This window comes from Mediterraneibacter sp. 210702-DFI.5.30 (assembly GCF_020560115.1).
In the GTDB taxonomy this organism is placed as follows: Bacteria; Bacillota; Clostridia; order Lachnospirales; family Lachnospiraceae; genus Mediterraneibacter; species Mediterraneibacter faecis.
In genome coordinates this window covers 1-115343 of record NZ_JAJCME010000007.1, presented here as the reverse complement: position 1 = coordinate 115343, position 115343 = coordinate 1, and the positions used below count along the sequence as shown (strand labels likewise).

Genomic DNA, 115343 nt, shown 5'->3' with positions numbered 1-115343 from the left:
TCCTTTTAATGAAAACAAAATATTCATTCCTAAGAGAAGAATCATAGAAGCAGCAAGGTAAATAACTCCCGAAGCAATTGCATCAAGATTTCCAAATATAAAGGTAGACCAGAGATTTTCCATGCTGTAACCGCTTCCGGCCGTAGATGCAATACCAGATAATCGAAAAATATTATTGATAAAATATTCAACCTGACCTGTAATTGCCAGAAATGCTGCCAGAACTCCGAACGTTGCTGCTACTCCTCCCGCAAAGACTCCCAGATGCTTCATAAAATATTTCACATCTTCATTGTTATATAAATAAGAGAAAACATAGATAAAACATGTAACCAATGCTGTTATACTACCCATTCTGGAAAATACAACCAATGTCAGGAAAATTCCTGCGACAAAACTATATTTAAACTTCTTCTCAACTACAGCCTTAAATTCAAATCCAAGAATAAGAATCAGGAAAAATACATTGAACTGGTGATAATTGAAAATATTCAAATATGTATCTGATGCCATAATTGCAATAAGAATTCCGAATAATGTCTGTAAATCACCCAAATATTTATGAAATACCTTATAGACAGCGAATGCCATAACCATTTCCACAATTACTTCCAGAAGATTTAATCCCCAGATTCCTAATCCACCAAATATCTGAAGCCATCCCCATGCAAGTACATTTGTCAGATAGCAGGTAAAACCAACTTTATCCGGATTGCTATATATATTTTCATAGTTAAACATATGAATCCCAGTATCACCCAGGTCAATGCCAAAGAAGCTGCAAAGAAATGGATAGAGAAAAATTCCTGCGATCAACACAATCTTCGCAATTTTTTCAATTTGTTCCTTCTTACTTAACAACTGCTCCTTTTTACTTAACAACTGTTCTTTATTCATCCTCTTTCATCCTTATACTCTATTAATCATTTAAGTATTTTTTTAAACACACAATATCATATGTATCCCATTTATATTTATCAAGATACTCAAACCAGATATCTTCCTGATTTTCAATATTTTCCAGTTTCTTTAAGAACTCTTCCGTATGTTGTTCTTTCGGAATAATTACGACTCCGGTATCATCGCATACAGCAATACTTCCTTCATATTTATCTCTGTGTTCTTTTTCAACTACACTGTCTAACGGTTTTTCAATGTATTTATTAAAACAGCCCACCGGACTAAATCCTTTACACCACATCGGATAATTCTGCTTAATGATATCATTTGCATCTCTCATATTGGCATTGGATATAATCGCAACTGCCTCTCGATACAGTACTGCAAACTTTGTTACAAGCTCTCCGATAATTGCACGGTCACCACAGTTAAAAGCTTCGATCATTACAACATCTCCGGCCTGCACTTCACGGATCTGTTCATGTATGCTCCAGTTTGATTCATCCAATGCGTAGATCCATTTTACATTTCCCACAGCAAAATGCCCTCTGTTCACCGCATGAGAATCTTTAAATACGCCTGTTTTCCCCAGACAGTCTGCTACTTCTGTTGTAGAAATTCGATTCATTCTGATTTTTCTTATGATTTCGTTCTTAATATCCATGTTTTCTCCTATGATTCGAAAGATACCTTCAATGTATTCTTTACTTCTTTTTCAATTTCTTCAATTCTCTCTTTTGATTCTGCACGTGCAATAAAAAATCCTACTCTGGAACGATCATCCTGTGCCTTCTCTATAATATCGCCTTCTTTAAATTCAAGCTGAAGCTGTAAAATTTCCGGAATCGCATTGATCTGATCGACACCTTCAATTTTGGTAATCTTCTTTCCTTCTGATTCGATATCCAGAAATTCCAGAACTGCTGCTCTTTCTTTCATTTTCTCCGCATCTGATATATGCAGTTCTTCCACAGATGGAGTCTTGCCAAGTGCTGCATTGATCAGCAGCTGATAGTTGTCTACCCCTGACATAAATGGAACAATATCAGAAGCAATTCTACTTCCACCTCCACGTGCCGCCATCTCAATCAGATAATAATCTCCATCTTCGAACTTGTATTCGGAATGTGTGATCGCATATTTAATTCCTGTTCCGCTGATCAGCTCGTCATTTGTTTTTCTGAGCAGGTCATAATCAAATGTCTCATTGTAGTTCGTAAAAAACAACTTTGAGGCTATATTTCTGTTATAAGAATAATGTTCTTTCTGAGAGATCGCCAGTGTATGGTGTGTTCCATCAATCACAATACCATCCACTGTAAATTCTGTGCCTTCAATATATCTCTCCACAAGCACATAATCACCACTATTTGTAAATGCTTCCGTCTCTGCGAATCGATCCCTCAATTCCTGTTCGGATTCTATCGTAAATATTCCACGGCTGGACTGGGAATCCAATGGCTTAATAATCACCTTTTTTCCCAATTCTCTGTAGAACTCGATTGCTTCTTCTACATTTGTACATAATCTGTACTCCGGATACTTAAATTTTTTTTCCCGGCAATACTCTCTCATTTTAAATTTGTTTGTAAAAAGTTCTGCCATTTCATGACCAATTCCAGGACACCCCATCTGTTCTGCAACATAAGCTACTGTTGGAACAGCAATATCACTCTGATCTGTCAACACTGCATCAATCTTATATTCCTTTGCAAGTGCCAGATTCTTCTCTTTGTCTCTTACATCCATTACACCTGTAAAATCCGCGTACTTAAATCCAATAGAATCTTCATAAAGATTTGAATTCACTACTTCATATCCCAAACTTTTTACTTTCTTAATCAGTGGAACCTGCCATGTTCCCCCTGCAATTACCATTACTCTTTTCATCATTCGCTCCGACCTTCCTTTAAATCTACAACCTTTTTTACAACAGGTCTTCTCCGTCTTTTACAATACTCTCTATTACATACTGTGGCTGATTATTGATACACATATAAATTCTTCCTGTATACTCTCCGATAATTCCAAGCACTCCCAGGATCAGACCTCCTAAAAACAGTGTAACAGCCATCTGCGATGTATATCCCACTTGAATTGTAGGTATAATCAGTTTTCTTATTAATGAGATAATTCCTAGCAACACTCCGCATACAGAACTGATAAATCCAAGTGCACTTCCGACTCGTAAAGGTTTAATTGAAAATGCTGTAAATCCATTGATCCACAGTTTTAATAATTTCTTAAAATTATAGCCGCTCTTTCCTGTTGCTCTTTCTCTCTGTTTCAGATGAACATTTCCTATCTTTCCTGATGTTCTGAGTAGAAGTCCTGCAATGTAAGGGTATGGATTCTGATATTTGACCATCTCTTTCACTACAAATCTTTTTGCCATAAAAAAAGATGATAATCCTATCTCTTTAGGCTTATCAATCATATGATACAGCATAAATTCATTCACTTTTGTACCAAATCTTCGAACAGCCGATTTCTGTGTAGTCTCTGTATATTTTGCGCAGACTACATCATATCCTTCCTGCATCTTGTCATAGAAATCCCAGACCATTCCTACCGGTGTCTGTCCATCATCATCTGAAGTCATAATATACTTTCCGGATGCCTGGTTAAACCCTGCCAGCAATGCGTTTGGCTGTCCGAAATTCTTAGCAAAATTGATTCCGATGATTCTTCCATTTTCTTTTGAAAGCCGATTGATCAATCCCTTTGTATTATCTTTTGAATTGTCATTGACCAGAATAATCTCATATTCAAATCCTTCTCTTTTTTTCATTGCAGCTTCAATCTCGCTGATCACGCCTTCCAGATTCTTTTCTGAACAATAGCATGGAATTACAAATGAAATATCCATTCAATCATTTCACAGATCAGATTTTCTAAAGTATTAAAATCCGACCTGTGTACTCCTTTCTCTTTATCTCGTATAAGCCATCTCTGTACTTTTTTTATTTTCCAGACAGATACTGCGTGCCGGAACATAGACACTATATGGCTCTGTATTCTCTTTGACAAATGCACCTGCCCCAACCAGTGTTGCATATTCCAGCGTCCTGTTTCCAAGTACCGTACTGTTAATTCCGAGAAAACAATTATTCTTTACAACTGTTTTTCCTGCGATAACAGAATCCACTGAAAAGAAATTATAATCTCCAACCTGCGATTCATGTGAAATCTGGCTTCCGTTCCATATAATGTTGGAATTTCCAATCTTTGTTCCATACGCCAATGTAACATGTTCAAGAATAATATTCCCCTCGCCCATTGCAACACTCTCGTCTACTACACTCGGATGAACAAAATTTTCGATCCTATATCCTTTTCTTTTCGCATCTTCAAACTTCTGCTGTCGAATCTGATTCATTTTCTTATAACCAAGCGCAATAACCATCGTATATTCTGTTGGTGGATATGCTTTTTCAACTTCTTCATAAGCCACTGCCGGCAGACCATCATAGGTATCACTTTTAAGATATGCTTTATCTACCGTATATGCCACAATCTGTACGTCTGCATATTTTTCAAAATAATATCGAAGCATTTTCCCAAAATCTGTCGTACCAAAGATCACACATTTTCTCTTCATTCTTTTATCCTCTGTTTTTACTATACCGGTTCTTTTACTTTCCACTATAAAATGCTTTTACTTTCTCCGCAATGTAATCTACATTTTCTGCTTCGAGTCCATAATACATCGGCAAACGCAGAAGTCTTTCGCTTTCAGTCGTCGTATACTTATCTTCCCCACGGAATTCTCCGTATTTCATACCTGCCGGAGCTGTATGCAGTGGAATATAATGGAATACGGAAATAATACCATTCTCTTTCAAGTATCCAATCAGTTTCTGACGTTCCTCCAGATCTCTCGCTTTGATATAGAACATATGAGCATTATGTACGCAATCCTCAGGAATAACCGGCATTTCAATCTTTCCTGCTTCTTCCAGTTCCTTTAAAGCTTCATAATATCTGTTCCATGTTTTCATTCGATCATCATAAATCTCCTGTGCTTTTTCAAGCTGTGCCCAGAGATATGCTGCATTCAATTCACTTGGAAGATAAGATGAACCCGCATCCATCCATGTATATTTATCAATCTGACCACGGAAAAATTTACTTCTGTTTGTTCCTTTTTCTCTTACGATTTCTGCGCGTTCAATATCTTCCGGATCACGAATCAGAAGTGCTCCACCTTCTCCCATGCTGTAATTCTTTGTTTCATGAAAGCTAAAGCAGCCGTAATCACCGATTGTACCAAGTGCTTTTCCCTTATAGGAAGCCATAACTCCCTGTGCAGCATCCTCTACAACTTTCAGATCATATTTCTGTGCAATTGCACAAATCTCATCCATCTTACAGGCTACACCGGCATAATGAACCGGAACGATTGCTTTTGTCTTCTCCGTAATCGCATTCTCAATCAGCCTCTCATCAATATTCATTGTTTCCGGATGAATATCAACAAATACTGCCTTGGCACCTCTTAATACAAACGCATCCGCTGTTGATACAAATGTATAGGACGGCATGATCACCTCATCCCCTGGTTTAATATCCAGAAGGATTGCTGCCATCTCTGTAGCATGTGTACAGGATGTCGTCAACAGTGTCTTGGCTGTTCCTGTATTTTCTTCAATCCATTTAGAACATTGTTTTGTAAATGCTCCATCACCACAGATTTTATGATTTTCAATTGCTTGTCTGATATAATCGATCTCTGTTCCGACGATTGGTGGTACATTAAAATTAATCATTCTCTTTTTTCCTCATTCCTTTGAAAACTTCCATATTTGATAGCCATCTAACTCTTTGTATAATTCTGCCTTTGCTTCAGGATAATACCGTTCCTGCAAATACTGCACTTTTTGATCTAAAGTTTTCCACTCTGAATCCACAAGATATACCTTCTCATTTATTAATGCTTTTAATGGCTGTTCGGCATCATATGTTTGTAATATCTGATTGCAATCCGGGAAATTTGTTGTTACACCTGCAAGATATAAAACATTGTCAAATTCTCCTGTCGGAATTGCTTTCCACGGATTCCAGTCATAATAGAACACTTGCATCATTGTCTGAAAATCCAGTAAATACAAATTTTTCTTATGTGTTTCTATCTCATTGATCAGTTCTTCCGACTTCGCCCCTTTATTGACTATTTTGCGATATTTACTCGCTTTATAGTTCCATGACTCATAAAATGTATTCTCTATATATTCCTTGCGCCCCCAACTATCTACATCCTGATAGGATCGATCCGGTAAATAAAGCGGCAATTGCAAAAATAGACATACTGTATTTATTATAACACAGACTCTCCTATATTCAATAAATTCTCTTTTATTTTCACATTCTAATTTTTCCCAAAAGTAAAAGAGTGTTAAAAATCCACCTAAAAATACTGCATATTCCGTTCGATACACGGTTCTTTCAATCAAAAAGCAATATAAAATATAGGCAAATCCGATTCCCCATATCACAATTGCTGTCCAACAATTTTTTCTCTGAAAAACAATACTTAATATTGTAAGCACCACACAGGCAAGGAAAACAGGATATCCCTGTAAACCACGGTTCTGTATCTCTTCTATTATTACCTCCTTAGATATCTCTACATTTTTTTTATAATCCTGTATAATATCTGCGGCCTTCTGCATAATGTCTAAAGAGAAGACTTCATTATCTGCAAAATTCCAGTTACGCATCATCTTATAATCATTTTCTGAAATTCCGATTTTCTGTAATTCTTCCGCGTACGCTTCATATCCGTAATCACTTGCATCTACGATTGCAGCCCTTGCTTCGCTATATTCTTTGAAGTATTTGTATTCCGGATCCTTATTATAAGAATAATCATCAAATAACTTGCAGCCTGTTACTACTAAGATCAACAGCAGTCCCGCACTGATAATTTTTCTCATCTTTAGCCAAAAACGTCTGTGATCCGTCTCATTTTTCCACACCCTGACAATCTCTACAATAAGAATAAATAAAAGGAAACCGCCCGCGAGATAAATAATATTAAACCTGAACCACGTTCCAATTACGCACAAAATCGCCGCCGATATCTCTATCCGCAACGATCTTTGTTCAAACAGCGCCCATAGAAACACAAGGCTGCCTGCCATGACAGCTATCATTGCTGTTTTGGTGAACTGCATAAGAATATACGCATCACTGCCAAACACAGTCAATAATAAAGTTATTACCATAAGCGCCATTGATCTGTTCAATTTTTTCAATAACATATATGAAAGTATTGTAAAACTAAGAAAACAGAGTAATAACTGAAAAATAAGATACCAACTGATTTCTGGTAAAATAAGATAGAATGGGGTCAACAGATATCCCCACAGGACATTGATAAAAATCAAATGTGGATTTAAACTCCCCCCATAAGCTCCTGACAAAATCGCAGACATCACAAAATCATCTGACACTTCATATTTAACATCACAAAATACTAAAATTGAAGCTAAAAAAAGAAGATTCAATGTGATAGCAGACAATATTTCCGATTTCCAGATCTTACTGATACAGTTTTTCAAAATTGTTTTTTTCGTCTTATCCATACTTCTCACCTTCTTTTTTCTATTTAATCAGTTTCCTGATCTCTATTGTTCCTATTTCTTTTCGATATAGTTCCCTATAATCTCCCAGACCAGTTTTTCTTTTGTCATAAGGAGTACAACTCCATAAATCCCAAAGAACACGCATGCGCTGATTGCAAGCATTACAAATGACTGTATCTCCATGCTCCAGCCAAATGATTCTAAATCAAGCAAGCCCTTCACTAAACTCCCACCGATGGTTGCCACTACAATCGCTACTCCAATTTTCATACCACTGACATCCCGCATGATATCCTTTAATATCTCTTTCAAATACACACATTGAACCAGAAGTACCACCAATTCAGCTATCACAGTAGCAAGTGCTGCACCGGATGATGCCATCTTCGGAATCAGAACCAGATTCAGAAGGAAATCAGCAACTGCACCACACACGATAGAATTTAACACCTTCTGTTCCTGATTCTGTGGCGTAAGAATCTGAATCCCGGTAATATTAGACATACCGATCAAAAGTACTGTCGGCATCAGAATAATCATCGGAAGTACCGCGCCCTGATACCCGTCTCCTGCAAGAAACTGAATCGATTCTGATGCATACAGCATAAAATAAATGGTCAATGGAAGTCCTGCTACAACTACAAAATTGACTGCTTTCCCGATCATTCTGTAAAAATCTTCTGTTTTTTCTTTCTTAATATAATAAGAAAGCCTTGGCAAAAGTACTGTTCCAAGAGAAGTGATCAGCGTAACAAGTATTGTTTTTACTTTAATTGCTGCATTATAGTATCCAACTTCTGTATTCCCCTGCATGAACCGAAGCATTACAACATCTAGATTCGTATAAACACTGGTTGCGGCTGCCATTGCAAAAAAACGCAAAATCGGCTTTATATGTATCCGAAAATCATATGTCCCACTTTTCTTAAAAGAAACAAATTTTGTTGCATACACAAAGTTAAACACATAAGATGCAGAGCTCGCAAATACAGTAATTCCTCCATAGACAATATAATCTTCCGGATTATGTACCAGAAGGAACATCAACACCAGTGATAATAGTTTTACAACCATGTTGCATACCGTAATATACGCGTACTGCTCCAATGCGTTATATAGCCATGTGATAGCAAACATATTTAGAACCATTCCGATTCCGTTAATAATATATAATTCTTTTTCTGCTGCAAACTCCGGCACTAACGCTACTGTAACTACGAAAACGATACAGGTTAAAAACATCGTAATTGAATTGATGATCAATAATTCCTGCACTGTTTTTGACAATTTTTCTTTATCATCTCTTACTTTTGCGCATGCCCGGATTCCATAGGTTGGAATTCCCAAAGATGCAAACATATTGAAGTATGTTATAACAGCACTCGCTGTTGCCACCTTACCATTTCCGGTTGCCATCAAGACTCTTGAAATGTACGGAAATGTAATCAGTGGAAATACAATTGAAGATGCTGACATAATAAAATTCATGATAAAGTTAAATTTAACAGAGTGAATCTTCATATTACGACCTTTCTTTAACCATTTCGCACCTTACTCAACCGGACGATCAACGAGTAAAATCTAAATCCGGATTTTCTCAAGAGACGCAGCATTCCGCTAAATTCTCCGGATTTTTCGTAAACATATGCATTTTTTTCTTTTACTTCTGCATCAAATTCTTTAAATTTTTTCTGTATTACTTTATCTCCAGAACCAAAGCTTATAAACACATCTACCTGTCCATGCACCATTTCCGCTATTCTGCGTGCCATATACAATTCTTTTAATTTATCATAATCTGCTTTTTCTTTGTAGGCATTAATATAATCAAGTACATGAAAAATAACGTCAATATGATTCTGCATATGTTTCTGATATCCCAGCATGCTCACACTCTGATTCACCTGTGCAAGACGATACATATAAACAAAAATATCAAAATAAATCACATTTTTCACATACGGGATTGGATACAAAATGTACTCTACATCCACATAGAAGCTATGTTCGTCTAAACGAATCTGATTTTCTTTTAGAATTGATGTTTTTAAAACAAGCGCATGCATAGAGATTCTCGTCTCATTTGCAATCATCTCAAACGGCATCTGTTCTTCTTTTCTGATTTCTGGAAAGGTAACCGGATTTAATTCGCCTGTTACGTCATTCACTTCATAATAATTAGTAAATACATAGTCTGCATCGCATGTTTTCAATCTTTGAATCAGTTCTGCAAATCCATCCTGATCTACCCAGTCATCTCCGTCTACAACCTTAAAGTATTTTCCTTTTGCTTCACCAATCCCTCTATTGATCGTAGAACCGTGCCCTCCATTCTCCTTAGAGATCACGCGAAACGTATCTGGATATTTTTCTTCATACTTTCTTCCGATTTCTGCTGTCTTATCTTTCGAACCATCATCGACAATAAGCACTTCAATATCATCCAACACTCTCTCATCCACAAAGGAGTCCAGAGTGTTCTCTAAAAATTTTTCCACATTATAGGAAGGTACTGTGACCGTCAGTATTTTTTTCACCTTTTCTACCTGCTTTCCGATTTTTACATTTTTGTTGATACCATTCTTCTGGCTTTAGATAAAAGACGCATCAGCCAATACTGTTTGTAATTCAATATCCATAAATGAAGCTTATCTTTTCTACTCCATTGATTTATGTATTTATTATTCTTAACATTCCCAATTCTTGACTTTGCATAGTCTCTGTACTTCTGAAGATATGTCCCATCCTCTCCCTCAAGCACCAGTTCTTTCGATGGTTCAAAATAAGCATTTGCCAAGACAAGATATTCTAATTCTTCACGATAAGTTTCGTATTTTCCATTTTCACGATATACCGACAATATATGATCTAGTACTTCCATTTTATCATGACTGCTTTTCTCATGATTTTTCCCTGTCATAATTGAATTCTCGCGAATAATATAATAATATAATGGTTCTTTTAAATAACTGATTCTTTCCGCTTTCAGGAAAAATATCGGTGTTGTTGCCAGATCTTCAAAATATAACCCTTTTGGGAATGGACAATCTGCTTTCACGTAAAATTCTCTGTTGAACAATTTTGCCCAGGCTGCCGGTGGTGCAAGCAATAATTGGTGTTCCTTCTCTAAAGAAATCACTTTTCCGCCAGGAATCTGTGTTGTCCGAACTTCCTCTATCCCGTTTTCCACGCAATAATAATCAAAAAGAACCATATCGCATGCCATTTTTTCAGCTTCTGTCACTGTTTTTTCAACCAGATCTTTCGCTATGTAATCATCACTGTCTACAAATAGCAAATATTTCCCTGTAGCCAGTTTTACGCCGGCATTTCGTGCATCACTTAATCCACCATTCTGTTTATGCAACACTTGAATTCTATTATCCTTTTGAGCCAGCTCTTCACACATTTCACCGCAACGATCCGGCGATCCATCATTTACAAGTATAATTTCCAGTTCCTGATACGTCTGTTCACAGATGCTTTTCACGCAACGTTCCAGATATTGTTCTACTTTATATACCGGTACAACTACACTTACCAGTTCCACTCACATTACCTCCTGCTGACTGCTGCCAGTCTGTCCTTCATTCTTCTCAACTGAGACATCAATACCATCATTCCATACATTCGATACTGTAATAGTTTCAAGAGGATCTTATCTTTTCCTGCTATCTGCTGCACATAATAATTCTTATTCATCTGTGGAAATTTATTGTATGCATAATCTCTGAACTTCTTAAGATATTCGCTTTTTCTGTCATTTAATACGATTTCTTTTGATGGCACGAAATAGGTATTTTCAAATACGAGATATTCCAGTTCATTTCTATATGTCTCTATAAGATTTTCTCTTTCAAAATATTCAAGAAGTTGATCTACCGCCCATGTACGATCTTCATAATTCTTTTCAAAATTTCTGCTGTGCATAATTGATCCGTCGCGCATAAGATAATAATAATAAACTTCCGGCAAGTACACGATCTTTTTCGTCTTTGTCATAACTTTTGGAATCGTTGCCAGGTCTTCATAATATCTCCCCTTTGGAAATTGAAAGCCACTTTCTTTCCAAAGCTCTCTGCGAATCAGCTTATTTACAGCCGAACAGGATCTCATGATCAATTCTTTTTCTTCTGCAACCTCTATCACCCGGTTTGCTGAAAAAGGAAATGTAAACCGATCTGTCAGATTTCCATTTTCCTCTTCTCCGATATAATCAAAGATAACCATATCCGCCTGATTTTTTTCTGCTGTCTCTACTGTATCACGCACAAGATTTTCATGGATTCTATCATCACTGTCAATAAATAAGAGATACTTTCCTTCTGCCTTTTCCACACCTGCGTTTCTCGCATCTCCAAGTCCGCCATTCTCCTTGTGGATTACTTTTATACGTCCATCCCGCTCTGCATATTCATCACAGATCACACCACTTTTATCTTTCGAACCATCATCTACAAGAATAATTTCTAATCCCTGATAGCTTTGCCCACATACACTCTGAATACATCTGGCAAGATATTTTTCCACATTATAGACAGGTACAATTACACTTACAAGCTCCATATTTTGCTCCTATTATGATATAGTAAAATGATCAGTTCACTTTTTCTAATTATAGTTTAGCGAATCAAACTCTTCAATTCCTGATCCTGATTTGCCAGGTCATACTGTTCGGCATTATCAAGGAATTCTGCCGATTGTCTTTCTATTCTGTTGTCTAAAATTTCCTCAGCCCAGTATTTTGCGCCTGATTTTAGAGGAATAAAATAACATGCTTCCGTTATTTTAGATTCTTTTGTTATCTCATCACTCATAAAACACGGTAAACCTGCTGACTGTGCCTCGATTCCTGCAATTGGAAGTCCTTCAAAATTAGAAGGTAGTAAAAATGCGTCCATTCCCTGATACAGATAGTCCGTATCACTTCGTCTTCCAAGAAGTTTTACAACATCTTCCAGATTCTTTTCAGCAACTATTTGTCTGACTTTTTCAAATCTGACTCCGTCTCCTGCAAGAAGCAGAACTGTGTTGGGATCTTTTTTATGAACTTCTTCAAATACATCTAGAAGAAAATAATGATTCTTCTGATAGCAGAAGTTTCCCACATGACCGATTACAAATTGGTCAGTTATCCCCATACTCCCTCGGATTTCTTCTCTTTTCTGCACACTGTACTTATATTTTTCTCTATCCACAGCATTATGAATTACACAGAATTTTGATGAATTCACTATTTTTTTTGGAAATAACCATTCGCCGGCTTTCACAGAACATCCATAAAATTCTGTTCCGTATCGATATAAAAACAAGCGGCAGAACTTATGAATCCCGTTAAATAGATTTCTCTTTAAAGCACTTTCACAATCATTTCCACTGGAATGACTGTGAATCATTCTTCTCTCCACCCCCGAATGCTTTGCGGCAATTGCCGCAATACAGTCAATAGCTGTTGAGATATTCAGATAAACGGCATCATACTGCCCCTCTTTCATAATTCTACATACTTGCCGATATTGAGACACCGGATGTTTCAAATTGGCAATGGCATATAAATTTGAATGGAATTTTTTTAATTCTGTCTGTAACTCTACGTCAATTTCGTTCGTGAGAAAATCGATCCTCACCTCTTCATTTGACACTTTTGTCAGGAAATTCAAAAGATATTTATCAATTCCTCCTGATTTTCCATCCATGATAAATCCTACCAGAAGCTTTTTCATCCCTTTTCCTCTCTACGAACCTGATATGAATATTGTACCAGATAACCACTGAACACCCATAAAGCAAAAGCACTTGGGGAATTCGTATAGATTCCGTCTAATAAAAGCAACATACTTATAAGTACTGTTCCTGCCACGGCAAGAATTGCGATAAGATACAAACTATCACTGTCCGATTTCTTAAAGACCGGAAGTAAAACATATTGTATAATTCTAAATGTGATCAAAAGGAAAAGAACAAATCCAAGGATTCCCTGAAATGCCAAAGTATTAAAAAATGCATTGTGCATACTCGTATAATCACCCACTTCATTATTTACAGCATATGTCTCCGGCACATGTTCTTTTGCATATGAAATAAATGTGGAATACCCAGCTCCGTATATAGGACTTGTCTGCCAGACTTCTACTGCACTTTTCCATAACGAGATTCTTCCATTGGTAGCATCTTTTTCAATATTCTCATGTCTTGCTGTCTGAATCTTGTTTCCTTTCTTCGTTTTCGTAGAAATTGTAGTCTGAGGTTTTGTAGTCTTCTGTGCAGTTTTATTTGCCATTTCAGTCTGATACCTGGTATTTTCTGTCTTTAATACCTGCATTCCTCCAACTGACACAATCATAATACACAATACGATCAAAAGATTTTTAACATATCTATACTTCTTGTTTTCACTCTTCCTATGAATCAGGCAAAAATATAAAAGAAATCCTCCACACAAAACAAAAGCGATCTCACCGGTTCTTGAATCTGAATAGGTTACATATCCCAAATTAAGTAATGCCGCAATTACATAAAAAAGTTTCTTTATTCCTTTCTGCTGAAATATGAATAAAACAGCCAGAATAAAACCTATCACACTAAAAACCGCTCCATAATTAGGGTCTGTATATACGCCCCATAATCTATCCCAGGTATACCCGGTAACAATGAATTCCCCCTCCGGTGTTGTAAGATATTCCGAATAAGATTGAACCATCATAACAAGACTTGTTACAGCAGATACAGACGTTACAATAATCATCAAGTGTGAAAGAATATTAAATTCTTTTCTGTACTTCTCCGTGTCACGATCCAGATCACATACGTATAATGCAAAAAACTGAATTCCTGTCCAGAGAATCCATTTCAGATTATCTGTCATGCCATACTGTCTATTCATAAATGTACTAAGCAGAAAACTCAGACAAAAGAATATCATCAATATCAGACATGGCATTTTTCTATATTTCTTCCAGTTTATAATGCGGACCAAAATCACAAATAATCCTAACACTAATGTCAATTTCACAAGGATTGGCTGTATTGGTGATATATAAATTATAGAAATAAATGTCGCAAATGCCAGACATAGATAACTGATCTTAAATACAAGTTCTAATATTTCTTCATAGTTCTGTTTTAATTTGTCCATTAGATCCCCTTTGCACTTCGTGTCTATCTCATTAGTATCTGTCTTGCTAGTTCCTGTTCTGATTTTTCTCAATCAATCCTCGAATTAATTCTTCTATTTTTCGGTAAGACTTTGGTCTGTCAAACTGTTCTTCCGCAATTTTGCGTGCCTTTTCACCCATTTTTACTCTTGCTTCTTCATTTTTATAAAGCTTCTCAATCATATCCGCAAGAATATTTACATCTTCCGGAATAATATTCACACCAAAGCCATCGTTTTTCACCTTTGCACGGAATTCCGGACTCATACAAGTATTGATCATTGGTTTTCCTGCTGCCAGATAATCTCCGATCTTCGTGACAATGCTCTGCGGAGCCTTCTTAACAAAAGAGTTCACCAGAATATCTGATTTCTTAAGATATGCTGCCATCAGATCATATGGTGCATATCCAACAAATTCTACATTTGATATCTTTCTTGAATTTGCAAGTTCTTCCAATTCTTCTTTCATTGGTCCACCACCAAGAATTTTTATCTTAATCTGTGGCATACCGCGTTTTGCAAGTTCTTCACCTGCCAAAACCATCGTACGGATATCATAACTCGTTCCGATCGTTCCTGCGTACGATACCCAGAATTCTTCTTTATCTTTTACAATCTCAGCTGTCCGCTGTGCTGCTCCCGCATCGAACACCGTCAGTTCATTTCCCACATAAACTGTTTCTCTCGGAATATCTCTGTTCCGTCTTTTAAACGGGCGGTCACGGTATTCATCCGATGTACCGATCACTCCACTTGCAAGTCTGTAAACTTTCTCTGCATCTCGAAGCAGGGAATAAAAGATAATATCACTTATCACCGGAATATCTATTATCATCCTCATTGCTTCCGGCCAAAGATCATTCACATCTGCAACAAACGGAATTCCTTTCTTCTTTGCATATTCTGCCGCCGCCAGTGCTACGTCATTCGGTGGAATCTCAGCATATAAAAGATCATAGTCTCCCTCTTTCTCAAGAAGATTCATCAGGTTCTTTGCTGCAATTCTATGACTATAGATTCTACGTAGATCAATATTTTTCTTATATCCCGGCTCATAAATGAACTTGACCCCAAATTTGTATTTTTCATTTTTAATTTTTTCCAGATCACGCTGTGCTTTTTCCCAATGCTGAAAGGTTGTTGTAATCAGATCAACCTGATAACCAGCATCTGCGAGGAATTCACAGACAGAGCGAAATCTTGTATATCCTTTTTCATCATCCAGACGAATTCCCATTGTAATAACTGCTACTTTATACATTATTTTTCTCCCGCTTGATATTTCTTTCTATGATCTATCTCTCCGACTTCGTCTTTGAATAAATCACAGGCATTCCTGTTCGCACAATATGCACTATTCTTCCAAGTGCTGTACACAAAAATGTGGAATGTGTGTTCAAACATTTTAAAGTAATCTTAAGTGCCTTACTGTCCTTCGCTTCTGCTTTTGGAAGCAGCTGCTGAAACAGCGGATCCCGGAATACTTCCCTGCAAAATTGCTTTCGGTCTTTTGAGTTCATTCCTGACTGATGATCGCAATTTCTTTCTAAGGCTGAAAGAATATATCTTCCATACAGTCCTCCAAGAATAGCACAGTGTTGAGGCGTATCTACTCTCCAATACCTCTGCTGATTCAGTAACATTTCAATACGTCTTCTGTGAAGCGGATAATAATCCGGTACAAACTTAGTTGTCAGACTTCCTGTCATTCTTTTCGCATAATGATACGGTGCAATATTCAATAAATTCATTGAATCAATATCATTACAATAATTAATATTAAATACGATATCCTCAATCAATCTGACCGTTTCATAGCGAAATTTATTTTCTTTGATATAGTCCAGATCATACACTTTATTCCACGCATAACCATAAATCGTCTCCTGTTCCAATCGGATCATATAATTATGGATTTCTTCAATATCCGTAAAATATTTTTCTTCTGGCCGGATCTCATGGGCATAAGCAAAGCTTCCATCTTCATTGTAATATTCTTCAAGATGTCCAAAAACAACAAGTTTTGCTCTGTTTTTTTCTAAAGAATCTGCCACTTGTTGTAAAAGGTCCATGTCTACTGTATCATCCGGATCCATAAACCAGATATATCTTCCGGTTGCATGTTGAATCCCTGTATTTCTTGCTTCACTGAGCCCTTTATTCTGTTCATGATGTATCACCCGGATTCTTGCATCCTTCTCTTTTAATTTCTCAGCCAGACTTCCTGTTTTATCCGGAGATCCATCCTCTACGATAATTAATTCCCATTCCTGAAATGTCTGGGATTCTATACTCTCTACCGCTTTGGCAAGATATTTTTCTACTCCATATGCCGGCATTACAACTGTAAATAATGGGCGTGTCTTACTCATATCATTATCCTTAATCATCTTTTCTCTATAACATCACGATTCCCGCAGACAAATTTCTGCCTGCGGGTTTCTCTCGTTGTCTATTACTCTGTTGTTGTTCCGCCTTCCAGAGTTTCTCCGTTCTCCACTTTATCCATAGCTTCTTTGATTGCGTCTACAGACTCCTGATTTGGCTGCATTACATATAAAGGCTTACCGGAATAAGAATAACAATACTGAGTGTCTCCTGTTCCCTCTGCTGCCATTGATGTAATTGTCCATTGCGGGTTCTCAGAAAGCTGGGTTTTGATCAATTCCTGAATCTGAGCTTCAGACATATTTGTTTCAACATTTCCACTTACACTATTAAGAATTCCATTTGCTCCTGTCAAAATTGCCGGAGATACCATCTTCTTGATCATTGCTGTAATTACCGCCTGCTGATCCTTACCGCGCTGATTATCTCCTCCTGGTACATTCTGACGCTCTCTCGAAAATGCTAACGCCTGTTTTCCGTTAAAGTGGTTGGTTCCCTGTACAACCTCCATCACAAGTCCTGAATCTTCACTTGTTGTAAAGGCATACTCGGATTCTACATCTACTCCACCAAGTGCATCTACCATTGTGATCAGGGAAGTAAAGTTTACTCGCGCGTAGAAATCAAGATTCGTATCATATAACTTCTCTAATGTCTTCATAGACTTATCCACGCCATAGATTCCTGCATGTGTCAGTTTATCTTTCTGTCCACCTGAAACCTCAGGAATTTCGACATAATAATCACGCGGTGTGGTCACAAGCAGGATCTGGTGTGTTGTTGGATTTACTTCTGCTATGATATTTACATCACTTCGGCTGTTTGTCTCAATTGCTCCATAAACATCAATACCACTGATGTATACACTGAATGTATCATTTTTCACTTCAACATCAGATGAGGTATCTTCTATCTCAGTCTTAATGTCATGGGAATAAATCACTTTTGTATTATCTTCATACCCTTCAAATGCTTCTTCAAGAACTCCTGTAAATCCCTGATTATAAATAATCGCATCTACTTTTCCATCATGAAGAGCCTCGGCCTGTTCTGCCAATGTATCATACTCTTCTGTCTTAATTTCCGTTCCGAGTTCTTCATTAATTGCCTGAACAGTCTGTTTAATCTGATCTCCATTCATCTTATATTGTACACCAAATGTGTAATTTTTTGCATCTTTGATTGCCTCTGCTGAATCATCTGCCATAACAGATACAACTACTTTATCTAGTTTATACTCTCCACCAGAGATTTTGGAAACCGTTCCACTTACCTTGAACAGATAATACGAACTAAAAATCAACAATACGGTAATCAATACGCTGATAATTTTTCCTGTAATCGCATTTTTCTTGGAAAAGAACTGGCTTGCCAGAATAACTCCCCAAAACAGCACCAATGCTACAGTTACTGCAACAACATACTTTGTCGGAAGCATATTCAATTTAAATATTCCTGCCATAAAAATCCCTGTCGCAATAAGCTGAACAATTGCCAGAACTAATCCAATTGTTCTGCTGAGTTTATTCTCTCTCTTTTTCACCTTTCTCCTTCGGCGATGTCTGTCAGATGTATTTTTTCTATTGGAATGTCTTTTCTTTCTTCGCACATCATTTCTTTCATCAGAAGGTCTCCTGCGCCGAGATCTTTTGTCCTGCTGACTCATATTCTTTAGTTTCCTTCCCTGTAAATCATTCTCTATGTTTCTATCTGTCGCTTTCTAATGGCACTGCCAAACGCAATTTCTACGCTTACCAGCCCATGAATACTAATTTAATATACCATTTCAACCTTCATTTCGCAACATAAGCCTTGTATTCTAAAAAAATCTTAATCTTTTTGATCTATTTAAAATACTTTTACTTCCTCACGAAATTGTTGCTTTTCTTCACAATCATTCAAACTTTCAATCAGTTCTGCTACAACTTCCGGGATCTCCGGTCTGAATTTCATATACCAGTCAAGCGTCTCGCGGATGTATTTCTTGCGAAACTTCTCATTTGCACAGAATGCACTCTGCAGATTATGAAGACGATCTGCCCCTTTCACTGCATATGCCATAGAATTTGTCTTAATCCCTGCAATATAGGTCTCCATACAATATTCTTTTTCCTTCGTCACCAGCTTCACTGCTTTTAAGACATCTTCTCCCCCGATTTCTACAATCTCCTGTTCTGAAGCATCTGTATCCTCTAAAAGATCATGAAATACTGCCGCAACCCGATATTCAACCTGCTTACCATCCTGTCGAAGAATCTCTGCAACTGCAATCGGATGTACAATAAAAGGAGCTCCACCTATCCGAAACTGTCCTTCATGCTTCTTCTTCGCATACTCCAGTGCTTTCTGGTATATCTCTTCTCCCATGATATCCTCCTTTGAATCTTCCATATTTCTGTATCATCCGGCCAGTATCTTCCTGTTGTTTCGATAATTTTAGTATACGTTGTATTTCTCGTAAATGCAATTCTATCTCTTTAAACTTTTTCACCAAACCGCTCAACTTATGTTATAATTAGAAATAGGTTTTAAGAGATTTTTATATCTCTGACTCTTTATCGAAATCCGATAAAAATCCGAATCAAGAAAGTGGGTAACAACTATGTGGGCTTACAATGAAACTTTTTATCAAATCTACCCGATCGGATTCTGCGGTGCTCCGGTACATAATGACGGAGTAACAGAACACCGGATTCTTAAAATTGGTGAATGGGCAGAATATCTTGGTGATCTTGGAATCGGTTCAATCATCTTGAATCCGATTTTCGAATCAGACAACCATGGGTATGACACAAGAGATTTCCGCAAGATCGACTGTCGTCTTGGAACGAACGAAGACTTTAAAGAAGTCTGTGAAAAGCTGCATGATAACAATGTAAAGATCATGCTGGACGGAGTATTCAATCATGTTGGACGTGGCTTCTGGGCCTTTAAAGATGTGCAGGAGAAGAAATGGGACTCTCCGTATAAAGACTGGTTCCATATCAGCTTCGACGGAAACAGTGCGTATAACGATGGTTTCTGGTATGAAGGATGGGAAGGTCATTTTGAACTTGTCAAATTAAATCTGCAGAATCCTGCAGTTGTCGACTATCTGCTTGACTGTGTCAAGATGTGGATTGAAGAGTTCGGCATAGACGGACTGCGTCTGGATGTAGCTTATTGCCTGGATCATAATTTCATGCGCCGTCTGCGCAGCTTCTGTGAGGAACTGAAACCGGGATTTGCACTGATCGGTGAAGTTCTCTTCGGTGACTACAACCTGATCGTAAATGATGAGATGCTTCACAGCTGTACAAACTACGAGTGCTACAAAGGAATTTTCTCCAGCTTCAACTGTATGAACATGTTTGAGATCGCACATTCCCTGAATCGCCAGTTCGGACCGGAGCAGTGGTGTATTTATCGTGGAAAGCATTTGATGACATTTGTAGATAATCATGATGTCACACGTATCGCAAGTATCCTGACGAACAAGAATCATCTTCCGCTTGCTTACGGTCTTCTCTTTGGTATGCCGGGTATTCCGTGTATCTATTATGGAAGTGAATGGGGCGAGGAAGGTGTGAAAGCACCGGATAATGACTATGCACTTCGTCCATGCTTCGAAGAGCCGAAGCCGAATGAACTGACTGATTTCATCAAAGAATTGATTGAAGTTCGCAGAAACAGTGATGCTCTTTGCAATGGTTCTTACCGAAATGTTGTCATTACAAATCATCAGCTGATCTTTGAACGCCGTACAGATAATGAACGTGTTCTCGTTGCGATCAACGCCGGTGATTCTGAGTTTACTGCCGGAAATGGAGAACTGCAGGGTAATTTCACAGAACTGCTTGCAAATGCTGATGAAATAGAAAATGTAACTCTGAACGGACAGCTGACAATGCCGGCTTACAGTGTACAGTTCCTGAAAGCTGTATAAGATTTTACTGATTAAGTCATTAGAAAAAGGATGAGTGGTAATGTATCTCACATTTACCATTCATCCTTTTCTTTTTATAACTTCTTCACAAAAAGTGTACGCATCGCATTGAGTATTGCAAGTACCATAACTCCCACATCTGCAAAGATTGCGAGCCACATATTTGCAATTCCAAGTGCTCCGAGAATCAGGCACACGCCCTTTACTGCGAGAGCAAATACAATATTCTGATATACGACTCCGAGACATTTCTTAGAAATTCGGATTGCCTTAACAATCTTCAGCGGATCATCATCCATCAGGACAACATCTGCTGCCTCAATTGCCGCATCGGATCCCATTGCCCCCATCGCAATACCGATATCCGCTCTTCCAAGAACCGGTGCATCGTTAATACCGTCTCCGACAAATGCCAGATTTGCCTTCGCCGGCTTCTCAGCCAGAAGTCTTTCTACCTGCTCCACCTTATCTCCAGGAAGCAGTTCGCTGTGAACCTCATCAATACCAAGATCTGCTGCCACCTGGTCTGCCACCTGTTTCGCATCTCCCGTCAACATGATTGTCTTCTGAATTCCTGCCTGTTTCAGTTTCGCGATTGCTTCTTTAGAAGTCGGTTTCTCAACATCTGAAATCACAATGTGTCCTGCATATTCGCCATCAATTGCCATATGTATGATTGTTCCTACTTTATGACATGATTTATATGGAATACCAAGGCGATCCATCAGCTTAACATTTCCTGCTGCAACACTTCTACCATCTACCTTCGCTGTAATTCCATTTCCACTAATCTCTTCAATCTCGCTAACACGCGAACGATCCAGTTCTTTTCCGTAAGCCCTCTGAATACTCTTGCTGATTGGATGGGACGACGCACTCTCTGCAAGTGCCGCATACTCTAAGAGTTGCTTTTCTTCCATCTGATTATGATGTACTCCGACCACTTCAAAAATTCCCTGTGTCAAAGTTCCTGTCTTGTCAAAAACAACATATTTTGTCTTGGACAGTGCCTCGAGATAATTGGATCCTTTCACCAGAATTCCCTCATGACTTGCCCCACCGATTCCTGCGAAAAAGCTAAGTGGGATGCTGATAACCAGCGCGCACGGACAGCTGATTACAAGAAATGTCAGTGCTCTGTAGATCCAGTCATTCCACTGCGGTGCAGCTCCCATTGCAAACATTCTCACAAGTGGTGGAAGCACTGCAAGTGCAAGTGCGCCATAGCATACCGCCGGTGTATAATATTTCGCAAATTTAGAAATAAAGTTCTCTGATCTTGATTTTCTGGATGTAGATTCTTCTACCAGTTCCAGTACCTTGGATACCGTTGATTCTCCGAACTCTTTTGTTGTACGGATCTTCAACACACCTGTCAGATTGATACAGCCACTGATGATCTCATCTCCGGCCTTCGCTTCTCTCGGAACGCTTTCACCGGTCAACGCACTTGTATTCAGTGTAGAGGTTCCCTCTACAACCACACCGTCGATTGGCACTTTTTCTCCCGGCTGAACAATAATCACTGTTCCGATCTCAACTTCATCCGGATCCACCTGTTCAAGACTTCCATCCTGCTCTATGTTCGCATAATCCGGACGGATATCCATCAGTTCACTGATATTTCTACGGCTCTTTCCAACTGCATAGCTCTGAAAAAGTTCACCGATCTGATAAAACAGCATAACAGCAACCGCTTCATTAAAGTCTCCGGACTTCTCATAAAATGCAATCGCAATCGCACCGACCGTGGCAACTGCCATCAGGAAATTCTCATCAAATACCTGACGGTTTAAGATTCCCTTCCATGCTTTCTTCAAAATATCGTAACCAACGATCAGATATGGAATCAAAAACAATACAAATCTGATAATTCCTGTTACCGGAAGGAAATTCAATAGAATCAGGAGCACCGCCGCAGCGATGATCCTGGTCAGCATCTTCTTCTGCTTCTTCGTCATTCTTCTCACCCTCTTACAGGTAGATCTCGCAATCGTCTTCTACCTTCTTACAGTTCTTCAGAACGTCTTTCATAACGCTCTTTGCATCCTGTCCCTCTTCAAACTCAACGATCATCTTCTGTGTCATGAAATTCACTGTTGCATTCTGAACACCTGCTGTGTTCTTTGCTGCATCTTCCATCTTGTTCGCACAATTTGCACAATCCACTTCAATCTTATAAGTCTTCTTCATCTTTCTCTTCTCCTTTGATCTTGTTTTTTGACTTTCATCAAACATGTTTCCTATTCATTTTCATTAAACGATTAAGCATTCGTTTAATCTTTATATTTACATTATAGCCAACCAAATGAAAAAGTCAATACATTTTGGTATTTTTATGTTACAATACCTTTATGATTATAGAGTTGCCAAAGGCGCTATTGAATTTCAATACCGAATAAAAGGAGATTGTTTATGACTGACCATATTTTACCACATAATCATGGTGAACATCTGAATACAGAACTTCTTATAGATAATATTGCAAAGACGGAGGATTTCCAGATTGTTGCTGACCTGTTCAAGGTCCTCGGAGATAACAGCAGGGTACGCATTTTCTGGCTTCTCTGCCACTGCGAAGAATGTGTGATCAACATTTCTTCCATGATGGACATGAGTAGCCCGGCTGTCTCTCACCATCTCCGCCAGCTGAAATCTTACGGACTGATCACAAGCCGCAGAGAGGGGAAAGAAGTTTACTACAAAGCAGCCGACACAAACCAGGCACAGCTGCTGCATCATATGATCGAGCAGGTGATCAAAATCACATGTCCCGAAGCTTAACTGTTATTACTGCAATATCACGCAATTAAACAAGTATATCAAAACGGAAAGATATGAATTTCTCAGAGATATTCACATCTTTCCGTTTTCTCATTGGATTTATTCACATTTATAAAAAAGTTTTACACTTCACCGTTTTTGAACTTGATGATCATCTCGTTTGTCAAACTGTCTCTGCTCGGCTCCACCGGAATCTCATCCCTTTGAAACCATTCTGCCAGTGCCAGTTCTTCCCGATCTAATGTAATTTCTTCCTCTCCATCCAGGTCGCAATAGAACCCCATCAGGATCGTATCACTGAAAGACCACGGCTGGCTCTTATAATAACGTATGTTCTTGACTTTCAGCCCGACTTCTTCCATTACTTCACGCTGAACAGTCTCCTCGATTGTTTCTCCAATCTCGGTAAATCCTGCAAGAAGTGCATATTTTTTATATGCTCTTCCAGCGTATTTTGACATGAGAATCTTGTCACCATCAGTTACTCCTATGATAACTGCCGGGCAGATTTTCGGAAATTCCATATTGCCACAATGATCGCAACGCATCATACGTTCTTTTTCATCATGTCTCATCTTATGTCCACAGCGTCCACAGAACTTGCGATTACGATACCAGTTGTTCAACTGATAACCGGTAATTCCGGCAAATGCAAGATACTGCGGTTCTGCATAACGGAAAGATTCTTTATTCTCCATTGTAAACTCTGACAACCGTTCACGACTAATATTCTGTACCAGATAAAAGCGTTCCTCGTCAATCGTAAACAGATAAACTGCTTCTTCATAAATTTCTTCATTAAGCCGTTCCAAATCACGAAATCTTGGAAATTCAATTCCATCTTTCCTTTTCTTCAGCAGTGCACTTTGTCCTTCGTAATACAATGCATAGCTCTGCGCATCCGGAGGGCATGGTCTGTACTGGTTATCAAACTGATGTGGCTGTATATCCTGAATCATAATTCTGTTCCTTCTTTCTTAAACATAGAACCAAGAACCCAGAGTACTCCGCCTGCTCCGATTGCAAAGTCTCCCAAATTATAAGTTACTTGTTCCAGCTTTTTCTTTTCTGTCTTAATCCCGATGTAATCAACCACCTTCTCTTTATGATAACGGTCTGCCAGATTACTCCACGCACCCGCTGCCGCAAGTGTGATTCCTGCTTTTTTCAAAACATGATTGTTTCCAAGAAGTGTCAGCATCTGTGTCACTGTCACAATACCTGTTCCTGCTTCTGTAAGCTTTTTCACCTTTTCCGGTTTATTTGCAAAAACTCCCAGGCAGATTCCCGGATTATGGACACGCCGGAGTTCCAACTTCTCTGCCAGCTTCCTCTTCTCTCCCATCTTCAAGTTCTTTTCTACATAATCTTTTATCCATTGATCCAAAAGGAATACCGCTGTTCCGGCCAACGGGTAGAATTTATTTTTCTTCACACTATCATCTCCCAGTTATTTTAAGTCACCTTTCCTATAACCTGTGTATTTCCACTGTTTCTTTACAGCATTTCCAGAAAATCATTTTCTGAAATGATCGGAACTCCGAGATCTCTTGCCTTTTTATTTTTTGAAGATGTGGAATTTACGTCATTGTTGATCAAATAATTTGTCTTTGATGTGACACTTCCCGTCACCTTACCGCCACGTTTTTCAATCTCAGCCTTTACCTCTGCACGATTTGCAAAATGTTCAACACTTCCGGTAATAACAAAGTTCACTCCGGCGAATTTCTGGCTGTCTTCTGTTACTTCCTCTTCTTCTAATTCCACTTCGCTAAGAAGTCGCTTAAAGATTTCCTGATGCTCTTCCTCTTTAAAATAATCTACATAGCTTTTCGCCATGACTGCTCCGACACCCTGGATCTCAACCAGTTCTGCCTCTTCTGCCTGAAGCACGCGTTGCGAATCATTTCCAAGTGCCCGGCAGATTACCTTAGCATTCGCACTTCCGATTCCCGGAATTCCGAGACCATAAACCAGTCTTGCAAGTGTTGTCTTTCTTGCCTTTTCAATACTGCTCTGCAGTTTCAGGAAAGATTTTTCGCCAAAGCCATCCATTGTCATGATCTCATCTCTGTAGTTATCAAGATGGAAGAGATCTGTAAAGTCTTTCACATAGCCGTGGAAAATGAATTTCTCCAGTGTTGCCTCTGAAAGACCCTCAATATTCATCGCATCTCTGCTCGCAAAAAGTGCAAAGGACTTCACATGCTTTGCCTGACACTTCGGATTGGTACAATACAGCGTCTTTGTCTCATTTTCCATAGAGATTTTCGTCTCACCTCCACAGACCGGACAAACTTTTGGAATATCTTTCACTCCACTTCTTGTCAGATTCTCCGCAATCTGCGGAATAATCATGTTCGCCTTGTATACCTGGATCTCATCTCCAACACCAAGTTCAAGTTCTTCCATGATGCTGATATTATGGACGCTTGCACGGCTGACTGTCGTTCCTTCAAGCTCTACCGGCTCAAAAACCGCCACCGGATTGATCAGACCTGTTCTTGACGGACTCCACTCAATCTCAAGCAACTTTGTGTTGCGGATCTCATCTGCCCATTTGAAGGCAAAGGAATCTCTTGGGAACTTCGCTGTTGTTCCAAGTGACTGTCCGTAAGCAATATCATCATACACAAGCACAAGACCGTCCGATGGAACTTCGTTGTGCTCAATCTCACGGGCAAACCATGCCACTTCCTCTTCAATCGTATCTCTTGTCACTTCATGGTTCTCCACAACATCAAATCCCTGGTTTTCAAGCCACTGCATCTGATATTTTCTGGAATTCTGGAAGTCCACGCCTTCTGCACGAACGAGTGTAAATGCGTAGAACCTTACATTTCTCTTTGCAGTGATTTCATTATTCAGCTGACGAACAGAACCGCTGCAAAGATTTCGTGGATTCTTATATTTCGCATCTACATCCTCAATCTCTTCATTGATCTTCTCGAAATCTTTATAGGAAATAACTGCCTCTCCTCGCAGTACAAGTTCTCCCTGATATGGAATCTTAAGCGGTACATTTTTAAATACTTTCGCATTGTTTGTAATGACCTCACCGATCACTCCGTTTCCTCTGGTGACTGCCTTCGCAAGTTCTCCGTTCTGATAGGTCAGAACAACAGTAAGTCCATCCAGTTTCCAGGAGATTAATGCTTTTTGTCCGCCTAGGAATTCCTTCAGCCTTTCTACATCTTTCGTTTTGTCCAGAGAAAGCATCGGACGCTCATGACGTTCTTTCGGGAGCTCACTGAGTACTTCATATCCAACATTTACCGTCGGACTGTTTGCCATTCTCGTACCAAGCTTCTCTTCCAACTCCTGCAGTTCATCATAGAGCTTGTCATACTCGTAGTTGCTCATAATCTCTGTATTTTCCTGCTCATAAGAACGTCTCGCTCTGTTCAGAAGTTCCACCAGTTCTCGCATGTGATTCATTTCTTTCTGCTCATCCATCATCACTTCTTCCCTTTCCCATGTCTCGTTCTATTATCTTGTGTTGCTGCCCACTGTTCCTGATATTTTCCACCGGGCAATGCAGAAGAATCTTTCAGCTGATCATATAATTCGTTCAATTCCTGATCTGTCAGTTTTCTGTACTGTCCATCCTTCAATCCATCCAGTGTGATATTCATCACGCGGACGCGTAAAAGATCCTTCACTTCATATCCAAGAGCCTCACACATTCTGCGGATCTGACGGTTCAACCCCTGTGTCAGGATTATGGAAAATGTATATTTACCGATTTTTTTCACTGTACACGGACGTGTTACGGTATCAAGAATCGGAACTCCTGCTGCCATCTTCTTTAAGAATTCTTCCGTAATCTCTTTATCAACAGTTACTTTATATTCTTTCTCATGTTTATTGGCTGCACGCATCATTTTATTGATGATATCACCGTTGTTCGTCATCAGAAGGAGTCCGTGAGAATCCTTATCAAGTCGTCCGATATAAGTCACACGCACCGGATAATTCAGGAAACGGACAATGCTGTCCCTCTCTCTGCGTTCTTCTGTACAAACGATTCCACGCGGTTTATTTACTGCCAGCACGATCATCTCGTCCTGTTTTGAGACAACTTTATTTCCAACTTTCACAACCTGTCCCGGCACGATACGCATACCGGTCTGCGCACGCTGTCCATCAACTGTCACGCGTCCAGTCTCAATGAGGCGGTCTGCCTCCCTTCTGGAACACACGCCCGCCTCGCTCAAATATTTATTCAGCCTTACCGGCTCACTCTTCTGTAAAAATTCTTCTTTGATTCGATTACTCAACTGCAAACACTCCACTTATATTATTGTCTTTGAAAAATGTATTTCCACTGTATAAAAACAGAACCTCTGAGATTCTGTAGGAATCCATAAGATCATTGATCGTTCCGCTGTAATATCTCGGATCCACAACTACGATTTCTCTGTAGTATGGTGTCAGGAACGGGATAAATGAATTTGCGAAGGAATCTTTCACAAGGAGAAGACGCTTTGTGCTTGTAGAAACTGTACGGATATCAAGAAGGGATGAATTTCCTCCTAGAAATACCGTATACTGATCTTTCTCCTTTAATTTAGAAGAATCATATAAGGATGTGGAACGCTTTCCTTCATCCACGTAATCCACGATCAAGTCTGTATCTTCTTCTGTCGGCACATAAATATCAATCTGTTCCTTCTCTCCAAGATTCACTCCGCTTTTTGATGCCAGCATTCCGTTAAAGCTGTCTGAAACTGCGTAGGAAACATAGTTTCCTGAAAGATCTCCTTCAATCCCAAGGGATGGTGCTGCCGCCTGAAATGCATAAAATGCACCAAGTGTCGTCCAGTGATGATCTGTTTTGTAATAAATCTTCTCTGTCTTATGTTTATTCAATTCCGTTGACACGTCAATCCACTCAACGCTATCTCCAAGATCCTTACGAACCATACTGAACATCTGTGTCTGATCCTCCGGCTTCGCAAGTGCCGGAAGGGAATGATTCAATACATTTGCTGCATCCGGAACAAGCATCATACGAACCGGAATCTTGGACTGACTCTCTGAAAATGATTTGATTGCCTTAATATTTGCGGCAAGATGATTCTCATCTGCAACTTCAATCTGTTCTAAAAGCTGCCCATTCGTTCCGATATAGACACCGTTTTCCAGACGACTTCCACCAATCCGGTCCACCGTAACTTTCAGCTTTCTCCACATGTCTCTTCCAACAAACTGATCATCCATATAAGCTTCAAATTTTTCATCATAATCTCCGCTTATCAGACTGCTCAGGCGAAACTTTGGCTTCGTTGCAAGCATACGGTTCTCCTGCACTGATTTTTCTCTGTCAGGCACAATAACATTTATAATAAGGAATAGAAACAAGGTCAGAATAAATATAATACCAACCAATTTCTCCTGTACTTTTCTCTGTCTATCTTTCTTCATCTTTTCACCTTAATTGTTGTCGTTCACTGTTTTCTATAACTCTCTAGAATCTAAAGTACAAAAACGGATTGTACGTATCTGCGATCAGATAAGCAACTGATATTGCCAGCATTCCAAAGAAAACAACCAGTGTGATTACAGTCCGTACTGTATGATTCTCAGACACATTCAGGATTGCACGGAGCATTCTTGATCCAAGTGTTGTTGATCCAATTACTGCCAACAAGTAGAACAACCAGTGTGTCAGGATCACAAAGAATACTTCTTTACTGGCAAATCCTGCTCCGCCGCCAACCATTGCAAAGAGGTAACGAAGTGCTGCTCCAAGGCTTGGACTAAAGAAAAACACCCAGCCAACCAGCACCAGTACTAATGCATAAATATGCTGCAATACACTTGGCCACCGATCCACGATTGCCCCCCAGACATATTTCTCCAGTACGAGAACTACTCCATAATAGATTCCCCATACAATAAAATTCCATGCAGCTCCGTGCCACATTCCGGTCAGCATCCAGACAATCAAAAGGTTTACAATATTTCTTGAAATCGTCACATGATTTCCACCAAGCGGAATATATACGTATTCACGGAACCAGGAGCTCAAAGAAATGTGCCATCTGCGCCAGAATTCTGTAATACTTTTAGAAATATACGGCACATCAAAGTTCTTCTTAAACTCAAAACCGAACATTCTTCCAAGTCCGATTGCCATATCTGAATAACCGCTGAAATCAAAATAAATCTGGAATGCATAAGTAATACATCCAAGCCATGCCATCAGAACTGTCAGGTTACTTGCTGATGTCGATGAGATTTCTTCAAAAATCTTTCCCAGTGTATTTGCAAGCACTGCTTTCTTCGAAAGTCCAATAATAAAGAGCATCGCGCCCTGTCCCAACTTTCTTCCGGAGATTTTCCTTGCAGTAAGCTGCTTCTCAATATCTCCATAACAGACGATTGGTCCGGCAACCAGCTGCGGAAACATGGATACATACAGCGCATACTTCACCAGACTCTGCTGTGCTTTTACCTTGCCTCGATATACATCTACAATATAGGAAATTTCCTGAAATGTGTAAAAAGAAATTCCAATTGGTAATGCCAGTTCCCTGTACGGAATACTGATTCCGAACAACGTATTCGTACTTTCTACCAAAAATCCAAAATATTTAAAGAACACAAGCAGCACAATATTTACTGTTATTGCAAAGACCAGTGACCGCTTTGCTTTCGCCTCATTCTCACTCTTATTCTCAATATCCATTCCGCAAAAATAGTTTAACAAAATGCTGAGTATCATCAGAATGATATAAACCGGTTCACCCCAGGCATAAAAAATCAGACTGCCTGCAAGCAGCAGGAGATTCTTCCATTGCGGCGGTGCAATATAATAAACTGCCAGCATGATCGGCAGAAATAAAAACAAAAATGTAATACTACTAAATAACATCTGCTCCCCCTTCTACAGACTCTTGTCAAATGCGCTGCGATATTCAGAAGCTTTCGAAGATACTGCAAAAAAGATATATCTTCCACGAATACTTTCCTGTGAGTCCTCTAAAAGCTTCACCTGTTCCGGCAGGTAAGAATCAAAATCTTCTATTCTCTGTGCTTTTCTCTGTGCGATCGCATTTGTCACATTTTCTATCTGTGCATCATTTTTCACCTGTATCACCAGAACTTCCGCTGCTGAAATACTGGACGGAGAAGAATAATACAAAACACCCTTGTAATCTGCACTGTTCAGTCCATAATTTCTCTTGAGCATCTGGTCATCCATCTGCACAAGTTCTTTACTGTCCAATACACTGCTCAGAGCCTTTGATACTTCTGAAAAAGCCCGCTTACTTCCACTTGCATATAGCATCAATATCACAAGATATCCCACGATAATTACTAAAAGTATATATTTCATCGCAGAGATCATTCGCTGTCTTTTCTCTGTCATAGCGTTGCCACCTCCGCCATCTTTTCTGCCCAGATTGGATAGAAATTCGCCTTAAAATGAATTCCATCTTCTTCATAGTACTCATCTTCTATAATATCTGAATTATCAATGTATCCGATCTGCTTCTTTTCACACATCGCTTCTAGTTTTTCATTGTAATCTGCGATATTTGCAAGTGCCGGCTCCTTCTCTACCGCACTTTCCTGCACCGGAAAAACAGCATTCACAAAAATATGCGCATCCGGCATAGCCTTCTGAATCTTCTTAATCACATCTGAATAATCCTTGATAAACTTGTCTACATCTCCGTTTGTCTTAGTTACATCATTCATCCCATATGCCAGAAAAACAATCTGCGGATCCAGTTGTTTTGCCTGCTCGATCTGATCATCCAGTTCGCTGAAATGAATTCCAATTTTCGCAACAACACTTGATGTATTCAGTACATCATACTCTGTAAAGCTCGCCGCAATGGAATCGCCCATCACAACAGCACCGGAAAAGCGTTCCTTCATGCTTCTTGTATCGGATGAATCTCCTGTTCCATCTTTCTTTTCCAACTGATTAATCTTCTGCTCAATCGTCTTCGCATCTGCAGATTCTTTGCCTTTTATATATGCAATTCCTTCACTGGTGTCGACTGGCTTCTTTGTCAGATTGCTAACACCCTGCACTGCCAGAAGTATCACTGTAATGACCAGCGCACATCCGACCCCGATCCGAATTCCCAGTTTTTGCTTTCTTTTTATTGTTTTCTTCATATATCTATATTCTTTCTGTTTTTTATATACTGTATAGAATCCCATACTGTTTTAATAGTACATTTTTTAGCAATAAAAGTCAACAAATCTGCGCTTGTATCTCGCCATTCCTTTTAGTACAATGATAGGTAGACGATTAAGAACTTAAACAGCTGCGGAGGTATCTGATTTATATGATTTCACTGACTTTAACAAATGTAAAAAACTTCATGTCTCACCTTCTGTTAAAAGAGACATTTGACAATTTCTCTTTTATTGAAGGAGAGATTATTACGTTTAATACCTTTCGGATTGACGGGTATATGCAGAAAGATTTCTTTGATTCTGAAGAAGAGATTCCGGAATATTCTCTTTGGAAAAATCTGCGTGAATTTTGTTTTTCCTTAATTAAGGGAAAGAAAACACCGCTCGGTTTTCATTTTATCTTCAGCCTGAATTCAAAGAATATTTCCCGTCTGATTGAACAGAAAGAACTGGGACTTAATCCTGCTGACGTGCAGGGACTCTATTTGAATATACGTTACGATGGAACTCATCTCACCTGCGTAACCGGAACTTCCTTCAAGAGTTTTATGATGGATAAGACCCTGGAACGCGAATGGGATGAGATGGTAAAGAAGTTCTTTTTAAAAAAAGAGATTGAATTTGAGTTGATGTAAATTTAAAAATCTATTAGCGATGTGCGCCGCAAGGCGCACATAATAACAGCCGCCTCACGGTCAAATAATCGTGAAGCGGCTGAACTTATTACCATAAATGATGAGAAACTCATAGAACATGTTTCTCATCATTTTACTTTATTATTTTGTCAGAAGCATCATAATATCATTGCTTCTCTTAACGAATGCTGTCATCTCTTCCGGACTTAATGGCTTATGAGCAAGCATTGCAAGGTCATACAGCTGTTTGCAGATGATTGACACGTTCTCGCTGTCTTTGTTCGTTACAAGGAACTGAACAAGTGGATGGTTAGCATTGAGTACCAGTGTTGCCTGGCTTCCGAACATGGATGCATCCATGCCGCCCATACCATACATCTTCATCATCTCCTGCATTCTTCTGTTTTCCTCAGAAAGAACTGCCATAGATGCTACATTCTCATCTTTGAGCTTTTCAACTTTAACATCAAGCTTCTCATTGCCAAGCTCTTTGCGGAAGATTTCAACAAGGCTGTCTGTTGTCTTCTGGAATTCTTCCTTCTCATCTTCTGCAACTTCATCCTTCAGAGAATCATGTACATCTGCATCAATTCTCAAGAACTGAACTTCCTGATGTTTCTGCTCAAGGTATGTGATAAATGCAGAATCAATGTTATGTGTCAGAATGATCGCATCCTGTCCCTGGGCCTTGAACATGTTGATGTACTGGCTCTGCTGCACTTCATCTGTTACATAGAAGATTCTTGTCTTCTCTTCTTCCTTCGCATCTGCGTCCTTAGACTCTTCTGCGTCTGTTTTTGTTTCTTCTGCCTTAGCTTCCTCTGTCTTGGCTGCATCAGCTTCTTCGCCTTTGGCTTCTTTGATGATATCTTCGAGAGTCATGTATTTATGATCAAGATTCTTGTAAAGCATAGAATTCTTCATCTTCTCACCGAATTTCTCATCCTTCAGGCAGCCGAACTTGATGAATGGACTGATGTCATCCCAATATTTCTCATAGTTCTCACGGTCTGTCTTGAACATTCCATTCAGCTTGTCAGCAACCTTCTTGGAAATGTAATCAGCAACTTTATTTACAAATCCGTCGTTCTGCAGTGCACTACGTGATACGTTCAACGGCAGATCTGGACAGTCGATCACTCCCTTAAGTACCATAAGGAACTCTGGGATTACTTCTTTAATATTATCTGCGATAAATACCTGGTTATTGTAAAGTTTAATCTTTCCTTCGATGGAATCATACTCTGTATTGATCTTCGGGAAATAAAGGATTCCCTTTAAGTTAAACGGATAATCCATGTTCAGGTGGATCCAGAACAGTGGCTCTTTGTAATCCATGAACACCTTGCGGTAAAAATCAATATAGTCATCCTTTGTGCACTCACTTGGATTCTTTGTCCAAAGTGGGTGTGTATCACTGATAGATACCGGACGTCTTACAATCTTCGCTTTCTGCTTCGGCTCGCCCTCTTCGCCTTCCTTTGGTTCCTCTGTAATATGCTCTACTACAGTATCTGTATCAAGAACATCTGCCTCATCGATTGTATCGTACTCCGGCTCTGCATTTGCCTTGGAGAGGAAGATCTCTACCGGCATGAAAGAACAATATCTCTCAAGCACTTCTCTTGCACGGTACTCGTTTGCAAATTCAAGACTATCCTCATTCAGGAACAGTGTGATCTCACTTCCAACTGTTGTCTTATTTCCTTCCTGCATCTCATACTCTGTACCGCCCTGACTTGCCCAGTGTACCGGCTTTGCGCCTTCTTTATAAGAAAGAGTATCAATCTGAACTTCGTCTGCTACCATGAATGCAGAATAGAATCCAAGTCCGAAGTGTCCAATCATCTCATCGTCTGTTGTCTTATCTTTATATTTCTCAAGGAACTGTGTTGCACCTGAAAATGCGATCTGAGTGATATACTCCTCTACTTCTTCTGCTGTCATACCAAGTCCGTTATCGATAAACTTCATTGTCTTCTCTTCTGGATTGACAATTACTTCAATCTTCGGTTTATAATCTTCCGGGAGTTCATATTCTCCCATCATGTCCAGCTTTTTCAACTTAGTGATCGCATCACATCCGTTGGATACGAGTTCACGTACAAAGATATCATGATCGGAATAAACCCATTTCTTGATAATAGGAAAAATGTTTTCGCTGTCAATTGATAAAGTACCTTTTTTAACTGCCATTTTACTGCACTCCTTTTTATTTATAATCTATCCGTAACTGCTCAGTTACGTTTCTTTTAATATCGGCTGTCAATCAGCTTTTTCGCTGATATCGATAGTATATTTGCCTGCCTAATGGACATTCTAGTACAGCAAAATTTAAAAGTCAATAGAAAATTAGCACTCCTTTCAAAAGAGTGCTAATAATTTCGTTAAAAGTATAAAGTTTTTATGAACTATACTGTTTCCGGCTCCGGATAATCCTCTCCAAATGTCTCAACAGTAACTTTCTTCATTACCTGTTTCTCCAGCGGACGATCACTGTAGTCTGTTGCTGTCTCAGCAATCTTATTCACTACATCCATTCCTTCTGTGATCTTACCAAATGCAGCATAAGCTCCGTCAAGATGTGGTGCTTTCTTATGCATAATGAAGAACTGGCTTCCTGCTGAATCCGGATGCATTGCACGTGCCATAGAAAGAACTCCTGCATCATGTACAAGGTTGTTCTCTACACCGTTCTGCGCGAACTCACCTTTGATTGAGTATCCCGGGCCACCCATTCCTGTTCCGTCCGGATCTCCGCCCTGGATCATGAATCCGCTGATCACGCGGTGGAAGATTACTCCGTCATAGAAGCCTTTTTTTACAAGTGATACAAAGTTGTTCACTGTGTTCGGTGCTACTTCCGGATACAGTTCTGCTTTCATGATATCGCCATTTTCCATCTCAAATGTAACTACTGGATTTGCCATGTTTAATTCCTCTTTTCTTCTATAATAATCGTTCGCAGTTTTCTATACACTGTGAATAGTCTTATTGTAGCGGATTTATTTCATAACTTCAACCATCATTCTTCTTCATATGGTTGAAATGTACACTTTCCCCTCCTTTTTTTAGTCACTCGTGACATTGTTGATTTTCGTGCCTAACGCTATACTAAGTACATAAGTTAAACAAACCAAAATCAACTACCAATTAAAAAACAAAACCAAATTTAGTCAAACAAGTAAAAAATAATCATTTAAGGAGGCACTTATAATGGCAAGTTTATCTCTTCAGGGAATTCAGAAAATTTATCCTAACGGATTTCACGCAGTAAAAGATTTCAATCTTGAAATCGCTGACAAGGAGTTCATCATCTTCGTAGGACCATCAGGATGTGGTAAATCTACAACACTTCGTATGATCGCTGGTCTGGAGGATATCTCTGGCGGTACACTTAAGATCGATGGAAAAGTAATGAACGATGTAGAGCCAAAGGATCGTGATATTGCAATGGTATTCCAGAACTACGCTCTGTATCCACATATGACAGTATATGATAACATGGCTTTCGGACTGAAACTTCGTAAAGTTCCGAAAGATGAGATTGATAAGAAGGTTCGTGAGGCTGCCAAGATCCTTGATCTTGAGAAACTGCTCGACCGTAAACCGAAGGCCCTTTCCGGTGGACAGAGACAGCGTGTTGCTATGGGACGTGCTATCGTTCGTAATCCTAAGGTATTCCTTATGGATGAGCCACTTTCCAACCTGGATGCTAAACTGAGAGTTCAGATGCGTATCGAGATTTCCAAGCTTCATGAGAATCTGGGTGCTACAATCATCTACGTAACACATGACCAGACAGAAGCTATGACACTTGGAACAAGAATCGTTGTTATGAAAGACGGAGTTGTCCAGCAGGTAGATACACCACAGGCACTTTACAATACACCATGCAACCTGTTCGTAGCAGGATTCATCGGATCACCTCAGATGAACTTCATGGATGCAAAATGTACAATTAAGGGAAATGATGTTACTCTTACAGTTGGAAAACATGTTCTTAAGGTACCGGCTTCTAAGAAGCAGGCACTGATCGATGGCGGATACGATGGAAAGACAGTTGTTCTTGGTATTCGTCCGGAAGATGTACATGATTCACAGGCGTTCATCAGCAACTCTCCTGACAGCGTAATTGAGTCTACAATCAAAGTTTACGAGCTGCTTGGAGCAGAAGTATTCCTGTACTTCGATGTTGAGGGAACTCAGATGACAGCACGTGTTAACCCACGTACAACACTCAGAACTGGAGATCATGCTGTATTTGCACTTGATATGGAAAAAATTCATCTCTTTGACAAAGACACAGAGTTGACTATTACAAACTAATCCTTTACAATTAAACTAAACACGGAGGGGGCTGTACTTTTCTCGGAAGGTGCAGCCTTTCTTCCATCTATTATTATTTTATTTACGGAGATTACTATGGCTAATACATCCGAACTTGAAAAAGGACTCAATGAATTAAAACGTTTGACCGGAATCACACTTACAGTGACTGCCGAAGATTCTGAACAGGAGCAGATGGCCCTGGAACAGATTCGCTGTCTCTGCCTTGCCTACCGGGAAAAATATAATAAAAATGATTTTCTTATGGGACTGATGACCGGTGGTGTTCCTTCCTATGATGTACAGCAGCGTGCCGCACGGCTCCACATTGCACCGGAAGAGGAGCGAATCCTCTTTCTGATTGAAATGAAAGAACCTGACGAGATTGTTGCAGAGATCCTTAAAAATCTGTTTCCTTCTCAAACAAAAGCTTATATTGTTCCTGTTTCAAAAGAGCGACTGGCTGTATTATATCCATTTCATGAGACAAAGGATTCCAAAGATTCTGCTGATGAATATGCAAGACATCTGGCTCATGCGATTGTTGATACACTGAATGCGGAAGCTCTTGCACATGTTCAGGTTTCTTTTAGTCAGATGATTCCTTCTCTTTTGGAATTATCCGTGGCTTTTCGGGAGGCAAGCCTTGCACTGAAGGTTGGAAAACTCTTCTATCCGGAACAGACTGTCTTTCCATACAATAAACTGGGGATTGGACGCCTGATTTATCAACTTCCTGCTTCTCTGTGCGAAAGCTTTCTCCAGGAAGTTTTCTTAGACGAGATTCCTGACAAGTTGGACGATGAGACGCTCTTGACGATTAACCGTTTTCTTCAGAACAATCTGAACATTGCTGAGACTTCACGCCAGCTCCATATGCACCGCAACACGCTGATCTATCGTCTGGAACAGATTGAAAAGCGTACCGGTCTTGATTTGAGACAGTTTGAAGATGCAATGACATTTAAGATTGCAACAATGGTTATGAACTATCTTCATGCTGAAAAAGGAAAAAATTGCACTGCGGTGTAATTGATATATATTAAATACTATATAAGAAAGGACTTATAACTTATGAATGACGCATTATGTGAACATATTGTAGCCAGAAAATCAAAACCAATGGATTTTGTTATCCGTATTCTTATTATTGTTGTGATCGTTGCAATCGCAATCGGAGGAATGCCATTTCTTGGATTCTTTGCTTTTGCTCTTGCAGCAGTCCTGGCTTTGCTTGCTTATTATTTTGCATTTCCACTCTTAAATGTGGAGTATGAATATTCCCTTCTGAACCACGATCTGGAGATTGATGCAATTTACAGCAAAGAGAAAAGAAAATCCAAAATGAATCTGGATATTCAGAATGCTGAGATTATTGCACCAAAAGGATCTCACCGACTGGATTCTTATCATCCGGAAACAACTTGCGATTTTTCATCCGGAAATGCAAATGCAAAGGTTTTCGCAATCATGATCCCGATCAATCAGAAAATGACTTGTGTTTATATTGAACCTGATGAAAAGATGATTGAACATATGAAACAATGGATGGGAATGAAGATGTTCGTAGATTAATATTGAATGTTTGTTTCTAACTCAGGCAAGTACCACAATCAGTAACTACTAATTGTGGTACTTGTTTTTTCTTTTCTGTCTGGTTGTAGATTACGAATTGCAATTACATACTTAAAACATCATAATCTTATTTTTCAGCAACATCTGCTATATATTTACATGCGGCAAGTGCAGCTACTGCACCGTCCGCTGCTGCTGTTGTAAGCTGACGTACTTCTTTTGTCCGGCAATCTCCTGCTGCATAGATTCCCGCTTCTGACGTCTTGCAATCTTCTCCGGCAACAATAAATCCACCCTCATCTAACTGAACAACATCAGCAAATTTTTCATTCTGTGCAATCTGTCCGACAGCTACGAAAATTCCTGAAACAGCAAGTTCTGATTCTTCTCCTGTTACTTTATTCAAAACCCGCAGACTTTCCACCATCTGCTCTCCACGGATTTCCTGAACAGTTGTATTTAAGATAAACTCTACATTTTCTTTCTCTTGCAAACGTTTTACAATCTGATCTTCTCCCCGGAATTCGTCTCTTCTGTGAATCAGATAAACTTTGCTACAGTAATTTGACAGAAATTCTGCATCCTGGAGTGCTGTACTTCCACCTCCGACAACTGCAACTTCTCTTCCCCGGAAAAACATTCCATCACAAGTCGCACAGTATGAAACTCCTGCACCTGTCAGACGTTCCTCTCCCGGAACTCCAAGATGGCGGTGTGTCACACCAGTAGCAAGAATAATGCTTTTGCATTCATATTCTTTTTCCGTTGTTACAATCACTTTATAATCCGCTTCTTCACGGATACCTGTCACCTGCTCCATTATGGTCTGTGTTCCCAGCTTTACTGCCTGATCCATCAGATTCATAGAGAATTCACTGCCGCTCACACTTGCAATTCCCGGATAATTTTCTACATTCGGAGAAGATGTGATCTGACCACCGAAGGTTGTTCCCTCGAAGAGTACGGTCTGCTTTCCTGCACGCTGGCCATAGATAGCCGCAGTCATCCCTGCAGTTCCGCCACCGATGATTCCAATATCATAAATTCCCATATTTTTCCTTTCCCAACAAACTGTTTCTACATTTTCTGATTGCTGTAATTCATTTTTTCATTTACGCTAAACTGTAAGATGTTTCAATCACTTCTTACATATTTCTGGACATATCTGCGCAGACTTTCTCTGCCTCGATCACTGCGCTTCTAAGTCCAAATTTCTCAAGTACACGTACTGCCTCAATCGTTGTTCCTGCCGGTGAACATACCATATCTTTCAGTTCTCCCGGATGCTTTCCTGTCTCGAGTACCATCTTTGCACTTCCAAGTACTGCCTGTGCTGCGAACTGATACGCCTGTGATCTAGGCATTCCCTCAGCTACCGCTCCGTCTGCCATTGCCTCGATAATCATAAAGATATATGCCGGCGAACTTCCGCTGACTGCAACAACTGCATCGATCAAATGCTCCGGCACGATTTCTACTTTACCAAAAGAACTAAGAAGCTCCAGTGCATAGTTCTTTTCTTCTTCTGTCACTGCATCATTCGGGCATGCCGCTGTCATTCCCTCTCCAACTAATGCTGGTGTATTCGGCATTGTTCTTACAATCTTAACTTTCTTTCCAAACTGCTCTTCGAGCCATGCGAGAGTCTTGCCCGGTGCGATTGTAATAATCAGCTGGTCTTCTCTTACTGCATCTTTGATCTCAGCAATTGTCTGTGCATAGAACTGTGGTTTTACAGAGAGAACTAATACTTCTGCTTTCTGTGTTACTTCTATATTATCTGCTGTCACATGAATTCCATGCTCTTTTTTCGCACGTTCACGTCCTGCTTCCATAATATCTGAACCGATGATCTCTTCCGGGGCAATAATTCCCTTTTTAATGATTCCGCCCATGATTGCTCCTGCCATATTTCCTGTTCCGATAAATCCTAATTTCATGATCTTAAGTCTCCTTTTCTTTTACCATTACTGTTCTAAGAACCGTGTCCAGTAACCTTTTATCTACATGTATCCGTCTCTCACCCAGAATTTTTTCTCATCCTCTAATGGAATTTCTTCTGTGTCCATCCAGTCGATTGTAATAAACTGATTTCTGTTCAGCCCTTTTAGCAGTTCATTGATCAGCCATTCGCGTCCCTGAACTTCCATTGTAACGGTTCCATCCCATTCGTTCTGAACCCAGCCAACCAGATTTAGTGAATTCGCCAGATATTTCGCTGTATAGCGGAATCCAACACCCTGTACACGACCGTGAAAAACAATGTGCTTTCTAACTTCTGCCATATCTGATCACTCCCTTGAAGCAATTTATGTTGTACACTACCGTTATTCTAACATATTTTTTTACCTTGTACAGTTCTTTTCGGTAAACAGTTCCTGCTTCCCGTGTTATAATGGGAATAACTTTTCTGAAGGAGGACTTCGAGAACGAATGAGTAATTATGAAACATCACAGACTTCTGATCTGAAAGAATTGATAAATAAATTACGAGATACACAGACTCTCTCTAAAACTGAATGGATTCGGCTAATTGACGGAAGAACCCCTGAACTTGCCGACTATTTATTTGAAAATGCGCGCGAAGTACGAATCACTCACTATGGACATAATGTTTATGTCCGCGGACTAATTGAATTCACTAACTATTGTCGTAATGATTGTTATTACTGCGGTATCCGCAAAAGTAATCTGAATGCACATCGCTACCGTCTTACCAAAGAAGAGATTCTTAACTGTTGCAGAACCGGTTATGAACTTGGTTTCCGCACCTTCGTTCTTCAAGGTGGAGAGGATGGCTGGTTCACGGTTCCGCGTCTGGCTGATATTGTCTCTGACATCCATAAGAACTGGCCGGACTGTGCGATCACGCTTTCTGTTGGAGAGATGGAACATGATGCATACCAGACTTTATTTGATGCCGGTGCTGACCGCTATTTACTTCGTCATGAAACTTATGATGAAGCACATTACCGCATGCTTCATCCTGCTTCCTTAAGTGCGCGTCACCGTCAAAACTGTCTGTGGGATTTAAAATCGATTGGCTATCAGATTGGAACCGGATTCATGGTCGGTGCACCTTTCCAGACAACTGAGAATCTTGCTGATGATATGCTTTTCTTAAAAGAATTGAATCCGCATATGGTTGGGATTGGTCCGTTTATCCCTCACCACGACACACAGTTTGCTGAGGAACCTGCCGGAACGTTGGAATTGACACTTTATCTGCTTGGGCTGATCCGTCTTATGCTACCGAAAGTACTTCTCCCGGCAACAACCGCCCTCGGTACGATTTCTCCCACCGGAAGGGAACAGGGAATTCTCGCAGGAGCTAATGTCGTTATGCCAAACCTTTCTCCAACAGAAGTTCGCAAAGATTATCTGCTTTATGATAACAAGATCTGCACCGGTGATGAATCGGCACAGTGCAAGAACTGCCTGGCCCAAAGAATGGAGTCTGTCGGATATCATGTTGTGGTAGACCGAGGAGATTCCTTGAATAAGTAAAAAGGAGGTTACTGTTCACTCCCGTGTCAATCACTTCGCTGATTGACACGGAGGATGCATGTTTTGGCTTGAATGCATCTCGCCCCATCGCCAAAGGCGATTTAAAATGGCGAGATGCGTTGCTGGTCACACATTGTGTGAACAGTAACAAAAAGAGTCCATGGTATGCGACATATCGCATTTCCATGGACTCCTTTTCTATTCACACCTCGCCTCACAGCACAGTGTCATTTTTTCATTTTCTCTACTAGCTATAAGAATTACTCTACAACGGCTAAGATCTCGATCTCAACGAGAACAGCCTTCGGAAGATCCTTAACTGCTACGCATGAACGAGCTGGTTTGCTTGTGAAGTATTTCTCGTATACTCCGTTGAATGCTCCGAAATCAGCGATATCTGCAAGGAAGCATGTTGTCTTTACGACATTGTCAAAGCTTGATCCAGCTTCTTCAAGAACAGCAGCGATGTTAGCGATAACCTGCTCTGTCTGTCCTTCGATTGTTGTGGCATCTACATCACCTGTAGCCGGGTTGATCGGGATCTGGCCTGAAGCGTATAACATTCCGTTAACTACCTTTGCCTGAGAATATGGTCCGATTGCAGCTGGTGCCTTTGGTGTTGAAATTGTTTTCATTGAATTCTACCTCCTGATTTATTGAAATTATAAGTTCTTAATGAAATTATATAACGTTAAAATCGTTTAGTCAATAAAATTTCATTCACTTAACTATTTTTCATTGACTTCTTTTTCACACAAACCAGCATATCCATGATAAAATAAAACCATCAATATACTATTTGTCTGTTTTGACCGAACAAAACTGGATATCTTTCACACAGACAGAAAGGACGCATGATTATGCCAACCGGAAATTTAAAATTAACTTCACTTGACAAAAAGATTCTGCACTCATACTGTCAGACACTCGATGGACTTTCCAATTATCTTGGAAATGGATACGAGATTGTCCTTCACAGTCTGGAAGATTATGAACACTCTGCAATCAAGGTCATCAACGGATATCACACAGGACGTACCGAAGGTGCACCGATTACCGACCTTGCGTTGAAGATGCTCGAGCAGATCCGTCGAAATGAAGAAAATGACCATGGTGTTATTTATTTTTCCACAAATGTAAAAGGAGAACCGCTGAAGTCAACTACAATTCCTGTCAAAGGAGAGAAGGACAGAATTATCGGACTGCTCTGTATCAACTTTTATATGAATACAACAATGGCAGATTTCTTCTGCAACTTTGCTGTTCCGATTCCATCTGATTCTGACGGTCTCACAGTCTCCGGTCAGATTCATGAGACATTTTCCCAGAGCAGTTCTGATCTTCTTGAGCAGACCATTCAAACCGTTCGTCAAGAAGTGTTGATGGATTCAGCAATATCGAGCACAAATAAGAATAAAGAAATCATTTTCCGACTTTACCAGCAGGGAATCTTTAATCTGAAGGATGCTGTTATCACAATTGCCGATTCATTGGGCATCAGCAAGAATACTGTATATCTGCATCTGCGCAATCTTGAGAAAGTAAATAATTAGCACTATCTGATATGCAAAACATTACTGTTTACGCAGTGAAAAGGACAAGACACTTTCATTTTATCTAACATTTCATTCGAAAGTATCCTGTCCTTTTTTCATCCTTTATTTTCCAGCCGGCATATATCTCAGAAGTTCTCCTGCCACGCTGGAGATTGGCATTGTCTGAAGCCATACATGTCCAGGTCCGGTGACAACTGTATTGAACACACCTTCACCGCCGAATACCATATTCTTAAGTCCCGGTACTGTCTGAATCTCCATACTGCAAGTTGCATCCATTGCTGCAAGATATCCGGTATCCACTACAATCTGTTGTCCCGGTCTCAGTTCATACTCTACCACATGTCCATCAAATTCAAGAAATGCTATTCCATTTCCCGAAAGTCTCTGCATGATGAACCCTTCTCCGCCGAAGAATCCTGCTCCGAATTTCTTTTGGAAGAAAATAGAAAGATCAACACCTTCTTCTGAAGCGAGAAATCCTGACTTCTGTACGATCAACTCCTGTCCCGGTGCAATCTGGCGTGCTACAATCTGTCCCGGAAAACTGGATGCGAATGCGATCATCCCATTACCTCCCGTTGCTGTATAACGGTTCTGGAACAGTGCCTCACCTGAAAACATTCTTCCAAATGCTTTTCCGATTCCTCCGTTGGAAGTTGTCTCCATTTTCATATTCGGAGACATCCAACTCATAGAACCGCGTTCTGTAATCATTCTTTCTCCATTCTCCAGATAGCAGACCACTACCGGAAGGGTATCACCTTTGATTTCATATCTCATGGTTTATTCCTCCTAAATCATTCTTCCTAACATATTCTGTAAAGTTCCATCTATTCTAACAATACTATTCTTTTACAACATTTTCCAGTCCCTAATCTTCTTTTTTCTCGCTCATTTCTAATTTAGGAAGTATAATCTCTGCCTTGAACAGGTCTGCTTCTGTTGTAATATTCAAGTTTCCATGCTGCAGCTGTGCAAAGCTCTTGGCAATTGCCAGGCCAAGTCCAGATCCTTCGGTATTTCTTGAAGAATCTCCTCTTACAAAACGATCCGTGATCTCCTCTGTATTGAAATTCAATTCCCCTGCGGAAACATTTTTCATAAAAATCTGCACGTCATTCGGCCGCTCATTCATTTCTATATAAACTCTCGTATGCGGCATTGCATATTTTGTAATATTAACAATCAAGTTCTCAAAAATTCGATATGTTTTTTCACTATCCAGCCAGAGAACTACTTTGTCCTCCGGAAGTTTCCAACGGAATTCCAGATGTGCTTCTCTAATCTTTTCCTCATTCTCAAGCTCCGCCTGACGGATCACTCCTACGAGATCCACTTTCATGTAATTCATCTGGATAGTCTTACTTGCTGCCTTACTCATCTCAAAAAGATCCTCGATCAGGGCTTTCAGACGAAGAGATTTTCTCTCAAGTACTTCTGTATATTCTTTTCTCTTTTCTTCGTCTTTTTCATTCTTTAAAAGATCAATGTAAGTAATGATTGCTGTCAGCGGCGTACGGAGATCATGAGAGACATTTGTCACAAGCTCTGTCTTCATACGCTCATTTTTCACTTCTTCATCCACCGCCTTCTTGAATCCGCTCTGAATCTTCTTTAATTCATCCTGAATCGGACGGAAGATTCCGACATCACCTTCGATTGGAAGATCTAGCTGTCCTTCTGCAAGCTGATTTGTTGATTTAAGCAGAAGCTGATATTTCTTCTTGATTCCATTTAGCACTTTCTTCATTACAAAGAATAAAATGATAGAATAAACAATTAATGGTATCAGTCCTATGCTGTAAGAAAATAATTTCACTACTAAGAGCAGAAGAAAATTCAGGATCACGATTCTGAGGATCCCTTTATTTCCTTTATCCCGCAGATCCATCTGAAGAATTGCTTCATATTGATGATGCAAAAATGCTTTCATATCTTTCCATGCTTTTTTCAATAAATGTCTCTTTTCATGTACTTCTCCACGATTTTCCTTTCCCCAACGGATCAGCATTCCTACTATTGTGTGTTCTTCCCAGTAATTTCTTCCCTCTGTAAATATAAGTCGAAGACTCTCTGCCACACAGAAGAAAACTCCCAGTAGGCAGAACCAGATACACCAGTTGATTCCCAGCATACTGATTGTATTCCACATAATATTTCCTGACGGGTGATAGTTCTCAAAAGACCAGTATACTAAACCTGCAAATGCATCATAGCCTATACCCAATGCAGAAATCCCCAGAATCACTGCAAGTTCGAATGGCATACGGAATAATTTTCCTTCGTATCTTCCAACTTTCGGAATACATGGAAGAAGTAATGCTGCAAGCAGAGCTCCTAAAAAGAAGAGTGCAGCGGAACTCCAGAACATGGAATAATTATAATCCACATACTCGTCTTCCTCCTGATTTGCAGAAATGAATTCATCATAATTTGCATCTGTCATCCCATAAACGATACTGATTCCGTTTGTCTGCTCTTCATCGTCAATCTGATCCTCAAGATCTGCATCCATACAATAATAAGACAGATCTTTCTCCACATCGTACGCTTCTTCCGGTGACAGTTTCGTACCGCTAACTGTTACATTTGACATTGTTCGGGATGTGCCATACTTATATTCGATTTTGAGAACATAAGAATTATCTGACTTCAAAGCCTCGTTTGTCTGGTCGTCATTTCCTGCAAGCAAGGGATTCCCTTCTTTGTCAAAGATCTGATAATCCATATATTTTTTAAAAAGAGAGAATGCACTGTCTGACATTAATTCCATCTGTTCCGATGCATCCATCGCATCTGTGACCTCGCTATAGAGAAGGCGATTTCCTGTCGCAAGGGAATAGTCCATTCGCTCAATACACTCTTCAACATCATCTTCTACTGTAAATGTTGATGCGATATTTTTTCTTACCACATAATAACTTTCCACAACACCTGCTGCGAATAAGCTAAGAATTACTATCGTTATAATTGTTCTTATCTTACGGTTGCTTTTCAAGTTTGTATCCAACACCCCACACCACCTTTAAATATTTTGGTTTCTTCGGATCGATTTCAATCTTCTCCCGAATATTTCTTACGTGTACCATGATCGTATCTGTATTAATTGCCTTTTCCTGCCATACTCTTTCGTAAATCTCTTCGGATGAAAAGACTCTTCCCGGATTCTTTGCCAAAAGAAGCAGAATCTTGTACTCGATCGGAGTTAATTTCACCGGATTGCCATCCATTGTGACTTCTACCGTATCCTCATTAATCTCAAGTCCTCCGATCACATGTACATTTTCCTGTGGTGTGAGCTTCTCCAGAAATCTTCGGTAACGTCTCAGCTGAGAATTCACACGGGCCATCAGTTCCATCGGTGTAAACGGCTTTGTCACATAATCATCCGCTCCGATGTTGAGCCCTGTGATCTTATCAACTTCCTCTGATTTTGCTGACAACATGATTACAGGAAAATCGTATTTCTCGCGCAACTTCATCGTCATACGAATTCCATCCATACGTGGCATCATGATATCAATGATTGCCAGATGGATTTCTTCCTTCTCAAGGACTTCTAATCCTTCAATGCCGTCTGCTGCCTGAAACACCTTATATCCCTGACTCTGCAGATAAATCTGTACACCTTCTCTGATCTCTTTATCATCCTCTACAATTAATACGTGATTGATCTCCATTTTGTTTCCTCCTAAAAAAATAACCTCCTTTATATATCTACAGAATACTCTGTAAATCTAAAGGAGGCTTTTATATGTTTCAAAAGATTTTCTTAAGCTTACTATAGCTTTTTTAAAAATATTGGTCTTTTAGTTCTCTGCATTCTGCTCTCTGAAGAAAATCTGACCCGTAGAAGCGTCCATTCCGTCCACAATTGCCAGTGACTCCAGCTGGAATCCAAGATTACGGATGATTCTTCCGCCTGACTGGAATCCTTTCTCAATTGCAATTCCGATACCTTCTACTGTAGCTCCTGAAGACTGAACGATCTGAATCAGTCCCTGCAGTGCACATCCGTTCGCAAGAAAATCATCAATAATAAGTACATGATCATCCTCTGAAAGGAACTTCTGTGAAACGATCACATTATTCTTACACTTATGTGTGAAAGATTCAACCTCTGCCACATACATCTCGCCGTCTAAATTGATGCTCTGAGACTTCTTTGCAAATACGACCGGTACATCAAAGTGTTCTGCTACGATACAGGCGATTCCTATACCGGAAGCTTCTATTGTAAGAATCTTATTGATGTTCTTGTCAGCAAATCTCTTCTTGAATTCTGCACCCATCTGATTCAATAGTTTAATGTCCATCTGATGATTCAGGAAACTGTCAACCTTGAGAACATTGCCCTCTTTTACAATACCGTCTTTTACAATTCTTTCTTCCAAAAAATTCATCTTTCTACCTCTTCCTCTGTAATTTCCCCAAAATGTGTTACTGCTCAGTGTAACCCCAAAAATATTTCTTAAAGTATAGCACAACTCCATATAAGAAACAACGTTAACAGGACGAAAAAATAGTACAAAAATAATTGAAAAAAAGCACTTTCCTTATCCGGTTTATCAAAACCGAATCTATGGAAAATGCTTCGCGCTATTTCTGTACAACTTTGATTCTGCCCTACAAAATTAGGGCAACAAAAAAGCGGGTGATGGGAATCGAACCCACGTATCCAGCTTGGAAGGCTGGTGTTCTACCATTGAACTACACCCGCATTTCGTGTCTTATCTCTGACACGAGTAGTATCTTATCATACTCTTTTTAAATATGCAAGTACTTTTTAAAATTTTCTTATATTTTTTATTTTCCCATCTCCTGCAGTGCACGGATAAATTCCAGATCTTCTGCACGAAGCTTCAGATTTGTCTCGTAATGAGCTCCGTTCGGTGCTGTCACATTGATCTCGATGATTGTGCCTTCCTCAACTGCATTCTGAGCTACTGCTCCTAAGAACATTGGAAACTTCGGATGATTTCTGCGAAATGTATCCATATGTCCTTTTAATTCCTGTATCTTTCCAAGCTGTGAAAAATTCATATCAACTTTCCTTTCTGCCCTGACGACTTTTACCTTATTTTTATTATGATACCTACGGATTGCTCCATTGCTATGCAATTCCCGCAATCCTCGAACACCTCAAACTCCCATAAAATGGCGTATTCACACCATTTTATTCCGTTTTCGGTGTTCGGCGTGTCAATAAGTATAAATTGCTTATTTGTGCAAGCACAAACGCAATTTATACTTTTGACACTTACATCATAATATACGAATCTGATAAAAAATACAACTTTTTTGACTTATTTTCCACTTCGTTATATAATAGGAAAAGTGACCGATGTCCCCCTTTTTACTAAATTATTTCAACCAGCAAGGACAGACATCCCGGACTTCGGTTTTCAGATTAGAGAAAAGAGGTAACATCCATGAGCAAGAGAACAGATAAGAAAAGACAGAAAAGATTTAATGAGGTACATCCGACTACCACAGCACCAGCTGCTCAGCCTGTAGTAGAGACAGCTGCACCAACAGCTGAACCTGTTCCGGAAGTGACTGTAACAGAAACAACTGCACCAGTAAATGCTGCTCCGGCATATGATCTTTTCATCCAGTATCAGAACGGCGAATATGACGCTGCTGTACTTGCAGAGAAGATTCTTGATAAATGCAAAGCTGAAGGTATGGACAGCTCCGACCTTAAGATCTATGTAAAACCTGAGGATAAGAAAGCTTACTATGCTTGTGCCGGCGGAACAGGTGCTATTGAGTTAGCTTAGACTGATAGAAAGAAAGTCTGTGAAAGAATCTATCTACTCTTAAGATTCTTTTCACAGACTTTTTATTTTGACTGTTATACCCTGATCTTTTTACTATACTCCGACCTTTTTGCAGACATCAGCAAGACAGCATCTGTCGCAATATGGTTTCGTTCTTGCAGTACATATCTCTCTTCCATGATAAACAAGACGATGGCAAAGGTCACTTCCTTCTTCTGGCGGGATAATCTTCCACAATGCCATCTCCACCTTCTTCGGCTCTTTAATTCCATCTACCAGACCGATCCGGTTTGTCAGGCGGATACAGTGTGTATCTGTCACAATTGCCGGCTTTCCAAACACATCTCCCATGATCAGATTCGCGCTCTTTCTTCCGACTCCCGGAAGTTTTAACAAAGCATCAAAATCATCAGGAACCTTTCCACCATATTCATCACGAAGCATCTTCATACAGGCACTGATATCTCTCGCCTTACTCTTTCCAAGACCACAAGGACGTACAATCTCTTCAATGTCTTCCACCGGAGCTTCTGCCAGTGCTTCTACTGTTGGATATTTCTCATAAAGACCTTCCACGACTACATTTACTCTTGCATCTGTACACTGTGCTGCCAGCCTTACACTGACCAGCAGCTTCCATGCCTGATCATAATCAAGCGTGCATCCTGCATCCGGATACTCTTTCTTCAGTCTTTCAATCACTTCAAGCGCACGCTGTTTCTTTGTCATTTATTTCACCTCGGCATTTTTCTTTAATTCTTCCATCGCATTCTTGAACTTGTCTGATACTGCTGTAGGGTTTCTTCTCAGCTGTCTCATAGCATTTACATAATTTCTGTCTGTACGTGAGCCTAATTTCTGTCTCTCACTTAATATATTGGAACGCATCTGGGCAAGTTCTTTTCTCCAGTTCCCTTTCGATTCAGACTCTTGTGCTTCATTCTCCTGTCGGACAGTACGAAGCAGTGCCTCAACCTTCTCTGAAAGCTGTGTAAGCTGTTCTTTTCGTTCTCTACGCTGTTCTTCTATCTTCGCAAGATACAATTCTTTTCTTGTCTGCTTCTCCGCTGCTTTCATCTCTTTACGCTCTTCATACAACAGATAGCTGTCCTCAAGCCTCTCCTGTACCCCTTCAGATGCACGTTTCAATCGTTCCTGAACACCTTCTGATGCATCTTTCAGTCTGTCCTGCATTTCCTCAGAAGCATCTTTCAGGCGCTCCTGCATCTTCTGGATCTGTTCTTTGCTGGCTTCAAGCTGTACAAGGATACGTTTCATATCCATAGCCTCGTTGAAGGACTGTGTGAAGTCAACTGCTGCTGCGATTGTCAGAACAAATGCAAGGATATCGGCTATTGTAACCGGAATCAACAATACCATATGTTCAAATGGAATATGTACGACCTTTACCATAAGAATGGAGAATGCTCCCCAGCACAAGCTTGCCACTGGACAAATGTATCCTCTGACATTAAATTTCAGGTTTCTATAATCCCAGTACCTTACGTGGAACAAACGCTCCATCGTAATTCCTGTAAAATACTCCAGGATTGTCGCACCGATCATTCCCATAAGAAAGACAAGCAGGATGTTATCTCTGACCGGAATCGTCACGATCAGAACAACCATTGCTCCGGAACCATAGAGCGGAAGCATCGGACCATGCATAAATCCACGGTTCACCCAACGGTGCTTTCTGACAGAAACATAACAGCTTTCCCAGATCCATCCCAGAAAACTGTAGAGAAAAAAGAATAAAACCCATTGTGATAAATCGTATTCCTGCATTTTTCTTCCCCTTTTTTAAAAGACTTCCGCGCTCTGATAAAATGTAACGCAGAAGTCTCTTTCTTGAAATCTTTGTAACTGTTTAGTTTCTCTCCTCGATCTCCATCAGCAGATCTACTCTGCGCTGATGACGGCCGCCTTCGAATTCTGTATTGATCCATGTATCAACGATCATCTTTGCAAGTTCTCCACCTACTACACGAGCTCCAAATGCAAGTATATTACAGTCATTATGTGCTCTTGACATCTTCGCTGTAAATGGCTCGCTGCAGACACATGCGCGAATTCCTTTTACTTTATTCGCTGCGAGAGAGATTCCAAGTCCTGTTCCGCAGATCAAAATCCCCTTCTCTACTTCTCCTGCTACAACTGCACGGGCCACTTTCTCTCCATACACCGGATAGTCACAGCTGTCTGTTGTATATGTTCCATAATCTACAACCTCATGACCTTTCTCTTTCAGAAATTCTACGATTTCTGCTTTCAGCTCCAGTGCGGAGTGATCGTTACCAATACCAATTTTCATTTTAACGTTCCATCCTTTCTACATTTCAAATATCAAGAATGCCTCCGCATTCTTGCTGCGAGGTGCGCGTCATGCGAATGCAGGACATATTTCTCCTGCGCACCTCTGCAATCCTGCCAGAGGCTATGTCAGATGGGAGTTTATCTCACATCTGATATACCGTTTCTATCATACCAAACTTGTACGGTCTTGTAAACTCACACCGGATTTGTTTCTAATGTAATACAAAATGTTGCTGTTCAGGATTCCCGCTTTGCCTGACAACAAAAAGAGAAGCACGAACAGCTTCTCTTTTTCCTTCTGTAAACCATCACTATGATAACTTTCTTCTGTTATGCACGTAATCCGTTCACTTTATATCTTAGAATAATGAATTAAAACGCTCCATTGCTTCTTTTGTCTTCTCATGTTTTCCAAAGGATGTCAGACGGAAATAATTCTTTCCATTTTCTCCGAATCCTGCTCCCGGTGTTCCAACAATCTGAGCATTTTCAAGGAGATAATCAAAGAACTCCCAGGACTCCATTCCCTTCGGGCACTCGAACCAGATGTATGGTGAGTTCACGCCGCCTGTAAATGAGATTCCTTTCTTCTCAAGTGTTTCAGCGATCATACGCGCATTTTCACGATAATATCCGATATTCTCCTGACACTCTTTCATGCCCTCTTCTGTGAATACCTTAGCTCCAGCATACTGAATGATATACGGTGTTCCGTTGAACTTTGTACACTGTCTTCTGTTCCACATATTGTGCAGGCTCAATTTTCCGCCATTTGATGTCTCAAACACAAGTTCTTCCGGAACAACTGTATAGGAGAAACGTGTACCTGTGAATCCTGCTGTCTTAGAAAGGGAACAGAACTCGATCGCACATTTCTTTGCGCCCTCAATCGCATAGATGCTTCTTGGAAGTGTAGGATCTGTGATAAATGCTTCGTATGCGGAATCATACAGGATCACCGCATCATTTTTCAGTGCATAGGCAACCCATGCCTCTAACTGCTCTTTATTATAGCATGCTCCTGTCGGGTTGTTCGGAGAACACAGGTAAATGATATCTGCCTTTACATTTTCATCCGGCATTGGAAGGAAATCGTTTTCTTTTGTTCCGTTCATATAGATAATATTCTTTCCATCCATTGTATTTGTATCTACATAAACAGGGTAAACCGGATCTGGAACGAGAACCACGTTATCCTTTGCAAAAAGCTCTGTAATATTTCCTGTATCACTCTTTGCGCCATCTGAAATAAAGATATCTGTAGCTTTTACTTCTACGCCATTGCGTGCGTAATAATCTGCGATTGCTTCCTGTGCAAATGCATAGCCCTGCTCCGGTCCGTATCCTTTGAATGTCTCAGATACTGCCTGAGAATCTACTGCTTCATGAAGTGCCTCGATCACACTCTTTGTCAATGGCAATGTTACATCACCGATTCCGAGACGGATAATATCCGCCGCTTTCTCCGGATGTGTTTCCTCATATACTTTTACTCTTCTTGCGATCTCTGCAAAAAGATAACTGTCTTTTACATTCTGATAATTTTCATTTAACTTTGGCATCTTGTCAAACTCCTTTCCCAGCTGCTTTCATGCTATTCACAGTATTCTGCAACCAATAACTCTAGTATTCCTATGTGTTATATTAACAGATTTTTTTTCATTCGAAAAGAAGTTGAAAAAAAGAAACAAGATTTTGTAAAATCTTGTTTCTTTGATAATAATTTCAGCACTTTAACTGTGCAAATTGATGATGCGATAAAGAACATTTTTCTTTTTTTCTTTCTTACAAAAGCCAGATGATCAGCAAAATTACCTCCACAACAAAGATCACAGGCACTGTAATCATAAATTTTGCTTTCCGTATCTTATGCCGGAAGCACATCATACCTGCGATTGCTCCTGCACTTCCACCGATCAGTGCAAGGATTAACAGCGTTTTCTCCGGAACCCTCCATGCGCCTTTCTTCGCTTTCCATTTATCAATCCCATAGGTACAAAATGCAAATAAATTGATAAATATCAGATAATACCAGAAATATTTCATAAGATGATCTCCTCCTTCAAGGCAAAGGAATAGATGATTTTCTCCTTCACCGGCTTCTCTAACAGTTGCTCCAACGCCTGGGCATAGTAATCAAGCTGTGCATGGTACAGTTCTTTCAATTGAGATGCATTTCTGACTCTATCCGTCTTATAGTCCAGTAGTACAAGCCCGTTTTCCTCCTCGAACCAGACATCAATAATTCCCTGGATGAGAATGGTCTCTTCCTTTCGATTTTCATCCGCTTCCTGACTTCTCTTCTGAATGTCCTGATAGATCTCCGGATAGATTTCTGATGCAGCTACTCCGAGAACAAATGGCTGTTCCTTCCGAAGCTTTCCATTTCCTGCTGCTTGTGTCATTCGTCTTCCACTCTCGCTATTTAAAAACGCAAGAATATCTTTCGTGCGGATACAGTCTGCCATCTCTTTTGACAGTCTCCCTGCCTGATAGAACAGTTCGATTTCTTCTTTCAGAAGTTCCTCTGTATACTCTTTTGAAAAATCATGAAGCTCGAGAAATTTATGATAAGCACTTCCCCTTGAAGCTCCTGTCAGGCCTTCTTTCTGTTCTTCCATGAAATGCGGAAGCAGTGGCAAAATCTCCGGCTCCTGAATCAATTCTTCTCCTGCTTCTTCCTGCAAAGACTCACGCTTCTTCAACTCTGAAACTGTAAATTTCAGCTTCATTTTTCCTTCTTCTTTATATGGATACAGGAAATTCATCTGCTGTTCCAGCTTTTCTTCCGCTCCCGGAAGATAAACCTTCGTTGTATCCCAGTGTTCAAGCACTTCTCTTGCGATCACTTCTGCCTGTCGCTGTGCATCTTCTGTAAAATCCATCTCTCCTGCATCAAAAATCCGGACTTTAATCGGCAATTGCTGCACCTCTTCACTTTCTGTTTTAAGAATTCCACATAAATCAGCTTCTCTCTTGAGATCTTCTTCCTGAAGAAGTGCCGGAAGAATCCAGTCCAGATAACGGTTTGCACCTTCTAACTGATAAAGGCTCAATGGAGATTCCCTGTCTGTCATATGATTCACATATGGTTCCAGGCCGTCTTCTCCTATTTTCAGACTGCCTGTCAGAATCAGTTTTTCTTTCGCTCTTGTCATCGCTACATAAAGCACACGGAGTTCTTCTGCAAGATTCTCAAGCTTTGTCTTCTCCTGGATCATTTTCTTCAAAAAGGTCGGTGCCTTTGTCCTCATCTTAAGGTCTACAACGTCAATTCCAACTCCGTTTCTCGGATGGATCACAATACTTCCTTTCAGATCCTGTGTATTGAATTGCTTTCCTGTTCCGGCTACAAAAACGATTGGAAACTCCAGACCTTTACTTTTATGAATACTCATAATACGGACTGTGTCATCCTGCTCGTCTATGATACTTGCTTCGCCATAATCAACATCATATTTTTTCAGTTGCTCGATATAGCGTACGAAATTAAACAGACCTTTATAACTCGTCCCTTCAAATGCTCTTGCTTTCTCAACAAGCATTTCTACATTAGCCTGTCTCTGTGCGCCCCCTGGCATCGCACTGATAAATAACCCATAGCCGGTTTTATCAATTATTTCCGCAAGAAGGTCATGGATTGCCGTATACGGAAGAATTTCCCTGAAATGATCCAATACCACGAAAAACTTCCTCAATTTTTCCTGTACCTGTATTGCCTGCTTTTTGTCCACAGTTTCCGGAATTTCTTCCGAACTCAGGCTGCAAAATCCTTCCACTGCCTCGTAAAACAACTGATTCGGATATGCAAGACGAATCACTGACAACTCTACTGCCGTCAGACCGGCAAACGGTGAAGTCAAAACTGCTGTCAATGGCAGATCCTGTCTTGCATTATCAAGAACTTTCAGATAATCCAGAAGAACACTGACCTCATACGTCTCGAAATATCCTTCTCTGCTCACAGAGTATGCCGGAATTCCCTCCTCGGCCAGTATGGACGCAAAAACTTCTGCCCACCCCTGTAAACTTCTCGTCAGAATCACCATATCCCGATAATGAACCGGGCGGTATTCTCCTGTCTCCTTATCAAGCACAACACCCGTGCTTAGAAGTTCTTTCATTCTCTGTGCGATCATCCGCGCCTCTTCTTCTCTCGCTTCACTGCTCCGAAGTCCCGTCTGATTATAAAGAAGCAATTCCGTCTGATCCGTAAACACATTTTCATCCGGTAATTCAGGAAAAGAGGCTCCCAAATGTAGTGCCGCCTTATCATCATAGATAATTTCTCCGAATTCCTTCCGCATCAGTTTCCTGAAAATATAATTTGTACTGTCAAGTACTTCTCCTCTGCTTCGGAAGTTCCTGTCAAGATCAATTCTCTGCCTGCTGCTCTCCTGCGTACTGTAGCTGTTATATTTTCCCATAAAGAGTTCCGGGCGCGACAAGCGGAATCGGTAAATACTCTGTTTTACATCTCCAACCATAAAAAGATTATTCTGTCCTGCCGACTCTCTTGACACACTCGTCAGAATTGTTTCCTGCACCAGGTTACTATCCTGATACTCATCAATCATAACTTCTTCAAAGCGTTCCTGATACTCCTGTGCCACTGCTGACGGAACCAGTTTTCCTTCCTTTTCTTCCGTCAGAATCTGAAGTGCAAACTGTTCCATATCACTGAAGTCCAACAGATTTCTCTGTCTCTTTTTCTCCGAAAATGCCTCTGCAAAAGCCTGTACCAGCAGAACTAACATCTTCATTGCTGTCTGCGCCTCTTGCATATCCCTGATCCACTCATCAACAGGCGCGTAGAAATAGTTTGCTTTCAGATCTTCTATCAGTTTCTTGGCCTGTTTTCTGAGCCCCTGCGCTTTCTCTTTCAGCTCCGGATCGACTGTCGGATCTTTCTTTCCTGACAAACGTTTCCATGTAAAATCACTGACGATCTGCTCTTGCTGACAAAATGTCTCTGCTTTTTCCAATTGCTCAATCTGTACCAGATCAGAATCTAACATTTCACCATACATATACGGACCGGCCGGAAGTTCGCATACTTCTATCGCCTGTTGAACAAACCCTTTCACATCTGTAAGATTCTGCCTTACTCTTGCCTTTGCTTCCTGCACGACATCTGCTTCTTCCATCTTCTCCGGATCGATCTCATAATTATCCACACATTCCTTCAACCACTTTTCCGGCTGTGGATAACTTCTGGAATATTCATAAAGCTGGAGGATAAGTTCCTCGATCTTCTGATCATTTCTTCCTGTTCCATACTGGTCAACAAAGTTTAAAAATGCCTCGGATCCCTCTGCATAGAAATTCTCGATCAGCTCTTCTAAGACATCCTGCATCAGAAGACGCAATTCTCCTTCTTCTGCAATGCGAAAGGCCGGATCAATTCCAATCACATGAAAATGATCCCGGATCACCGACAGGCAGAAACTGTGGATTGTCATGATTGACGCATTGTGGATCAATGTGGACTGCTGCTCCAGATTCACATTTCCCGGCTGCTCTTCCAGCTTCTTTTCAATTGCTGCACCGATTCGTTCTTTCATCTCTGCCGCCGCTGCTTCCGTATAAGTCACAACCAGGAGACGGTCTACATCCGCGGGATCATTTTCATCTGTTATCCTGGAAATAATCCGTTCAACAAGTACCGCTGTCTTTCCGGAACCTGCTGCTGCAGATACGAGAATGTTGCGATCACGCAAGTCGATTACTTTCTGTTGTTCTTCTGTCCATTTTACGCTCATTCTCCTGCCTCCCCTTTCTCTTCCAAAATACCAAGACGCGCTTTCATAGAATTCAACGCTTCTTCCAAGGTATATTTTCTTAATCTTCTGTACTCACAGCCTTCAATCCTCTGGTCAAATCCGCAGATATCCCTGCACCCACAGTAATCACAGCCTGTCATCTCATCAAGTACATACGGAAGTGCCGCAACCTCTCCCTGATACATCACGTCCTTCAGCTCTTTTTCTTTCTCTTTCGTGTACGCAAGAACCGTATCAAAGTTCTCCTTTGATAAAGCTTTTGATGCCGAACCGAGCGTTCTGTTCTTATTCATCCGCAGCGGATAGAATGTTGAAGTTCCACTCAGATTCCGCTCCAGATGCTCAACTACATTTTCATCTGCATTGATCAGTCCATCCAGCTTCAGCTCTTTTAGAATACTTTGCTCAACTTCCGCTTTTGTCTCTTCTTTCTTCACAATCGGATCCTGGATCCTGTAATAAAAAATACCGGCCGGAAGTACTTCTTTCTCCGGATGTTTCTGCCGTTCGATCTCCAGTGCCGCATTCAGATAAACCGGAAGCTGCATCTGCAAACCGTGATAGAATGCTGTGATATCAAATGCTTTCCTTCCAGTTTTATAATCTGTTACCTTCACATAGACCGCATTTTCATCTTCACACGTATCAATTCTGTCAATCTTTCCGCTTCCGAACTTAAATTCACACCCGCTCGGCACAAAATCGCCTGCCGCCATCTGCTGTGTCAGTGCCCAGACGGACCGGTTGATCAATTGCTTGATTCTGTGGATCATATACTCATTACGTGCAGATGAAAATAGAACTGTATTTCCATAATCCAGAATACTTTCTTCTACACTTTCATCAATCAGCTGCTCCCGCTTCTCTTCCGGCATTGTAACCCAGTCCAGACCTTCCTCTTCTACCTTGTGTGCAAATCGCTCCAGTGCCTGATGTGCAATATTTCCCAGATCCATTGCTTCGAACCCATATTTCTCCCGTTCTGACAAACGAAGTCCGTAATTCAGGAAATGTGCATATGCACAGGAAGCAAAACGTTCCAGTCTTGTTACGCTGACACGCTTTGGATCCAGGAAGAGTTCTTTTGCTACTCTACTTCCAAGGCTCGGCTCATCCTTCCGGTAGAAACCGGCTTCTATCATCTGCTTCAGAGTTTCCTGACTCTGTTCATCCTTTACAAACCATCTGTACAGTTCTTTCCAGGAATCATCCAGTCCATGCTCCCTCTCTCTTAAACCTTCTGCAATCTGCAAGAGTCCGCTCTTTCTCATCATCTCATGATCAAGCAGCCCCTTTCTGTCTTCCTCTACCGGAACAAGTACCGGGAACAGACGCATCAGATCCTGGATCAGATACGCTGGACGAAGTGCTTTTCCTTCCCCGGATACTTTCGCCCAGGACAGATACAGAAGTTCTGACGGTTTCGTCAGATTCATATAGAGATAAAATTTCTGAATATATAATTTCTCTTTTGGTCCGGGAGAAAGATTCATTTTCTTCTCCTGAAACTGTTTTCTGTCTCGCTCGGAAAGCAGACCTCTTGCCCCTGCATTTCCTGGAAGAAGCGTATCATTTGCTCCGACAAAAAATAATGCGCGGATATTTTTGATACGTGTTCTCTCCATATCTCCGATCACAACCTGATCCAGACTTGGAGGGATCACACCTACTTTCGCCTCTTCAAGTCCTGCATCTAAAAGTTCACAGTATTCCTTCAAAGGAATCTCTTCCTCCCCCAGAAGTTCAACGAATTTATCAAATAATTCCAGAACAATACGATAAATCTGTGCATATTCCTTCGCCAGTGCCAGTTCTCCATCTTCCTGGAATTTCTGCTCCAATTCTGCAAGCTGTTCCTGGATCTTCTCCTGAACCAGATATTCATAAACTGCAAGTGTGATCTCTTTTACCGTCTTTTTTCTCTTCTTCAGGACTGTATGCAGCGGTGTCAGTTTTTCCACAAAGCGCATGCGCAGATGGTTCAGTTCTTCCAGTTCTTCCTTTGTCGTCATCGGTGTCTTTCTCACCCAGACCTGATCCCATTTCTTAAATCCTTTCAGATCCAGCGCAAGACAGTAATTTTCCAGACGGTCTACTTCATCTCTTGTAAACCCACACAGGCTGGTCCGCAGATAACGAAAAACGCTTTCGTAAGTATAGTTCTGTTCTACCATCACCAGCAAGCTTCTTAAATACTCTACAAAAGAATTTAATAAAATACTTTTCTTATGATCCATAAAGACCGGGATTTCATATCGATCACATGCTTTTTCCAAAGCATCTGCATAAGTACTCAGATCCGAAGCAATCACTGCGATTTCCCGATATCTGTACCCTTCTTCTCTCACCAGACGCCGGATCTCCTCTGCCACATACTGTGCCTCTTCCCGTGGTGTATGAACTTCATGAAGAGAAATTGACCGCATCTTCTCTCCACTGTATTTTCTTCTGGAATAACGAAATAGTTCCTCTTCCAAAAACGCCATCTCCGGATTCTCTTTGAACCGATACGACGGATTCTTGCATAACCAGACCGGCTCATCAATCTCCACTCTCACTTCCTGCGCCACTTCCGTCAGTGAAGTAACCATCTGCTTACTCAACGCAAAGAGCTGATACGGATGCTTATAGACAAACGGATCTTCCCTCCGATCGATCTCAGCTGTCAACATAATCTTGTCGCACACTTTCAGAAGTTCCCCGATCAGCCGGTTCTGCACCGGTGTAAATCCGGTAAATCCATCCATTGCGATCACACTGTCTTTAAGCATTTTCGCTTCCGGTACAGTCTGACTCAACACATCAAGTAATTCTTCTTTTGTGATATATTTATCACGCAGATAATCCTCAAATCCTTCATATACTTTACGGATATCCTTTAACTTATAATACAGATAACTTTCCGGATTCAGTCCTTCCATGAAAGAATCAAGCTGTTCAAAATCAATTCCATACTGTGTGAATTCTGATATCACGGACTTCACTTCGCTGATATATCCCTGCTTCTTAAGATTTCCCTTAAGAACGGTCAGCTCATCTTCGTAATTTCCTGCAATCTTACGGAGCACCAGATTCTTACCCTCATCATCAAGGATCGGCTGTCTTTCCTTTCCTGTCTCTTCAAAAACACGGTGAGCCAGACGTCCAAAACTTAAGACATCAATATTCATAATACCGCCACGCGGATGTGCCATACACAGGTCCTTCTGCGTCTGCATTGTAAACTGCTCCGGAACCAGAACAAGATAATTCTTCTCCGGATGACAGATTGACTCCTTAACAATCTGCTGATATAAATAATGGGACTTTCCGCTTCCAGAATTCCCGAAAATAAACTGCAATGACATGCTCTGACTCCCGCCTTTCTTCTTAATATCTAAGCAAAAGACAGGCTGTCGTTCACAGGAATGAGCCATATCTCTCAGCCTTCTCTGTGCCCGGCAGCCCGTCTGGGTTTTTCCTTTCTTCTATTATCGCAAATTTATTTCACAAGGTCAACCAGTGCTGTCTTAGGAATCGCACCAATCTGTCTTCCGCTCTCTTCACCACCTTTAAATGCGATGAAAGTCGGAATACTCATCACTCTGTATTTCTGTGCAATGTCGATATTCTCATCAATGTTGATATGGCATACCTTTACATCACTGAGTTCTTCTGAAAGAGCTTCTACGATTGGAGCCATCATCTTACATGGTCCACACCAGTCTGCATAAAAATCAACGAGTACCGGCTGCTGTGCCTGAAGTACTTCCTGCTCAAAATTGTCTGTTGTAAGTTTTACTACTGCCATCTTTATATCCTCCTTATAGATGTTATATCTTTTATCTGTAACTGAACAGTTACCTTTTTCCTTTGTTACAACCCTAGTATAGCACATATTTTTTATTTTTCTGTGATAAAATCACAAAGAAACCGACAGTTTGGATTTTTCCTCCCTGCCGGTTTCCTTCCTTACTTCTTATATCGTTTTATCTTATTGCAACCAGGTCTGCGACCCTTTATTTATGCTTCATCGATTGCCTTACCGATATCATGTCTCATGTATTTATTCTTAAAGTTTACCCACTCTGTTGCTGCATATGCATTCGCACGGGCTTCTTTCAGATTTTTTCCCTTCGCTGTCACGCCAAGAACACGTCCGCCGTTTGTCACGATCTGATCTCCGTTGAATTTTGTTCCTGCATGGAAGCAGTAATATCCTTCGTGCTTCTTGAACTCTTCCAGTCCTGTGATTGGGAAGCCTTTCTCGTAGCTTACCGGATATCCTTCGGATGCGAGTACGACACAGACTGCTGCATTGTCTTCAAACTGAAGATCAACCTGATCCAGTGTTCCGTCGATACATGCTTCCATAACTTCAAGGATATCATTCTTCATACGAGGAAGTACAACCTGAGCTTCCGGATCTCCAAAACGAGCGTTGTATTCAAGAACCTTCGGTCCGTCTTCTGTCAGCATCAATCCAAAGAAGATAACTCCCTTGAACGGACGTCCTTCTGCTGCCATTGCATCTACCGTTGCCTGGTAAACATATTTCTCACAGAATTCTTCTACTTCTTTTGTATAGAACGGGCTTGGAGAAAATGTTCCCATACCGCCTGTATTAAGTCCTGTATCTCCATCTCCGGCACGCTTATGATCCTGCGCACTTGTCATTGTCTTGATTGTCTTTCCATCAACAAAAGAAAGTACGGAAACCTCGCGGCCTGTCATAAATTCCTCAATGACCATCTCATTTCCGGCTGTACCAAACTTCTTATCCAGCATGATCTCTTTCACGCCTGCTTTTGCTTCTTCCAGATCCTTACAGATCAGAACACCTTTTCCGAGTGCAAGTCCATCTGCTTTCAAAACAATCGGGAACTTCGCTGTCTCAAGATAAGCAACTGCTGCTTTTGGATCTGTAAAGTTCTCATAAGCTGCTGTTGGAATATTATATTTCTTCATCAGGTCTTTGGAAAATGCTTTAGATCCCTCAAGAATCGCTGCATTCTTCTTCGGTCCAAATGTGCGGATTCCTGCTTCTTCAAGAACATCTACAAGACCGCCTACCAGCGGATCATCCATTCCTACGATACAAAGATCAATCGCATTCTCTTTTGCGAAATCTCTTAATTTATCAAATTCCATAGCGCCGATCGGTACACACTGCGCATACTCAGCGATTCCGGCATTTCCCGGAGCACAAAAGATTTTGTCTGCTCTTGGGCTCTTTGCCACGCTTGCTGCGATTGCATGCTCTCTTCCGCCGCTTCCTACGATCAATACGTTCATAGTCTCTGCCTCCTTACTCGGTAACGATTGTACGATGTCCTTCTACTTCAACCTTTCCGTTCGCGATCAGATCGATTGCATGTGGAAGGATCTTCCATTCAGCCTGTTCCATCACTCTGCGCTGAAGCACTTCCGGGGTATCTCCATTGTGTACTTCTACAGCCTTCTGCAAGATGATCGGGCCTGTATCAGTTCCTTCATCTACGAAATGTACTGTTGCACCAACTACTTTCACACCGCGCTCCAAAGCTGCCTCGTGTACTTTCAATCCATAATAACCTGTTCCACAGAAAGATGGAATCAGAGATGGATGAATGTTGATGATCCGGTTCTTATACTTCTTGATCATCTCCGGCGGGATTACCACAAGGTAACCTGCCAGCACGATCAGATCCGGTTCATATGCATCCACAGCCTTTAAAAGTTCCTGATTGAACACTTCTCTTGACTCGTAGTCCTTCGGAGAAATGCATTTCGCATCGATTCCATTTTCTTTGGCACGTGTCAGTGCATAGGCATTCTTATTATTGCTGATCACGCCCACAAGTTCTGTGTTCGTGATCATTCCATTCTTTACGCTGTCGATGATTGCCTGAAGGTTTGTTCCGCCTCCTGACACCATACTTAAGACTCTTAACATAAAGTCACTCCCTTTTCGCCAGCCTCGATCTTGCCGACTACATATGGCTGATCTCCTGCTTCACGAATTGCATCCATTGTCTTATCAACGTCTGCCGGATCAACAGCGAGAACCATTCCAAGTCCCATGTTAAATGTGTTGTACATCATCTGCTCTTCGATTTCGCCCTCTTTTGCAAGTTTTGCAAAGATTGGTGGAATCGGGTAGCTGTCTTTTTCTACAACTGCATGAGTTCCTTCTTTGAGCATACGCGGAATGTTCTCATAGAATCCGCCACCTGTGATATGGCTGCATGCTTTTACCGTAACACCTGCATTTTTGATGCTTTTAAGTGCTTTTACATAGATTCTTGTCGGAGCAAGAAGTGCCTCTCCAAGAGTAGTTCCAAGATCATCATAATAAGTATCTAAAGATTCTTTTGTAATATCAAATACTTTTCTTACAAGTGAAAATCCGTTGCTGTGAACACCTGTAGAAGCCATTCCGATCAGAACATCTCCGGCTGCAAGATTCTCTCCTGTGATCATATCTTTCTTATCGCAAACACCAACTGCGAATCCCGCAAGATCATATTCATCTTCCGGCATAAGTCCCGGATGCTCTGCTGTCTCTCCACCGATCAGAGCTGCATCGGACTGCTTACATCCTTCTGCAACACCTTTTACGATTGCAGCGATCTTCTCCGGATAATTCTTTCCACATGCAATATAATCCAGGAAGAAGAGTGGCTCTCCACCTGCACATGCAATATCGTTCACGCACATAGCAACAGCATCGATTCCGATTGTGTCATGCTTATCCATTACCATAGCAAGTTTTACCTTTGTTCCGCATCCGTCTGTACCGGAAAGAAGAACAGGTTCTTCCATCTCTTTGATCTTCGCAAGAGAGAAAGCTCCTGAGAATCCGCCAAGTCCTCCGAGAACTTCTGCGCGCATTGTCTCTTTTACATATTCTTTCATTAATTCCACTGATTTGTAACCGGCTTCAATATCTACACCTGATGTCTTGTAATCCATCGTAAATCTCCTTTTCTTTCGAATCGTAATATTTATTTATTGTTGAGATATTCCTCATAACCAACTTCTGCAAGTCTGTCTGCTTTTGCCTGTACCGTATCTTTCATCTCTGCAGAATAAGCTTTCAGTTTCTCTAAAAGCTCCGGATCTGACATTGCAAGCATCTTTGCTGCAAGAATTGCCGCATTCATACCGCCGTCGATTGCAACTGTAGCAACCGGGATTCCAGGTGGCATCTGAACGATTGAATAAAGTGCGTCCATACCCTCCAGATTCTTTCCTGACATTGGGATACCAATTACCGGCATTGGGAAAAGTGCTGCGCACATTCCCGGCAGATGTGCTGCCATACCTGCTCCTGCAATAATTACTTTGATTCCCTTTCCTTCAGCTGCCTTTGCCCAGTCAAAGAAGACATCCGGCATACGGTGTGCTGAAATGATCGTCATCTCATAATCGATTCCAAACTTCTCCAGTGTGGCTGCTGCCTTACTCATCACCTTCAGATCTGAGTCGCTGCCCATGACAATTCCTACTTTTGGCATATCATTTCCTCCTCAGTGGTATACTGTTTTCCTTCTCTTGGAAAACTTTGTTTATTTATTATCCATACTTATGAAAGATTCCATTTAATCATCTATTAACTATCCAATTACCTATAGGATTTCCTTAAAATCCCGCTTTATCCAAAGGCTCATTAAGTACCTCTGTTCCCGGCAATACGAATCTTCCGTCCTCTAATAGTATAATGTCTTTTCCCTCGTTTGTCACTACACTTATTTCTTCTAACTCTTTATAAGGCACGGTTATATCTGTATGACAGTTAAAGTATGCTTTTGATACATCTTCCTTACGAAGAAGAGAACAGGAATTATCTTTCGCCACAATTTCCTTTCCATTCGGATTGTAGACTCTGATTTCCTCGCTCCAGGAATAACATGTATCTCCTACTGCAAAATGCGGTCCTGTCTTCTCTGCGATCAGAATCGGCATCTTATCTTCTATATTAAATTTCTTTGCTGTCACATATGCAGTCGTATTTGTTCCAATTGCGAACTCACCAAGCGGAAGAGTCTCATGATTCTTCAACACATTATCGTAAATGTATTTCTTATTCTGTGCTTCATCCTCAAAGTTCGTACATGTATAGTCGGTGATCTTTCCATCCTGAAATGTCAGCTTCAGATTCTCATACTGAAGTCCGTCCAGATATACCTTGCTTACATGAAGTATGCCGTTCGTCCCTTCCAGAACCGGTGATGTAAATACTTCTCCGACAGGAATATTCACATCTGCCACACAATTTTCGAAGATTGTCTCCTTCTGTGCGTCTTTCAGATGATATAACTGTACTGTAATATCTGTCTGGTTTTCTCCTTTTCCTCTTACATGTACACAAGTTCCCTGATCTAACGCATCGATCATTGTCTGCTGCACTTTTTCATAAAGCTTCGCGTCTAATGTATTGATCTTGATCACTTCATCAAAGATCTTTGCATAATCTGCCCCAATCTCCGGCACCGGATAAGCAACAATCGTGAAACTTCTTTCCTCACCCTTGATATACTCATTCGTGATCTGTCCTGATCTGCTGCTAAAGAGAAGATCCAGTTCTCTCTGCGCCTCATCATATGCCGGTGCTGTTTCTTTCGCTTCCGGTGAAAATGGAGTCTCACCGAATATCTCCATTACTGCCGGTCCTGCAACACCTGCTGCCATCTCCTTATTCTGTTCGAAAACAGTCTTCATCACCTCAAGCTTACGTTCTACATAACGCTTATCCATAAAGAGTGCCTGGTCCTGTCTATGATCATACTCATACTGCTGATTCGCGATCGCACCGTAATATCCAATCTTGTGGTGCTCTCTCTTCGTGATCACGCTGGAGGCAGCACGGTAAATAACCGGCTTTAATCCCATCTTACGGAAGTTCTCGATTGCAAGGCAGATCACCTTTTCAAATCCAAGGCTGTAACGGATATTTACAATCGATTTCTTTGACAGATCTTTTCCAGTATTAATAAAACCAACCCGATATCCTTCCGTATATACATCTGCCATCTTCTGCAGTGTCTCCTGTGGCAGATTTCTCAGATGATGAGCTGTTCCAAGTTCATTCTTGGAAATGTACTCACCGAATTCATACAGATAATCATCTTCATCAAGATCTGCCTTCTCAATGATCTGTACTGCAAAATCCGCTGACGGATCCATCTGCTCCAGAATTCGGTCTGCATAAAACACATCGCAGTAATCGCTTGCATACCAATACAGAATCTCCTTGATCTGCTCCGGCTTTGGAACTGGATTCTCTTCCTCACTCATTCCCTCGAAACAGGTATAGACTTCGAGAAACAACTCATAGAGGATTGTCAGATAATCCTTGCGCTGTTCAAACACATACGGAATTCCTGCTCTGATTTCCGTGTACAACAAACTTAAAAGCTGTCCCATCTCCTGCCCCAATTTTTCACAGGCATAGTCTTGATTGGCATAGCTTGTCTGATATTTCTCTCCTATAATATCACTATAAAGAATCCTGTTCAGGCTACGCTTTTCTTCAAGACTTAAGCTGTCCCAGCTTCCATCTTCTAGCTTTTTTCGTGTATTCTCTAACTCAAGCAGAAACAAGGTACAATCCTGAAAGTAAGAAATATATGCTGCATTCACTGTTTCTTCTATCACGATCGTGCGCAGACGCTCAACTGCCAGTTCGTGACGCTGTGTGCACTGTTCATTTTTCTCCTTCTGTAACTCACTTAACTTTCCGATCATAAGCTCAGACCTCCAACAAAAATTCCAAGGAAGCACAAGATCTGCACAATACCGATCCCGATTCCACATTTGCAGGAAAGATATTTTCTATCCTGCTCCTCAAATCCTTCTATTGCATTCCAGATTCCATAGATATCAATCATTAAAGAAAGGATTGCAATCCCTCCGACAATTCCGGCTGCCTTTCCTCTCGTCAGGAATGCATATCCGACACATCCCAGCAAGATAGCAAGTGACCATCCGGTCAACCAGCAGGAGATCACACCTCTTCTTGACTGCAGATACGCTGCTTTCCCATATTTCTTTGATTGATTACTCTTTCGTTCCTTTTCTTTCTTCTGATTTTTTTCTCTTTCATCGTTTTTCTTTTCTTTTTTTCCGATCATTTCTTCTCCTTAGTAGATTACAAACTACAAAAACTATATATCCAAGTACACCGCCGATTGTATTCAGCAGAATATCGTCCACATCAAAGCATCCCACTTTCGTGATCAGCTGCATTAACTCTACACAAAGAGTCAGACAAAAACTCCAAAATAACGTTTTAAAAAAGCTTCTTCTTTTTCCTGCCATTGCAGAAAAGTAACCAACTGGCATGAAAATCAGAATATTTCCAAATAAATTTGAGAACACCGCAAATGTTCCCAGCTGATGTCTGTATTGAATAAATCTCTTAATCTCTTTGAATAGCACCAGATTGTAATGGTATTCATCCATTACGCCTTCCCTGCCGTACCAGTCTGACAAGAACAGAAAGTAGACAAGGAAGATAATATATAATATAAACAGGATCTTTCCAAGCATCCTGACTCTCTTCGCTTCTTTTTTTGTCAATTTCTTACACCTTCATAGAAAAAGAAAGCCCCCTCTGCCGGTTCACTTCGGACGTAACTACTCACACTGAACAAGCTACGAGGGGACTTTCTTTTTAAAATGTTATATTATTTTTATGTTTTAACAGACTGGCTCCATTGATAATAGAAATAATTCCTACCGTAACTCCTGTAACAAGCAGGATTATTCCGATTGCAATGTTACCTGCTCCACTGTTTCTCATTACACGATACGCTTTTTCCAAAACACCAGGCCTCCTTATTTTGCTCCATATTTCTCATAATATGCATCGATCGCTGCTTTTAATTCATCATCGATCACTACTTTTCCGTCACATTCCTTGTTGTAAAGGCACTCTACAACATCTTCCATTGTAACGATCGCTGCTGTCTCAAATCCATAGAGATCTTTCACTTCGTCAAGTGCGCACTTCTCTCCGCCTTTTCCTACTTCCATACGGTTTAAGGATACCATAAGTCCAACGATTGTAACATCAGCAGCATCTTTTACTTTCGGAACTGTCTCTTCCATAGATTTACCGGATGTTGTAACATCCTCGATCATGATCACGCGGTCTCCATCTTTCAGCTTACTTCCAAGGAAGCTTCCTTTATCTGCGCCATGATCTTTCTCTTCCTTACGGTCTGAGCAGTAACGTACTTCTTTTCCATATAATTCACTGTATGCGATTGCTGTTACAACTCCGAGCGGGATTCCTTTGTACGCCGGTCCAAACAGTACATCAAAGTCATCTCCATATGTCTCGTGAATTGCTCTTGCGTAATACTCTCCGAGTTTCTTTAACTGGGATCCTGTTACATATGCTCCTGCATTCATGAAAAATGGGGATTTTCTTCCGCTTTTCAGTGTGAAATCTCCAAACTTCAATACATCACAGTCTACCATAAATTCTATAAATTCCTTCTTATATGCTTCCATTTTATCTTAAAACCTCCTGTTTATAAGGCTTTCACGCCTTTACCTAATTCTTTACCATTAAGGGATTTACCCATTTGTGCCTCCTTCCTAAGTGTAGAATAGGAAGGATTCCAAATATCGTCTTTATTCTACCATAAAACCTTACAATTATCAATCCGTTTTAAATGACCATAGCACAGGTGCGCTCTATTCTCCCGACCTTTCGGAAGTGATTCTTTGCAATAAGCTTCCCTCCTACAATCAGGCATTCCTTCATCCATTCCTGTGGTTCTTGCATCTCGGTACGCCACTGCATCCCCGATTCTTCCACCATTCTTGTCAAGCAGCACAAAATCCACCGCCCAGGTATCAATTCCCATGCTCTCCGGAATTTTACCAAGGCTGGCACACTTTTTCATTCCGATTTTGATTTCTTCAAAAAGTGTATCCACATCCCAAATTTTGTGTCCGTTCTTCTCCGTCATCCCATTGTAGAAACGGTGAACCTCTTCCAATACCATTCTGTCCTCTTCCATGTGCGTAAGCATATGCCTGCCGCTGGAAGCCCCAATATCTACTGCGAGAAAGTATTTCATTGCTGTCTCCTTTCATTCGTTCCTTCTCTTCTCCTTGTTATAGCTATATGATACGAATTTTTACACAGCAAAAAAAGACACTCCTTTGTAAAAAAAGTGTCCTTTTTTGCACTGGTGATGACTCAGCCTGTTCCATCTGTTGAAGAATCCAACAGATTCGCAAGGATTATCTGTGTAAGAAAATAAGTCGCCGCCACCCGCATTTTACTTTTTCTATCTATTCTACTTTGAAAACTTAGCAGATTGTTGCACCATCCACAGCTAAAATTTCTCCTGACACATAACTTGCAAGTTCACTTGCGAGAAAGAGGCATGCATTTGCCACATCTTCCGGTTCTCCGATTCTTCCGAGAGGAATCGTTGCAATAAGCGGCTGAATTTCTTCCTCCGGGAGTGCTGCCACCATATCTGTTCTGGTAATTCCAGGTGCAACTGCATTGACACGGATTCCATATTGTCCCAGTTCTCTTGCAAGAGAGATTGTCAGACCGTTTACCCCGAATTTGCTAGTAGGATAAGCCACTCCGCCTGGCTGCCCGTACTTACTTACCATAGAACTTGTGTTGATAATGCAGCCTCCGCCCTGCTCCTTCATCAGTTCTACCGATGGCTGAATTGCGTTAAATACTGCGTTTACATTCAGATTGATTATTTCCTGAAAATGCTCTGGATTGCAATCTATCGTCATCATACTGTCAGATACACCCGCATTATTTACAAGAATATCAATCTTTCCGTATTTCCTGTGAATTGCCTGGATTTCGTCTGCCACTTCTTTTGCGTCTGTCAGACTCGGGCAGGCACCGGATACTTCCCATTCCGGATTTTCTTCCTTTAAGGATGCCAGTGCCTTATCTACTGTCTCCTGCCGGGAACCGAATAATATGACCTTTGCACCATTCTCCAGATATTTTTTCACAATGGCATACCCGATTCCGCGTGTACCTCCAGTTACTACTGCTATTTTTCCTTTCAGCATAATATTTCTCCTATCTTCGCTGCTTTCTTCTATTTTCCTTCCACTTATTTTACTGTAAATTCAATTTTTTCTTTAATTCATTTGCAATATCATATCCACTGAATTCCATCGGAATCACATAGTCTTCATCATCGCCGTGAAGCGGAGTCCATACCTGTGCATAGAACGGATTTACTTTTGCGATATTTCCATACTGCCACTCATGTGCCAGACATTCCGGGCACCAGTGTCCACCCTGAAGAACTGCATTCACAGACATCATAAACTCATGTCCGTCTGCGCATTTCCACTTAATCGGGGTGTAGATATCTGCCGGTGCTTTCTCTTCCAGACATTCACCGCCACGGAAAGCAGCCGCTTTCTTCAAATCCTCAATATCCAGATTTTCAAGCCCTTTTTCTTCATCGTAGCCGTGATCCAGATAGGTTACCTCTTCACTTGGATGGAAGAGTTCATAACCTTCATCCCAGCTCTTGATTGCGTCTCGTTTTTCCCTGGAACCGAAGAATGCCTTAATCCAGTCTTCCTTATTGTTTTCCAAAGCCCAGTATGTTCCGCCCTCTTTGTGACCGATTTCAATATTATGTTCCTTCATCTGTTCGGCAGTTGGGAACATTGCTCTGATCATCGGATTTGCTGCCATTCTGCGCATCTCGTCTACCACACCGCCCCAGTACTCATCTGCCGGGATACAGCGGAAATGCAAAATGTCATCCAGATCTTTTCCGTCTGAGAAATAATGTCCATGGAAATTGTACTGTGCGATCATGTTTGCATCAAACAAATCCTTGAGAGTAATTCCAAATGGTTCCATCAGCATGTCAGTCTGTTCCCAGGCAGTCAGACGATATCCTTCTCCACTGCTTAAGTTGTATGCCTTTCTCCAGAATGATTCCGGAACCCAGTCTTCGCAGACATTTGCCATACAGATACCGGACTCAATGGATGTACTCCACTCCAGTACACAGTTTGGCGGCTGATGAAAGATGATTGGTTCCTCGCCTGCGCTCTCATTGCTTGGATACTGCCCTGTCTGACGGATGGATACCCAGTGTTTCAGTCCGGATTCATAAACTGCCAGTTCAGAGAACACTTTGGACAGTGCATAATAATCAAAAATAGAAGGATTGATCGGGTCACCGACTCTTCCCCAGTGAATCGGATATGTACGTGTGCCGGTTTCAGCTACTGTTCCGACATATACAAAATGTACCTTATCCGGGTCCGGCTGTTCCTTGATTGCCTTGATGATACTGAGGGTGGAACCAATATTGGTATACAATGTCTTTTCAGGATACTTGTCCGCTGCCGGTGACACCATTGCACCGATATGGAGAACATAATCCGCTCCGTCTACCAGCTTCTTGATGTCCTCATAGTTTCCGAGGTCTCCCCATACCACTTCCAGATTCGGAGCTGCAAATTTTTTCATTTTTTCTCTATTTACTTCAGAAGGTCTTGCAAATGCACGGATTTTGAAGCGATTCCCCCTAGGTAAGAGCTGTTTCAGAGTCTCCTGTCCCATCGTACCTGTCACTCCTGTAACCGCCACGATTTTCTGTGGTTTTGTCACATCTGCATGTACCTGCGGATCGTCAAATGTCAATGCTGCATCAAACGCTTCCCTGACTGCATTCAATGCTCTTCTTGCCATGGCGGCATCTCCGATCACCATATAACCTGCACCGATTGCCCGTGCGCCCTCTTCAATCTCTTTTCCACATCTGGCTCTGGAACCGATTGCCATCACTGCGTAATCACAAGGGTACTCTACTTCTGCTCCATCCTTCTGTCCGACAACCTTTCCTTCTTTAATAGCAGTTACGGTTACTTCTGTAACGGCTTCAATTCCTGCCAGAGCAATACTTTCCATCACACAGGCTTTCCTTGCCATACCCATATCCGCACAGTATTCCTTCATCATTTCCAGATCCGTAACCTTACATCCTCGCTCTGCCAGATATTCGGCTACTTCCATACCGACCATACCGCCGCCGATGACAACCACATTTCCGCTGACGTTCACCTTTCCGTTCAGGACATCGTGCGAATTTACCACACACGCAAGGTCTGCTCCCGGGATTCCCGGAATCAAAGGTTCTGCGCCGATTGCATTGAATACGGTATGCGGTTTGATTTCTGCAATCAATTCTTTTGTTACCGGTGTATTCAGACGGATATCTGCTCCCAGACGTTCTGCCTTTTTACCCATAGCAATTACGGCTTCTTTCATCTCTGCCTTTCTCGGAGCTTCTCCTGCTGTCAAAAACTGTCCGCCAACTTTATCTGACGCTTCACATATGATGGCTTTATGTCCTCGCTGCCGGAGGATAATTGCGGCCTCCAGTCCTGCGATTCCGCCACCGGCAATCAATACGGTTTCCGGCTTTTCTGTTCTGGTGATTTTACATTCTGCTTCTCTTCCGACTGCCGGATTTCTGAGACAGGTAATCTGCGGACAGTTCTCATCTGCGAATCCGTCCAGGCATCCCTGATCACAGCCCACGCAGTAATCAATGTCTTCCACATTTCCTGCTTTTGCCTTATTACAGAACTGGGAATCTGCAAGCTGCGCACGGCCCATGACAACCATATCCACCTTATCTTCTTCCAGTATCTGCTCGGCAAGTTCTGCTGTATTGATACGTCCTACACCAATCGTCAGCATTCCGGTTTCTTTGCGGATACGTGCCGCATTGTCAATATTGAATCCTCTCGGTATATCAATTGGCGGAACTTCGTATTTTGTTGCCGCTGAAATAATATTACCTCTGGATACATCCAAAACATCAACGCCTGCTTCACCGGCAAGCTTACAAAATTCAATGACTTCCTCAATCGTCAGGCCGCCTTCCAGATAATCATCATGGGCATCAATTCGCATGAATAACGGCATATCTTCCGGAATATTTTCCCGGATTGCCCGGATACACTCCAATGGGAACTTTGCACGGTTCTCGAAGCTTCCTCCGTACTCATCCGTTCGGAAGTTGATACCACCCGACAGGAATGAATGCGGCAGATAATTATGTGCACAGTGAAATTCCACACAGTCAAATCCTGCTTCTACCGCTCTTGCCGCCGCTTTTCCGAAACATGTCACTACTTCCTTGATTTCTTCAATGGTAGCTCCCGGAAGTGTAATCTCCTCGCTAAACGGTGTATCGCATGCCATCAGTATCTGTGCTGTCTGGTCTGAACCTACTGCAAGAGAGCCCTGCCATAACTGAAGACCTGCTTTTCCGCCTTCCGCATGAATCGCATCCGTCAGTTCTTTCAGCCCCGGAATGTATTCGTCTTCACTGATTGACAGAAACCCTCTCGGAGCACTTGGCGTATGTACACTGCAGACTTCTACAATATTCAGCGCACTTCCGCCCTTGACTCTCTCCACATGGTAGTTGATATGCGTCGGTGTCACATAACTTGCCTGTCCTGAGAACTTTGTTCCCATTGCAGGCATAACGATACGGTGCTTCAATTCCATGCCTCGAATTTTGATTGGGGTAAATAGTTTTTCAAACATCTTCCTTCCTCCTTGTTTTTCTTGACTTTATCTATAATTTATCAAAAAATAAATTGTATTTATTTTAATTTTGATTATAATATTATAAATTTGTCCAATCTGTAACCTTTTTTATCGGAGTACAACTTTCACCTCATGTCTGCTGCCATCTGCAAAATCCGGCAGCCTATTTCCCTCAATCTGCACACCATCCACGGAAACTATCGGTTTTCCAGACTCTATGTGCTGCGGATTCTCAATTATGATATGATAGTCCGCATTCCGAAAATGTCTTGTCATTTCTGCGCGATTCCATTCTGCCGGAAAACAAGGGCTGATTTCCAGTCCGTCATATCTGCGTTTTACTCCCATGATTCCTTCATATAGTCCATTCATACACCAGGCTGAAGTTCCGGCTGTCCAGGACCAGTATGACTTTCCGTAATATTTCGGATGTGTGGAATAACAGTTTGTAAATACATATGGTTCCGCCCCGGATTGTGTGGACGGATTTTTCTCACTGTCCGGCATAATCTTTTTAAGCGTACTGACCGCTTTGGTTGCCCTCCCCAGTTTGCAGTCCATCAGTATTTTAAATCCCGTTGCATGGCAATATACTCCGCCGTTTTCAAACAGCCCCGGCAGCATTCCCGACATTCGTCCAACATTCGGAGAATATTTCTCATACGGCGGCATATTCAGAGGGAAACCGAAATCATGTTCCATACTGTCAACCGCAGTCAGAAGCTTCGGAAGCTTTTCTTCATCTACCACGTCTCCCAAAACTGCCCATGTCTGGGCGTTCAGATAGATTTTACTGCCTTCACTTGTTCTGGAACCAATGTTTTCCTTCTTACTGAGTGCCCGCATATACCATTCACCATCCCAGGCTTTCTCATTAATAGTCTTTCTCATGGTATCATATTCTTTTTTCAGAAATTCTGCATAATCAGTCTCCCCGATTTTTTCCATAAGCAGCTTCAGTTCTCTGAAAGCAAGACAGAACTGATGAGAAAGCATGACTGATTCCGCTTCCGGATCGGTTGTGATATTCAGCGCATCATTCCAGTCTGCAAAATAAATCCGACTCAGCCCATTTCTTCCCTTATCCCGGATAAGACAGTCTGCGGCTGCTTTTAAGTGCTCCACTACAGCCGCAGCACCGCCATCCTGCCACTCAATCTTCTTTTGCAGAATCGTGTAATCTCCCGTTTCCTTAATAAGCTCACACACAGCCCAGATAATCCAGAATGGCTGATCTGAATATCTGGTATCATCATATGGATACCAGGTCAGCACTGCATGTCCGTCCTGAAACTGATGCCGCAGGCATTCCAGAATTTCATCCTTTGCCTTATCCTGACGATAATTCAGAAGAGCCACCGCAATCTGCAGATTATCCCGCACTCCTTTCTTTCCTACGATGCAGCAGTCAATCTGTTTCTTTAACCACTGATTCATAATATGATTGATTTTTTCGTCCGGTGTAGTAACGGAAAGAGAATTATATTTTCCGAAATTATACTTCTGTGCACACTCAAATGCTTTCTCTGTCCTCTCAGGTTTCGCATATGCTTCAGAAACACCTCTCGTCTCATCAAGAGATTCACTCACCCCAAATACCACTCCGGCATGAATTATATCAGAAGTCATACGAATGAACCGATTCATATGGACGATGTTGCCGCACAGATTGACCGCAGCACTTCCTATGTAACCAAAATGTTCAAATCCGAGCTCGGAATCAATCCGGGTGCCTATATCAATCGCTGCAAACTGGAAGAAGCAAAAAGTCTTCTGACCTATACTGAAAAAAGCCTGTCTGAAATAAGCAACTATCTTTGCTATTCCAGTCAGGCTCACTTTCAGACTGCTTTTAAAAAGCAATATGGTATGACTCCAATGCAATATCGGGATAAAACGCGCCAAATGTAACTTCTAAAAATTTAATTTCAGCTTGTACGTAAAAACGAAGTTCTCCATATTACAATGTCTGTGCTTTTCTTTTTGCAATTTCTTCTTTCATTGCAGGAAGTGTTTTTTCCAGATCAAACTTGCTTACAAGAATAAACATAATAACAAATATCACTAACGGTGTTACAATAGCGAATCCGTAAATTGCCATTTTTGTAGCTGCCGGCGCTACAGTCTGTGTAGCATCATAGCCGACTGCTGCAAGGAACCAGCCGATGATAGATGTTCCGAGTCCGCTTCCCACTTTACCGCCAAAGCTGGATGCACTGTTGGAGGTTGCTACCATTCTTACACCATATTTATATTCATTATAATCAATTGACATTGCCGTCATAACTCCAACCAGACACATCATCGGAATGGTTGCAAATGTTGTAATACTTCCGAACAATGCGTAGCAGAAAAAGATGTCTTTTGTGAAGAGAAGCAGTATATTTGCTCCTGCACCCATTGCAAAGCTCACCAGCAGCGTTTTCACAACACCAAGTTTCTTAATCATCGGTCCTACAAGTATAAATCCTAACAGGGTCGGAATCATTCCGATTCCTCCGAGAACGCCGACCAGGTTGTCATTGCCGAAAATCCATTTACAGTAATATACTCCCGCACCCGATGCAAGACCATATATAATGCATGAGAGCAGATTCACCACAAGAACAATCACCCAGTATTTGTTGTGGAACAGCTTTCCAAGCGCTTCCTTAAACGGAATCACTTCTTCATCCTCTTCTTTCGCTTCTACTGCCGCTCCTGCCTCTGTTGCTGTCTCACGGCTTGTTGCATAACAAATCAAGGCTGCCAGTATTACAATAATTCCCATGATAAAGCCAAATTTAATCCATGCGTTCTGATTTCCGCCCAGTGCATTCGTAATCGGAATCATACAGATTGCAAATATCATACCTGCCACATAACCGGTCGCTGCTCTCCATGTTCCCATGATGCCTCGTTCTTCCTGGCTGTTCGTACGAACGGTCATAAGCGAATTATAAGGGATTGCCATTGCCGTATATAATACTGCTGTCAGAAGAATGTTCGTTATTGTCACGTAAATTATCTGTCCCACATCTCCTATTTTCGGCACCGTAAACATCAGAACCATTACAATACCTGCCGGAATTCCCGCTTTCAAAAGCCACGGACGATATTTTTCTTTTCCCGGTTTTGTATGGTCAATGATATTTCCCATAATCAGGTCTGTAAATGCGTCAATAATCTTACAGACAATAAACATTGTTGCAATCGCCCCGGCAGCCATACCAACCTTATCCGTATAGAAGTATGTAAGCTGTCCTACCAGTGTGGACATCGCATTCAATGCGAACTGTCCCGTAGCGTCTCCGAAGTAATCCTTCACGCGCATTACTTTCTGAACGCCGAATTTGTCCTTTCCTAATGGTTTTTTACTCATTGTGTTCCTCCTTCATTTCGTATCACATTTTTTCTTGATATCCTGTAAGCTTAAAATATCACATTCCTAATTGTACGTATTTTAATTTTAGCTTATTTTTTATAATTTTGAATTTGCAGCGTTCAGCGCATCAATGACTGCCAGATACATTGGCTTTGCCTGCGCATCCTGCATAAGCAGATCGGATATGGTCATGGACAATGCAAACTTAATCAGCGGGTCTTCCAGCATTCCCGGCACCATTTCTTCAAACATACTGCGGCCAAGTTCTTCGGCGACCAACTCTCCGAGTGTTGACTCCAACGAATATTTCTCGAATTTCAGATTGGTATCCGTCTTGTACTCGTAATGATATCTGCCGGAACCAACCGTAAATTCCGCTTCTTTCTCCGGAAGCTGGATAACTGCCGTTGTATTCGCCGGAATCTGCACGTCCACGCAGATTTTTCCTTCTCTGCAGCTCCATGCACTTACGATTGTTCCATATATGGATTCATAAGTTGCGGACACCTCTGTCATTCCCTTTGTCAGCGTCGGCTGAATCCGTATTTTCTTATATCCCGGTTCCATACAGCGTATTCCTGCAACTTTTTCGTACAGCCAGCTTCCAATCGAACCGTACGCATAATGGTTCAGGGAGTTCATACCTGATTCGTCAAAATCCCCATTTGGCAGAATGGAATTCCAACGCTCCCAGATTGTCGTTGCGCCTTTCTTTACTGCATAGAGCCAGCCCGGAAAATCCTCTTTCATAAAGATCTCATCCGCCAACCCATGAAGACCGTTTTCTGACAAACAATGACACAGATACGGTGTACCCACAAAACCTGTCGTCAGATGATTATGGTGTGCCCCGATATTCAACTCCAATGTCTCCAAAATACGATCACGAAATTCCGGTTTTATCAAGTCAAAGTACAGCATCAGCACACAGGCTGTCTGTGTCTCGCTGACCATTCGTCCGCTTCTTGTCACGTATTCCACATGAATGGCTTCTACTATTTCTTCATATAAGTCACCGTATGCTTTTGCTTCCTCTGCATACCCCAATGCATCCGCAGCATCCCGCACAATCCTGGTCGAATATGCGTAATAAGCATTTGCCACCAGATATTTGTCCGTTCCGCCTGTCCGGTCGGTGCTTCCGGATTCTATGTCCAGTGCCAGCCAGTCTCCATACTGGAATCCACTCTGCCACAATCCGTTTTTCGAGACTCTCGCATGTATATAATCCACCCAGTTCTTCATCATCGGGAATTGCTCCGCAAGCATCTCTTTATCCCCGTAAACCTTATAAATCGTCCACGGAATGATTGTCGCAGCATCGCTCCATGCCGCTGCTCCCGCCTGATTTCCGAGAATATTCGGAACAACATGAGGTACGCCCCACTCCGGATTGGTCTCTGCCGCCATATCCCGCAGCCATTTTCGGAAAAATAGTGCTGTGTGAAAATTGTAGGAGGCTGTACCACAGAATACCTGTGCATCTCCGGTCCAGCCCAACCGTTCATCTCTCTGTGGGCAGTCTGTCGGAACATCGAGGAAGTTGCCTCTCTGTCCCCACTGTATATTACTCTGCAGTTGGTTAACCAACGTGTTGTCGGATGTGAATGTTCCTGTCGGCTGCATGTCTGTGTGCATTGCACATGCCGTAAAATCCGATGCCTCTGTTTCCGTTCCTGCGCCTTCCACACAAATATAACGGAATCCGTGGAAAGTGAAGTGCGGCATCACAAGCATTCCCACCTGCTTTTCTCCGTATATAAATGTATCTGTACATCTTGCCGTCCGCAGATTCTCTGTATAAAAGTTTCCATCTTTATCCAGTGTTTCTGCATATCGAATAACTAATCTGTCTTCCATAAGTTTTGGAAGTCGTATTTCTACCAGTCCTGCCATATTCTGTCCGAAATCAAACACCAATTCTCCTTTTGGAGTCACGATCCTTTCCTTTACATCAAACCGTTTCGTTACCCGGACCGGCTCGGATTCCTGCGCCACAATCTGCCCGATATCATCCGTATGTTCAAACAGAACTGCCTTTCCCACCTGCCTTCTTTCTTTTGTATAATCCTGTATCTCACCGTGATAAATCTCGGAAAACAGAATTTCTCCTGTTTCCACATGCCAGTCCGTATCAGTGCCGATGCAGATAGTTTCCCCGTCTTCGTACTCGATACGCACCATTGCCAGCAAAGCCGTTCTGTCGCCGTAAATATTCGGTCTTGCATCAAACCCGAGTTCTCCCTTATACCACCCGTTTCCTACAGTAACCGTAATCTCATTATCTTTTTCCAGGAGTTCCGTAATATCATAAGTCTGATACTGCAGTCGGTGATGATAAGATGTCCAGCCCGGAGCCATGAACAAGTCTCCTGTTTTCCTTCCGTTAATAAGTGCCTCATATACACCACAGGCGGTCGCATACAGCCTTGCTCTCTTCACCGGTCTGTCCAGAGAAAAGCTGCGGACAAATACCGGACATGCAGTCTCTTCAGCCGGAAGTGTATGGGTAATCCATTTTGCATTCCAGTTTTCTTCTCTCATCAAACCGGTTTCAAAGTTTCCTGTCACCTGTCCCAGCTCTCCGCAATTATCCCATACACTGACCTGCACCTGATAAACAGTCATCTCTTTCAATGCAGCACCCTTATATGGCACCAGAACGGATTGGTCGCTTTCCACCCGGCCACTGTCCCACATAAGCTGGCCTCCGCTGACAACCTGAATCTGGTAGCTTGTCTGCACAACATCCTGCTTTTCACTCTCCAGCTTCCATGAGAAACGTGGTTTCTCATCGATTCCTATCGGATTTTTTCTGTATTCTATTGTCAAATCACGAATCATATACATTTCCTCTCTTTCTTTTTGTTTTTCTGATTCTTTCTATTCTATGAAAATTTTGCCATTGTACGAATCAGAGCGGTAACATTCTCCTGAAGTCTTGCCGTGTCTATGGTACCGTTCTCCAATCCTTTCTTTATCTGACCGGTATATGTATCATCATTAGAGCCCGGTGTAATCCAGCAGTTTCCCGCCTGTACCATTGCTGCCACATCTACACTGTCATAGGTTGTCCAATCCGTCATTACAAAACCGGCAAACCCATTTTCTTCTCTGAGAAGCCCCTGTAGAAGTTCTTCATCCGCTGCTGTCGGGCAGCCGTTTACCGCATTATACGCCGTCATAAAGCTGGCTGGCATATGAACATCCATCGCATATTCAAAAGTCCGAAAATAAATTTCCCGGATTGCACGTTCGGAAATCAGACTCTGATTTCGCTTTCTGGAAGATTCACAGTTGTTCCCGATAAAATGTTTATAGCAGCCTCCGACCCCGGCTCCTTCCAATCCTTTTGCATAAAATCCAGCCATGACACCGGACAAATACGGATCTTCCGAAAAATATTCCGGCTGTCGTCCATTTAGCGGATTTCTGTGAATATTAAATGCCGGGGCAAGAACCAGCGGCATGCCCAATGTCTTCGCTTCTTCCCCGATTACACACCCGATTGCTTCCGATAATTCTTTATTGAACGAAGCACAGATTGTAACGCCTGACGGCATTCCAATATTTTTGATGTTCAGATTGACTCCGCTGTTTCCATCGCTCACCGGAAAGTCCGGCAAATCATATCCTTCTGTCTGAAACACACGACCTGCCTCACCAATACCTTCCATTCCCCACCCAGCCGAGGCACAGACGCTGATGCGGGCAAGTTCCTCCGGTGACATCTGTGCCACAAACTCAGCCGCACGTGACGGATTTTTTCTTACAGCATCAAATGTTACCTTCTCTTTTGGTTTCTCCATATCAAACTTTGCGGGATAATGTTTCCTCTTCTCATAAGGCAAAAATGTCAACTTATTTTTGACCACTCCGGAATGCGCTCCTGTCGGCCATGTATCATCCGGATTTGTTTTGGATAATCTTGTAAATTTGCAATCGCAGCAAAGCAGGTTGGTTACCTGTTTGATTATTCTTGTTTCTTCTTCGTCGAATCCGCCGCATTCCGCTGCTTCAATACTGTTTCCCACATAAATACGGTAATATCCTTTTGATAAAATATACGCCGCTTTTTCTTCCGAATATGAAGTCAATACTTTCACCGGAACATGAACCGAAATCTTCTGTTCCTCTCCCGGAAGCAGTTCCTTTGTTTTTTCAAAGAATACCAGTTCTTTTTCCGGCTGCTCCAGTTCTGATTCCGGTTTGCCTACATAAACCTGAACAACTTCTTTTCCGGCTTTTTCCCCGACATTCTTCACATATACATCCAGTTCCAGTACTTCCCCGTCAAATCGAATATTCTCCTGCCTGATACAAAACTCCGTATAACTTAATCCGTAGCCAAACGGATACGCCGCTTTTTTCCTGAATGTTGTAAAATAACGATATCCTACATAAATGTCTTCCTCGTAACAAGTATCCACATATATATTTTCATCTGCTGTCAGACGTGTTTTATCCACACAGTCATAGAAATTTTTCGACGACGGAATATCAAAATAATCCTTTGCCCATGTATCCGGCAGCTTCCCTGACGGATTTACAGCCCCGCTCAGGATATCCAAAAGTGCCGGTCCTGCAAGCATTCCACCAAATCCCGAATATATAAGTCCTGCAACTGCATACTTTTCTGCAAATGTCACATCAATCGGATATCCGACATTTAAAATCACAATTGTCTTTGCAAATGTATCCGTTACTTTTGCAATAAGTGCTTCTTCAGCCTCGCTCAGATAGTATTCCCCTTTCGCCGTGGAAGCATCCTGGTTTTCTCCTGCTGCACGTGTCAGGAACACGATTGCCGTATCGGACAATTTCTTTGCACGCATCAACATCTCGTCCCCCGGTATCTCATCCCTGTCGCAGCCGTAAAATTCAACCAGTTCTTCATTCAGTGAATAAGCTTCTCCTTCCCTGACAGCCTCCACAAAATTAACACTGTAGCGAGGATTGATTTTGCCTGCCCCCACTGCTCCGATACGAAATTCGTGAATACCTCTGCCAAACAGATTCAATACCGTTCCCTTCTTCAGCGGAAGAACTTCTGCCTCATTTTTCAAAAGAACGATTCCCTCCCTGGCGGCTTCCAGTGCAATCTGTTCATGTGCTGCATCTTCCGGCTTCGGTTTCACTTTTTCCACACCTCTGACCGTAAAATCCTGCGGATTCATCTCATTCCCATCCATATCCACAAAACCTTCCACGTGAAGTTGATATTCCCGACCGTACTCTGTCACAAGTCCACGAAGCGGAATTCCAAGCACCCACATATTCCCCATAACTTCCATATACTGGTTGATACAGCCGGATACCACCCTGCTATCTAAGGTGACGGTTCCCTGAATATCCGGATTCATCGGCTTTGCCCACATCATAAGCAGACAGCCGGATAGTCGACGATCCAGCATAAAATACAATCCGTCAATATCATGAAAATCGTACTCCAGCGGTCCCATTTCAAAAAGCAATGGTTTATCTTCTTTTCCTGTCGGAAGCTGTTCCCAAAAATCTTCCATTCCCATGTTGAGTCCTCCTTTTAAATACTTTCATTGAGTTATCTATAAAATATCAAATCATATGATTTTTGTATTACAATATTGATTACAATATTTCAATTTTGTCCTTGTTTTTATAAATAGAACGCCTTATAATTAGTATTACATCCATTTCAAAGAGAGTTTAAAAGTACGGTTTTACCTGGAAAGGAGTCTTCCATGATTACTGATTTAAAGGCATTTTGTGAATTATTTTATGCATCAACCTCCATACCGATTGGCTATTACCACGCTTCACCCGACGATGACTGTTCCTTTCCTTCGATTTTGGAAGACCCGTCTGTTTTTAAAGGCATCCTGTCCGGTTTCCGACATTTCACAAAAAACCCGGACTATTTTATCGCGCAGTCCTTCGGCTATTATGGTTATATAAAGCCGGAGCATGCTGATTGCGTAATCATCATTGGTCCTGTATTCAGCACACCTATTTCAGATCTTACACTTCGCACTTTCATGCAGGAATGGGCAATCAGTCAGGAACACAAACCGGATATACTCCAATTTCTGGTCAATATTCCTCAGATTTCCTTTAACCAGTTTCTCCAGACACTTGCCTGGCTTCACCTGTGTTTCAACGATGAATATATTTCTGTTGGACAGCATTTTAATCTAGAAAACACAAGCAGCATCAGCGAGTTTTCCAATGTACATTCCAATCAGGTGATGAATGCAAAGGAAGAACAGCATTTTCATAATACCTACCAGTTTGAACAGAAACTTTTGCAGTATATTCAAAATGGAGACGTCGAAAAAATGAAAACATTGTTAAACACCCCCTCCAAATTATCAGGTGGTCTTATGGCTGACAACTCCCTCCGGCAGGAAAAGAATGTTTTCATTACAACTGTCGCAATTGTTACAAGAAGTGCCATTGCCGGAGGAATGGATATGGAACAGGCTTACCAGCTTGCCGATGTATATATCCGTGAATGTGAAAAGCTGCAGAATATTTCCCACATTGAAACCTTGTCTTATTCTATGCTGATTGATTTTACGGAACGGGTTTCGCAAAATAAAATTCCTCAGGGAATGTCTCTGGAAATATTTGAATGTATTCAGTTTATTACTCACCACATCAACGAATCCATTCGGGTTGGCGATGTAGCTGAGCATATCGGAAGAAGCCGCTCTTATTTGACAAACAAGTTCAAAAAAGAGCTCGGCTTCGATGTCTGCAGCTTCATTATGCGGTGTAAGCTGGAAGAGGCAAAAAGTCTCCTGACGTATTCGGATAAGACATTAAGTGAAATCAGTAACTATCTTTGTTTTTCCAGTCAGGCTTACTTTCAGACTGTATTTAAGAAAAAATATGGTCTGACTCCGACACAGTATCGGAATCAGACCCATAAAATCTACTAATATACCAGACGGGGCTTCTTTCTATTTGATGTTCAAAACGAGTTTTTCTTCTGCAAAATTTACTGCTGAAATGGTTACGATTGCCTCCCCCGGACATTTTGCAGCCCGGATTACTGCCATTACACTGCCGTCATAGGTATTCCATGTATGAGACTGGTAACTTCCTTCGCAGCTCGGGTCTGCACTACCAAATCCCTGCAATGCAGCACATCCCTCTACCTTAATTGTAACTGCTGCACTTTCCCGACGATTGAAATTTCCTGCTGCGTCTTCCAGTCTGATTTTTACGAAAGTAAGACTTTCTCCGTCAGCAGGAAGTTCATTCCGGTCAGCTTCAACCTTAAGCTTCACCGCTTTCCCTGCTGTCTGTAAGACAGTCCGGCCTGCCTCCGCCCCGTTCAGATAACTGACTGCCTCCAGCTTTCCCGGATGATAAGGTACTTCATACGTCACAACATATACTCCGCCAATCGACTTTCGTCCCAGACTTTCCCCATTCAAGAACAGTTCTACTTCATCTGCATTGGCATAAACATCCACACTTGCTGTTTCCCCTTCATATCCCGGCCATGTCCAGCTTGCAAGATTATCCTTCCACATCCACGGTGTCTTTCCAACTTCAATTCCTGCCTTATCCATCCGAAGTACACCGATAGACGGTGCATGACCAATTTCGAACACTGCCTGCCGCAGATAACTGATTGGTTTACGATCACCAAGAATATCAATGTCACCGATACCTGCCAGTCTGTCCGGCCAATGCGCTGAAAAATTCACTCCTCCATTATAATGGAATATACCGCATCCGGCTTCTCCCAGATAATCATATCCGGTCCATGTAAAGTCTCCTAACACATGTGGATTGCGCTTTACGATATCCCACAAATGAACAATGTCCGCCGGAAAAGTCTCTGTGCCAAGCACAACCCGATTCGGATGACGTATGTGATCTTCTTCATGTAATGCCGTCAGATAATTATATCCGGCAATGTCATTTGCCGCAGCAAATTCTCCTATCATTTCTTCCAGAATCGGACTGGTGGCAATCGCATCTGCCAGCGGTCCCACCATAACCTCAGCCATCCCATTGATTTCATCTGCGCCTCCACGCTTCTGCTCATCCGGCTGCTGCATCGCTTCAAGCTGCTCCGGAGTCATCCCTGTAGCCTGGCACATAATTTCGCCCATTCGGTCATTTCCTGCCATCAGACCATTGATTCCGTTCGTCGTATAGCGTGTGGCATCCAGCCGTTTCATTTCTGCATGAATCCTCCGATTCCATTCTGCCCCTTTTGGAGTGCCCGCCTCCGGAATCTCATTTCCGGTCGAGTACAAAATCACGCATGGATGATTATAGTTTTTTTCCACCATGTCCCACACATCCTGCTTCCAATGTGTCGGAAAATAATTTGCATAGTCATGGGGATTCTTTGTCCGAGTCCACATATCACTCAGTTCATCCATCACCAGCATCCCCAGTTTATCACAGGCATCCAGCATTGCCTTACTCATCGGATGATGTGCACTTCGAAGAGCGTTAAATCCGGCTTCCTTCATCTGGCGGCAGCGCCGATACTCCGCATCCGGAAATGTTGCTGCTCCGATAATCCCATTATCATGGTGAATACAGGTTCCCCTCAGTTTCGTTGGTTTACCGTTCACTAACAGCCCATGTTTTGCATTCAGCCGAAGTGTACGGATTCCTGTTGAAATATTTACACTGTCTATTGGATTCTCATCCTCAGAAATTGTAATCCGGCAGGAGTATAGATTTGGTGTTTCATCACTCCACAATGCAGGATGTTCTACAAGCAAACGCTGACAGCACATCTGCGTGCTTTCTCCAAAAACAGTTACCGGTATGTGCTCTGCGGCTGCTTCCGTCCCATTCGGTCCGGTCAATGTAATTTCCACCTGTACCGTTTCGGAAACCATTCCCCGATTACAGATTGGAACCTCTACTTCCACGACTGCCGCCTCACAGTCAGCTTCTCTTGTTGTAACACGCACCCCCTGAGCAGGAATATGCACAGTCTTTCCCACCCATGCATACACAGGACGGTATAACCCCGCGCCACTATACCAGCGGCTGGACTGCTCTATACTGCATACTTCTACTTTCAGTTCATTTTCCTGTCCATACTTCAGATAACCGCTGACGTCTGCAAAAATGCCTGTATATGGATTCACATGCTCTGTTACAAGATCCCCGTTCATATAAATGCGGCAGGTATCTGCAACACCTTCAAATTCCAAAACAACTGTACATCCCTTCCACGCTTCCGGAATCTCCCACTTTTTCATGTAAGTATATTCACCGCCCGGATAAAATCCTGTCTGATGTGCATTCGCAGTTGCCGGAGTTCTTTCCTGATAAATCATGGCATCATGGGGCAAATCAATATTTTCTATATTTCCTGCCTCTCCCATCATTAACTCCATCATTGTTATGGTTCCTTTGGCAAACTGCCAATTCTGGTTTAAAGATATTTTTTTCATACGGACCTCCCTAATGCAGCTTGTTCATTTTTTAACTATTCTAACAGTTGAAGAGTATTCCGTATTATAAATATAAATTTATTATTATAATTTTGTAACACAATTTTTCAGAAAAATACCGGGAGAGAGGAAACTCGAATCCCCTGTCCCGGCGGTTTTTGTTATATCTATAAGTTTATTCTGCTGCGTTTAACGCTGCAACAAGTTGGTTCAGTGCTTCCTTTGTCACTCCCGGTACAAAACTCAGCATCTGTCTGAGCGGCATGGCTTCCATCATTGCCGCCATCATTTCGTCGTTGATCACTCCGGAATCATCCTGCATTTGTTCCTCTGTACTCTCGCCGTCCATTCCTTCCATTTCACTCATTGCCTGTTCCAATATGGCTTTTCCTTTCGGGTCTGCCATGATTTCTCCCATTGTGGAATTGAGGGTATACACTTTCGGCAGGACGGTTTCTGATTCTACCTGTACTTCCTCTGACAGAAGCACTTCCTGTGCATTCCGGCAAATCTGGATTTCATAGGCTCCGGTCTCCACATGCCAGTCATGGATTTCCGTATTCCAGTATGCATAGGCTCTGCTGTCAAGTTCAAAGGTGACGGTTTTCGTCTCACCCGGTGCAAGTTCTGTTTTTTCAAATGCTTTTAACTCCCGTACCGGGCGGATGATTGTTCCGCCCTTCGGCGCTACGTAAAGCTGTACGACTTCCTTTCCTGTACATGCGCCTGTATTCGTTACGTCTACGGATACCAGCAGTTTTTCGCTTTCCTTAAACTCCTTTTTGTCCAACGTAAGATTGCCGTAAGAAAAGGTCGTATAAGACAATCCGTATCCGAACGGGAACAGGACTTCCATTTCTTTGGATGTGTAATAGCGGTATCCCACAAATACGCCCTCTGAATAAACCGATTTGTCATGTTCTCCGCCGTAATTCAAATAGCACGGCGTGTCCTGTATCCGAAGTGGGAATGTTTCCGCCAATCGTCCGCTTGGATTTGCATTTCCGTAAAGCACATTGACCACTGCGCCGCCCACAGCCTGTCCGCCCAGGTAGGCTTCCAGCACGGCTTTTACTTTTCCGAGCCACGGCATTTCTACCGGAGCACCGTTGTGAAGCACAACAATGGTGTTCGGCTGTGCTTCCGCCACCGCTTCAATCAGTGCGTTCTGGCAGTTCGGCATCCCAAGATGCTTCCGGTCATACCCTTCGGATTCAAAGCTGTCCGGCAGTCCGGCAAAGATTACCGCCACGTCCGCATTTGCAGCAGCCTCTACGGCTTTTGCAGCCAATGCTTCATCCGCTTTATCCTCAACATCATCAAAGCCTTTGGCAAATGTGATGTTTTCCTTTTTTACAGTTGCGAGAAATTCTACGGCGTCCATTGCAGATTCTGTTTTAAAGCTGTTGATGTGGGAACTTCCGCCGCCCTGATAGCGTGGTTCCTCGGCGTATTTGCCGATAAAAGCCACCTTTTTGTCTGCGGACAACGGGAGAAGCGCATCCTCATTTTTCAGAAGCACAATACACTCCTCTTCGATTTCCCGGGCTGTCTCATGGTCTTTTTCACGCTGAAATACCGCGTTTTTGTCTCTGTTTTCCTCATATTTGAAAATAACATTCAAATATTCTTCACAGGACTTGTCCAGTACAGATTCATCCAGTGTTCCGTCCTGTACTGCGGCAACGATTTCTGCATCCGTAGCGCCTTCACAGGACGGCATTTCCAGATTGCAGCCTGCTTTCAGAGCTTCCACACGGTCATTCATCGCACCCCAGTCTGTCATTACATAGCCGTCAAATCCCCATTCCCTGCGGAGCACATCTGTGAGCATTTCTTTGTTTTCACAAAGGTATGTGCCGTTCAGCTTGTTGTATGCGTTCATAATGGTCCACGGCTTTTCCTTCTTTACCATTCCTTCAAAAGAAGCAAGGTAAATTTCACGCATGGTGCGTTCATCCATTTCTGAAGAGCTTGTTAAGCGGTGATATTCCTGGTTATTTGCCATAAAATGCTTCGGACTTGTTCCGATATGTTTGCTCTGGACGCCGTGGACAAGCGCACCTGCCATTTCCGTTGACACAAGCGGGTCCTCTGAATAGTATTCAAAATTACGTCCGCACAGCGGGGAACGCTTAATGTTCATAGCCGGGCCTAAGATTGTGCTTACATTTTCTGCCTGACACTCTTCCCCCAGTGTTTCTCCAAGTTTTGTCACCAGCTCACGGTTAAAGCTGGATGCGGTTGCACATCCCGCTGGAAAGCAAACAGCCTGAATGCTGTCGTTGATTCCCAAATGGTCTGCTTTATCGTCCTGCTTGCGGAGTCCGTGAGGTCCGTCTGAGACCATTTCCGAAGGGATTCCGAGACGTTCCACTCCTTTTGTGTGCCAAAAATCAAGCCCGGAACACAAAGATGCTTTCTCCTCCAGAGTCATTCTGGAGACCAATTCTTTTATTTTTGCTGTTTCCATGTTTCATCCTCCTGCCAATCTTTCTCTTTTGGATAAAGATAGCATACATTTTTCTTTTCGTATTATAGTTTTGAGTTATTTATTGTAAAAATAGGTTTGCATTTCCTTTACTAAATGATTAGGGAATGCAGTACCCCGTTCCCTTTACAGGTCGCAAGCGCAAGGATTTCTTCAATCGGTCCCCGATATGGAAATTTAATAGTGCCTAACACCACTGTGGTCTTTCCTATATTATTCAAAGTATCTGCATTTTTCTATATAAATTATTTTAGCTAATACTCTTGTCGTGAACAAAAGATTGTGAAATCAAGAGAGATAAAGTATAATAGCTATAAGTTATTTTTCTGAAAAAAATCGAAAGGGTGACAGTTATGCAAGATAAAACAAGTACAATTTCAACAAACATACCTTGTGGTCTTTATGTTTTGAAGCATAAAGATTTTGATGTTGCTATGGTTGATATCGATATTTATTCAGGAAAAATACAATATATATTAGACGTGTACCTTCCGGAAGAATTACCAATTGGATGCAACCGATTGGGGAAGAACATTGTTGGAAGGACTTGAACTTTTATGAAAATGATTTTACCGATGAATTAGGAAGTTTGTTAACAGATTCAAAGAATGTGGATGTGGATGCGAATTACTCGAAGTTCTCTCCGGCATCATCGTTAAATGGTGAGATGAAGAAGAAATGGGTTATTGAGAACGGAATCCGTTACCTAATGAAGGTGAATGCGAATGATTATGGGCAGCAGTCCATCAATGAAGTGATTGCAAGCAAACTTCATGAAAAACTTGGTTGGGATAATTATGTCCAATATAGAGTTGACACGGCAATCGTAGATGGAGAAAAAGTTCCGAGTTCCTTATGTCAGTTATTTACCTCGAATGAGTTGGAATTAGTGTCTGCATATCAATTGATCAAGGATATTAAGATACCAAACGATTCCTCTGAATTCGAGGAGATTATCCGTCAGGCTGTGAATTATGGAATGGAAGAAGCGGTAGTCCGTCAACAACTAGAATATACGATTTTGACAGATTTTATTCTGAGTAATACAGACAGGCATTATAACAATTTTGGATTTTTGTATCATCCGCAACTACACCGATTGGTTAAGATGGCACCTGTTTTTGATACCGGAAATTCATTGTTTTACAATAAGGAAATCATACCACAGGGAAGCAACCTTCTGGACGTAACAGTAAATTCGTTTAAGAAGAAAGAGGTTAGCTTACTGGAATATGTATCAAAATCAGATCTTGTGGGGATTGGTAAATTAGAGAGCTTTCCGAAAGAGGTTTACAATTTACTGACATGCAATACAGATATGCCTGATGAACGTGCGAAGAGTATATCAGGAACCGTTCAGCAAAAATTGGAGTATCTGAAATTATTTCAACAAGGCAAAAAGATTTGGAAAAAAGAAAACAGGTTTTTGATACGGCAGTTACGTATTATTACAATCAAGCATGCAGAGTGGTAGAAGGAATGCGAGTGGCAGAGGAATACCGTGCAAAAGCTAATAGAACAGTTCGAGAAATCCGAAATTAATAAATGAAAACCGTAAATAGTATCTAAAAGGCTGTCGCTTTTATAATAAGAAGTGATGGCCTTTTTGTATATATAATCCGAAAAGTTGAAATCTAAAAGAAAGCAGAAAATTCTGGAAAAATCTTGGGCAAAACCATTTTCAGATATTATTTTTTCAAACATTGATGAGATGATATTTGCCCCACTCTATAGTGATAAGCGTAATTCACGTCCGAATGCACCTGTAAATGTAATTGTAGGTGCCCTAATCCTTAAGGAACTCAATGGACTTACGGATGACAAGATTATTGAAGAGTGTGAGTTTGATTTCCGATATCAGTACGCTCTTCATACAACCAGTTATGAAAACCAGCCTTTGAGTAATCGGACGTTTAGCAGATTCCGCGAAAGAAATGCAGCTTATGAACTGACCACCGGAAAAGATCTGATTCATGACTGTATTGTAGCTCTTTCTGAAAATATCCGTAAATTCAGGTAAACGGAGCCGGAACACAGATTACCGAATGTCCTGCTGGAAATAAGCCAAAGAGCAATTCCTATATTAAACAAACAGATTCCATACGAGCTTCGTTCTACAGATACCAGTGTGAAGGATGCCCATACCAAAACCAATGCAATCCTGCAATAAAAGAAAGAACAGCAGTCATGATGGTTCCGTTAAAATCAAGAAGACGAATCTTAGAATCATCAGAAATATGGAACGATGCCACCTGGGCATGGATTGGAAGAATCCGAAATGGAGTGGAGACTGTTCCATCAGTCATCCGAAATAAATATCTGGTAGATCAAATGCCGGTCAGAGGAACGCTGAGAACCAAACAGTTCTTCGGCTTTAAAGTTGCTTCCCTAAATATCACTAAACTGATGAGATACACCAAAGGGAAGCTGAAGTGCAGAACTTTTGAGCTGGCATAGGGATGATAAATCGCCCTTTCGCGGAATCGAAATACCAAAAACATAGATTTATTCAGTTGTCAAAGGACAAAAAATATGTGCAGTTGTCAGTCACAGAAAATGTAACTTTTGACACCCACATCATAAAAAATAAAACGGCAGAAAAACAACTTATTCATAAGAAAAATTTTAGTTATATAAGCGGTAAGGAAAGCCAAATAAATTTTTATCTGCAGGAACCGCAGTGCTGCGAAAGATAATATTATGGAAAAACGAATTGTCTAAAATGTCAGAATAGTATGAATGTCTATTGAAAGTTGTCTAAATATATAATATAATACTATTACAATAAAAACGAGTATTCTTTGTTATGAGAGGATGAGAATCCATTGGCATATTAATTTCACATCGAAAAAATATAGGAAAGTAGTGTAAAATATTTATTTTTAAGAAAGATATATGTGTTGCCAGAAATCTTGTGGAATGTAACAGAATTAAAGGAAGGAAAAAGAATTTATGAAAAAGCATTTATCGGCTATCATAACAAGTATCGGAATCATGATTGGAATTATCTTACTGATTTTGATTCAGGTAATTGGAAAGACGAATATCCTTGACATACTGGTAAGGTGCTATGCTTTTTCTATCCCATTATGGATTACTATTATTGTTTCCTTAAAAAGAAAAGAAAAGTAGTACCGCTATTTTAAAAAAAGACCACCACCCGTCCAACGGGTGGTTTGCTCTAGGGCTATAAGCCCTTGTTACTAGGCCCGCGTCTCAAGGCGCTGGCTTTCTCTTTAGGCTATGGAAATTCTGTTTACACAGCCTTCCCACAGCTCCGTTCAAGCCATATTGCTCTTAACTCGTCGCTACCCCTTAAGGGGCTTTGTTACTACTTGGCATTAACCCTTAAAAGGGTTCTCATATTCTTTTACACTTAACTTATCCATTGCAATATCGTGCTTTTCTTGTTCCTGGATATATTTTTTTATTGTTGCCTCATTTAATCCAACTGTGCTAACATAATATCCTTCCGCCCAGAAATGACAATTTCCAAATTTATATTTTAAGTTTGCGTGTTTATCGAATATCATAAGTGCACTTTTTCCTTTTAAATATCCCATAAATGGTGATACGCTTATCTTTGGTGGAATACTTACTAACATATGGATATAATCTGGCATTAGATGTCCTTCAATAATTTCAACGCCTTTATAACTGCACAATTGCTTTATAATATCTCTAATATCCTCTTTGTATTGATTGTAAATTACTTTTCGTCTATACTTTGGTGTGAAGACAATATGATATTTGCACATCCATTTTGTATGTGCGAGTGAATATTCTTTCTTCGCCATAAATTACCTTTCCTTTCTACAATATAGCCTGAACAACTTTATTGTACACGGAAAGGTAATTTCTTTTGTATAACAATCGACGCGCACCCGCATAGCGGGTGGTTTATTGTTTCGTCCATCTACATTTTTCGGATCAACGAAAAACTCCAATGGACTCAACAGACTAAAGTCCATAAACTATGAGAAACACGCTCCGCGAGTTTCTCAAGTTATCGCGACAGTCGCCAAGGTCTCGTGCAAGCACGGACTTTGGCTCGTTGTTCGCGTAAATAAAAAAGTGGAAGTCTGTCAATGTTTTCAGTCCTTCCACTCATTTTCATTCATTTATCTTATTAATTCTCTCCGGGTTTATTTTACAATACCAACCATATCTTTTACATTCTCAAAGCCATTCTTCTTCATATAAGCTTCGATTCCGTCAATCACTTCCAATGTCACTGCCGGATTGTGGAAGTTTGCTGTTCCTACAGACACTGCGCTCGCACCTGCAAGAAGGAATTCGATTGCATCTTCTGCACAGGAAATTCCGCCCATTCCAATGATTGGAATATTAACAGCCTGAGCAACCTGATAAACCATACGCACTGCGACTGGTTTCACGATCGGTCCGGATACTCCTCCGGTCTTATTCGCTACTGCAAATGTCTTTCTGTTGATATCAATCTTCATTCCTGTCAGTGTATTGATCAGAGACACCGCATCTGCTCCACCGGCTTCCGCTGCCCTTGCAATCTCCGTGATATCTGTTACATTCGGTGTCAGCTTCATAATGATCGGCTGCTTTGCGATCTTCTTGATCTGTGCTGTCAGCTTTTCTACATTATGTGCATCCTGTCCAAATGCAAGAAATCCTGCATTGACGTTTGGACAGGAAATATTGATCTCCATCATATCGATTGGTTCATCTGCGAGACGCTCTACGACTGCAAGGTACTCTTCCGGAGCATGTCCGCATACATTTACGATGATCTTTGTATCAAAATTCTTCAGATATGGAATATCTCTCTCGCAGAACAAATCGATTCCAGGATTCTGAAGTCCGATGGCGTTCATCATACCGCCATAAACTTCAGCTACACGCGGGGTCGGGTTTCCTTCCCACGGTACATTTGCTACACCTTTCGTTGTCACTGCTCCAAGACAGTTCAGGTCTACAAATTCTGAAAATTCTTCTCCTGAACCAAATGTTCCGGATGCAACTGTTACCGGGTTTTTCCATTCTACACCGGCAATATTTACGCTCATGTTCATTAGATTTCCACCTCCGTAGACAAGAATACAGGGCCGTCCTTACAGATACGCTTGTTGTTTACATTGCTATGTGCATCCTTTTCTTTCGATTTACATACACATGCCAGACAGGCACCGATTCCGCATGCCATTCTCTCTTCCAGTGAGATATAACACTCGATTCCGTTCTCTTCTGCGTACTGTTTGATCGCACGGAGCATCGGAGTCGGTCCACAGGCATAGATCATATCTGCTTCCAGAGCATTTTCACGGATTGCGTCCATAACATTTCCCTTTGTTCCGACACTTCCATCTTCTGTGGAAATATAAAGTTCTCCGCTCTGCTCGAACTCTTCCTTAAGGAATGTCTGTGCGTCGCGGTATCCTACTACGATCTGTTTCTTCTCGCAGTCCATCTGTTTCGCCAGTTCAAGGATCGGCGGTACACCGATTCCTCCGCCCATCAGAAATACTTTCTTTCCTTCAGCCTTCTCATATGGGAATCCATTTCCAAGAGGTCCGATCACCGGAATGATATCTCCTGCTTTCAGCTTAGAAAATTCTTCTGTTCCTGTCTTTGGTCCTGTCACACGGTAAACAACACGGAGTCTTCCGTTCTCTTTATCAATCTCACAGATACTGATCGGACGCGGAAGTAATTTACTTCCATCTGTTGTATACATAGAAATAAACTGTCCCGGCTTTGCGTCCTTTGCCGCCTCTGTATTGATCCACATGCTGTAGATTCCATCCGCCAGCTGCTCCTGGGAATGTACTACTGCATTTTCTTTCTGCTTTGCCATAAACTTATGCAATTCCTTTCTTGAAATTATGAGAAACACGATCTGCGGATTTCTCAATTTCTATGGTAAATTATTTTGCCGCTGCAAGTGCTCCGCTGATATCAGCTACCATTGCTTCAACTGCTGCTCTTGATGCATCACCGAAATTCTCCGGTCCGAACTTCGCATAAGCTTCCTGTTTGTAAGCTGCAATAATTCCACGGGAAGAGTTTACGATCGCACCAAGTCCGTCTTCGTTAAAGAAATGAACAAGGTCTTTTCCCTGTCCGCCCTGTGCACCGTATCCCGGTACAAGGATGTAAGACTTCGGCATGATCTCTCTTAATACTTTACCCATCTCCGGATAAGTAGCTCCTACAACAGCTCCGATATAGCTGTACTCATCTCCCATGCAGTCAGCTCCCCACTCTGCAACCTTCTCACCTACCCACTCATAAAGCGGTCTTCCATCAATGATTCTGTCCTGGAACTCTCCACTGGACGGATTGGATGTCTTAACAAGGATGAACAGACCTTTCTTCTCTTCCTTGCATACGTCAACAAATGGATTCACTCCGTCAGATCCAAGGTACGGATTCACTGTTGCAAAGTCCTCTCCGAATGGTGTATATTCCTTGCTTCCAACCTTAATCTTTCCAAGATGTGCTGTTGCATAAGCAGCAGATGTAGAACCGATATCTCCACGCTTTACATCTCCGATGATCACAAGGTCTTTAGACTTACAGTAATCTACTGTCTTCTTAAATGCCATCAGTCCAGGAATTCCGAACTGCTCGTACATTGCGATCTGTGGTTTTACTGCCGGAATCAGATCATAAGTCTTATCAACGATCTCCTTATTGAACTGCCATACTGCCTCTGCTGCTCCTTCCAGAGTCTCACCATACTCTGCATAAGCCTTGTCAAGTACGTGCTGTGGGATGTAGTTCAGCATTGGATCGAGTCCAACTACGATCGGTGCACCTGTCTTTTTGATCTTCTCTACCAGTTTATTAATCATTCTTCATTCCTCCATATCCTGTTACTTTTCATCGGATCACCGATGAATGATAACCTTCGGTCTTTCCTTCAGGTTGACGCGTTACTTTTCTTTACGCACAATATATCATTTTTCATAATACCATATTCTTGAGAATTTTCCTAGTCATGCTTTTTAATAAATCAAAAATAAAAACCAATAAAAAACGAAGTTCTTTCTCTGTCACTCATTTAAACAGAATCTGAAAGAACTTCGTTTCTCTGGTTTTATTTTTTAATATCCCGCCGGCACAAGCAATGTAAATGGATAAATCGGAATATTTCTCACGATTCCGAACCCCACCACTATAACTAATACCACATATAGGACTTTCTGATTAATCTTCTGATCCACATGATTACCACCGGTCAAAACCCAGTCAATCAATCGTGCTACAATATACATCCCAAGAAATGGGAGTAATGTCACATACATCGGATTATACCGGAATGCCGTATAAAATCTTCCATGTAAAATAGAATAGCTTGCCCGCCCGGCACCGCACCCCGGACAATACAGTCCGGTAATAATATGAAAGAGGCAGGGCAGCGGATACTGGTGCGGATTATGAAAAAAGAGATAACCCGCAGCGGCCACTGCAATCACTGCCCCCGTTAGAACTGCGATGATCCTGGCTGACCTTTTTGTTTGAAATGCTTCACGCATCTTTCTCTTCCAAATCATCATCCGCTCACTTTTTAATAATAGTAATAAGCCGAACCGGAAACTGCCCCTGTCACGATCAGAACCATGTAGATCAACCATGTAAGAAGACCAATTGCAAAGGATACGATAATCCAGATTCTTGCCATCTTCGCATTATTCTGTGCTTCTTCAAGATTTCCTGCCAGCATAGCACTATTGATCTTCGCCGAGAATACGATTCCCACTACACCAAACGGAAGACAGCAACATAATGTTGAAATAATTGATAATATAAGATATGGAACCCAGTTCACTGGCTCCTGTGGCATTCCATTGAAATTATTCTGCTGATAATATCCCTGGTTCTGCTGACCATAGTTTGGAGCTTGCTGAGTATAATTCTGATTTTGCTGACCGTACCCCTGTCCATACTCATAGTTGTTTGGTTCACCATAGGAAGTATTCTGCTCCTGATTCACACTTTTGTATGGATCGTTCTGATATGAACCTGCCACATCCGCTGACTGTGTTGGTTCTGTCGGCTGCACATCTTCTTCTGGCTGCACTTTTTCTTCCGGCAGCACATCTTCTTCTGACTGCACTTTTTCTGTCGGCTGCTGTACCTCTGCTGTATCTTCTGTTATGTTATCTGTTGTCTCTTCCTTCACCTGTGATACAGGTTCCATCTTCTGTACCGGCTGCTTCGCCCCGCAATTCGGGCAGAACTTACAACTATCCGGTATCTCCTGATAACAGTTCATACATCTCATTTTCTCTACCTCGCTTTCGTAAGTCACAATTTTCACTTTCCCAGAGCACTGACCAATTTGCTCACTTGTTCGTTTTGCGACTTTATTTCTTATATCATAACATTAATATCACCAAAAAACTTGTATCTTCATTAAAAATTAACACTTTTCTTTTCCCAAACGGATTTCTTCCATCTGTTTTGCAGTTTCCTCATCAAGATAATCCAGAAGATAATTTTTCAGATTTACCTGCCTGCCCAGATGCTCTCCTCTGAGTTCTTTTAATGCCAACTCAACCTCTTCTTTCAGACCTGGCGCAGACATTCTGTGAGCCCCCTGCCCCATGATGATCACCTGCTCAAGTCCATCTGATGTAGCTACTGTTACATCTGCATTCTTCGCAATCCTGCGGACTGTCTTCTCAATATATTGATCTGCTGTTTCTGCTTCTTTCGTATAGACGATATAAATGTTATGATATTTCATCACTTCACCCGGATTCCCCTCTACTTTATAAGCATCATACACAAGGATCAGGGTACATTTACGGAATCCCTGATAGTTACTTAGAATATCTGCAAGCTTTCCTCTTGCTGCACCAATATCTCTTTCTGAAAGTTCTTTCAGTTCCTCCCATGAAAAAATTATATTATAACCATCTACCAGAAGGTATTCTTCTGTTCCGGCTTTCGCTCTCCGGCGCGCTTCCCACTTCGGATCCTGATAAGCGCTTCCCGGTTCTCTTGTCTTTTCTTTTGCCCGGACAGTTACAGGACCTGTAGAACGATTCTTCTTCGGATCCGGTGTACGAACATAGATCGCATCCAACTCTTCCTGTGTCAGTTCAATACTGGAGTGCCTGCGTTTTGGAAGTGTCACCTCCATTATATCCATTTCATCATCATTTCCTGATTCCAATGTATGCTCCATATGCATATATTCTTCAACTTCATCCCAATCCACAACAAATCCTGCTCCATGTGCACAGAATACAGAACCTGTCGGATTCGCCAGATCTGCCTCCGAATCATAGGTTGACGCTGCCAGAACTTCTTCCTGATTATGACAGATATCATAACCTTTCAACGAAACTGCCATTCTTCCACATCCACCTGTATAGGCAGTGAATTCTTTCTGATATCCACGCATCAGGGACACCGGTGCACTTCCTGTCAGCACTGTTATCTCTTCTTCTATCATCGGTGTTCCGAATTTGCCGGACATATTTTGAATATCTGTCATAGCTCGTCCTACATTTTCTGATGGAAGTTCCATTCGAAATTCATAATATGGCTCCAGAAGAATACTGTCTGCTTTCTTTAATCCCTGACGCACTGCACGATAAGTTGCCTGACGAAAATCTCCGCCTTCCGTATGTTTCTGATGTGCACGTCCGGAAGTCAGCGTAATCTTCATATCCGTGATCGGTGAACCTGTCAGCACACCTTTGTGTTCCTTCTCTTCCAGATGTGTCAGAACAAGCCGCTGCCAGTTTCTGTCCAGAATATCTTCACTGCACTCTGCTGCAAACTGCATTCCGGATCCACGTTCTCCCGGTTCCAGACGCAGATGCACTTCTGCATAATGACGTAATGGTTCAAAGTGTCCCACACCTTCTACCGGTGCTGTGATTGTCTCTTTGTAAACAATACTCCCTTCACCGAATTCTACCAGCACACCAAAACGTTCCTTTATCATCCGCTGTAAAATCTCAATCTGCACATCTCCCATCAGCTGTACATGAATCTCAGAAGTCTGTTCCTCCCATACAATATGAAGTTCTGGTTCTTCTTCCTCTAAAATCTTTAGGTTCAAAAGCATCTTATGTACATCACAGTCATCCGGAAGAAGGATCTGGTATGTCAACACCGGCTCTAATACCGGTAAATCTGACTCTTCTTCTGCTCCGATTCCCTGCCCGGGTCTTGTATTTTCCAATCCTGTCACTGCACATACTCTTCCGGCTTCTACTTCCTGGACAGCCTCAAATTTCTCACCGGAGTAGATCCGGATCTGATTGATCTTTTCATTCAGTCCTTCCACTACATCTTTTACTTTCAGTCTTCCACCTGTCACTTTCAGATAGGTCAGACGGTTTCCCTGATTATCCCTTGCAATCTTATAAACCTTTGCCCCAAACTCTGCCGGATAAGTCTTATCTTTTATATACAGATCAAGTCCATCCAAAAGTTCTTCCACACCTTGAGAATGTAGTGCCGAACCAAAATAACATGGAAACACCTGACGGTCTGCAACTGCTTTTTGTACTTTATCCAGAGAGATTCTTCCCTCTTCCAGATATTCTTCCATCATATCATCTTCACAGACAGCCAGCTCTTCCAGCACCTCTTCCACTGCGCTCTCTTTCGTATGTAAATATACTTTTCCACCCGGGCAGTCGGATTCTGTCATGATATCCACAAATGGAACGACATTTTCCCCAAAACGCTTGCGGAGTTCTTTCAGAAGTTTTTCACCATCCGTTCCTTCCTGATCCATTTTATTCACAAAAAGAAAGGTCGGAATGTGATATCTTTTTAATAACTTCCATAATGTCTGTGTATGTCCTTGCACACCATCTGCTCCACTGACAACAAGCACCGCGCAATCCAGAACCTGCAGAACGCGTTCCATCTCCGCAGAAAAGTCCACATGTCCCGGTGTATCAAGAAGTGTGATCGTGCGATCCTTCCACCGGAATACTGCCTGCTTGGAAAAAATAGTGATCCCACGTTCTCTTTCCATCTGATCTGTATCTAGAAACGCATCTTTATGATCCACTCTGCCAAGCTTCCTGATTGCTCCGGCATGATAGAGCATGCTTTCTGACAATGTCGTCTTTCCGGCATCCACATGCGCTACAATACCTATATTTATATATCTGTCCGGCTTATTTTCTGAGTTATTCCCCATAAAATCTGCCCCTTTCATTGTTTTCTCGTTTTTCAATTATACCATAGGAAAGAAAAGGAGTCGACTGCTCTTCTTTACAGCCAACTCCTGCTTTTCTTTCTCTGTTATCTTCTAATTATTCACTTCATGATGCACAACCAGGCTTTCCCGATCGATTGCCTTAAAAGAATACCCCAGATTTTTATAATACTCCATTACCGTTGGAAGTGCCTGAATGGTAGATTCCTTCGCCTCTGTGTCATGGAACAGGAGCATTACTTTGGTATACTCATCCGTTTCTGACTGTGCGATGATCTGATCTGCCGTAACCGTTCCTCCATCTCCACTGCTCACATTCCAGTCATAATACTGGTATCCCTTATCCAACACCTGTTGTGTCAACTGTGTCATGATTCCTACCGAATATTTTTTTGAAATAGAATTTGATGCGCCTCCCGGAAAACGGATAAAGCATGGAACAAATCCAAGCTGTTCCTTTGCCACCTCTCCTATTTTCTCAAGATCATCAAAATAAGCATCCACAGATGCATAGACCTGATCATATTCATGCGTATAGCTGTGAAGTCCAACTGTATGTCCCTCATCATAAACTTTCTTGATCATAGGGAAATAATCCGGCTGCTGGGCAGTAATGAAAAAGGTAGCTTTCGCATCATACTGATCCAGAATATCAAGCACACGCTGCGTATTTGCAGACGGACCATCATCAAATGTCAGATAAACGACTTTCTCATCATCCTGCGGATCCATGGTTCCAACTGCAACTCCCGGCTGAAGAGACATGGACTTATCTCTTTCTGCCTTTGCTGCCTCTTCTGCTTTTTTCGCCTCTTCTTCGGCTTTTTTCTTCTCTTGTGCTTCTTTCTCTTTCTGTATTTCTACCTGACGTAAAGCTGCTGCTTCCCGCGCATTTGCCACCATACATACACCTGTTCCGACAATCGCAAAAAACACAAGACCTACCAGTATGTTGAAATAAATATTGTTCTCCTGACGCATTCTTTTATAACTATGCCAGACACTCACCAGTACATCTTTTATCTTTATCAACATTTCCTTTATCTTTTGCTGCATTCTCTCTCACAATCCCTCTGCGTTACTGTAAACAACGCTCTTTTTCTTACGGATATTACTGACATCACTATTTCCAGCATCTTTCGCATACAATATCCGTATAATTATATATATTATAAACCATACTTCTTAAATATGTAGTAATGATTCATTAAGAATTATTCGAAAAATGTTACATTTCTGTTACTCACTATCCCACACTACTGTTCACACTACATGAGACCAACAATGCATCCCCATCCATCCGTATTTGACCATTTTCTTTACAGGTGTTAAAATAACTTTACAGATAAGCAATCACCGCATTCGTATGATCTGCCACAGAACACAGAAAGGAGAATATCCGCAATGGAAGATAAGCGTATCACCAAAACAAAACGTGCTTTAAAGTCTGCTCTTTTGGAACTTTTAACCACACAGGCTTTTGATGTGATTTCAATTACTGAATTATGTAAGATTGCCAATGTCAGCCGGATCACTTTCTACACACATTATAAGGATAAATTTGCCCTCCTTGACGACATTTTCAATGATATGCTGATTATTGGAAAAGAAGGATACCATCGCAGACAAGAGGAAAACAATCCTGAAAACAATCTCACGCAGGGATATCTGAACGTTTTGGACAGTATTTTGTCTCTTTACTATGAACGTTATGATTTTTTCCGGCATGTCGTACCGGAGACAAATCCTTACCTGGCTTTTCGATTTTATCGGATCCTTTTAGACACGGTAGAATCTCATACAGATAAGCTGAAAGCTTCTTATTCTTTAAAATATTCTGCAAGACAGATTGCCGGATTCATCTGCTTTGGTCTGTTCGGATTTATCAGTGAGTCTTATACATCAAAAGTGCCGTTAGAACAGGTTCAGGCCGGAGCAAGACAACTTTTAACAGATCTTCTGCAATCCAAAATTCTTGTATAATGTTTTGCATTTGTAACTGTTCAAAGCCAAGCAAAATTTCAAAAAAAGATGTAAAATGCTTGCATTTTTAGATTTAAACATGAAAAAGAACATGCCCCACAGTTTCAAGACTTCTTAAACAGAAACTTTTATTCTCTGGTCATGTTCTTTTTTATTTTTAATAGTTACGCCTCTTTTTCTTTGTAATGATGCGCCTCTTCGAGCATCATATCTTTCACTTTCATCAGTCGGATCTGTGTACTACGCTCATTCTCATCCAGTTTCATCGTAATGTATTTGATACTTTCCTCTGTCTCTGGAATGATAACATGCTCCAGTGCATTTACACGACGTCTTGTCTTCTCAATCTCTGCCGCCATCAGCTGACATGCTTTTTCACATTCTGCAAGTCGGATCATATCTGGGAGGATATCTGATAAAGACTTCACTGCTCCATCAAGATCACTGGAAGTAAATGCAAATCCATAAGAATAGATATCATTTTCATCCGCTGTTCTTGTTTTGGATGTGAAGGTCGGAATCTCTACACTCATAACATTCTTCTCATCAACTATAAGTCCAACTTCCTGCTTCGGAGCCATCAATGCAGTATTCAGTGCTGCCTCTGACATTCCGGCCCGGGCAATAACAAAATTACGGTTCGCAGAGAGAATTCCTTCTTCTACACGAAGTCTCACTTCCATATTTTCTCGGACAAGATCCAGATACTGGCGCATCAGCTCATCACGCTTATCTTTCAAAAGCTTGTGACCACGAATGGCTGTAATCCGCTTTTTCTTCAAACGGGTTAGTTCCATACGGGTTGGATTCACTTGTTTCGCAGCCAATACCGCCACCTCCTCTTTCTATCTTCGATCACTCTGTCTATTCTTACTCTTTGTCGTAATATTCATCCAGATATTTATCGTCAATTCGTTTGAGTTCGGTACGCGGCAGCATGCGAAGCAGCTTCCATCCGATATTCAATGTTTCCTCAATACTTCGGTCTGTCTGATATCCCTGAGATACATATTCTTTCTCAAATGCATCTGCGAAACGTGCATATTTCAGGTCAATTTCTGTCAGTGCGGCCTCTCCCAGGATAACCATCAGCTCTTTTGCATCTTTACCACGCGCATAAGCGGCAAACAACTGATTCATCGTATTGGCATGATCTGCTCTTGTCTTACCTGCTCCGATTCCTTTATCTTTCAAACGGGACAGAGATGGAAGAACATCAATTGGAGGTGTTACTCCTTTTCTGTAAAGCTCACGGCTTAAGATGATCTGTCCTTCCGTGATATATCCTGTCAGGTCAGGGATTGGATGAGTTTTATCATCCTCAGGCATTGTCAGGATCGGGATCATTGTGATACTTCCCTTCTTGCCATTCTGACGTCCTGCTCTTTCATACAGTGTTGCAAGGTCTGTATACAGATATCCCGGATATCCACGACGTCCAGGGACTTCCTTTCTGGCTGCGGATACCTCACGCAATGCATCTGCGTAGTTTGTGATATCTGTCAGAATAACAAGGACATGCATATCCTTTTCAAATGCAAGATACTCTGCTGCTGTCAGCGCCATACGTGGTGTTGCGATACGCTCGATTGCCGGGTCATTCGCAAGGTTTACAAACAATACTGTTCTGTCGAGTGCTCCTGTCTCACGGAAGCTTTCGATAAAGAAGTTAGACTCCTCAAAAGTAATACCCATAGCAGCAAATACAACCGCAAAGTTTTCATTTGTTCCAAGTACCTTTGCCTGACGGGCAATCTGTGCTGCCAACTGTGCATGCGGCAGACCGGATGCTGAGAAGATTGGAAGCTTCTGTCCACGAACCAGTGTATTCAATCCGTCAATCGCAGATACTCCTGTCTGGATAAACTCCTCCGGATAACATCTGGCCGCCGGATTCATCGGAAGACCATTGATATCCATTCTGGCATCCGGAAGGATCTGCGGACCCTCATCAATCGGATTACCAAGTCCATCAAAGACACGTCCAAGCATATCTTCTGATACACCAAGTTCCATGCTTCGTCCAAGAAATCGGACTTTACTGTTGGAGAGGTTAATACCTGTTGAACTTTCAAACAGCTGTACAAGGACATCGCTTCCGTTCACTTCCAGAACTTTACATCTTCTAGTCTCTCCGCTCGCCAGCTCGATTTCTCCAAGTTCATCATATGTTACGCCTTCTACTCCATGCACCAGCATCAGAGGTCCGGCCACTTCCTGAATGGTTCTATATTCTTTTGGCATTTAACCTTCCTCCTTTACAAATGCTGCTGCGATCTGAGCGCTTAATGTCTCATCAACCTGCTTAAATTCTTCGTCAAGCTTATCTTCTGTCACATATTTAAAACGTCCGATCTGCTCTCTGACCGGCATTGAGATCAGCTTCTGAAGTGATGCACCATCTTTTAATGCATCGGTTGCTCTGTCAAAGAATTCGTTAACAAGAACCATCATCATGTGCTGTTTCTTCAATGACGTATACGTATCTACTTCATGGAAAGAGTTCTGATGCAGGAAGTCCTCACGAATCGATCTTGCAGCTTCCATCTTCAGACGGTCGGACGGTGAAAGTGCGTCCATACCTACCATCTTAACGATCTCTTCCAGTTCTGCTTCTTCCTGAAGCAGTGTCATCATCTTCTGACGGCCTTCCATCCAGTCTTCGGCAACCTGTCCGTTAAACCATTTTTCCATATCATCCAGATACAGGGAGTAACTCTTCAACCAGTTGATTGCCGGGAAATGTCTCTTGTATGCCAGGGATGCATCCAGTCCCCAGAACACTTTGACGATACGAAGTGTTGCCTGTGATACCGGCTCAGATGTATCACCACCCGGAGGAGATACTGCTCCGATAACGGAAAGTGCTCCTTCTCTTCCTTCTTTTCCAAGAGAAACTACATGTCCGGCACGCTCATAGAACTGTGCCAGACGACTTCCAAGATAAGCCGGATATCCTTCTTCACCAGGCATCTCTTCCAGACGTCCTGACATCTCACGAAGTGCCTCAGCCCAACGGGATGTTGAGTCTGCCATAAGTGCTACAGAATATCCCATATCACGGAAATACTCTGCTATTGTAATTCCTGTGTAAATGGATGCCTCACGAGCTGCAACCGGCATATCCGATGTATTTGCGATCAGAACAGTTCTCTGCATCAAAGGCTGCCCTGTCTTCGGGTCCTTCAGTTCAGGGAACTCGTTCAGAACGTCTGTCATCTCATTTCCACGCTCTCCACATCCGATGTAGACAACAATATCTGCCTCAGCCCATTTTGCAAGCTGATGCTGGATTACTGTCTTTCCACTTCCGAAAGGTCCCGGAACGGCCGCAACACCGCCCTTGGCGATTGGGAAGAATGTATCGATAACACGCTGTCCTGTTACAAGTGGCATCTCCGGTGGAAGTTTCTTCTTATACGGACGACCGCGACGAACCGGCCACTTCTGCATCATAGTTAATTCTTTTTCGCCTTTTTCTGTTTCAACAACTGCTACAATATCTTCTACTGTAAATGTTCCTTCTTTGATTTCCTTGATTGTTCCTTTAATTCCGTAAGGAACCATGATCTTCTGCTGTACAAGAACTGTTTCCTGAACTGTACCGATCACATCTCCTGTCTCTACTTCATCTCCAACCTTTACAGTAGGAACAAACTCCCATTTCAGATTTCTCTTAAGAGACGGAACTTCAACTCCTCTTTTCAGGTTATTTCCGGAAATCTTCATAATATCATCCAGTGGTCTCTGGATTCCGTCATAAATACTTGCGATCAGACCAGGTCCTAATTCTACAGACATTGGAACATCCATAGATTCAACCGGTTCTCCAGGTCCGAGACCTGATGTCTCTTCATATACCTGGATGGATGCCTCGTCACCGTGCATCTCAATGATCTCTCCGATCAGACGCTGTTCCGATACACGGACAACGTCAAACATATTCGCATCACGCATTCCCTCTGCGATAACAAGAGGTCCTGCGACTTTTTTAATCACTCCTGTGCTCATTCGCTTACTCCTCCAAACAGAATATCTGATCCGACGGCCTGCTCAACTGTCTTCTTCACGCCTTCAACTCCGGCTCCTGTATTCCCCGACACACCCGGGATCTGAATAATCGCCGGAAATGTCTGCTCACCGTACTTGTTGATCTCTGACGGAATCTGTGCAGCCACAGCCTCTGTAATATAGATAATGCCGTAATTTCCTTCTGCAAGCTGGCGAAGCTTTGTCTTCGCCTCATCCCGGTCCTTCACAGGGCAGATGCTAAGACCGAGGGTGGCAAATCCATAGATACTGTCATAATCGCCCATTACTGCAATCTTATACATACATCTCCCTTATCCTTTCCCGGATTGCTTCATCCGGAAATTCATTCTGCTTTCCGGTCAGTATAATCCGTACTGTCTTGATCTCATTTTGTCTGGCTAACAGATACGCCAGAAGCGGTCCAACGGAAAATGATTCATATTTCTGTGACCTCATAGAATCTGTCATTTTATTATCACACCAGCGTTCAAATGCAGACGGTGATATACGCAGTGCATCGGCACCTTCACGATAAGATGTTCCTTCCAGATACTGTGCGATCTCCTCCGCACCGGCCAATGCTGCCTGTGTCAGCTGATCCACATTGATCTCGGAACAATTTACCATTGCTTTTTTCATAAATTCTGCATTTTTTCCTGTCTTCTGAGATCTTACTGCAATCTTAATATCAGCGATCGCAACTGCTGTCTGTGCATACTCTTCAATGATCTTCTCACCTGATTTTTTCCCTGCTTCCAGCATAGCTTCCAGTGTTGCGCGATCAATAATAAGATCGCACAACTGTCCGTCTCTTGTGTGAAGCAGAGTGTCAAATGCTTCTCTTGCTGTTGCTGGCATATTCCCCGGCAGCTTATCAAATTCTTTGTTCTGGACAAGTGCAAACATCTCTTCTCCAGGAATCTCACAGTCATCGTAAAAAATGTTTTTATTCTCTACTTCCGTACACACTTCTTTGATCGCTGCTTTCAGGTTGTGATAAAGTTTTGGAAGTGACAGAACATCGAATACATGCATATCCGGTGCCACCTCACGGATTGTCTGCCACATCTTCTCTTCTTCCTTATTCAGAACTTCATCTGCATCCAACGTTCCTGCTGTCAGATCTCCCCAGCCCTTTTCAACCAGAAGCTGTAGAGCCTGTTCTGCACTCTTGCACGCAAGAAGCTGTTCGATCACTGCATTCGTTAAAAGAGAGACTTCCAGTGCACGGATTCTGGCAACCGCATAGGTATATTTTGTCTTACTCAAGATTATCCCTCCTTGCGGCTACACTGCTGTAAACAGCTGCCGGTTCACTTTATCTGATAGCTCTTCTCTTCTTGCATCAAACAACGCTTTGATCGTACAATTTTCTTCGATGCCGCCATAGGTCAGGATAAATCCCCCATCCATTCCGTCCGGCACTGTCTCTGTAAGTTCCAGGCTTCCGCCTTTCTTCTTCGCTGTTTCATATACTTTTTCCATATACCCTTGAGGCATACGTTTTCTGTCTTTCTCTGTAAAGCAGATGGTTCCTTCTTCCGGAAGTACATACTTCTCAAGAACCTTTTCAAGCATTGCAAAATAAGCTGCATCATCAAGCTCTCCGACTGCTTTGTAAGCATCTTCAAGAACTTCACTGATCACTTCCTGTTTCGCCTCAAGTACTGCCTTGCGCTTTCTCATATCTGATGAAGAGGCCAGGCGTTTCACAGAATCTTCTGCTCTGGCTTCTGCCTGTGCGACAATCTTCCGTGCATCTTTCTCTGCCTGTGCTTTTGCTTCCCCAATTATAGAATCCGCCTGTGCGTGTGCCTGTGCGAGTATCTCTTTTGCATTGTCCTGCGCCTCTGCGATTATCTGCGCTTTCATTTTGTCAAGTCCACTCATCTCCACGCTCTCCTTTTTATTTATTTCTTACAGCTGGATACCACTTACTGCGAGGAAGGAAATCAGAAGAGCCAGGATCGCATATGTCTCAACCATTGCCGGGAACAGCATTGCTTTACCAAACTGCTCTGGCTTCTTTGCTACGATTCCGATAGAAGCCGCTGCTGTCTTACCCTGTGCGATACCTGAAATCAATCCAACAATACCGATTGGGAGACAAGCTGCAAGGATCATAAGTCCTGACTGAACGCTAACTTCTACTCCGCCACCGCCGAGAATACCAATTTTAGAAAGTGTAATAAATCCAACAAGCAGTCCATACAGTCCCTGTGTACCTGGGAGCAGCTGCATGATAAGTACTTTAGCGAATTTGCTCGGGTCTTCTGTTACAACACCTGATGCTGCCTGTCCTGCGATTCCTACACCTAACGCAGATCCTGCACCTGCGAATAATACTGCGATTGCTGCGCCTAATAATCCATATACAACTCCAAGTTCACCTGCTATATTCATAATGTTGTTTCCTCCTTAACATCAACATATTTCGTATTTTCTTTAAAAGGCTCGAATGCTTTTCCGCCGCCTTCATAAAATTTTCCGAAGAATTCCACAAACTGTAAACGGTTTGTGTGTACATAAGCTCCCAGCAGATTGATCGCCAGGTTCAATACGTGTCCCACAATGAAGATCACAATGAAAAGAATCACACCGATCACATTGTTTGGAAGCATCGCTCCCATCTGATTGATAACGGATGCGATAACTCCTGTTGCAAGTCCAAGTGCAAGAAGTCTTGAATAGGACAATGCGTCACTGAGCCATCCTGTCACGTTATACAAATCATACGCTCCAAGCGCAAGCCGAAGCGCCGGATTCTTGTTTGCTCTTCCTGACATCAGCACAATACCGATTGCTCCACCCGCAGCCATCACTTTTGCAGCAGTGTTCAAAGCTGCCGGGAACACGATCGTAGTCTGTGCGATCGATGCGAAAATGTCACTTGGAAGCAGCATCAGGATCAACCCAATCAGCATCACAAACCAAAGTACAACGTCACAGATAAAATCTACAACCTTACCATCTTTTAAGCACAGATAACCTTTAATTCCAAGTCCTACGAACAAATGAATTGTTCCAAATAACAAAGAATAAACCAGAAGTTTCATTGGATCATTCAATGGAACAAACCAAAGTGCCGGAACTGTTACCGTATGTCCGAAGAATTTTTCTGAAACAATGTCTACGATATTTCCAAAATATCCTCCAAATAGAACGCCCCATACAAGTGTAGATACTCCACAGTAGAAGAACAGTTTCAAAGATTTTGCCATGCTCTGTGACATTCTTGGATATTTCTTCACAAGAATCGCACACACAATTGCAACAACTGCTCCATACGCTGCATCTGACAACATCATTCCGAAGAAAAATACGTAGAAGAATGACATGATCGTTGTCGGATCGATTTCTCCGGCATGCGGTAATCCGTAAGATTCTACAATACCTTCCATGTTTGTAGAGAATGGGTTATTCTTTAAAATAACCGGTGCTTCTTCACCTTCTTCAATGTCTTCAATATCTACCATACAGTTATATTTCTCTGTCAAAGATTTCTCTACCGGACCTGACTCACATGCCGGTATATATCCACTTATCACAAATGTACGCTTTGACTGAAGAAGATCTCCGAGAACTGCATACTTATCTGCTCGGACTCTGTAATAATCTGCTACGGCCTGAAGTTCTTTTCTTTTGGAAGCCAGGCTCTTAAGTTCTGCCTCGCACTGCGTCATCCGCTCTCTTGACGCTGCTATCTCTGTTTCCAGTACTTCCTTCTGCTCTTTTGGTGTCTTGCTCCATTTCTGGGACGGTCTTGCAAATCCTGCACTCCGAAGTGCTTCTTCCACTGTCTGGAGTTGTTCTTTCAAACAGATGACTGCAATGCAGATCATATTAGATTCTGCTGAAACTAAATGTACATCGACCCCTGTTTTCTCCATCACTTCCGGAGTCTTCTCAAGTAGAATGGAATAAATGTTCTCAAGAGTAAGTTCTCCCGGCATTGTTCCCAGGATCAAAGCAGTCCTTTTTGTCTTCCCTTCCTGAAGCGGAACATCTAATGCCATCCACGGCATCAGACTTTCAATCTGATTCTCAATCTTTGCTATGCCTGCTCTAAGCTCAGCATACTCGCGATCAAGATCATAAATTCCGCGGGCTGTCTTGATCAGTTCTGGTCCAGATATCTGAACCTTTTCTTCCAACTCGCGATCGATCAGTTCTTTTCCTTCCAGCGAAGAAAGTAATGACTTTTTCTCCGGAGCGTAAGCATCCAGAATCCCCAGTGCCTGATCTGCTGCCGTTGCCGCTTTTTCAAATTTCATCCGCTGTCCGGTTGTGTCCATCTTTTGGAAGAATGCATCCTCTTCTTTGTCCCTGTCAACTTCAAGAACTCCAAGATGCTGTAACTGTTCCAGGATTGCTTTTCGATCTTTCTTCAGGGCACAGATGCTGATTTTCTGCATCTTAAGTACCGCCATAATCTTATCCCTCCTTTTTTGTTACGACCACATGGATCAGATTAATTCAGAAAGAACTAGCTGCACTGCTGCACCCTTTTTCTCTCTTGCAGAAACCTTCAGCTCTTCGATCACATCTTTAAGCTTCTCTGCTTCTTTATCTTCCTGATTTTTCGCCTCTTCTCTGGCTTTCTCATCCAGTCCACCGGCAGTTCTTTTTGCCTCTTCTATAAATTCTTCATGAATCTGCTTTGCCTGAAGAGATGCATCTTTCAGAATCTGTTCTTTTTGTTCCTGCGCTTTTACAAGAATCTCTTCTGCCTGCTGTTCTGCTTCTTTAATTGACCGGATTGTCTCATCCACCATAGTATCTACACCACCTTTCCTGTCTCCCCCTTTTTATTGTTCTTATGTGATTTTGAACAATAAGATCTCTTCGTTGTATGTTGTTACTGCACATTAATATCTAAGGATTACGCTGTTCGCAGCATGTATCAATATATTATTACCATACTTTTCTTTCCTATTCTCTTTCTGTTTGTAACTTTCGCACAACGATGTTATTTTAAACATAGCATATTTTGTCGTAATAATCAAACTTTTTATTAGATTTTTATAAAAATTTTTTAGATTACTAAATATTTCGTCTATTTTTTGTAGTTTATTAAACGTTTTTTGTGTATTTGTATAAATATCTGATTATTTAATAATACAAGGGGCAAAAGGTCATGCGTTTCATGCTTGCATGAAATGCGAAGCAATCCGGTTACATCAGTGAGTGGCAAAATTTACTTTTGACACTCACATCATTATTTACCATTCAAAAAAGGAACAAGATCAAACCTTTTTACAAATGATTTGACCCTGTTCCTTTTTCACTTTATTTCCAATGAAGTTCATGCAGTTCTCCACTTAAATTCATTCCTGCAAATCCATTCTGTCGCAGTGCTTCATACAACACAATTGCCACCGAATTACCAAGATTCAATGAGCGGATATCTCCGTTCATCGGGATTCTCATACAGTCTTCCTCATGCTCTACAAGAATCTCCTCCGGAATTCCTGCGCTCTCTTTTCCGAACATAATATAGCAATCCGGCTCATATTCTACTTCTGTGTAGACTTTATGCGCTTTTGTCGTTGCCATATAGATTTTAGCTCCCGGATTCTTTTCAAGAAAATCCTGATAATCAATATAAGTTGTCACATCAAGATCTTTCCAGTAATCCATGCCTGCGCGCTTTAATGCTTTCTCATTCAGCTTAAATCCCAATGGCTCGATCAAATGAAGCCTTGTCCCTGTTGCTACACAGGTTCTTCCGATATTCCCTGTATTTGCCGGAATTTCCGGCTCATAAAGTACAATGTTTAACATAATTATCGCCTCTTCTATCTTCTTATTCTTCTGATTCTTTTCGTTCTTTCCACCAACGGCTCAGTTCATCCGGTGCCGGACGATCCAGATAACGGGTTTCTTCTCCATTTACAAGTGTTCTTGCGTTCTGTTCTTTTACAAATCCGATTCGTACCGCCGGAACACCTGCATTCTTCAAGATTTCCAATGTCTCTTCTCCATGCTCTGTCAGCACAAGATAACTTCCGGCTGATGTGAGAAGATATGGATTCAGCTGAAAGAATTCACAGATTTCCACCGTTTCCTGCTTAAGTGCAAGTTTTGAAAAATCAATCTCAAATCCTGTCTTTTCTGCCTCTGCAAGTTCCCATAATCCGCAGAGTACACCTCCATCCCCACACTGTCTGCTCTTCGCTTCTTCCGGAAGCTTTAAGATCTGTTTCGGAAGTATAAGTGATTCCTTGCAACGCTTTGTTTTTTCTATAAAAGATGATGTAAATCTTGTACGAAGATCTGCCTCTGCCTCTTCAACCAATCGCAACGTTCCTTCTAATCCTGTATAACCGCAAAGAATGATTTCCGTTCCCGGTAACCATTTTTTCATCTGCTGTTTTGGATTTTCTTTCACGCCGACAGCAGTAATATGAATCACTGTCTGCAAAACATACTCTGCACTTTCAGCCTGTACACAGGTAATGGAAAGTCCTGTCTCCTCACAAATCTCTGTCAGGATTCTCATAATATCTTTTAATTCCTGCTCGTCAGAACTTTCAGGAAACAAAATCTGTACTGAAACCGCTGTTGGTCTGACTCTCTTTGCCGCAAGATCTCCTGCTGATTTAATTACTGCATATTTCACCTGTGCCGGTGCTTTTCCGCTTACTGAAGTGCTGCTCCAGACAAAATCCTTTTCGTCAGATATCAGTTCGGAACTGCTTTCTTCCCACGCAGTTTTTCCTGTTGAATTCCTGTTTCCTTTTTGGATCTGTTTCTTTACAGAACGATTCCAGATCGTCTGCGTTACTCTCCCTGTCCGCATCACACTCTCCTTAGACCAGATATGGAATCACCATCGTTGCAACCATTGCAACAATAACCACCAAAATAATAATTGACACCAAACGTCTTACTTTTTTATCATAAAAATTCATCTTTTTTCTCCATTTCCATTAACAAAACCATATGCAAATATCTTTCTAATATCTGCAACGCTATACTAGTCCTCTATTATATAAATCGCCGCATCCTGATTCAGCTTATTTCTATGTCTGTAATCAAAAAGATGCAACTTTCCATTCAATCGCTCCAGATGAGTCATCTTTCGCAGTTGGCGGCTGTCGTATCCTTCATAATCCTTCAGATACTTGTGCTCTTCTGCCTCTTTCTTATAAAATTCAGACGCTACATCTTTTTCTACTTTGCTCTCTCCAAGAAATGCCGGACGATTCTTCACATTATCTCTCAGGTAAAGATCTAAAGTCATGCTTTCAAGCACCTTCTCTTTAAAATCCTCTTCTTTCTTCTGCATTTTCTCCGAACATGTGAATTCTGCTAATTCTGATTCTACAAAGTCCCACAATATCTCATAGCGAGTAAGTCTTGAATGATTCAACCCAAACAAGCCTTTCTTCTCATAATAATTGCCCATTTTCTCATACATGGAAAATGCGGATGGAAACAATTCCACAAGAAGTCTCATCGTATGACTAAACTGAAAACTGTTATAGTAAACTTCCACCATCTCTTCTACTTTCTTCAGACGGATCACATCACTGTATGGAAGCCATTTTGTTGAAAGCACTTCATACGGCGGACGATTCTGGCAAAGCAGCTCATACTCTTTCATCTTCTCATGCATCACAGATCCATGCAGTACTTTCAGAAATCCAAGCTGAAACTGATCCGGTTCCATAGCATAAACTTCATTAAAAGAATGAGCAAAACTATCATAATTCTCATATGGAAGACCTGCGATCAAATCTAAATGCTGATGCACATTTCCCTTCTCATGAATCCTTGCTACCTTATCACGTACTTTTTCCAGATTCATGGAACGGTTGATCTCTTTGATCGTCTGTTTATTCGTTGACTGAATTCCAATTTCCAGCTGAATGAGTCCTGGACGCAAACTTCGGATCAACTCAATCTCTTCCTCATTCAGAAGATCTGCTGCCACTTCAAAATGAAAATTTGTAATCCCTTTATCATGCTCTTTGATATAATTCCAGATTGCCATCGCATGATCATGCTTACAGTTAAATGTTCTGTCAACAAACTTAACCTGTGGCACTTCATGATCAATAAAGAACTGCAGTTCTTTCTTCACAAGTTCCAGGTTACGGAATCGAAGACATTTATCAATTGAAGAAAGACAATAACTACAAGAAAACGGACAGCCTCTGCTCGTCTCATAATAAATGATACGGTTCTTGAAATTCTCAATATCACCATAGACAAACGGTACTTTGCTCAGATCCATAATCTGTCGAGACGGTGTCGCAGCAATCTGTTTTTCTTCTTCCCGAAATGTAATTCCATGAATGTTGATCAATTCAGCCGCACCACGGCCTTCATAATATGCCACAAGTTCTGCAAAAGTCTCTTCACCCTCTCCGCGCATGATACCTTCTGTCATTGGATATTTTTCCAGAACTTCTCTTGCATTATAAGAAACTTCCGGACCTCCAAGCCAGATCTTCGTATCCGGCAGAATCTTTGGAATCTCCTGTATCAATTGTCCTACTTCTGTCACATTCCATAAATAACAGGAAAGGCAGAGAACATCTGGTGCCTGCTTATAAATATCCATCAAAATCTCATCAAATGGCTGATTGATCGTATATTCAGAAATTGTAATATTGCTAGCCGGATGCTGCTCTTTTGCATATGCGCGCAGGCAATAGACCGCAAGATTTGAGTGGATGTACTTTGCATTCACCGCTGCAAGCAAAATCTTCATCTTTTTATAAACCTCTTTTCCTGTCAATAATGTATATTTGTAAACATTTTCCTTTTTAGGTCTTACCTTTCTATTCTGAATGAAGATGTGAGAAATGTCAAGATATGTGAAGTTGTGTATATAACATTGTATATAACATAAAAAGGGAAAGCTGTTACTGTTCACACGATGTGCGACCAGCAACGCATCTCGCCATTTTAAATCG

The 115343-nt window shown here is 41.5% G+C and carries 100 protein-coding genes, 1 tRNA gene and 1 pseudogene (1 of these 102 running past the window's edge); 17 read left to right on the top strand and 85 right to left on the bottom strand.

The features are described 5' to 3' along the window. From LI126_RS09280 to LI126_RS09200, 17 genes are all read right to left on the bottom strand, one after another. Window positions 1-897: the 5' end (the start) of a glycosyltransferase family 39 protein gene (locus tag LI126_RS09280; protein ID WP_227165254.1), read on the bottom strand. The gene continues 1020 nt to the left of window position 1, outside the view; only the first 897 of its 1917 coding nucleotides appear in the window; it begins with the start codon at window positions 895-897; its stop codon lies beyond the left edge, outside the window. A gap of 22 nt (window positions 898-919) precedes the next feature. Next, window positions 920-1564, bottom strand: coding sequence for an RraA family protein (locus LI126_RS09275; RefSeq protein ID WP_227165253.1), 645 nt, complete (start codon window positions 1562-1564; stop codon window positions 920-922). 8 nt (window positions 1565-1572) lie between these two features. Beyond that, window positions 1573-2793, bottom strand: a complete 1221-nt coding sequence (locus LI126_RS09270; protein WP_227165252.1) for an ATP-grasp domain-containing protein — start codon at window positions 2791-2793, stop codon at window positions 1573-1575. 34 nt (window positions 2794-2827) lie between these two features. Then, entirely contained in the window at window positions 2828-3769 is a 942-nt protein-coding gene (locus tag LI126_RS09265; RefSeq protein WP_020437266.1) for a glycosyltransferase family 2 protein, read from the bottom strand. 63 nt (window positions 3770-3832) lie between these two features. Further along, complete coding sequence (locus tag LI126_RS09260; protein WP_227155817.1) at window positions 3833-4501, bottom strand: acetyltransferase; 669 nt, start codon at window positions 4499-4501, stop codon at window positions 3833-3835. A 34-nt stretch (window positions 4502-4535) separates the two neighbouring features. Further along, complete coding sequence (gene rffA / locus LI126_RS09255; RefSeq protein WP_020437268.1) at window positions 4536-5669, bottom strand: dTDP-4-amino-4,6-dideoxygalactose transaminase; 1134 nt, start codon at window positions 5667-5669, stop codon at window positions 4536-4538. Window positions 5670-5681: 12 nt separating this feature from the next. After that, window positions 5682-7487: a glycosyltransferase family 39 protein gene (locus LI126_RS09250; protein ID WP_227165251.1), complete on the bottom strand. Its 1806-nt coding sequence runs from the start codon at window positions 7485-7487 to the stop codon at window positions 5682-5684. A 51-nt stretch (window positions 7488-7538) separates the two neighbouring features. Beyond that, the gene (locus LI126_RS09245) at window positions 7539-9008 is read right to left on the bottom strand and encodes a flippase (protein WP_227165250.1); all 1470 of its coding nucleotides are present in this window, start codon (window positions 9006-9008) and stop codon (window positions 7539-7541) included. A 14-nt stretch (window positions 9009-9022) separates the two neighbouring features. Further along, entirely contained in the window at window positions 9023-10024 is a 1002-nt protein-coding gene (locus LI126_RS09240; RefSeq protein WP_055172991.1) for a glycosyltransferase family 2 protein, read from the bottom strand. A gap of 23 nt (window positions 10025-10047) precedes the next feature. Continuing rightward, window positions 10048-11037 (bottom strand): glycosyltransferase family 2 protein, encoded by a 990-nt coding sequence (locus LI126_RS09235; RefSeq protein ID WP_055172993.1) that lies wholly within the window; start codon window positions 11035-11037, stop codon window positions 10048-10050. Between the two features lie 5 nt (window positions 11038-11042). Next, entirely contained in the window at window positions 11043-12053 is a 1011-nt protein-coding gene (locus tag LI126_RS09230; protein ID WP_227165249.1) for a glycosyltransferase family 2 protein, read from the bottom strand. A gap of 56 nt (window positions 12054-12109) precedes the next feature. Further along, the gene (locus LI126_RS09225) at window positions 12110-13210 is read right to left on the bottom strand and encodes a glycosyltransferase (protein WP_227165248.1); all 1101 of its coding nucleotides are present in this window, start codon (window positions 13208-13210) and stop codon (window positions 12110-12112) included. Continuing rightward, window positions 13207-14622: an O-antigen ligase family protein gene (locus tag LI126_RS09220; RefSeq protein ID WP_227165247.1), complete on the bottom strand. Its 1416-nt coding sequence runs from the start codon at window positions 14620-14622 to the stop codon at window positions 13207-13209. Before LI126_RS09220 ends, LI126_RS09225 begins: the two co-directional genes overlap by 4 nt. Window positions 14623-14668: 46 nt before the next feature. Continuing rightward, window positions 14669-15904: a glycosyltransferase family 4 protein gene (locus tag LI126_RS09215; protein ID WP_020437276.1), complete on the bottom strand. Its 1236-nt coding sequence runs from the start codon at window positions 15902-15904 to the stop codon at window positions 14669-14671. Window positions 15905-15938: 34 nt separating this feature from the next. Beyond that, window positions 15939-17015: a glycosyltransferase family 2 protein gene (locus LI126_RS09210; RefSeq protein WP_227165246.1), complete on the bottom strand. Its 1077-nt coding sequence runs from the start codon at window positions 17013-17015 to the stop codon at window positions 15939-15941. 83 nt (window positions 17016-17098) lie between these two features. Further along, window positions 17099-18574: an LCP family protein gene (locus LI126_RS09205; protein WP_331469900.1), complete on the bottom strand. Its 1476-nt coding sequence runs from the start codon at window positions 18572-18574 to the stop codon at window positions 17099-17101. A 305-nt stretch (window positions 18575-18879) separates the two neighbouring features. Then, window positions 18880-19398 carry an HD domain-containing protein gene (locus LI126_RS09200; RefSeq protein ID WP_020437279.1) on the bottom strand — a complete coding sequence of 173 codons (519 nt, stop codon included), beginning with the start codon at window positions 19396-19398 and terminating at the stop codon, window positions 18880-18882. A gap of 235 nt (window positions 19399-19633) precedes the next feature. Here LI126_RS09200 and LI126_RS09195 point away from each other — a divergent pair, with 235 nt between their 5' ends. Next, entirely contained in the window at window positions 19634-20956 is a 1323-nt protein-coding gene (locus LI126_RS09195) for an alpha-amylase family glycosyl hydrolase (RefSeq protein WP_196021266.1), read from the top strand. Between the two features lie 74 nt (window positions 20957-21030). Here the strand turns inward: LI126_RS09195 and LI126_RS09190 are convergent, their stop codons facing one another. Beyond that, window positions 21031-22917, bottom strand: coding sequence for a heavy metal translocating P-type ATPase (locus LI126_RS09190; RefSeq protein WP_227165244.1), 1887 nt, complete (start codon window positions 22915-22917; stop codon window positions 21031-21033). Between the two features lie 13 nt (window positions 22918-22930). Continuing rightward, window positions 22931-23149 carry a cation transporter gene (locus tag LI126_RS09185; protein WP_020437282.1) on the bottom strand — a complete coding sequence of 73 codons (219 nt, stop codon included), beginning with the start codon at window positions 23147-23149 and terminating at the stop codon, window positions 22931-22933. A gap of 222 nt (window positions 23150-23371) precedes the next feature. Between LI126_RS09185 and LI126_RS09180 the strand changes: the two genes are divergently transcribed. Beyond that, window positions 23372-23740 (top strand): ArsR/SmtB family transcription factor, encoded by a 369-nt coding sequence (locus LI126_RS09180; RefSeq protein WP_020437283.1) that lies wholly within the window; start codon window positions 23372-23374, stop codon window positions 23738-23740. Between the two features lie 122 nt (window positions 23741-23862). On the opposite strand, the gene nudC is transcribed toward LI126_RS09180, so the two are convergent. The 8 genes from nudC to LI126_RS09140 all read right to left on the bottom strand — a co-directional run bounded on the left by nudC (window position 23863) and on the right by LI126_RS09140 (window position 31879). Continuing rightward, window positions 23863-24699 carry an NAD(+) diphosphatase gene (gene nudC, locus LI126_RS09175; protein ID WP_117498630.1) on the bottom strand — a complete coding sequence of 279 codons (837 nt, stop codon included), beginning with the start codon at window positions 24697-24699 and terminating at the stop codon, window positions 23863-23865. Next, window positions 24696-25175 (bottom strand): signal peptidase II, encoded by a 480-nt coding sequence (locus LI126_RS09170; protein WP_055147682.1) that lies wholly within the window; start codon window positions 25173-25175, stop codon window positions 24696-24698. The genes nudC and LI126_RS09170 overlap by 4 nt, the downstream gene beginning before the upstream one ends. Window positions 25176-25237: 62 nt before the next feature. Continuing rightward, window positions 25238-27196, bottom strand: coding sequence for an NAD-dependent DNA ligase LigA (gene ligA / locus LI126_RS09165; protein WP_227165278.1), 1959 nt, complete (start codon window positions 27194-27196; stop codon window positions 25238-25240). A 2-nt stretch (window positions 27197-27198) separates the two neighbouring features. Next, window positions 27199-28020, bottom strand: a complete 822-nt coding sequence (rluF, locus tag LI126_RS09160) for a 23S rRNA pseudouridine(2604) synthase RluF (RefSeq protein WP_227165243.1) — start codon at window positions 28018-28020, stop codon at window positions 27199-27201. Next, window positions 28013-29167 (bottom strand): DHHW family protein, encoded by a 1155-nt coding sequence (locus tag LI126_RS09155; RefSeq protein ID WP_055147673.1) that lies wholly within the window; start codon window positions 29165-29167, stop codon window positions 28013-28015. The genes rluF and LI126_RS09155 overlap by 8 nt, the downstream gene beginning before the upstream one ends. Window positions 29168-29210: 43 nt before the next feature. Then, a complete protein-coding gene (locus LI126_RS09150) occupies window positions 29211-30620 on the bottom strand; it encodes an MBOAT family O-acyltransferase (protein WP_055147670.1) in 1410 nt (469 codons plus the stop codon). Window positions 30621-30632: 12 nt separating this feature from the next. After that, complete coding sequence (locus tag LI126_RS09145) at window positions 30633-31118, bottom strand: DUF4358 domain-containing protein (protein WP_015527927.1); 486 nt, start codon at window positions 31116-31118, stop codon at window positions 30633-30635. Beyond that, window positions 31115-31879 carry a GDSL-type esterase/lipase family protein gene (locus LI126_RS09140; RefSeq protein WP_055147826.1) on the bottom strand — a complete coding sequence of 255 codons (765 nt, stop codon included), beginning with the start codon at window positions 31877-31879 and terminating at the stop codon, window positions 31115-31117. The genes LI126_RS09145 and LI126_RS09140 overlap by 4 nt, the downstream gene beginning before the upstream one ends. A gap of 173 nt (window positions 31880-32052) precedes the next feature. Here LI126_RS09140 and LI126_RS09135 point away from each other — a divergent pair, with 173 nt between their 5' ends. Next, on the top strand, window positions 32053-32538 hold the full coding sequence (locus LI126_RS09135; protein ID WP_020437291.1) for a DUF5721 family protein: 486 nt from the start codon (window positions 32053-32055) through the stop codon (window positions 32536-32538). Window positions 32539-32679: 141 nt separating this feature from the next. Here the strand turns inward: LI126_RS09135 and htpG are convergent, their stop codons facing one another. Next, window positions 32680-34734, bottom strand: a complete 2055-nt coding sequence (htpG, locus tag LI126_RS09130) for a molecular chaperone HtpG (RefSeq protein WP_020437292.1) — start codon at window positions 34732-34734, stop codon at window positions 32680-32682. 215 nt (window positions 34735-34949) lie between these two features. Then, window positions 34950-35468 (bottom strand): peptidylprolyl isomerase, encoded by a 519-nt coding sequence (locus LI126_RS09125; protein ID WP_015527931.1) that lies wholly within the window; start codon window positions 35466-35468, stop codon window positions 34950-34952. Between the two features lie 286 nt (window positions 35469-35754). Here LI126_RS09125 and LI126_RS09120 point away from each other — a divergent pair, with 286 nt between their 5' ends. The 3 genes from LI126_RS09120 to LI126_RS09110 all read left to right on the top strand — a co-directional run bounded on the left by LI126_RS09120 (window position 35755) and on the right by LI126_RS09110 (window position 38442). Further along, entirely contained in the window at window positions 35755-36867 is a 1113-nt protein-coding gene (locus LI126_RS09120; protein ID WP_227165242.1) for an ABC transporter ATP-binding protein, read from the top strand. A gap of 96 nt (window positions 36868-36963) precedes the next feature. Continuing rightward, a complete protein-coding gene (locus LI126_RS09115; protein WP_227165241.1) occupies window positions 36964-37899 on the top strand; it encodes a PucR family transcriptional regulator in 936 nt (311 codons plus the stop codon). A 42-nt stretch (window positions 37900-37941) separates the two neighbouring features. After that, window positions 37942-38442: a hypothetical protein gene (locus tag LI126_RS09110; protein ID WP_015527935.1), complete on the top strand. Its 501-nt coding sequence runs from the start codon at window positions 37942-37944 to the stop codon at window positions 38440-38442. Between the two features lie 127 nt (window positions 38443-38569). Here the strand turns inward: LI126_RS09110 and trxB are convergent, their stop codons facing one another. The 3 genes from trxB to LI126_RS09095 form a co-directional block, all read right to left on the bottom strand. Beyond that, window positions 38570-39487 (bottom strand): thioredoxin-disulfide reductase, encoded by a 918-nt coding sequence (gene trxB / locus LI126_RS09105; protein ID WP_054753437.1) that lies wholly within the window; start codon window positions 39485-39487, stop codon window positions 38570-38572. A gap of 100 nt (window positions 39488-39587) precedes the next feature. Further along, the gene (gene proC / locus LI126_RS09100) at window positions 39588-40382 is read right to left on the bottom strand and encodes a pyrroline-5-carboxylate reductase (protein WP_015527937.1); all 795 of its coding nucleotides are present in this window, start codon (window positions 40380-40382) and stop codon (window positions 39588-39590) included. Between the two features lie 63 nt (window positions 40383-40445). After that, window positions 40446-40727: an acylphosphatase gene (locus LI126_RS09095; protein ID WP_015527938.1), complete on the bottom strand. Its 282-nt coding sequence runs from the start codon at window positions 40725-40727 to the stop codon at window positions 40446-40448. Between the two features lie 148 nt (window positions 40728-40875). On the opposite strand from LI126_RS09095, the gene hydE reads away from it, so the two are divergent. Next, window positions 40876-41949 (top strand): [FeFe] hydrogenase H-cluster radical SAM maturase HydE, encoded by a 1074-nt coding sequence (gene hydE / locus LI126_RS09090; RefSeq protein WP_227165240.1) that lies wholly within the window; start codon window positions 40876-40878, stop codon window positions 41947-41949. A 260-nt stretch (window positions 41950-42209) separates the two neighbouring features. On the opposite strand, the gene LI126_RS09085 is transcribed toward hydE, so the two are convergent. Then, entirely contained in the window at window positions 42210-42584 is a 375-nt protein-coding gene (locus LI126_RS09085; RefSeq protein WP_015527940.1) for a RidA family protein, read from the bottom strand. A 225-nt stretch (window positions 42585-42809) separates the two neighbouring features. Here LI126_RS09085 and LI126_RS09080 point away from each other — a divergent pair, with 225 nt between their 5' ends. Beyond that, window positions 42810-43502 carry a helix-turn-helix transcriptional regulator gene (locus LI126_RS09080; protein ID WP_227165239.1) on the top strand — a complete coding sequence of 231 codons (693 nt, stop codon included), beginning with the start codon at window positions 42810-42812 and terminating at the stop codon, window positions 43500-43502. A 105-nt stretch (window positions 43503-43607) separates the two neighbouring features. Here the strand turns inward: LI126_RS09080 and LI126_RS09075 are convergent, their stop codons facing one another. The 6 genes from LI126_RS09075 to LI126_RS09050 all read right to left on the bottom strand — a co-directional run bounded on the left by LI126_RS09075 (window position 43608) and on the right by LI126_RS09050 (window position 48551). Further along, window positions 43608-44288 (bottom strand): TIGR00266 family protein, encoded by a 681-nt coding sequence (locus LI126_RS09075; RefSeq protein WP_055147658.1) that lies wholly within the window; start codon window positions 44286-44288, stop codon window positions 43608-43610. A gap of 91 nt (window positions 44289-44379) precedes the next feature. Beyond that, window positions 44380-46521 carry a sensor histidine kinase gene (locus LI126_RS09070; RefSeq protein WP_227165238.1) on the bottom strand — a complete coding sequence of 714 codons (2142 nt, stop codon included), beginning with the start codon at window positions 46519-46521 and terminating at the stop codon, window positions 44380-44382. Further along, window positions 46490-47188, bottom strand: coding sequence for a response regulator transcription factor (locus LI126_RS09065; protein ID WP_117568339.1), 699 nt, complete (start codon window positions 47186-47188; stop codon window positions 46490-46492). The genes LI126_RS09070 and LI126_RS09065 overlap by 32 nt, the downstream gene beginning before the upstream one ends. Window positions 47189-47317: 129 nt before the next feature. Continuing rightward, on the bottom strand, window positions 47318-47911 hold the full coding sequence (locus tag LI126_RS09060; protein WP_015527944.1) for a xanthine phosphoribosyltransferase: 594 nt from the start codon (window positions 47909-47911) through the stop codon (window positions 47318-47320). Window positions 47912-48157: 246 nt separating this feature from the next. Next, window positions 48158-48228: transfer RNA gene (locus tag LI126_RS09055), tRNA-Gly, on the bottom strand. Between the two features lie 86 nt (window positions 48229-48314). Further along, a complete protein-coding gene (locus LI126_RS09050) occupies window positions 48315-48551 on the bottom strand; it encodes a hypothetical protein (protein WP_020435856.1) in 237 nt (78 codons plus the stop codon). Window positions 48552-48940: 389 nt separating this feature from the next. On the opposite strand from LI126_RS09050, the gene LI126_RS09045 reads away from it, so the two are divergent. Next, window positions 48941-49291, top strand: a complete 351-nt coding sequence (locus LI126_RS09045) for a DUF6465 family protein (RefSeq protein ID WP_117915978.1) — start codon at window positions 48941-48943, stop codon at window positions 49289-49291. Window positions 49292-49384: 93 nt separating this feature from the next. On the opposite strand, the gene LI126_RS09040 is transcribed toward LI126_RS09045, so the two are convergent. From LI126_RS09040 to LI126_RS08940, 21 genes and pseudogenes are all read right to left on the bottom strand, one after another. Next, on the bottom strand, window positions 49385-50020 hold the full coding sequence (locus tag LI126_RS09040) for an endonuclease III domain-containing protein (RefSeq protein ID WP_117540980.1): 636 nt from the start codon (window positions 50018-50020) through the stop codon (window positions 49385-49387). Then, the gene (locus LI126_RS09035; protein ID WP_227165237.1) at window positions 50021-51079 is read right to left on the bottom strand and encodes a putative ABC transporter permease; all 1059 of its coding nucleotides are present in this window, start codon (window positions 51077-51079) and stop codon (window positions 50021-50023) included. An 82-nt stretch (window positions 51080-51161) separates the two neighbouring features. Continuing rightward, on the bottom strand, window positions 51162-51605 hold the full coding sequence (rpiB, locus tag LI126_RS09030) for a ribose 5-phosphate isomerase B (protein WP_227165236.1): 444 nt from the start codon (window positions 51603-51605) through the stop codon (window positions 51162-51164). Between the two features lie 361 nt (window positions 51606-51966). Further along, complete coding sequence (locus LI126_RS09025) at window positions 51967-53169, bottom strand: LL-diaminopimelate aminotransferase (protein ID WP_055147643.1); 1203 nt, start codon at window positions 53167-53169, stop codon at window positions 51967-51969. A 223-nt stretch (window positions 53170-53392) separates the two neighbouring features. Then, entirely contained in the window at window positions 53393-53653 is a 261-nt protein-coding gene (locus LI126_RS09020; protein WP_020435862.1) for a DUF1294 domain-containing protein, read from the bottom strand. Then, window positions 53650-57369, bottom strand: coding sequence for a helicase-exonuclease AddAB subunit AddA (addA, locus tag LI126_RS09015; RefSeq protein ID WP_227165235.1), 3720 nt, complete (start codon window positions 57367-57369; stop codon window positions 53650-53652). The genes LI126_RS09020 and addA overlap by 4 nt, the downstream gene beginning before the upstream one ends. Next, complete coding sequence (addB, locus tag LI126_RS09010; RefSeq protein WP_227155859.1) at window positions 57366-60737, bottom strand: helicase-exonuclease AddAB subunit AddB; 3372 nt, start codon at window positions 60735-60737, stop codon at window positions 57366-57368. Before addB ends, addA begins: the two co-directional genes overlap by 4 nt. 134 nt (window positions 60738-60871) lie before the next feature. Next, the gene (trxA, locus tag LI126_RS09005) at window positions 60872-61180 is read right to left on the bottom strand and encodes a thioredoxin (RefSeq protein WP_055173049.1); all 309 of its coding nucleotides are present in this window, start codon (window positions 61178-61180) and stop codon (window positions 60872-60874) included. A 212-nt stretch (window positions 61181-61392) separates the two neighbouring features. Continuing rightward, window positions 61393-62664 carry a phosphoribosylamine--glycine ligase gene (gene purD, locus LI126_RS09000; RefSeq protein ID WP_227165234.1) on the bottom strand — a complete coding sequence of 424 codons (1272 nt, stop codon included), beginning with the start codon at window positions 62662-62664 and terminating at the stop codon, window positions 61393-61395. Between the two features lie 13 nt (window positions 62665-62677). Further along, entirely contained in the window at window positions 62678-63304 is a 627-nt protein-coding gene (gene purN, locus LI126_RS08995; protein WP_015527956.1) for a phosphoribosylglycinamide formyltransferase, read from the bottom strand. Further along, window positions 63298-64323: a phosphoribosylformylglycinamidine cyclo-ligase gene (purM, locus tag LI126_RS08990; RefSeq protein ID WP_020435867.1), complete on the bottom strand. Its 1026-nt coding sequence runs from the start codon at window positions 64321-64323 to the stop codon at window positions 63298-63300. Before purM ends, purN begins: the two co-directional genes overlap by 7 nt. A gap of 32 nt (window positions 64324-64355) precedes the next feature. Further along, a complete protein-coding gene (purE, locus tag LI126_RS08985) occupies window positions 64356-64868 on the bottom strand; it encodes a 5-(carboxyamino)imidazole ribonucleotide mutase (protein ID WP_015527958.1) in 513 nt (170 codons plus the stop codon). 124 nt (window positions 64869-64992) lie between these two features. Continuing rightward, a complete protein-coding gene (locus tag LI126_RS08980; RefSeq protein WP_227165233.1) occupies window positions 64993-67098 on the bottom strand; it encodes an aminopeptidase in 2106 nt (701 codons plus the stop codon). Beyond that, complete coding sequence (locus tag LI126_RS08975; RefSeq protein ID WP_055173056.1) at window positions 67095-67484, bottom strand: DUF6142 family protein; 390 nt, start codon at window positions 67482-67484, stop codon at window positions 67095-67097. The genes LI126_RS08980 and LI126_RS08975 overlap by 4 nt, the downstream gene beginning before the upstream one ends. Continuing rightward, the gene (locus tag LI126_RS08970; protein ID WP_442919971.1) at window positions 67453-67902 is read right to left on the bottom strand and encodes a VanZ family protein; all 450 of its coding nucleotides are present in this window, start codon (window positions 67900-67902) and stop codon (window positions 67453-67455) included. The genes LI126_RS08975 and LI126_RS08970 overlap by 32 nt, the downstream gene beginning before the upstream one ends. A 124-nt stretch (window positions 67903-68026) precedes the next feature. Continuing rightward, window positions 68027-68176: a hypothetical protein gene (locus LI126_RS08965; RefSeq protein ID WP_020435871.1), complete on the bottom strand. Its 150-nt coding sequence runs from the start codon at window positions 68174-68176 to the stop codon at window positions 68027-68029. Window positions 68177-68190: 14 nt separating this feature from the next. Continuing rightward, complete coding sequence (pyrE, locus tag LI126_RS08960) at window positions 68191-68871, bottom strand: orotate phosphoribosyltransferase (protein WP_020435872.1); 681 nt, start codon at window positions 68869-68871, stop codon at window positions 68191-68193. Between the two features lie 251 nt (window positions 68872-69122). Further along, window positions 69123-69446 (bottom strand): annotated as a pseudogene (locus tag LI126_RS08955) (FGGY family carbohydrate kinase); the annotation flags it as partial. Window positions 69447-69681: 235 nt separating this feature from the next. Next, entirely contained in the window at window positions 69682-70425 is a 744-nt protein-coding gene (locus LI126_RS08950) for an SDR family NAD(P)-dependent oxidoreductase (RefSeq protein WP_020436139.1), read from the bottom strand. A gap of 49 nt (window positions 70426-70474) precedes the next feature. Next, window positions 70475-73951: a bile acid Fe-S flavoenzyme BaiCD gene (baiCD, locus tag LI126_RS08945; protein ID WP_226865705.1), complete on the bottom strand. Its 3477-nt coding sequence runs from the start codon at window positions 73949-73951 to the stop codon at window positions 70475-70477. A 111-nt stretch (window positions 73952-74062) separates the two neighbouring features. Beyond that, window positions 74063-75391, bottom strand: coding sequence for a GH36-type glycosyl hydrolase domain-containing protein (locus LI126_RS08940; protein WP_442919969.1), 1329 nt, complete (start codon window positions 75389-75391; stop codon window positions 74063-74065). A gap of 3 nt (window positions 75392-75394) precedes the next feature. On the opposite strand from LI126_RS08940, the gene LI126_RS16310 reads away from it, so the two are divergent. After that, entirely contained in the window at window positions 75395-75865 is a 471-nt protein-coding gene (locus LI126_RS16310; protein ID WP_117498679.1) for a helix-turn-helix transcriptional regulator, read from the top strand. A gap of 49 nt (window positions 75866-75914) precedes the next feature. Here the strand turns inward: LI126_RS16310 and LI126_RS08930 are convergent, their stop codons facing one another. From LI126_RS08930 to LI126_RS08920, 3 genes are all read right to left on the bottom strand, one after another. Then, window positions 75915-77315 carry an MFS transporter gene (locus LI126_RS08930; RefSeq protein ID WP_117498681.1) on the bottom strand — a complete coding sequence of 467 codons (1401 nt, stop codon included), beginning with the start codon at window positions 77313-77315 and terminating at the stop codon, window positions 75915-75917. Window positions 77316-77414: 99 nt separating this feature from the next. Then, complete coding sequence (locus LI126_RS08925; protein WP_055160745.1) at window positions 77415-80162, bottom strand: alpha-L-rhamnosidase; 2748 nt, start codon at window positions 80160-80162, stop codon at window positions 77415-77417. Window positions 80163-80206: 44 nt separating this feature from the next. Further along, window positions 80207-82846, bottom strand: coding sequence for a glycoside hydrolase family 3 protein (locus tag LI126_RS08920; protein ID WP_055157689.1), 2640 nt, complete (start codon window positions 82844-82846; stop codon window positions 80207-80209). A gap of 192 nt (window positions 82847-83038) precedes the next feature. Here LI126_RS08920 and LI126_RS08915 point away from each other — a divergent pair, with 192 nt between their 5' ends. Continuing rightward, the gene (locus tag LI126_RS08915) at window positions 83039-84238 is read left to right on the top strand and encodes a helix-turn-helix domain-containing protein (protein WP_055160423.1); all 1200 of its coding nucleotides are present in this window, start codon (window positions 83039-83041) and stop codon (window positions 84236-84238) included. 21 nt (window positions 84239-84259) lie between these two features. Here LI126_RS08915 and LI126_RS08910 read toward each other — a convergent pair whose 3' ends face one another. Both LI126_RS08910 and LI126_RS08905 read right to left on the bottom strand, forming a co-directional pair. After that, window positions 84260-86737: a glycoside hydrolase family 2 protein gene (locus LI126_RS08910; protein ID WP_055148873.1), complete on the bottom strand. Its 2478-nt coding sequence runs from the start codon at window positions 86735-86737 to the stop codon at window positions 84260-84262. Between the two features lie 175 nt (window positions 86738-86912). Then, on the bottom strand, window positions 86913-89210 hold the full coding sequence (locus LI126_RS08905; RefSeq protein ID WP_055148871.1) for a glycoside hydrolase family 3 C-terminal domain-containing protein: 2298 nt from the start codon (window positions 89208-89210) through the stop codon (window positions 86913-86915). Window positions 89211-89581: 371 nt separating this feature from the next. Here LI126_RS08905 and LI126_RS08900 point away from each other — a divergent pair, with 371 nt between their 5' ends. From LI126_RS08900 to LI126_RS08880, 5 genes are all read left to right on the top strand, one after another. After that, the gene (locus LI126_RS08900; RefSeq protein ID WP_144366189.1) at window positions 89582-89779 is read left to right on the top strand and encodes a hypothetical protein; all 198 of its coding nucleotides are present in this window, start codon (window positions 89582-89584) and stop codon (window positions 89777-89779) included. After that, window positions 89740-90702 (top strand): HipA domain-containing protein, encoded by a 963-nt coding sequence (locus tag LI126_RS08895; RefSeq protein ID WP_055157683.1) that lies wholly within the window; start codon window positions 89740-89742, stop codon window positions 90700-90702. Before LI126_RS08900 ends, LI126_RS08895 begins: the two co-directional genes overlap by 40 nt. Before the next feature lie 153 nt (window positions 90703-90855). Beyond that, window positions 90856-91248, top strand: coding sequence for a transposase (locus LI126_RS08890; RefSeq protein WP_227165231.1), 393 nt, complete (start codon window positions 90856-90858; stop codon window positions 91246-91248). Continuing rightward, the gene (locus LI126_RS08885) at window positions 91239-91685 is read left to right on the top strand and encodes a transposase (protein WP_081016911.1); all 447 of its coding nucleotides are present in this window, start codon (window positions 91239-91241) and stop codon (window positions 91683-91685) included. The genes LI126_RS08890 and LI126_RS08885 overlap by 10 nt, the downstream gene beginning before the upstream one ends. Window positions 91686-92180: 495 nt before the next feature. Further along, window positions 92181-92360, top strand: coding sequence for a hypothetical protein (locus tag LI126_RS08880; protein ID WP_020436084.1), 180 nt, complete (start codon window positions 92181-92183; stop codon window positions 92358-92360). A gap of 209 nt (window positions 92361-92569) precedes the next feature. Here LI126_RS08880 and tnpA read toward each other — a convergent pair whose 3' ends face one another. From tnpA to LI126_RS08840, 8 genes are all read right to left on the bottom strand, one after another. Continuing rightward, window positions 92570-93025: an IS200/IS605 family transposase gene (gene tnpA / locus LI126_RS08875; protein ID WP_020436085.1), complete on the bottom strand. Its 456-nt coding sequence runs from the start codon at window positions 93023-93025 to the stop codon at window positions 92570-92572. A gap of 348 nt (window positions 93026-93373) precedes the next feature. Next, window positions 93374-94276: a dihydroorotate dehydrogenase gene (locus LI126_RS08870; RefSeq protein WP_020436086.1), complete on the bottom strand. Its 903-nt coding sequence runs from the start codon at window positions 94274-94276 to the stop codon at window positions 93374-93376. Then, window positions 94276-95058 (bottom strand): dihydroorotate dehydrogenase electron transfer subunit, encoded by a 783-nt coding sequence (locus LI126_RS08865; protein WP_020436087.1) that lies wholly within the window; start codon window positions 95056-95058, stop codon window positions 94276-94278. Before LI126_RS08865 ends, LI126_RS08870 begins: the two co-directional genes overlap by 1 nt. 70 nt (window positions 95059-95128) lie before the next feature. Next, complete coding sequence (pyrF, locus tag LI126_RS08860) at window positions 95129-96058, bottom strand: orotidine-5'-phosphate decarboxylase (RefSeq protein WP_015527964.1); 930 nt, start codon at window positions 96056-96058, stop codon at window positions 95129-95131. 252 nt (window positions 96059-96310) lie between these two features. Next, window positions 96311-96742, bottom strand: coding sequence for a DUF2752 domain-containing protein (locus tag LI126_RS08855; protein WP_227165230.1), 432 nt, complete (start codon window positions 96740-96742; stop codon window positions 96311-96313). 32 nt (window positions 96743-96774) lie between these two features. After that, window positions 96775-97518 (bottom strand): CD225/dispanin family protein, encoded by a 744-nt coding sequence (locus LI126_RS08850; RefSeq protein ID WP_227165229.1) that lies wholly within the window; start codon window positions 97516-97518, stop codon window positions 96775-96777. A 111-nt stretch (window positions 97519-97629) separates the two neighbouring features. Continuing rightward, a complete protein-coding gene (locus LI126_RS08845; protein ID WP_227165228.1) occupies window positions 97630-100383 on the bottom strand; it encodes a translation factor GTPase family protein in 2754 nt (917 codons plus the stop codon). Between the two features lie 111 nt (window positions 100384-100494). After that, window positions 100495-101436: a polysaccharide deacetylase family protein gene (locus LI126_RS08840; RefSeq protein WP_227165227.1), complete on the bottom strand. Its 942-nt coding sequence runs from the start codon at window positions 101434-101436 to the stop codon at window positions 100495-100497. A 369-nt stretch (window positions 101437-101805) separates the two neighbouring features. Here LI126_RS08840 and LI126_RS08835 point away from each other — a divergent pair, with 369 nt between their 5' ends. Next, window positions 101806-102384, top strand: a complete 579-nt coding sequence (locus LI126_RS08835) for a TetR/AcrR family transcriptional regulator (protein ID WP_020436092.1) — start codon at window positions 101806-101808, stop codon at window positions 102382-102384. 164 nt (window positions 102385-102548) lie between these two features. Here the strand turns inward: LI126_RS08835 and LI126_RS08830 are convergent, their stop codons facing one another. The 12 genes from LI126_RS08830 to LI126_RS08775 form a co-directional block, all read right to left on the bottom strand. After that, complete coding sequence (locus LI126_RS08830; RefSeq protein ID WP_020436093.1) at window positions 102549-103211, bottom strand: V-type ATP synthase subunit D; 663 nt, start codon at window positions 103209-103211, stop codon at window positions 102549-102551. 43 nt (window positions 103212-103254) lie between these two features. Beyond that, a complete protein-coding gene (locus LI126_RS08825) occupies window positions 103255-104628 on the bottom strand; it encodes a V-type ATP synthase subunit B (RefSeq protein WP_015527969.1) in 1374 nt (457 codons plus the stop codon). After that, a complete protein-coding gene (locus LI126_RS08820) occupies window positions 104629-106395 on the bottom strand; it encodes a V-type ATP synthase subunit A (protein ID WP_015527970.1) in 1767 nt (588 codons plus the stop codon). Next, complete coding sequence (locus tag LI126_RS08815; RefSeq protein WP_015527971.1) at window positions 106392-106718, bottom strand: V-type ATP synthase subunit F; 327 nt, start codon at window positions 106716-106718, stop codon at window positions 106392-106394. Before LI126_RS08815 ends, LI126_RS08820 begins: the two co-directional genes overlap by 4 nt. Beyond that, window positions 106711-107685, bottom strand: a complete 975-nt coding sequence (locus LI126_RS08810; RefSeq protein ID WP_055160444.1) for a V0D/AC39 family V-type ATPase subunit — start codon at window positions 107683-107685, stop codon at window positions 106711-106713. Before LI126_RS08810 ends, LI126_RS08815 begins: the two co-directional genes overlap by 8 nt. 18 nt (window positions 107686-107703) lie before the next feature. Continuing rightward, a complete protein-coding gene (locus LI126_RS08805) occupies window positions 107704-108306 on the bottom strand; it encodes a V-type ATP synthase subunit E (RefSeq protein ID WP_055148626.1) in 603 nt (200 codons plus the stop codon). A gap of 27 nt (window positions 108307-108333) precedes the next feature. Continuing rightward, window positions 108334-108819 (bottom strand): V-type ATP synthase subunit K, encoded by a 486-nt coding sequence (locus LI126_RS08800; RefSeq protein ID WP_015527973.1) that lies wholly within the window; start codon window positions 108817-108819, stop codon window positions 108334-108336. Further along, window positions 108816-110846, bottom strand: coding sequence for a V-type ATP synthase subunit I (locus tag LI126_RS08795; protein WP_227165226.1), 2031 nt, complete (start codon window positions 110844-110846; stop codon window positions 108816-108818). The genes LI126_RS08800 and LI126_RS08795 overlap by 4 nt, the downstream gene beginning before the upstream one ends. A 36-nt stretch (window positions 110847-110882) precedes the next feature. Further along, entirely contained in the window at window positions 110883-111191 is a 309-nt protein-coding gene (locus LI126_RS08790) for a hypothetical protein (protein WP_227165225.1), read from the bottom strand. Window positions 111192-111705: 514 nt separating this feature from the next. Then, window positions 111706-112200 (bottom strand): tRNA (cytidine(34)-2'-O)-methyltransferase, encoded by a 495-nt coding sequence (locus tag LI126_RS08785; protein WP_227165224.1) that lies wholly within the window; start codon window positions 112198-112200, stop codon window positions 111706-111708. Between the two features lie 22 nt (window positions 112201-112222). After that, entirely contained in the window at window positions 112223-113218 is a 996-nt protein-coding gene (locus LI126_RS08780) for an AIR synthase-related protein (RefSeq protein ID WP_227165223.1), read from the bottom strand. A gap of 177 nt (window positions 113219-113395) precedes the next feature. Then, a complete protein-coding gene (locus LI126_RS08775; protein ID WP_055173140.1) occupies window positions 113396-115138 on the bottom strand; it encodes a B12-binding domain-containing radical SAM protein in 1743 nt (580 codons plus the stop codon). Between the last annotated feature and the right edge of the window lie 205 nt (window positions 115139-115343).

Coding starts and splice junctions, on each gene's coding strand:
- LI126_RS09275 (WP_227165253.1), bottom strand. CDS start 1,564: ATGGATATTAAGAACGAAATCATAAGAAAAATCAGAATGAATCGAATT.
- LI126_RS09270 (WP_227165252.1), bottom strand. CDS start 2,793: ATGATGAAAAGAGTAATGGTAATTGCAGGGGGAACATGGCAGGTTCCA.
- LI126_RS09265 (WP_020437266.1), bottom strand. CDS start 3,769: ATGGATATTTCATTTGTAATTCCATGCTATTGTTCAGAAAAGAATCTG.
- LI126_RS09260 (WP_227155817.1), bottom strand. CDS start 4,501: ATGAAGAGAAAATGTGTGATCTTTGGTACGACAGATTTTGGGAAAATG.
- rffA (WP_020437268.1), bottom strand. CDS start 5,669: ATGATTAATTTTAATGTACCACCAATCGTCGGAACAGAGATCGATTAT.
- LI126_RS09250 (WP_227165251.1), bottom strand. CDS start 7,487: ATGGATAAGACGAAAAAAACAATTTTGAAAAACTGTATCAGTAAGATC.
- LI126_RS09245 (WP_227165250.1), bottom strand. CDS start 9,008: ATGAAGATTCACTCTGTTAAATTTAACTTTATCATGAATTTTATTATG.
- LI126_RS09230 (WP_227165249.1), bottom strand. CDS start 12,053: ATGGAGCTTGTAAGTGTAATTGTACCTGTCTATAATGTGGAAAAATAT.
- LI126_RS09225 (WP_227165248.1), bottom strand. CDS start 13,210: ATGAAAAAGCTTCTGGTAGGATTTATCATGGATGGAAAATCAGGAGGA.
- LI126_RS09220 (WP_227165247.1), bottom strand. CDS start 14,622: ATGGACAAATTAAAACAGAACTATGAAGAAATATTAGAACTTGTATTT.
- LI126_RS09215 (WP_020437276.1), bottom strand. CDS start 15,904: ATGTATAAAGTAGCAGTTATTACAATGGGAATTCGTCTGGATGATGAA.
- LI126_RS09210 (WP_227165246.1), bottom strand. CDS start 17,015: ATGAGTAAGACACGCCCATTATTTACAGTTGTAATGCCGGCATATGGA.
- LI126_RS09200 (WP_020437279.1), bottom strand. CDS start 19,398: ATGGGAGAAGAGATATACCAGAAAGCACTGGAGTATGCGAAGAAGAAG.
- LI126_RS09195 (WP_196021266.1), top strand. CDS start 19,634: ATGTGGGCTTACAATGAAACTTTTTATCAAATCTACCCGATCGGATTC.
- LI126_RS09190 (WP_227165244.1), bottom strand. CDS start 22,917: ATGACGAAGAAGCAGAAGAAGATGCTGACCAGGATCATCGCTGCGGCG.
- LI126_RS09185 (WP_020437282.1), bottom strand. CDS start 23,149: ATGAAGAAGACTTATAAGATTGAAGTGGATTGTGCAAATTGTGCGAAC.
- LI126_RS09180 (WP_020437283.1), top strand. CDS start 23,372: ATGACTGACCATATTTTACCACATAATCATGGTGAACATCTGAATACA.
- nudC (WP_117498630.1), bottom strand. CDS start 24,699: ATGATTCAGGATATACAGCCACATCAGTTTGATAACCAGTACAGACCA.
- ligA (WP_227165278.1), bottom strand. CDS start 27,196: ATGGATGAGCAGAAAGAAATGAATCACATGCGAGAACTGGTGGAACTT.
- LI126_RS09155 (WP_055147673.1), bottom strand. CDS start 29,167: ATGAAGAAAGATAGACAGAGAAAAGTACAGGAGAAATTGGTTGGTATT.
- LI126_RS09150 (WP_055147670.1), bottom strand. CDS start 30,620: ATGTTATTTAGTAGTATTACATTTTTGTTTTTATTTCTGCCGATCATG.
- LI126_RS09145 (WP_015527927.1), bottom strand. CDS start 31,118: ATGACAGAGAAAAGACAGCGAATGATCTCTGCGATGAAATATATACTT.
- LI126_RS09140 (WP_055147826.1), bottom strand. CDS start 31,879: ATGAAGAAAACAATAAAAAGAAAGCAAAAACTGGGAATTCGGATCGGG.
- LI126_RS09135 (WP_020437291.1), top strand. CDS start 32,053: ATGATTTCACTGACTTTAACAAATGTAAAAAACTTCATGTCTCACCTT.
- htpG (WP_020437292.1), bottom strand. CDS start 34,734: ATGGCAGTTAAAAAAGGTACTTTATCAATTGACAGCGAAAACATTTTT.
- LI126_RS09125 (WP_015527931.1), bottom strand. CDS start 35,468: ATGGCAAATCCAGTAGTTACATTTGAGATGGAAAATGGCGATATCATG.
- LI126_RS09120 (WP_227165242.1), top strand. CDS start 35,755: ATGGCAAGTTTATCTCTTCAGGGAATTCAGAAAATTTATCCTAACGGA.
- LI126_RS09115 (WP_227165241.1), top strand. CDS start 36,964: ATGGCTAATACATCCGAACTTGAAAAAGGACTCAATGAATTAAAACGT.
- LI126_RS09110 (WP_015527935.1), top strand. CDS start 37,942: ATGAATGACGCATTATGTGAACATATTGTAGCCAGAAAATCAAAACCA.
- proC (WP_015527937.1), bottom strand. CDS start 40,382: ATGAAATTAGGATTTATCGGAACAGGAAATATGGCAGGAGCAATCATG.
- LI126_RS09095 (WP_015527938.1), bottom strand. CDS start 40,727: ATGGCAGAAGTTAGAAAGCACATTGTTTTTCACGGTCGTGTACAGGGT.
- hydE (WP_227165240.1), top strand. CDS start 40,876: ATGAGTAATTATGAAACATCACAGACTTCTGATCTGAAAGAATTGATA.
- LI126_RS09085 (WP_015527940.1), bottom strand. CDS start 42,584: ATGAAAACAATTTCAACACCAAAGGCACCAGCTGCAATCGGACCATAT.
- LI126_RS09080 (WP_227165239.1), top strand. CDS start 42,810: ATGCCAACCGGAAATTTAAAATTAACTTCACTTGACAAAAAGATTCTG.
- LI126_RS09075 (WP_055147658.1), bottom strand. CDS start 44,288: ATGAGATATGAAATCAAAGGTGATACCCTTCCGGTAGTGGTCTGCTAT.
- LI126_RS09065 (WP_117568339.1), bottom strand. CDS start 47,188: ATGGAGATCAATCACGTATTAATTGTAGAGGATGATAAAGAGATCAGA.
- LI126_RS09060 (WP_015527944.1), bottom strand. CDS start 47,911: ATGAATTTTTTGGAAGAAAGAATTGTAAAAGACGGTATTGTAAAAGAG.
- LI126_RS09050 (WP_020435856.1), bottom strand. CDS start 48,551: ATGAATTTTTCACAGCTTGGAAAGATACAGGAATTAAAAGGACATATG.
- LI126_RS09045 (WP_117915978.1), top strand. CDS start 48,941: ATGAGCAAGAGAACAGATAAGAAAAGACAGAAAAGATTTAATGAGGTA.
- LI126_RS09040 (WP_117540980.1), bottom strand. CDS start 50,020: ATGACAAAGAAACAGCGTGCGCTTGAAGTGATTGAAAGACTGAAGAAA.
- LI126_RS09035 (WP_227165237.1), bottom strand. CDS start 51,079: ATGCAGGAATACGATTTATCACAATGGGTTTTATTCTTTTTTCTCTAC.
- rpiB (WP_227165236.1), bottom strand. CDS start 51,605: ATGAAAATTGGTATTGGTAACGATCACTCCGCACTGGAGCTGAAAGCA.
- LI126_RS09025 (WP_055147643.1), bottom strand. CDS start 53,169: ATGCCAAAGTTAAATGAAAATTATCAGAATGTAAAAGACAGTTATCTT.
- LI126_RS09020 (WP_020435862.1), bottom strand. CDS start 53,653: ATGAAATATTTCTGGTATTATCTGATATTTATCAATTTATTTGCATTT.
- addA (WP_227165235.1), bottom strand. CDS start 57,369: ATGAGCGTAAAATGGACAGAAGAACAACAGAAAGTAATCGACTTGCGT.
- addB (WP_227155859.1), bottom strand. CDS start 60,737: ATGTCATTGCAGTTTATTTTCGGGAATTCTGGAAGCGGAAAGTCCCAT.
- trxA (WP_055173049.1), bottom strand. CDS start 61,180: ATGGCAGTAGTAAAACTTACAACAGACAATTTTGAGCAGGAAGTACTT.
- purD (WP_227165234.1), bottom strand. CDS start 62,664: ATGAACGTATTGATCGTAGGAAGCGGCGGAAGAGAGCATGCAATCGCA.
- purN (WP_015527956.1), bottom strand. CDS start 63,304: ATGTTAAGAGTCTTAAGTATGGTGTCAGGAGGCGGAACAAACCTTCAG.
- purM (WP_020435867.1), bottom strand. CDS start 64,323: ATGGATTACAAGACATCAGGTGTAGATATTGAAGCCGGTTACAAATCA.
- purE (WP_015527958.1), bottom strand. CDS start 64,868: ATGCCAAAAGTAGGAATTGTCATGGGCAGCGACTCAGATCTGAAGGTG.
- LI126_RS08980 (WP_227165233.1), bottom strand. CDS start 67,098: ATGATCGGAAAGTTAAGTGAGTTACAGAAGGAGAAAAATGAACAGTGC.
- LI126_RS08975 (WP_055173056.1), bottom strand. CDS start 67,484: ATGATCGGAAAAAAAGAAAAGAAAAACGATGAAAGAGAAAAAAATCAG.
- LI126_RS08970 (WP_442919971.1), bottom strand. CDS start 67,902: ATGCTTGGAAAGATCCTGTTTATATTATATATTATCTTCCTTGTCTAC.
- pyrE (WP_020435872.1), bottom strand. CDS start 68,871: ATGGAAGCATATAAGAAGGAATTTATAGAATTTATGGTAGACTGTGAT.
- LI126_RS08950 (WP_020436139.1), bottom strand. CDS start 70,425: ATGCTGAAAGGAAAAATAGCAGTAGTAACTGGAGGTACACGCGGAATC.
- baiCD (WP_226865705.1), bottom strand. CDS start 73,951: ATGTTTGAAAAACTATTTACCCCAATCAAAATTCGAGGCATGGAATTG.
- LI126_RS08940 (WP_442919969.1), bottom strand. CDS start 75,391: ATGAATCAGTGGTTAAAGAAACAGATTGACTGCTGCATCGTAGGAAAG.
- LI126_RS16310 (WP_117498679.1), top strand. CDS start 75,395: ATGATTGATTTTTTCGTCCGGTGTAGTAACGGAAAGAGAATTATATTT.
- LI126_RS08930 (WP_117498681.1), bottom strand. CDS start 77,315: ATGAGTAAAAAACCATTAGGAAAGGACAAATTCGGCGTTCAGAAAGTA.
- LI126_RS08925 (WP_055160745.1), bottom strand. CDS start 80,162: ATGATTCGTGATTTGACAATAGAATACAGAAAAAATCCGATAGGAATC.
- LI126_RS08920 (WP_055157689.1), bottom strand. CDS start 82,846: ATGGGAATGGAAGATTTTTGGGAACAGCTTCCGACAGGAAAAGAAGAT.
- LI126_RS08915 (WP_055160423.1), top strand. CDS start 83,039: ATGATTACTGATTTAAAGGCATTTTGTGAATTATTTTATGCATCAACC.
- LI126_RS08910 (WP_055148873.1), bottom strand. CDS start 86,737: ATGAAAAAAATATCTTTAAACCAGAATTGGCAGTTTGCCAAAGGAACC.
- LI126_RS08905 (WP_055148871.1), bottom strand. CDS start 89,210: ATGGAAACAGCAAAAATAAAAGAATTGGTCTCCAGAATGACTCTGGAG.
- LI126_RS08900 (WP_144366189.1), top strand. CDS start 89,582: ATGCAAGATAAAACAAGTACAATTTCAACAAACATACCTTGTGGTCTT.
- LI126_RS08895 (WP_055157683.1), top strand. CDS start 89,740: ATGCAACCGATTGGGGAAGAACATTGTTGGAAGGACTTGAACTTTTAT.
- LI126_RS08880 (WP_020436084.1), top strand. CDS start 92,181: ATGAAAAAGCATTTATCGGCTATCATAACAAGTATCGGAATCATGATT.
- tnpA (WP_020436085.1), bottom strand. CDS start 93,025: ATGGCGAAGAAAGAATATTCACTCGCACATACAAAATGGATGTGCAAA.
- LI126_RS08870 (WP_020436086.1), bottom strand. CDS start 94,276: ATGAACATGAGCGTAAATATTGCCGGTGTAGAATGGAAAAACCCGGTA.
- LI126_RS08865 (WP_020436087.1), bottom strand. CDS start 95,058: ATGGCAAAGCAGAAAGAAAATGCAGTAGTACATTCCCAGGAGCAGCTG.
- pyrF (WP_015527964.1), bottom strand. CDS start 96,058: ATGATTAATAAACTGGTAGAGAAGATCAAAAAGACAGGTGCACCGATC.
- LI126_RS08855 (WP_227165230.1), bottom strand. CDS start 96,742: ATGCGTGAAGCATTTCAAACAAAAAGGTCAGCCAGGATCATCGCAGTT.
- LI126_RS08845 (WP_227165228.1), bottom strand. CDS start 100,383: ATGGGGAATAACTCAGAAAATAAGCCGGACAGATATATAAATATAGGT.
- LI126_RS08840 (WP_227165227.1), bottom strand. CDS start 101,436: ATGTTGATAAAGATAAAAGATGTACTGGTGAGTGTCTGGCATAGTTAT.
- LI126_RS08835 (WP_020436092.1), top strand. CDS start 101,806: ATGGAAGATAAGCGTATCACCAAAACAAAACGTGCTTTAAAGTCTGCT.
- LI126_RS08825 (WP_015527969.1), bottom strand. CDS start 104,628: ATGCCAAAAGAATATAGAACCATTCAGGAAGTGGCCGGACCTCTGATG.
- LI126_RS08820 (WP_015527970.1), bottom strand. CDS start 106,395: ATGAGCACAGGAGTGATTAAAAAAGTCGCAGGACCTCTTGTTATCGCA.
- LI126_RS08815 (WP_015527971.1), bottom strand. CDS start 106,718: ATGTATAAGATTGCAGTAATGGGCGATTATGACAGTATCTATGGATTT.
- LI126_RS08805 (WP_055148626.1), bottom strand. CDS start 108,306: ATGAGTGGACTTGACAAAATGAAAGCGCAGATAATCGCAGAGGCGCAG.
- LI126_RS08800 (WP_015527973.1), bottom strand. CDS start 108,819: ATGAATATAGCAGGTGAACTTGGAGTTGTATATGGATTATTAGGCGCA.
- LI126_RS08795 (WP_227165226.1), bottom strand. CDS start 110,846: ATGGCGGTACTTAAGATGCAGAAAATCAGCATCTGTGCCCTGAAGAAA.
- LI126_RS08790 (WP_227165225.1), bottom strand. CDS start 111,191: ATGGTGGATGAGACAATCCGGTCAATTAAAGAAGCAGAACAGCAGGCA.
- LI126_RS08785 (WP_227165224.1), bottom strand. CDS start 112,200: ATGTTAAACATTGTACTTTATGAGCCGGAAATTCCGGCAAATACAGGG.
- LI126_RS08780 (WP_227165223.1), bottom strand. CDS start 113,218: ATGCGGACAGGGAGAGTAACGCAGACGATCTGGAATCGTTCTGTAAAG.
- LI126_RS08775 (WP_055173140.1), bottom strand. CDS start 115,138: ATGAAGATTTTGCTTGCAGCGGTGAATGCAAAGTACATCCACTCAAAT.